This window comes from Pseudomonadota bacterium (genome assembly GCA_039028155.1).
Lineage (GTDB): Bacteria > Pseudomonadota > Alphaproteobacteria > SP197 > SP197 > JANQGO01.
Genome location: JBCCIS010000012.1, coordinates 1 through 106,208, shown reverse-complemented (window position 1 = coordinate 106,208; position 106,208 = coordinate 1). Strand labels below are relative to the sequence as shown.

98 protein-coding genes are annotated in these 106,208 nt (G+C 63.4%); 52 read left to right on the top strand and 46 right to left on the bottom strand.

What is annotated here, in order from left to right; all coding sequences use genetic code 11:
- Positions 1–240 precede the first annotated feature (240 nt).
- The 7 genes from leuA (at position 241) to lpxK (ending at position 9,164) form a co-directional block, all read left to right on the top strand.
- Complete coding sequence (gene leuA, locus AAF563_09020) at positions 241–1,908, top strand: 2-isopropylmalate synthase (protein ID MEM7121403.1); 1,668 nt, start codon at positions 241–243, stop codon at positions 1,906–1,908.
- Between the two features lie 240 nt (positions 1,909–2,148).
- Complete coding sequence (locus AAF563_09015; protein MEM7121402.1) at positions 2,149–3,492, top strand: metallopeptidase TldD-related protein; 1,344 nt, start codon at positions 2,149–2,151, stop codon at positions 3,490–3,492.
- Between the two features lie 5 nt (positions 3,493–3,497).
- Positions 3,498–4,292: a 3'(2'),5'-bisphosphate nucleotidase CysQ gene (locus AAF563_09010; GenBank protein MEM7121401.1), complete on the top strand. Its 795-nt coding sequence runs from the start codon at positions 3,498–3,500 to the stop codon at positions 4,290–4,292.
- A 95-nt stretch (positions 4,293–4,387) separates the two neighbouring features.
- A complete protein-coding gene (locus AAF563_09005; GenBank protein ID MEM7121400.1) occupies positions 4,388–6,187 on the top strand; it encodes an ABC transporter ATP-binding protein in 1,800 nt (599 codons plus the stop codon).
- A gap of 7 nt (positions 6,188–6,194) precedes the next feature.
- Positions 6,195–6,902: a lysophospholipid acyltransferase family protein gene (locus AAF563_09000; GenBank protein ID MEM7121399.1), complete on the top strand. Its 708-nt coding sequence runs from the start codon at positions 6,195–6,197 to the stop codon at positions 6,900–6,902.
- Entirely contained in the window at positions 6,899–8,182 is a 1,284-nt protein-coding gene (locus tag AAF563_08995; protein ID MEM7121398.1) for a 3-deoxy-D-manno-octulosonic acid transferase, read from the top strand. Before AAF563_09000 ends, AAF563_08995 begins: the two co-directional genes overlap by 4 nt.
- Positions 8,169–9,164: a tetraacyldisaccharide 4'-kinase gene (gene lpxK / locus AAF563_08990; GenBank protein MEM7121397.1), complete on the top strand. Its 996-nt coding sequence runs from the start codon at positions 8,169–8,171 to the stop codon at positions 9,162–9,164. The genes AAF563_08995 and lpxK overlap by 14 nt, the downstream gene beginning before the upstream one ends.
- Here lpxK and xseA read toward each other — a convergent pair.
- A complete protein-coding gene (gene xseA, locus AAF563_08985; GenBank protein MEM7121396.1) occupies positions 9,161–10,666 on the bottom strand; it encodes an exodeoxyribonuclease VII large subunit in 1,506 nt (501 codons plus the stop codon). The two genes, lpxK and xseA, sit on opposite strands and share 4 nt — an antisense overlap.
- 157 nt (positions 10,667–10,823) lie before the next feature.
- On the opposite strand from xseA, the gene purD reads away from it, so the two are divergent.
- From purD to AAF563_08970, 3 genes are all read left to right on the top strand, one after another.
- Entirely contained in the window at positions 10,824–12,089 is a 1,266-nt protein-coding gene (gene purD / locus AAF563_08980; GenBank protein MEM7121395.1) for a phosphoribosylamine--glycine ligase, read from the top strand.
- Positions 12,090–12,288: 199 nt separating this feature from the next.
- Positions 12,289–12,762 (top strand): isoprenylcysteine carboxylmethyltransferase family protein, encoded by a 474-nt coding sequence (locus AAF563_08975; protein ID MEM7121394.1) that lies wholly within the window; start codon positions 12,289–12,291, stop codon positions 12,760–12,762.
- Positions 12,763–12,778: 16 nt separating this feature from the next.
- Positions 12,779–13,300, top strand: coding sequence for a DUF2165 domain-containing protein (locus tag AAF563_08970; GenBank protein ID MEM7121393.1), 522 nt, complete (start codon positions 12,779–12,781; stop codon positions 13,298–13,300).
- Here AAF563_08970 and AAF563_08965 read toward each other — a convergent pair.
- Positions 13,297–13,977, bottom strand: coding sequence for a nitroreductase family protein (locus AAF563_08965; protein MEM7121392.1), 681 nt, complete (start codon positions 13,975–13,977; stop codon positions 13,297–13,299). The two genes, AAF563_08970 and AAF563_08965, sit on opposite strands and share 4 nt — an antisense overlap.
- 264 nt (positions 13,978–14,241) lie before the next feature.
- Here AAF563_08965 and AAF563_08960 point away from each other — a divergent pair, with 264 nt between their 5' ends.
- A complete protein-coding gene (locus AAF563_08960) occupies positions 14,242–14,631 on the top strand; it encodes a hypothetical protein (protein MEM7121391.1) in 390 nt (129 codons plus the stop codon).
- A gap of 78 nt (positions 14,632–14,709) precedes the next feature.
- Here AAF563_08960 and AAF563_08955 read toward each other — a convergent pair whose 3' ends face one another.
- Positions 14,710–16,806: a tetratricopeptide repeat protein gene (locus AAF563_08955; protein MEM7121390.1), complete on the bottom strand. Its 2,097-nt coding sequence runs from the start codon at positions 16,804–16,806 to the stop codon at positions 14,710–14,712.
- A 97-nt stretch (positions 16,807–16,903) separates the two neighbouring features.
- Positions 16,904–17,353 (bottom strand): nucleoside deaminase, encoded by a 450-nt coding sequence (locus AAF563_08950; protein ID MEM7121389.1) that lies wholly within the window; start codon positions 17,351–17,353, stop codon positions 16,904–16,906.
- A 68-nt stretch (positions 17,354–17,421) separates the two neighbouring features.
- Between AAF563_08950 and AAF563_08945 the strand changes: the two genes are divergently transcribed.
- From AAF563_08945 to AAF563_08915, 7 genes are all read left to right on the top strand, one after another.
- Positions 17,422–18,153 (top strand): gamma-glutamyl-gamma-aminobutyrate hydrolase family protein, encoded by a 732-nt coding sequence (locus tag AAF563_08945; GenBank protein MEM7121388.1) that lies wholly within the window; start codon positions 17,422–17,424, stop codon positions 18,151–18,153.
- A gap of 106 nt (positions 18,154–18,259) precedes the next feature.
- The gene (locus AAF563_08940) at positions 18,260–19,012 is read left to right on the top strand and encodes a pseudouridine synthase (protein MEM7121387.1); all 753 of its coding nucleotides are present in this window, start codon (positions 18,260–18,262) and stop codon (positions 19,010–19,012) included.
- The gene (gene rsmD, locus AAF563_08935) at positions 18,987–19,559 is read left to right on the top strand and encodes a 16S rRNA (guanine(966)-N(2))-methyltransferase RsmD (protein MEM7121386.1); all 573 of its coding nucleotides are present in this window, start codon (positions 18,987–18,989) and stop codon (positions 19,557–19,559) included. The genes AAF563_08940 and rsmD overlap by 26 nt, the downstream gene beginning before the upstream one ends.
- Positions 19,560–19,839: 280 nt before the next feature.
- Positions 19,840–20,976 carry a DUF3095 family protein gene (locus AAF563_08930; GenBank protein ID MEM7121385.1) on the top strand — a complete coding sequence of 379 codons (1,137 nt, stop codon included), beginning with the start codon at positions 19,840–19,842 and terminating at the stop codon, positions 20,974–20,976.
- A 64-nt stretch (positions 20,977–21,040) separates the two neighbouring features.
- Positions 21,041–21,523 (top strand): SRPBCC domain-containing protein, encoded by a 483-nt coding sequence (locus AAF563_08925; protein MEM7121384.1) that lies wholly within the window; start codon positions 21,041–21,043, stop codon positions 21,521–21,523.
- Between the two features lie 21 nt (positions 21,524–21,544).
- Positions 21,545–21,859 (top strand): metalloregulator ArsR/SmtB family transcription factor, encoded by a 315-nt coding sequence (locus tag AAF563_08920; protein MEM7121383.1) that lies wholly within the window; start codon positions 21,545–21,547, stop codon positions 21,857–21,859.
- Positions 21,860–21,862: 3 nt separating this feature from the next.
- Positions 21,863–22,267, top strand: coding sequence for an SRPBCC domain-containing protein (locus AAF563_08915; GenBank protein MEM7121382.1), 405 nt, complete (start codon positions 21,863–21,865; stop codon positions 22,265–22,267).
- A gap of 13 nt (positions 22,268–22,280) precedes the next feature.
- On the opposite strand, the gene AAF563_08910 is transcribed toward AAF563_08915, so the two are convergent.
- Positions 22,281–23,147 carry a LysR family transcriptional regulator gene (locus AAF563_08910; GenBank protein ID MEM7121381.1) on the bottom strand — a complete coding sequence of 289 codons (867 nt, stop codon included), beginning with the start codon at positions 23,145–23,147 and terminating at the stop codon, positions 22,281–22,283.
- Between the two features lie 96 nt (positions 23,148–23,243).
- Between AAF563_08910 and AAF563_08905 the strand changes: the two genes are divergently transcribed.
- Positions 23,244–23,540, top strand: coding sequence for a YciI family protein (locus tag AAF563_08905; protein ID MEM7121380.1), 297 nt, complete (start codon positions 23,244–23,246; stop codon positions 23,538–23,540).
- Here the strand turns inward: AAF563_08905 and mutL are convergent, their stop codons facing one another.
- From mutL to AAF563_08840, 13 genes are all read right to left on the bottom strand, one after another.
- The gene (gene mutL, locus AAF563_08900; protein ID MEM7121379.1) at positions 23,541–25,334 is read right to left on the bottom strand and encodes a DNA mismatch repair endonuclease MutL; all 1,794 of its coding nucleotides are present in this window, start codon (positions 25,332–25,334) and stop codon (positions 23,541–23,543) included.
- A complete protein-coding gene (locus AAF563_08895) occupies positions 25,331–26,593 on the bottom strand; it encodes a glucose-6-phosphate isomerase (protein ID MEM7121378.1) in 1,263 nt (420 codons plus the stop codon). Before AAF563_08895 ends, mutL begins: the two co-directional genes overlap by 4 nt.
- A 47-nt stretch (positions 26,594–26,640) precedes the next feature.
- Positions 26,641–27,984 (bottom strand): pitrilysin family protein, encoded by a 1,344-nt coding sequence (locus AAF563_08890; protein ID MEM7121377.1) that lies wholly within the window; start codon positions 27,982–27,984, stop codon positions 26,641–26,643.
- Between the two features lie 4 nt (positions 27,985–27,988).
- On the bottom strand, positions 27,989–29,347 hold the full coding sequence (locus tag AAF563_08885) for a pitrilysin family protein (protein MEM7121376.1): 1,359 nt from the start codon (positions 29,345–29,347) through the stop codon (positions 27,989–27,991).
- Positions 29,348–29,515: 168 nt separating this feature from the next.
- Positions 29,516–30,001 (bottom strand): DUF3035 domain-containing protein, encoded by a 486-nt coding sequence (locus tag AAF563_08880; protein MEM7121375.1) that lies wholly within the window; start codon positions 29,999–30,001, stop codon positions 29,516–29,518.
- A gap of 32 nt (positions 30,002–30,033) precedes the next feature.
- Positions 30,034–30,600 carry a DUF3035 domain-containing protein gene (locus AAF563_08875; protein ID MEM7121374.1) on the bottom strand — a complete coding sequence of 189 codons (567 nt, stop codon included), beginning with the start codon at positions 30,598–30,600 and terminating at the stop codon, positions 30,034–30,036.
- Between the two features lie 14 nt (positions 30,601–30,614).
- A complete protein-coding gene (gene lspA / locus AAF563_08870; GenBank protein ID MEM7121373.1) occupies positions 30,615–31,097 on the bottom strand; it encodes a signal peptidase II in 483 nt (160 codons plus the stop codon).
- A gap of 5 nt (positions 31,098–31,102) precedes the next feature.
- Positions 31,103–33,952, bottom strand: coding sequence for an isoleucine--tRNA ligase (gene ileS, locus AAF563_08865; GenBank protein ID MEM7121372.1), 2,850 nt, complete (start codon positions 33,950–33,952; stop codon positions 31,103–31,105).
- 316 nt (positions 33,953–34,268) lie between these two features.
- On the bottom strand, positions 34,269–35,270 hold the full coding sequence (locus AAF563_08860; protein ID MEM7121371.1) for a bifunctional riboflavin kinase/FAD synthetase: 1,002 nt from the start codon (positions 35,268–35,270) through the stop codon (positions 34,269–34,271).
- Between the two features lie 49 nt (positions 35,271–35,319).
- On the bottom strand, positions 35,320–35,781 hold the full coding sequence (locus tag AAF563_08855) for a MaoC family dehydratase (protein ID MEM7121370.1): 462 nt from the start codon (positions 35,779–35,781) through the stop codon (positions 35,320–35,322).
- A gap of 138 nt (positions 35,782–35,919) precedes the next feature.
- The gene (bmt, locus tag AAF563_08850; GenBank protein ID MEM7121369.1) at positions 35,920–36,966 is read right to left on the bottom strand and encodes a betaine--homocysteine S-methyltransferase; all 1,047 of its coding nucleotides are present in this window, start codon (positions 36,964–36,966) and stop codon (positions 35,920–35,922) included.
- A gap of 88 nt (positions 36,967–37,054) precedes the next feature.
- Positions 37,055–37,258, bottom strand: a complete 204-nt coding sequence (locus AAF563_08845) for a Flp family type IVb pilin (protein MEM7121368.1) — start codon at positions 37,256–37,258, stop codon at positions 37,055–37,057.
- A gap of 110 nt (positions 37,259–37,368) precedes the next feature.
- The gene (locus AAF563_08840) at positions 37,369–38,463 is read right to left on the bottom strand and encodes an AbrB family transcriptional regulator (GenBank protein MEM7121367.1); all 1,095 of its coding nucleotides are present in this window, start codon (positions 38,461–38,463) and stop codon (positions 37,369–37,371) included.
- Positions 38,464–38,978: 515 nt separating this feature from the next.
- Between AAF563_08840 and gcvA the strand changes: the two genes are divergently transcribed.
- Entirely contained in the window at positions 38,979–39,887 is a 909-nt protein-coding gene (gcvA, locus tag AAF563_08835) for a transcriptional regulator GcvA (protein MEM7121366.1), read from the top strand.
- 27 nt (positions 39,888–39,914) lie between these two features.
- Here gcvA and AAF563_08830 read toward each other — a convergent pair whose 3' ends face one another.
- Positions 39,915–40,283 carry a DUF1127 domain-containing protein gene (locus tag AAF563_08830; protein ID MEM7121365.1) on the bottom strand — a complete coding sequence of 123 codons (369 nt, stop codon included), beginning with the start codon at positions 40,281–40,283 and terminating at the stop codon, positions 39,915–39,917.
- 132 nt (positions 40,284–40,415) lie between these two features.
- Between AAF563_08830 and AAF563_08825 the strand changes: the two genes are divergently transcribed.
- Positions 40,416–41,321: a transcriptional regulator GcvA gene (locus tag AAF563_08825; GenBank protein ID MEM7121364.1), complete on the top strand. Its 906-nt coding sequence runs from the start codon at positions 40,416–40,418 to the stop codon at positions 41,319–41,321.
- A gap of 451 nt (positions 41,322–41,772) precedes the next feature.
- A complete protein-coding gene (locus AAF563_08820) occupies positions 41,773–43,239 on the top strand; it encodes a sulfatase-like hydrolase/transferase (GenBank protein ID MEM7121363.1) in 1,467 nt (488 codons plus the stop codon).
- Between the two features lie 209 nt (positions 43,240–43,448).
- On the opposite strand, the gene AAF563_08815 is transcribed toward AAF563_08820, so the two are convergent.
- Positions 43,449–44,363: an alpha/beta fold hydrolase gene (locus AAF563_08815; protein MEM7121362.1), complete on the bottom strand. Its 915-nt coding sequence runs from the start codon at positions 44,361–44,363 to the stop codon at positions 43,449–43,451.
- A 130-nt stretch (positions 44,364–44,493) separates the two neighbouring features.
- Here AAF563_08815 and AAF563_08810 point away from each other — a divergent pair, with 130 nt between their 5' ends.
- The 6 genes from AAF563_08810 (at position 44,494) to AAF563_08785 (ending at position 50,153) form a co-directional block, all read left to right on the top strand.
- On the top strand, positions 44,494–45,609 hold the full coding sequence (locus tag AAF563_08810) for a mandelate racemase/muconate lactonizing enzyme family protein (GenBank protein ID MEM7121361.1): 1,116 nt from the start codon (positions 44,494–44,496) through the stop codon (positions 45,607–45,609).
- A 187-nt stretch (positions 45,610–45,796) separates the two neighbouring features.
- On the top strand, positions 45,797–46,417 hold the full coding sequence (locus AAF563_08805; protein ID MEM7121360.1) for a glutathione S-transferase family protein: 621 nt from the start codon (positions 45,797–45,799) through the stop codon (positions 46,415–46,417).
- A gap of 17 nt (positions 46,418–46,434) precedes the next feature.
- Positions 46,435–47,301, top strand: coding sequence for a haloalkane dehalogenase (locus tag AAF563_08800; GenBank protein MEM7121359.1), 867 nt, complete (start codon positions 46,435–46,437; stop codon positions 47,299–47,301).
- A gap of 52 nt (positions 47,302–47,353) precedes the next feature.
- A complete protein-coding gene (locus AAF563_08795) occupies positions 47,354–48,169 on the top strand; it encodes an alpha/beta hydrolase (protein MEM7121358.1) in 816 nt (271 codons plus the stop codon).
- Between the two features lie 11 nt (positions 48,170–48,180).
- Positions 48,181–49,719: a trimethylamine methyltransferase family protein gene (locus tag AAF563_08790; protein MEM7121357.1), complete on the top strand. Its 1,539-nt coding sequence runs from the start codon at positions 48,181–48,183 to the stop codon at positions 49,717–49,719.
- 242 nt (positions 49,720–49,961) lie between these two features.
- A complete protein-coding gene (locus tag AAF563_08785) occupies positions 49,962–50,153 on the top strand; it encodes a hypothetical protein (GenBank protein ID MEM7121356.1) in 192 nt (63 codons plus the stop codon).
- A gap of 94 nt (positions 50,154–50,247) precedes the next feature.
- Here AAF563_08785 and AAF563_08780 read toward each other — a convergent pair whose 3' ends face one another.
- Both AAF563_08780 and AAF563_08775 read right to left on the bottom strand, forming a co-directional pair.
- A complete protein-coding gene (locus AAF563_08780; GenBank protein ID MEM7121355.1) occupies positions 50,248–50,412 on the bottom strand; it encodes a hypothetical protein in 165 nt (54 codons plus the stop codon).
- Positions 50,413–50,613: 201 nt separating this feature from the next.
- Positions 50,614–51,546 (bottom strand): acetamidase/formamidase family protein, encoded by a 933-nt coding sequence (locus AAF563_08775; GenBank protein MEM7121354.1) that lies wholly within the window; start codon positions 51,544–51,546, stop codon positions 50,614–50,616.
- Positions 51,547–51,882: 336 nt separating this feature from the next.
- Here AAF563_08775 and AAF563_08770 point away from each other — a divergent pair, with 336 nt between their 5' ends.
- Together AAF563_08770 and AAF563_08765 are read left to right on the top strand one after the other, a co-directional pair.
- On the top strand, positions 51,883–52,404 hold the full coding sequence (locus AAF563_08770) for a cold shock domain-containing protein (GenBank protein MEM7121353.1): 522 nt from the start codon (positions 51,883–51,885) through the stop codon (positions 52,402–52,404).
- A gap of 98 nt (positions 52,405–52,502) precedes the next feature.
- Complete coding sequence (locus AAF563_08765) at positions 52,503–53,642, top strand: adenylate/guanylate cyclase domain-containing protein (protein MEM7121352.1); 1,140 nt, start codon at positions 52,503–52,505, stop codon at positions 53,640–53,642.
- A gap of 146 nt (positions 53,643–53,788) precedes the next feature.
- Here the strand turns inward: AAF563_08765 and AAF563_08760 are convergent, their stop codons facing one another.
- Both AAF563_08760 and AAF563_08755 read right to left on the bottom strand, forming a co-directional pair.
- Positions 53,789–55,141, bottom strand: a complete 1,353-nt coding sequence (locus AAF563_08760) for a glutamine synthetase (GenBank protein ID MEM7121351.1) — start codon at positions 55,139–55,141, stop codon at positions 53,789–53,791.
- A gap of 16 nt (positions 55,142–55,157) precedes the next feature.
- A complete protein-coding gene (locus AAF563_08755; protein MEM7121350.1) occupies positions 55,158–55,556 on the bottom strand; it encodes a hypothetical protein in 399 nt (132 codons plus the stop codon).
- Between the two features lie 78 nt (positions 55,557–55,634).
- Between AAF563_08755 and AAF563_08750 the strand changes: the two genes are divergently transcribed.
- From AAF563_08750 to AAF563_08730, 5 genes are all read left to right on the top strand, one after another.
- Positions 55,635–55,979: a TraR/DksA family transcriptional regulator gene (locus AAF563_08750; GenBank protein MEM7121349.1), complete on the top strand. Its 345-nt coding sequence runs from the start codon at positions 55,635–55,637 to the stop codon at positions 55,977–55,979.
- Positions 55,980–56,216: 237 nt separating this feature from the next.
- Complete coding sequence (locus AAF563_08745) at positions 56,217–57,341, top strand: extracellular solute-binding protein (protein ID MEM7121348.1); 1,125 nt, start codon at positions 56,217–56,219, stop codon at positions 57,339–57,341.
- Between the two features lie 137 nt (positions 57,342–57,478).
- Positions 57,479–58,654 carry a serine hydrolase gene (locus tag AAF563_08740; GenBank protein MEM7121347.1) on the top strand — a complete coding sequence of 392 codons (1,176 nt, stop codon included), beginning with the start codon at positions 57,479–57,481 and terminating at the stop codon, positions 58,652–58,654.
- Between the two features lie 123 nt (positions 58,655–58,777).
- Positions 58,778–59,755 carry a zinc-binding dehydrogenase gene (locus tag AAF563_08735; GenBank protein ID MEM7121346.1) on the top strand — a complete coding sequence of 326 codons (978 nt, stop codon included), beginning with the start codon at positions 58,778–58,780 and terminating at the stop codon, positions 59,753–59,755.
- Positions 59,752–60,174, top strand: coding sequence for a PaaI family thioesterase (locus AAF563_08730; GenBank protein MEM7121345.1), 423 nt, complete (start codon positions 59,752–59,754; stop codon positions 60,172–60,174). Before AAF563_08735 ends, AAF563_08730 begins: the two co-directional genes overlap by 4 nt.
- A 9-nt stretch (positions 60,175–60,183) precedes the next feature.
- Here AAF563_08730 and AAF563_08725 read toward each other — a convergent pair whose 3' ends face one another.
- The 3 genes from AAF563_08725 to AAF563_08715 are packed head-to-tail and all read right to left on the bottom strand — an operon-like array spanning position 60,184 to position 63,370.
- Complete coding sequence (locus tag AAF563_08725; protein ID MEM7121344.1) at positions 60,184–61,026, bottom strand: VOC family protein; 843 nt, start codon at positions 61,024–61,026, stop codon at positions 60,184–60,186.
- Complete coding sequence (locus AAF563_08720; GenBank protein ID MEM7121343.1) at positions 61,023–62,585, bottom strand: class I adenylate-forming enzyme family protein; 1,563 nt, start codon at positions 62,583–62,585, stop codon at positions 61,023–61,025. Before AAF563_08720 ends, AAF563_08725 begins: the two co-directional genes overlap by 4 nt.
- An 8-nt stretch (positions 62,586–62,593) precedes the next feature.
- Positions 62,594–63,370, bottom strand: coding sequence for a creatininase family protein (locus AAF563_08715; GenBank protein ID MEM7121342.1), 777 nt, complete (start codon positions 63,368–63,370; stop codon positions 62,594–62,596).
- 19 nt (positions 63,371–63,389) lie between these two features.
- Between AAF563_08715 and AAF563_08710 the strand changes: the two genes are divergently transcribed.
- On the top strand, positions 63,390–64,922 hold the full coding sequence (locus AAF563_08710; GenBank protein MEM7121341.1) for a sulfatase-like hydrolase/transferase: 1,533 nt from the start codon (positions 63,390–63,392) through the stop codon (positions 64,920–64,922).
- A gap of 4 nt (positions 64,923–64,926) precedes the next feature.
- Here the strand turns inward: AAF563_08710 and AAF563_08705 are convergent, their stop codons facing one another.
- Positions 64,927–65,817, bottom strand: a complete 891-nt coding sequence (locus AAF563_08705) for a LysR family transcriptional regulator (protein ID MEM7121340.1) — start codon at positions 65,815–65,817, stop codon at positions 64,927–64,929.
- A 138-nt stretch (positions 65,818–65,955) separates the two neighbouring features.
- Between AAF563_08705 and AAF563_08700 the strand changes: the two genes are divergently transcribed.
- The gene (locus tag AAF563_08700) at positions 65,956–66,807 is read left to right on the top strand and encodes a phytanoyl-CoA dioxygenase family protein (protein MEM7121339.1); all 852 of its coding nucleotides are present in this window, start codon (positions 65,956–65,958) and stop codon (positions 66,805–66,807) included.
- Positions 66,808–66,916: 109 nt separating this feature from the next.
- On the opposite strand, the gene AAF563_08695 is transcribed toward AAF563_08700, so the two are convergent.
- The 3 genes from AAF563_08695 to AAF563_08685 form a co-directional block, all read right to left on the bottom strand.
- Complete coding sequence (locus tag AAF563_08695) at positions 66,917–68,512, bottom strand: ABC transporter substrate-binding protein (GenBank protein ID MEM7121338.1); 1,596 nt, start codon at positions 68,510–68,512, stop codon at positions 66,917–66,919.
- Positions 68,513–68,691: 179 nt separating this feature from the next.
- On the bottom strand, positions 68,692–70,284 hold the full coding sequence (locus AAF563_08690) for an ABC transporter substrate-binding protein (protein ID MEM7121337.1): 1,593 nt from the start codon (positions 70,282–70,284) through the stop codon (positions 68,692–68,694).
- Between the two features lie 83 nt (positions 70,285–70,367).
- On the bottom strand, positions 70,368–72,389 hold the full coding sequence (locus AAF563_08685; GenBank protein ID MEM7121336.1) for a CocE/NonD family hydrolase: 2,022 nt from the start codon (positions 72,387–72,389) through the stop codon (positions 70,368–70,370).
- Positions 72,390–72,542: 153 nt separating this feature from the next.
- Between AAF563_08685 and AAF563_08680 the strand changes: the two genes are divergently transcribed.
- Positions 72,543–74,000 (top strand): peptide MFS transporter, encoded by a 1,458-nt coding sequence (locus AAF563_08680; protein ID MEM7121335.1) that lies wholly within the window; start codon positions 72,543–72,545, stop codon positions 73,998–74,000.
- Here AAF563_08680 and AAF563_08675 read toward each other — a convergent pair.
- Positions 73,997–74,464 (bottom strand): GNAT family N-acetyltransferase, encoded by a 468-nt coding sequence (locus tag AAF563_08675; GenBank protein MEM7121334.1) that lies wholly within the window; start codon positions 74,462–74,464, stop codon positions 73,997–73,999. The genes AAF563_08680 and AAF563_08675 overlap by 4 nt on opposite strands.
- 40 nt (positions 74,465–74,504) lie before the next feature.
- Entirely contained in the window at positions 74,505–75,947 is a 1,443-nt protein-coding gene (locus AAF563_08670) for a D-aminoacylase (protein MEM7121333.1), read from the bottom strand.
- A 109-nt stretch (positions 75,948–76,056) separates the two neighbouring features.
- On the opposite strand from AAF563_08670, the gene AAF563_08665 reads away from it, so the two are divergent.
- On the top strand, positions 76,057–78,423 hold the full coding sequence (locus AAF563_08665) for a xanthine dehydrogenase family protein molybdopterin-binding subunit (GenBank protein ID MEM7121332.1): 2,367 nt from the start codon (positions 76,057–76,059) through the stop codon (positions 78,421–78,423).
- Positions 78,424–78,444: 21 nt separating this feature from the next.
- Here AAF563_08665 and AAF563_08660 read toward each other — a convergent pair whose 3' ends face one another.
- The 5 genes from AAF563_08660 to AAF563_08640 form a co-directional block, all read right to left on the bottom strand.
- Positions 78,445–79,524: a TauD/TfdA family dioxygenase gene (locus AAF563_08660; protein ID MEM7121331.1), complete on the bottom strand. Its 1,080-nt coding sequence runs from the start codon at positions 79,522–79,524 to the stop codon at positions 78,445–78,447.
- A 103-nt stretch (positions 79,525–79,627) separates the two neighbouring features.
- A complete protein-coding gene (locus tag AAF563_08655) occupies positions 79,628–80,122 on the bottom strand; it encodes a flavin reductase family protein (GenBank protein MEM7121330.1) in 495 nt (164 codons plus the stop codon).
- An 8-nt stretch (positions 80,123–80,130) separates the two neighbouring features.
- On the bottom strand, positions 80,131–80,550 hold the full coding sequence (locus AAF563_08650; GenBank protein ID MEM7121329.1) for an ester cyclase: 420 nt from the start codon (positions 80,548–80,550) through the stop codon (positions 80,131–80,133).
- Positions 80,551–80,641: 91 nt separating this feature from the next.
- Positions 80,642–80,950 (bottom strand): EthD family reductase, encoded by a 309-nt coding sequence (locus AAF563_08645; GenBank protein ID MEM7121328.1) that lies wholly within the window; start codon positions 80,948–80,950, stop codon positions 80,642–80,644.
- A gap of 132 nt (positions 80,951–81,082) precedes the next feature.
- On the bottom strand, positions 81,083–82,147 hold the full coding sequence (locus AAF563_08640) for an LLM class flavin-dependent oxidoreductase (protein ID MEM7121327.1): 1,065 nt from the start codon (positions 82,145–82,147) through the stop codon (positions 81,083–81,085).
- Between the two features lie 160 nt (positions 82,148–82,307).
- Here AAF563_08640 and AAF563_08635 point away from each other — a divergent pair, with 160 nt between their 5' ends.
- Positions 82,308–83,171: an alpha/beta hydrolase gene (locus AAF563_08635; protein ID MEM7121326.1), complete on the top strand. Its 864-nt coding sequence runs from the start codon at positions 82,308–82,310 to the stop codon at positions 83,169–83,171.
- Complete coding sequence (locus AAF563_08630; GenBank protein ID MEM7121325.1) at positions 83,164–84,162, top strand: Lrp/AsnC family transcriptional regulator; 999 nt, start codon at positions 83,164–83,166, stop codon at positions 84,160–84,162. The genes AAF563_08635 and AAF563_08630 overlap by 8 nt, the downstream gene beginning before the upstream one ends.
- Positions 84,163–84,166: 4 nt before the next feature.
- Here AAF563_08630 and AAF563_08625 read toward each other — a convergent pair whose 3' ends face one another.
- Positions 84,167–84,922 (bottom strand): class II aldolase/adducin family protein, encoded by a 756-nt coding sequence (locus AAF563_08625; GenBank protein MEM7121324.1) that lies wholly within the window; start codon positions 84,920–84,922, stop codon positions 84,167–84,169.
- Between the two features lie 71 nt (positions 84,923–84,993).
- Here AAF563_08625 and AAF563_08620 point away from each other — a divergent pair, with 71 nt between their 5' ends.
- The gene (locus tag AAF563_08620) at positions 84,994–86,235 is read left to right on the top strand and encodes a hydantoinase/carbamoylase family amidase (GenBank protein MEM7121323.1); all 1,242 of its coding nucleotides are present in this window, start codon (positions 84,994–84,996) and stop codon (positions 86,233–86,235) included.
- 136 nt (positions 86,236–86,371) lie between these two features.
- Here AAF563_08620 and AAF563_08615 read toward each other — a convergent pair whose 3' ends face one another.
- Positions 86,372–87,112, bottom strand: coding sequence for an SDR family oxidoreductase (locus tag AAF563_08615; protein MEM7121322.1), 741 nt, complete (start codon positions 87,110–87,112; stop codon positions 86,372–86,374).
- A gap of 91 nt (positions 87,113–87,203) precedes the next feature.
- On the opposite strand from AAF563_08615, the gene AAF563_08610 reads away from it, so the two are divergent.
- Positions 87,204–88,130 carry a phytanoyl-CoA dioxygenase family protein gene (locus AAF563_08610; GenBank protein MEM7121321.1) on the top strand — a complete coding sequence of 309 codons (927 nt, stop codon included), beginning with the start codon at positions 87,204–87,206 and terminating at the stop codon, positions 88,128–88,130.
- Between the two features lie 57 nt (positions 88,131–88,187).
- Here AAF563_08610 and AAF563_08605 read toward each other — a convergent pair whose 3' ends face one another.
- Positions 88,188–89,423 carry an MFS transporter gene (locus AAF563_08605; GenBank protein ID MEM7121320.1) on the bottom strand — a complete coding sequence of 412 codons (1,236 nt, stop codon included), beginning with the start codon at positions 89,421–89,423 and terminating at the stop codon, positions 88,188–88,190.
- A 54-nt stretch (positions 89,424–89,477) separates the two neighbouring features.
- Between AAF563_08605 and AAF563_08600 the strand changes: the two genes are divergently transcribed.
- The 3 genes from AAF563_08600 to AAF563_08590 all read left to right on the top strand — a co-directional run bounded on the left by AAF563_08600 (position 89,478) and on the right by AAF563_08590 (position 93,584).
- Complete coding sequence (locus AAF563_08600; protein ID MEM7121319.1) at positions 89,478–90,323, top strand: helix-turn-helix transcriptional regulator; 846 nt, start codon at positions 89,478–89,480, stop codon at positions 90,321–90,323.
- An 18-nt stretch (positions 90,324–90,341) separates the two neighbouring features.
- Positions 90,342–91,715: an MFS transporter gene (locus tag AAF563_08595; protein MEM7121318.1), complete on the top strand. Its 1,374-nt coding sequence runs from the start codon at positions 90,342–90,344 to the stop codon at positions 91,713–91,715.
- A gap of 135 nt (positions 91,716–91,850) precedes the next feature.
- On the top strand, positions 91,851–93,584 hold the full coding sequence (locus AAF563_08590) for a M28 family peptidase (protein MEM7121317.1): 1,734 nt from the start codon (positions 91,851–91,853) through the stop codon (positions 93,582–93,584).
- 40 nt (positions 93,585–93,624) lie between these two features.
- On the opposite strand, the gene pcp (AAF563_08585) is transcribed toward AAF563_08590, so the two are convergent.
- Positions 93,625–94,293 carry a pyroglutamyl-peptidase I gene (gene pcp / locus AAF563_08585; GenBank protein MEM7121316.1) on the bottom strand — a complete coding sequence of 223 codons (669 nt, stop codon included), beginning with the start codon at positions 94,291–94,293 and terminating at the stop codon, positions 93,625–93,627.
- A gap of 146 nt (positions 94,294–94,439) precedes the next feature.
- On the opposite strand from pcp (AAF563_08585), the gene AAF563_08580 reads away from it, so the two are divergent.
- From AAF563_08580 to AAF563_08570, 3 genes are all read left to right on the top strand, one after another.
- Positions 94,440–95,162, top strand: coding sequence for an HAD family hydrolase (locus tag AAF563_08580; GenBank protein ID MEM7121315.1), 723 nt, complete (start codon positions 94,440–94,442; stop codon positions 95,160–95,162).
- A 107-nt stretch (positions 95,163–95,269) separates the two neighbouring features.
- Entirely contained in the window at positions 95,270–96,610 is a 1,341-nt protein-coding gene (locus tag AAF563_08575) for a tetratricopeptide repeat protein (GenBank protein MEM7121314.1), read from the top strand.
- Positions 96,611–96,660: 50 nt separating this feature from the next.
- Positions 96,661–97,887, top strand: a complete 1,227-nt coding sequence (locus AAF563_08570; protein MEM7121313.1) for a tetratricopeptide repeat protein — start codon at positions 96,661–96,663, stop codon at positions 97,885–97,887.
- Between the two features lie 165 nt (positions 97,888–98,052).
- On the opposite strand, the gene pcp (AAF563_08565) is transcribed toward AAF563_08570, so the two are convergent.
- On the bottom strand, positions 98,053–98,721 hold the full coding sequence (gene pcp, locus AAF563_08565) for a pyroglutamyl-peptidase I (GenBank protein MEM7121312.1): 669 nt from the start codon (positions 98,719–98,721) through the stop codon (positions 98,053–98,055).
- Between the two features lie 215 nt (positions 98,722–98,936).
- Between pcp (AAF563_08565) and AAF563_08560 the strand changes: the two genes are divergently transcribed.
- Both AAF563_08560 and AAF563_08555 read left to right on the top strand, forming a co-directional pair.
- Positions 98,937–100,955 carry a hydantoinase/oxoprolinase family protein gene (locus AAF563_08560; GenBank protein ID MEM7121311.1) on the top strand — a complete coding sequence of 673 codons (2,019 nt, stop codon included), beginning with the start codon at positions 98,937–98,939 and terminating at the stop codon, positions 100,953–100,955.
- A gap of 42 nt (positions 100,956–100,997) precedes the next feature.
- Complete coding sequence (locus AAF563_08555) at positions 100,998–102,620, top strand: MFS transporter (protein ID MEM7121310.1); 1,623 nt, start codon at positions 100,998–101,000, stop codon at positions 102,618–102,620.
- Positions 102,621–102,646: 26 nt separating this feature from the next.
- Here AAF563_08555 and AAF563_08550 read toward each other — a convergent pair whose 3' ends face one another.
- The 3 genes from AAF563_08550 to AAF563_08540 all read right to left on the bottom strand — a co-directional run bounded on the left by AAF563_08550 (position 102,647) and on the right by AAF563_08540 (position 105,184).
- On the bottom strand, positions 102,647–103,420 hold the full coding sequence (locus tag AAF563_08550) for an alpha/beta fold hydrolase (protein ID MEM7121309.1): 774 nt from the start codon (positions 103,418–103,420) through the stop codon (positions 102,647–102,649).
- A gap of 11 nt (positions 103,421–103,431) precedes the next feature.
- Complete coding sequence (locus AAF563_08545) at positions 103,432–104,475, bottom strand: LLM class flavin-dependent oxidoreductase (protein MEM7121308.1); 1,044 nt, start codon at positions 104,473–104,475, stop codon at positions 103,432–103,434.
- Between the two features lie 70 nt (positions 104,476–104,545).
- A complete protein-coding gene (locus AAF563_08540) occupies positions 104,546–105,184 on the bottom strand; it encodes a TetR family transcriptional regulator C-terminal domain-containing protein (protein MEM7121307.1) in 639 nt (212 codons plus the stop codon).
- A gap of 82 nt (positions 105,185–105,266) precedes the next feature.
- Between AAF563_08540 and AAF563_08535 the strand changes: the two genes are divergently transcribed.
- Positions 105,267–106,208: hydantoinase B/oxoprolinase family protein (locus AAF563_08535; GenBank protein MEM7121306.1), on the top strand; the 942-nt coding region annotated here is incomplete at its 3' end.

The window sequence follows — 106,208 nt, the reverse complement described above, 5'->3', positions numbered from 1 at the left end:
TTTCCGGTGTAACCGATGTCCCGTTTCGAGCCTTGTTATCGCTTTCTGTCCGCCGCTCCGGCGCGCGGGCGTTATCATGTCTTCATCTTCGACCTGCGACTTACGGGCTTGCCGGCACGCGCCGCCGCGCCAGCCGGCTCTTCGTGAACCCGTCCCTGATTCCGGCGCGCCAATGCGCCCCGTAAGAGCTGAAGAGAGACCCTGACCATGGCACGACCCGAATCTCATACGCCCAAGGCGATGCCCCATCACCGGTACCGACCGTTCACGCCGGTGGACCTGCCCGACCGCACCTGGCCCAGCGCGGTCATCACGAAGGCGCCGGCCTGGTGCAGCGTCGATCTGCGCGACGGCAACCAGGCGCTGATCGAGCCCATGGGGCCTGAGCGCAAGCGGCGCATGTTCAAGACGCTGGTCGAGATGGGCTTTAAGGAAATCGAGATCGGTTTCCCGAGCGCCTCGCAGACCGATTTCGATTTCTGCCGCGAATTGATCGAAGAGGAGATGATCCCGTCGGATGTCCGCATCCAGGTCCTGACGCAAGCCCGCGAGCATCTGATCCGGCGCACCTTTGAGGCGGTCGAGGGCGCCGACAAGGTGGTGATCCATCTCTATAACTCGACCTCGACCCTGCAGCGCCGCGTCGTCTTCGAAGAAGACCAGGATGGCGTCAAGCAGATCGCTGTCGACGGCGCCAAGCTGGTCCGCGAACTGGCCGAGGCCCAGCCCGGCCCCGATTACGTTTTCCAGTATTCGCCCGAGAGCTTCACCGGCACGGAGCTCGAGTACGCCGTCGAGGTGTGCGAGGCGCTGATGGATATCTGGGAGCCGACGCCTGAGAACAAGGTGATCTTCAACCTGCCGGCGACGGTTGAGATGGCGACGCCCAACGTCTATGCCGACCAGATCGAATGGTTCCTGAAGAACATCAAGAACCGCGACAGCATCATCCTGTCGCTGCATCCCCATAACGACAGGGGCACGGCGGTCGCCGCGACCGAACTGGCGGTGATGGCCGGCGCCGACCGCATCGAAGGTACGCTGTTCGGCAACGGCGAGCGGACCGGCAATGTCGACATCATTACCTTGGGCCTCAACATGATGACCCAGGGCGTCGACCCCAGGCTCGACATGTCGGATATCAACAACCTGATCAACGTCGCCGAGCACTGCAATCGCCTGCCCGTCCACCCGCGCCATCCTTACGCTGGCGATCTGGTGTTCACCGCCTTTTCCGGGTCCCACCAGGACGCCATCAACAAGGGCATGAAGGCGCTGGAGCGCCAGAACGAGGATGTCTGGGAGGTCCCCTATCTGCCGATGGATCCGAAGGACGTGGGCAGGAGTTACGAGGCGATCATCCGGGTCAACAGCCAGTCCGGCAAAGGCGGCGTGGCCTACATCATGGAACAGGACCACGGCTTCCACCTGCCCCGTCGGCTCCAGATCGATTTCAGCCAGGTCGTCCAGCAGATGACCGATGAGAGTGAATCAGAGCTGATGAGTGATGAGATCAAGGCGGCATTTGACCGGACTTATGTCGAGCCGGAAGGTCCGATCGGCTTCGTCACCTACCGCACGGTGCCCGATACTCATGCCAGCGAGCTCCGCCGCATGACCGCCGATGTCACGGTCGATGGCGAGGCGCGAGAGATCCATGGCCTGGGCAACGGCCCGATCGATTCCTATATCCATGCGCTCAAAGAAGAGCTGGGCATCGACCTGACCGTGGTGGATTACAACGAGCATGCTATCAGCCAGGGTTCCGACGCCAAGGCCGCGGCCTATGTCGAGGCGCGCAATGGCGCTGGGCTCACCGTCTTTGGCGTCGGCGTCAACAAGAACATCGTCCAGGCGAGCCTGTTGGCGGTGACGGCGGCGGCGAACCGGCTGGCGACAGCGGCCTAGAACAGATCCCATTTTGATGGAATTGCCGCGCGATAGCATCAAAGTGGGTGAATCTGCTCTACTTGTCAGATGGAGAGCGGATTCACATGATGCGAAGAACCGGTCATCGGTTCTGCGCATTATGACCTGCTCTGCCCAGCCGTTTTGCCAAGCTTTGAAGCGGGTTTTCAGTGATGACGGGCACGTGATGGGATCGCAGTTCTGCTGGCCTTTTGGGCGCTTCGGGGCTATGTGCACGCCATGACGGAGTTGTCCGAGGCGCAAACCCTGGCGGGCGATCTGATCGCCCGTGCCGAAAAGGCCGGCGCCGACGCCGCCGATGCGGTGATCTTCAACAGTACGGCGCTGGACGTACGCGCGCGGCTGGGCGAACTGGAAGACCTGGAACGTTCGGAGTCCTTTGATCTGGGCCTGCGCGTGTTTGTCGGCCAGCGCCAGGCCAACATTTCCACGACCGATACCGACGATGCGGCGCTGGACGATCTCGTCGCGCGCGCGATCGCGATGGCGCGGGTTGCCCCGCCGGACGAGTTCGCAGGCTTGGCCGATGCCGCTGAGCTGGCACACGACATTCCCGATCTCGACCTGGAAGAGCCGGGCGAACCGGAGCCTGCGACCCTGATCGACCAAGCGCTCGCCTGCGAGGACGCGGCGCGTTCGGCTGACGGCATCACCAATTCGGAGGGCGCGGAGGTCGGTTGGCATCACTCGACCGCCGTCATGGCCGCGACCAACGGGTTTGCCGGCGGTTACATCGCCACCCAGACGGCGATCTCCGCATCGGTTATCGCCGGTGAGGGTCTCGGCATGGAGCGTGGCTACCACTTCTCGGCCGCCCGCTTCACAGAAGACCTTGACCCGCCCGACGAGGTCGGCCGCGAAGCCGCCAGGCGCGCGCTGAGCCATCTGGGTGGCACCAAAATGCCGACCAAACCCGTGCCCATCGTGTTCGAGCCGCGCATGGCCAACAGCATCCTGGGTCATCTGACCAGTGCGATCACCGGACCCTCCATCGCGCGCGGCACCAGCTTCCTGGTCGACCGCATGGGCGATGCGATCTTCGACAGCAGTATCAACATCGTCGAGGATCCGCATGTGCGCCGTGGTTTGCGCTCGCGCCCGTTCGACGGCGAGGGCGTCGCCTGCCAGAAGCGCCACCTGATCAAAGACGGGCGCCTGACCACCTGGCTCTTGGACTGCCGCTCTGCCCGCCAGTTGCATCTGACGACCACAGGCCACGCCAGCCGGGGAACGTCGGGGCCGCCGTCGCCCGGCGCCTCCAACGTCACCATGCAACCGGGCGAGCAGACGCCTGAAGACTTGATGGCCGATATCAAGGACGGGCTCTATGTCACCGGCCTGATCGGTTTCGGCGTCAACCAGGTGACCGGCGACTACAGCCGGGGTGCGTCGGGTTTCCGTATCGTCGACGGCGAGCTGGCCGGCCCGATCACCGAAGTCACGATCGCCGGCAACCTGATCGACATGTTCGCCAACTTGACGCCCGCCAACGATCTTGAAATCCGCCATGGCTTCGATGCGCCGACACTGCGTATCGAGGGCATGACCGTCGGCGGCGAATGAACGCGATGGCCTCAGCCACGGCACGAGACGACCTCGATCTGCTGATTGACGCGGTGCGCGAGGCCGGCACGTTGGCGATGCGGCACTTCCGGACCGACGTGAAGACCTGGACCAAGGGCGAGGACGACCCGGTCACCGAAGCCGACATCGCGGTCAACAAAATGCTGTTCCAACGCCTGCGCGAGGCGCAGCCGGCCTATGGTTGGCTGAGTGAGGAAACCGAGGATAACGACGAGCGGCTGGACTGCGCGCGTTTGTGGATCGTCGATCCGATCGACGGCACCCGCGCCTTCATCGAGGGCCGGGCGGAGTTCACCATCGCCGCCGCCATGGTCGACCAGGGCCGGCCACGGGCCGCCGCCGTGTTCAACCCGGCGACCGACGAGCTGTTCGATGCCATCGAGGGCGGCGGCGCGCGCCTTAACGGCGAGGCGATTTCGGTGTCCGCGCGCGACACTTTCGATGACGCCCATATCCTGGCCAGCTCGCGCACGGTGCTGCGCGCGATCCAGCGCATGGCCGACAAGCCGGTGACCTATGACATCGTGAACTCGATCGCCTTCCGCATCTCGCTGGTCGCGGCCGGGCGTTTCGACGCGACTTTCTCGCTGGGCGCCAAGAGCGACTGGGATCTGGCCGCCGCCGATCTGATCGTACAGGAAGCCGGCGGCCGCTTGAGCGACGTCGAAGGCGGCGCGTTCACCTATAACTCGCGGCGGGCGCGCCATCCTTCCGTGCTGGCGGCGGGACCGGCCATGCACGACGCCCTGCGCGAGGTCATTGCCGGCATCGACTGGTAGACGGCGGGACGGCGGGCAATACCGTCCATTGGTGCCAAATCCGCTTGTGTGATAGTTAGTTACCCTGAAATCCGGTTCCCTGGTGGGCCCCAAACGTGACGCTTCAAACCCCGGCGCCAGCGCCGACCCATACCCCGACCCAGATCATCGTGCGCCGGCTGCTGCGCGAGCACATTCTGCGCTACCTGCCGAAGATGCTGCTGGCCGGCGTGTTCATGGCGGTCGTCGCCGCGACAACGGCGGCCTATGCCTATCTGGTGCAGCCGATCCTGGACGACATCTTCATCAGCAAGGATGAGTCCAGTCTGATGACGATCACCATTGCGATGCTGGTGGTGTTCGCGCTGAAAGGCATGGCCGATTACGGTCAGAATGTCATCATGTCGCGGGTTTCTATGCGCATTGTCGCCGACATCCGCCAGCGCGTTTATCAAAGCCTGATCCACGCCGACCTCGCGTTTTTCCAGGACAAGTCGACCGGCGAACTGATCGCCGGGTGTATGAACAACGTCGATCTGATGCGCGATGCCGTCTCCAAAACGCTGACCGGCCTCGCCAAGGACTTCATGACGCTGGTCTTCCTAATCGCGGTCATGTTCTACCAGGACTGGTTGATGGCGATCGTCTCGTTCTTTGTCTTCCCGCTCGCCGCACTGCCGACAATCTTGATCGGCCGCAAGGTCCGCAAACGCGCCAGCCGCGCCTGGGCCGAGCTGGAGCAGGTCACCGCATTCATGTCGGAGACGTTCCGCGGCATCCGTTTCATCAAGGCCTATGGCCAGGAAGATCACGAGACCGAACGGGCCCGCGAGCGTATCGACGAGCTGTTCCTGCGCATCTTCAAAACCATGCGCGCGAAGGCGGTGGTCAGTCCGATCATGGAAATCCTGGGCGGCTGCGCGGTCGCGGTGATCGTTCTTTATGGCGGCAGCCAAGTCATCGAAGGCACAACGACGACCGGTGCGTTCTTCTCGTTCATGACCGCGTTGTTACTCGCCTATCAGCCGATGAAGAACCTGGCCAAGCTGAACAACAATCTGCAGGAAGGCCTGGCGGCGGGTCAGCGGGTGTTCGCCCTGATCGATGTCGAGCCAACAATCCGCGACCGCGACGACGCAGTCGATCTGGCCATAGCCGACGGCGCCATTCGCTTGGAGAACGTGCACTTTGCCTATGGCGAGGCACCGGCGCTCCATGGCGTCACGATCGAGGTGCCCGCCGGCACGACGGCGGCTCTGGTCGGTGCTTCCGGCGCCGGTAAGTCGACGATGTTAAATTTGATCCCGCGCTTTTACGAAGTCGGCGACGGCGCGGTGACCGTCGATGGCGTCGACGTGCGCGATGTCACGATCGCCAGCCTGCGCCGCAACATCGCACTGGTCAGCCAGGAGGTCGCGCTGTTCAACGACACGGTGCGCGCGAACATTGCCTATGGCCGGCCGGATGCGAGCGATCAGGAGATCGAGACCGCCTCGCGCGATGCTGCGGCCCACGATTTCATCATGGCGTTGCCGGATGGCTACGACACCGTTGTCGGCGAGTCCGGCCTGAAGCTTTCAGGCGGTCAGCGCCAGCGCCTGTCGATCGCGCGGGCCATCTTGCGCGACGCGCCCATCCTGTTGCTCGACGAAGCGACCAGCGCGCTGGATAGCCAGTCGGAACGCGACGTGCAGCAGGCGCTGGCACGGCTCGCCGAGGGCCGCACGACCGTGGTCGTCGCCCACCGCCTCTCCACCGTCGCCGATGCCGATACCATCTACGTGCTGGACCAAGGCCATGTCGTCGAGGCCGGCAGTCACGCCGAGTTGCTGGCAAGGCGCGGCGCCTACGCGCAGATGTACGCGCTGCAGGTGATCGACGAACCGGATTCAGCGGCCGTCGCCGCCGGCGAGTAAGCGGGCGATGGCGTTCTTGAAGACCGCCCTGAAAAAGCAGGCTGTGCAGCGCACGCTGTCGACTCTCGCCGCGCAGTACATGCGCCTTGTCCGATGGACCGGTCGATGGCGAATGATCGGCGGCGACGAAATTCTGCCAGGTAACACCCGCCCGCTTATCATCGCCTTTTGGCACGGTCGCATGCTGATGATGCCGCCACAATGGCCCAAGGCGATGCCGGTCAAAATGCTGATCTCCCATCATGGCGACGGTGTCTTGATCGCCGATGCCATCAGGCATTTCGACATCGGCTGCATACAGGGTTCGACCAAACGCGGCGGCACCGCGGCCTTGCGCAACGTGTTGGCGGCGTTGAAGGACGGCATCTGTGTCGGCATCACGCCGGATGGGCCGCGCGGGCCGCGAATGCGCTGTACCGGCGCCATCGCCGATATCGCCAAACTCTCCGGCGTGCCGATCCTGCCGGCAACATACGCGGCGCGTTGGCGCGTTGTCTTCGGATCGTGGGATCGTTTCGTGCTGCCGCTGCCCTTTACGCGCGGTGTCTTCCTGGTCGGCGCCCCCATCGAAATCGCACGTGACGCCGACAGCGAATCCGCACGATTGCTCATCGAGACACAGATGAACGAATTAACGGCGCGCGCCGACGCCATGATGGGCGTCGACACGATCATGCCTGCCAACATGGAGCCGGCGGGAGCGGCGGGATCATGAGCCTGGCGCTCTATCGTTCAACCGCCTGGGTCATCGAGCCGTTCATGCCGATGCTGCTGAAGCGGCGCTTGTCGCGGGGCAAGGAATCGACGGTGCGTTTCGGCGAGCGGTTCGGCCATCCCGGCTTGCCACGTCCCGACGGCCCGTTGCTGTGGGTGCATGCGGCGAGTGTTGGCGAGTCCCTGTCAGTGCTGCCGCTGATCGAGCGTCTGACCAGCCGGCATGAAAGCCTGAACGTGCTTGTCACCACCGGCACGGTGACGTCGGCGGAGATCCTCGCCGAACGTCTGCCGCCGCACGCCATTCATCAGTTTGTGCCAGTCGACACACCCGGCGCCGTCAAACGCTTCCTCGACCACTGGCAGCCGGATGCGGCGCTGTGGGTCGAATCGGAATTGTGGCCGAACCTCTTGGCTGCGCTCGACCGGCGCGGCATTCCCCGCGCTCTCGTCAACGGCCGCATGTCGGCGGGATCGTTCGCGCGGTGGCGCTACCTCCTGGAGACGGTCAAGGGCCTGGTCGGCGGCTTCAAGGTCTGCCTGGCCCAGACCGAGACCGATGCCCAGCGCTTCGCCGAGCTGGGCGCCAAGCAGGCTCATTTCGCCGGCGATCTGAAAGCGGTCGCCGCGCTGCCGGAAGCGGACCCCGTCGCGCTGCACGATCTGAACGCGGCCATCGGCGAGCGCCCGGTATGGATCGCCGCCAGCACCCATGAGGGCGAGGAAGCGCTGGCATGGCGGGTCCATCAAGAACTTGCCGCCAAGCTGCCGGGTCTGCTGACCGTCATCGTGCCGCGCCATCCCGTCCGCGGCGACGACGTCGCCCGCGACCTCGAAGCGTCCGGCGCGAAGGTCGTGCGGCGCAGTTCGGGCGTCATGCCGGACAACAATTGCGACGTCATCCTGGGCGATACGATGGGTGAGATGGGGCTCTACCTGCAGCTTGGGCCCATCGTCTTCATCGGCAAATCGCTGCTGCACGACGGCGGCCACAACCCGCGCGAACCCGCGCGTCTGGGCCGGGCCATCGTGTTCGGACCGGGCATGACCAACTTCGTTGACGCGGCCGCGGCGCTGACGGTCGGCGGCGGCGCCATCGAGGTTGCCGACGAAGCCGGTCTGGTCGACGCCGTCGCCGACCTTTTCGCCAATCCCGACAGCCGCCAGGCCATGGGCGAAGCCGCCCTGGCCATCGCCGAACGTGACGCCAACGGCGTCTTGGACCGCGTCGAGGAATCGCTGCAACCGATTACCGACGCCTTGGGTCATGCAGACCCCTGAGTTCTGGTCGAGGCGCGGCCTGATCCCGACCCTTCTGGCGCCGGTGGCGTGGTGCTACGGCGCGCTGGCATGGTGGCGCCAGGCCTCATCCGGCCAGGGCGCGAAGGCGCCGGTGCCGGTCGTCTGTATCGGAAACCTGGTCGCGGGCGGCGCCGGCAAGACGCCCACGGCGATCACCATCGCCCGGCAGCTGAGCCGCCTGGGCGCGAAGTCTCATTTCCTGACCCGCGGCTATGGCGGGCGCCGCGCCGGTCCCCATCGGGTCGATGCCAGAAGCGACACGGCCATCGATGTCGGCGACGAGGCGCTGGTGCTGGCCGGGCATGCGCCGGTCTGGGTCGCCCGCGACCGTGTTGCCGGTGCCAGGCAGGCGGTGGAAGCCGGCGCCGACATCATCGTCATGGACGATGGTTTCCAGAACCCGTCGCTCGCCAAGGACCTCTCCATCATCGTGATCGACGGCTCCTATGGATTTGGCAACGGGCACCTGCTACCGGCCGGCCCCTTGCGCGAACCGGTGGCCCGCGGGCTGGGCCGTGCACAGGCGGTCGTCATCGTCGGCGAGGACCGCTATGGGTTCGGCCCAGCGCTCAAGAACCATGGGCTCGCCGTCCTGGAAGCGGCCATCGAGCCGCAGCTTGAGGCGCTGGTGCTGGAAGGACAGGCGGTCTTCGCCTTCGCCGGCATCGGACGGCCGGCCAAGTTCTTCGAAACACTGACGAGCCTGGGCGCCCATGTCGTCGGCACCAAGAGTTTCGCCGACCACCACCGCTACCAGCCGCTCGACGTCATGGATCTCGCCGAACGCGCCAGCCGCGCCGGGGGCGAATTGGTGACAACGGAAAAGGACTGGGTGCGCCTGCCCGACGAAGCCCGCCTTATGGCCCGCCCCGTGCGCGTCAACCTGGTTTTCCGCGACCCCGACGCGCTCGACGCGCTGTTGAAAAACTTCGTGAACAAGACGCCGGAGCAAGCGCTTTAGAACAGCGCGCCCTGGTCGTCGCTGCTCTTCTTTTTCGATTTCGTACGAGGCTTGGCGGGCGGCGGGTCGCCATCGGCAACCGCTTGGCGTTCGCCGTCCTGGAGCTTCAGGGTCAACGCCATGCCCGGCTTGATGGCGGCGGCGCGCGACAGGACCTCGCCGCGCTCATCGAGGACCACGGCAAAGCCCCGACTTAAGGTCTGCTCATAGCTGTAGCTCTCAAGCAGCTTGCCCAGGTTGGCGACGTGGCGGCCGCGATCCTCAAGCTGGCGCGACACCGTTTGATCGAGATCGCGTGTTCGCCTTATCACCTGCTCGCGCTGCTGGTCGAGCCTGTCGGTCAGACCCTTGAGGCGCAGGCCGGCAGACGCTTTGGCAAGCGCGCCGCGTTTATCGGCCAGAAGCTCGCGGGGGTGACGCAGGCGTTCGGCGAGGTCGCGCAGACCATGACGGCGCTCGCCGAGAAAGACGGTCGCGACACGGCGCAGGGATTCCGTCGCGTTGTCGAGGTCCTGCGCCGCCGTTTCGACCAGCCGAACGGGATCGGGCAGGCCGCGCGCCAGACCGCGCAGATCACCGCGGCCCCGGTCGAGTTGGCGCTGCGCGGCGCCGACCATGCGCTGCTCGGCATCAAGCACCTGGACTTCCAGTTCCGCGCGCACCGGCACCGCCATCTCCGCGGCCGCGGTCGGCGTCGGCGCCCGCCGGTCGGCGGCGAAGTCGATCAGCGTCGTGTCGGTCTCATGCCCGATCGCCGAGATCAGCGGGATCGTCGACCCAGCCGCGGCGCGCACGACAATCTCTTCGTTGAAGGCCCACAGATCCTCGACACTGCCGCCGCCACGCGCGACGATCAAGACGTCAGGGCGCGGGACCGGACCGGCCTCGGCCAGCCGGTTGAACCCTTCGATCGCAGCGGCGACCTGCTCGGCGGCGCCGTCGCCCTGCACCATGACCGGCCACAGCAGCACATGGCGGGGGAAACGATCGCGCAGCCGGTGCATGATGTCGCGGATGACGGCACCGGTCGGCGACGTCACGACGCCAATCACGTCGGGCAGCCAGGGAATCGGTTGTTTGCGGGCGTCGTCGAACAGCCCTTCGGCGCCAAGCTTCTTGCGGCGTTCCTCCAGGAGCGCCATCAGCGCGCCGACGCCCGCGGGCTCGATGCTTTCGATGATCAGCTGATAGCTGGAGCGCCCGGCATAGGTCGTCAGCCGGCCGGTCGCCACCATCTCCAGCCCCTGTTCGGGGCGGTGGCGCAGCTGGTTGGCGGTGTTGCGCCAGCAGACCGAATCCAGGACGGCCTTGTCGTCCTTCAGCGACAGATACATGTGGCCGGACGCCGCCGTCGTCACGCGCGAAATCTCACCGCGCACCCGCACCCGATCAAACGCGCCTTCGATGGTGCGCTTGACCGCCTGGCTGATCTCGGAAACCGAAAACTCGGGGATATTGTTGGCCGGCTGGCCGTCGGCATCTGGGTCCATGGCGGCGGCCATGATACAAGACCGCCGCAACCCAGCAAGCGGGGTTGGTCTGTCCGCTGCGGCACCAGCCCACTCCCCCGCCCGGCCACCCCGAGGATGCTGCCATGGGTGGCCGGGCGGGGGAGTGGGCCGGCTAAGACGGCCTGCTGCAAGCAACAAAGGAGCGAGCATGAAGGTTCTTGTGTTGGGTGGCGGCGGGCGTGAGCACGCGCTGTGTTGGGCGATCGCCAATTCGAGCATGGTCGATCAGGTCTTTTGCGCGCCCGGCAGCGACGCCATCGCCCAGCTCGCCACCCCGGTCGCCGTCGGCGTTGGGGACATCGCCGGCATCGTCGGGTTCGCGGCAGAGAATGGGATAGACCTGGTCGTACCCGGGCCCGAGGCGCCCTTGGTCGCCGGCGTCGCCGACGCGCTGAGGGATGCCGGCATCGCCTGTTTCGGACCCGGCGCCGCGGCAGCCCAGCTTGAGGGCAGCAAGGCCTTCACCAAGGACGTGCTGGACCGCGCCGGCGTGCCGACCGCGCGCTGGCAGCGCTTCGACCAAACAGCGCCGGCCAAAGCCTATATCGAAAAGCTCGGCGCGCCGATTGTCGTCAAGGCCGACGGACTGGCGGCCGGCAAGGGCGTCACCGTCGCCATGACAGTGGCCGAGGCGATCGAAGCGGTCGAGGCGGCGATCGACGAGAAAGTTTTCGGCGAGGCCGGTGCCAGCGTCGTGATCGAGGAGTTTCTGGATGGCGAAGAGGCCAGCTTCCATGTGCTGAGCGACGGCGAGAACGTCGTACCGCTGGCGACCAGCCAGGACCACAAACGCGCCGGCGACGGCGACAGCGGGCCGAACACCGGCGGCATGGGCGCCTATTCGCCAGCCCCCGTCGTTAGCGATGCCGTGCATCAGGAGGTCATGGAGCGTTTCGTTCAACCGACGCTGAAGACCATGGCGGCCGACGGCGCGCCGTTCCAAGGCGTTCTCTATGGCGGCCTGATGTTGACATCCGACGGCCCGAAGCTTTTGGAATACAACGTGCGCTTCGGCGATCCGGAATGCCAGGCGCTCCTCATGCGGCTGAAGTCCGACATCGTGCCGGCGCTGCTCGCCGCGACCGAGGGCGAGCTGAACCATGTTGATCTCAGATGGTGGGACAAGGCCGCGCTGACCGTGGTCATGGCCACCAACGGCTATCCGGGATCTTATGAAAAAGGCAGCCCGATCAAGGGCTTGGAGGCGGCCGGCGGGCTCGACGACGTGATGGTTTTCCATGCCGGCAGCAAGCGCGACGGCGACCAGTGGCGCGCCAGCGGCGGCCGGGTTCTGGGCGTCACGGCGCTGGGCGACACCATCGCCGCGGCTAAGGAACGCGCCTATCAGGCGGTCGACCTGATCGACTGGCCGGGCGGTTTCTGCCGCCGCGATATCGGCTGGCGCGCGGTGTGAGGCGATGGCGGTCGCGGGCATCACGTTGAGGCCCATCACGGCCGGCGACCTGGATACCGTCCGCGAATTACAGGCGCGCTCCTTCACGCCGCTCGGCGGCGGCGCCAACTCAGCCGAGCGGATGAGAGCCGCTCGTGCCTTTTGCCTCCCCGCCCACGCCGACCTATCCTGACCGCACGACGAACCAGCGGCGACGCGCGTGAGCGAGCACGACAACACCGACATACCCGGCGTTCTCATCCACCCGCCGCTCCTGTTCTTGATTCTCGTGATCATCGGGATTGCGCTCGACGCGGTCTGGCCGGTGCCCTTGATGCCGGCCTCCATGCAGATCATGGGCGGCGGTGTCTTGATCGTCATGGCGGTGTCGCTGTTGGGCTCGGCTCTCGTGCGGTTCCGCCGCGCCGAAACCCATGTCGAGACCTGGAAACCCGCCTCGGCGCTCGTCACCGCCGGCCCCTACCGGGCGACACGCAATCCCATCTACATCGCCTACGGTCTTGCGTTTCTTGGATTGGCCTGCGCGCTCGACAACATATGGCTTGCGGGCCTCACCGTCGTCTTGATGGTGTTTCTGGACCTGGTCGTCGTGCGCCGCGAGGAACGTTATCTCGCCGCCAAGTTCGGCGACGACTACCGCGCCTACAGCGGTCACGTCCGCCGCTGGCTCTGACAGGGGAGGTCAAATCATGCCCTTTGATGTGATCGCGATAAGATTGTCGAAGGTCATCCTGATCGGCGGCTTGGGCGTTTGGGCCTTCTTCGCCGTACTCGGCAACGTCACCGACTACGACGCCAACTGGGCCTTCGTGCAGCACGTGCTGTCGATGGATTCGATCTTTCCTGATTCGCCGCTGATGTGGCGTGCGATCACCGATCCGACGCTGCAGACGATCGCCTACCTGATCATTATGTTCTTTGAAGCGCTCACCAGCATCTCCTTCCTGATTGCGGCCTGGATGATGGCAAAAGCCCTGAAGGCGCCGAAAGCCAAGTTTAAGCGCGCCAAGGCGTTCGTCGCGCTCGGTGCACTTTTCGGCGTTGGCCTATGGATGATCGGTTTCATGGCGATCGGCGGCGAATGGTTCGTGATGTGGCAGTCCGGTCAATGGAACGGCCAGCAGGCCGCTTTCATGTTCTACATGAGCATTCTCGCTGTCGTCATTTACGTCTTCCTCGACACTGACGGCGAACCGGCCGCCGAACCCTAAAACCACGAACTCGTCTGGTCGAGCCCGCGCCGTTCCAACTGCGGCACCTGGCAGTCTGGCGCCGGGTGGCCGGTGACGATCAGGAGATACGGTTTCTCGTGGCCCGGCCGCTCCAGGATCTCGTTCAAGAAGCCCATCGGGCTCGGCGTATGGGTGAGCGTCGCGAGGCCAGCATGATGCAGCGCGCACAGCAGAAAGCCGCCGGCCAGGCACACGCTCTCGGGCACATAGTAGTGTTTGACCTTGCGACCGTCCGGCAACAGACCGTGCCGTTCGCCGAACAGGGCGATCAGCCAGGGTGCGGTCTCCAGGAACTGCTTTTGCCAATCCGTCCCGATCGGCGCCAGCGCGTTCAGCCAATCCTGTGGCGCGCGCCCGCCATAGAACGCCTTTTCTTCCTCCTCGGCCGCCACGCGGATGCGCTGCTTGATGGCGCCATCGCCGACAACGGCAAAATGCCATGGCCGCATGTTGGCACCCGACGGTGCCCGGTTGGCCGCCTCCAGGCACGTCTCGATCACCGCGCGCGGCACCGGCTGGCTGTCGAAGTCGCGCACCGTGCGCCGGCTCGCCATGGCGTCGCGAAAGGCGGCGGCCGCGGCAAGGCGTTCGGCGTCGTCGAGAGCCGGATAAACACCGAGCGGCTCCATCGGCGCCGTTCCATTGAAAGCCGTCATGTTTCCTCCCACAGATCGGTTTTGGTTAACGGCCCGTAACGGCCGGGCGCTGGCACGAAACTTGCGCCGAACCGCCCCATGGATAGCCCACGGGTTTTCATCTGTCCCAGGTCTGAACATTGGCTCAGCAAATGGGACAGCATGACCAAGAATGGGTGCTGCAATGCAGCATGCCGCGCCGCGTTCTCGCGCCCTAGGGCGCTCCATCGCCCGCCGGCCGTGCGAGCCAACGGCGGCTGACGGGCCAGACGAAAGGAGGTAGCCATGCGATATGTCCTCATCGCGCTGACGGCGCTCTCCCTCTCCGCGGCCTTTTCCTTCGCCAGCGCCCAGCAAACGCCGGACTTCGAGCCGCTTTATGTCGGCATGCCGAACCACGACACCTTCATCGCGGCCTGCCTGGACGAAGCCAGCGCACGTCAAGTCCTGGCCGAGCAGAAGGTGAACGGTGCGGCCGCCGCCCGCAAGGTCTTTGCGGCGACCGGTATGTGTTTCCAGATGCGGGCGGACTTCATCGCCATCCGCGTCGTCGGCGAGGTCGACATGGGCACCCACGTGGTGCGCATCATCGAAGTCGGCTCGATCCGTGACACCAGCGCCCAGCACCTCTTCATCATCACCGAAGCGCCTCTGCTGGAGGGGATTACGGCCTGATCAGACGGGTGGCTGTCCGACTGGCAGAAGACGCTCGCGCTGCGCTCACGGTGACGGATTGATCGACGTCGCATTCCGTCACGGCAAGCCCGCGTTCTCGTCCAGCCACGTCTGTACCATCCGTTCGGCTTCCTCCACTTGAGCGTTGGTCATGGCTGCTTTCAGTTGATCACGCGCAGCTTCACTTCCCTCGTAGCCTTGTGACACCGCAAGGCTGATCCACATAAGCGCCAAGACGGGATCTAGCGAGACGCCGATCCCTTTTGAGTAAACTGCCCCAAGGTTGAACTGAGCTTGAGCGTGGCCTTGGTTCGCCGCACGACGAAGCCATTCGGCAGCTTGACGCTCGTCTTTCTCGACGCCCTGACCGAGTAGATGGAAGAGACCGAGTTCGGCTTGGGCGTTGGCGTGGCCTTGTTCGGCCGCGGCCCTTAGCCAACGCGCCGACTCTTCATAGTCTTGCTCGACCGCAAGGCCATCTCTGTACATGATTGCGATGCCGACTTGTGCTTCGCTGTTGCCCTGTTCCGCAGCAAGGCGGAAAAGCCTTCCGGCTGTTGCATAGTCTTGCGGAACGCCAGTACCATGGGCATACATGAACCCGAGGTTGTACTGCGCCAACGCGTGCCCCTGGTCCGCAGCTTTGCGATACCATTCAACAGCTTCACGGTCACTCTGCGGCACTCCCTCGCCTACGTGATGCATGAGGCCCAGATCGTTTTGCGCGTCTGCGATCCCTTCATTGGCCGCCTGACGAATAAGCTCCGCTGCGGCGGCGTGATCCTTCTCAACGCCGCATCCGTGATTGTACAGAGCACCAAGGTTGTACGTGGCCATGACGTCGCCTTGATCGGCTGCGAGACCGAATAGCCTTGCTGCTTCGACACAGTCGTTTTCAACACCCATGCCATCTCGATACATCACACCGAGGTTGTAGTAGCCTTCGGTGTCGCCCTTTTCTGCGGCCCGACGTATCCACTGTAAAGCCAAGTCGTAGTCCTGCGGAACGCCTCGACCGAATATGTAGAGAGTGGCCAACTCGACCTGCGACGACGTGAAACCTTGCTCGGCAGCCAGACGAATCCAGCGTTCTGCCTCGCTATCGTCCTGGGGAACACCCGTGCCCTTCTGATAGGAAATGCCGAGGTTGTGCTGCGCCTGCGCATATCCTTGCTCCGCCGCCAGACGGTACCATTTGACCGACTCCTCAAGGTCTTGGTCTACACCGAGACCCTCGTTGTAGTAGACGCCAATGTTGTATTGCGCCTCAGCAAGGCCCTGCTGTGCGGCAAGCAGAAGCCAGCTGTGTGCTTCCGCATAGTCCTGCCGCACGCCGGACCCGTTCTGGTGCATGATCCCGACGGCATGCTGACCCTGGGCATCGCCAAGTTCTGCGGCGCGGCGAAACCACGTATATGCCTCGATATCGTTCTGGGGGACACCGTTGCCGTGTCTGTACTTGTGGCCCAGGTTAAAGAGGGCGCTCGCGTACTCCTGCTCAGCAGCCAGCAGCAGCAATCGAATGGACTCATCGTGGTCCTGCGGAACACCGAGGCCATCGGCGTACATACCGGCAAGGTTTGTTTGCGCCATGGCTAGACCTTGTTCGGCCGCCAGACTGTATAGCCTCACAGCCTCGACATAATCCAGCTTCACGCCGCGACCGGAGGCGTACATGGCACCGAGGTTGTTGTTGGCGGCGGCCAAGCCTTGTTCGGCAGCCCGCTCGTACCAAGCAACGGCTCGCATGTAGTCTATCGGGACGCCAAGACCTTTCTCGTACGCTTCACCAAGTATGCCTTGTGCCTGCGGAAAGCCTTGTGCCGCCGCAAGGCGGTACCAGGCCAACGCGTCGGCCCAATCCTGCGGCACACCACGACCAAGTTGGTACATCATGCCGAGGTTGTACTGGCCCGCGGGATCTCCGTTCTCCGCGGCACGAAGGAACCACAACACAGCGGTTTCGTCGTCTTGCTCAACACCGAGCCCATCGCGATACATGACACCGAGATTGTGTTGAGCATCGCGATTCCCTTCTTCGGCGAGCACTGACCACTCTTCGAACGCGGTTTCGTAATCACCACGGTCTAATGCATCGACACCATCGTAGAAGTCGGCGCGCACCGGTAGCGCTATGAATGCACACGCGATGGCTATGGCAAGCAAACGTCGCATGCACCGATTTTATCTAAATCGCTGCCCACCTCCAACCAGGGCGTTTACATCCAAAAGGCGTGTCTAAAATGGGTTGCATGAGCGCGACGCGGCAGGGTTAGTCTTGCTCCCGCAGTCCCCCAAAGAACGCCCTGAGCAACGCCGCCGCCCTTTCGCCGTCGATACCGTCATAGATCTCCGGCGTGTGGTGGCAGGTCGGGTGGCTGAAGACGCGGGCGCCGTGTGCGACGCCGCCGCCTTTCGGATCCGGCGCGCCGTAATAGAGCCGGCGCAGGCGGGCGTAGGCGATGGCCTGGGCGCACATGGCGCAGGGCTCCAGCGTCACGTAGAGGTCGGCACCGGGCAGGCGCGGCGCGCCCATGGCGGCGCAGGCGGCGCGAATGACAAGCAGCTCGGCATGCGCGGTCGGGTCGTTCAGTTCCTCCGTGCGATTGCCAGCGGCAGCGAGAACCTCGCCGTCCTGCACGATCACCGCGCCGACCGGCACCTCGCCGCGCGCCGCCGCCGCTTCGGCCTCGGCGAGCGCCTGCTCCATAAAGTCAGCCATGAATGTCGTCAGCTCTGTTAGTCCGGCAAATGTTGCATGGCCGGGCGGGTGTCGCTACATCCTTGGCCATGACAACAGCCAAGCCCCATCGCCGGCCGATCATCGGGTTGACGCTCGATTCGGAGGATCCCGGCGGCTATTCCAACATGCCGTGGTACGCGATCCGCGAGAACTACATGGGCTCCGTGGTCGCCGCCGGCGGCCTGCCGGTCGCGCTTTCCCATGAGGTCGGCGAGGCCGAGGCCTATCTGGACGGGCTCGACGGGTTGATCGTCACCGGCGGCGCGTTCGATGTCGATCCCAGCCTGTTCGGCGCCGGTGAACGCCACGACACCGTCGTCACCAAGGACCGGCGCACCAAGTTCGAGTGGGCGGCGACGGAAGGCGCGCTGAAGCGCGACATGCCGGTGTTCGGCATCTGCGGCGGCCAGCAACTTCTCCATGTCGTCCTGGGCGGCACGCTGATCCAGCACATTCCCGACGCCGTCCCGGATGCATTAGCCCACGAGCAGCCCAACCCGCGCACCGAAGCCGGGCACACGGTCAAGGTGACGCCGGGCAGCCTGCTGCACAAAATCGTCGAGGCGGACGAGCTGCCGGTCAACAGCGCCCACCACCAGGCCGCCGACGCGGTGCCAGACGGTGTCGTGGTCGATGCGGTCGCCGAAGACGGCGTCATCGAAGGCATCGAGGACCCGCGCTATCGCTTCTGCATCGGCGTCCAATGGCATCCCGAATACATGATCAGCGACGGCGACCGGAAACTCTTCGCCGCCTTCATCGACGCCTGCAGGGTTTGATGGGGTTGATTGTTCTGCGCCAGCCCACTCCCCCTCCCGACCACCCATGGCAGCATCCTCGGGGTGGTCGGGAGGGGGAGTGGGCCGGTGATGCCGGCACGACATCATGACCGAACGCATCGCCAAGCGTCTCGCACGGGTCGGCGTCGCGTCGCGGCGCGAGGCCGAGCGGCTGATCGCCGATGGGCGTGTGACCGTAAACGGCGACGTGCTGACGTCGCCGGCGCTCAATGTCGGGCCGGACGACGTCATTCTACTGGACGGCGAGTCGATCCCTGCGATCCCCGCCATTCGGGTCTGGCGTTTGTACAAACCCGAAGGCGTCGTCGTCACCCATCGCGACGAAAAAAACCGCAAGACCGTCTTTGATCTGCTGCCGGCGAACATCGGTCACGTCATGACCGTCGGCCGCTTGGACCTGGCATCCGAAGGCCTGTTGCTGCTGACCAACGACGGCGATCTCGCGCGCTGGCTGGAGCTGCCGGCGACCGGCTGGGCGCGGCGTTACCGGGTGCGCGTGTTCGGCACGCCGACCAAGGCGATGGTGGCGAAGCTCGCCAAGGGCATGACCGTCGAGGGCGTCACCTATGGGCCGATCGAGGCCAAGATCGACAGCCAGCAAGGCGCCAACGCGTGGCTCACCGTCACCTTGCGCGAGGGCAAGAACCGCGAGATCCGGCGCGTCATGGAGGCGCTGGGCCTCAAGGTGAACCGGCTGCTCAGGACCGCCTATGGCCCGTTCCAACTGGGCAGCCTGCCCAAGGGCGGTTTTGACGAGGTGCCGGCGAAGACCCTGCGCGAGCAGTTGGGCGCCCAATGGCACGATCGTATCGATGCGTATCGTCGCCGGGCGTCATAAGGGCCGGCGTCTGGCCGCGCCGGAGGGCCGCGACACCCGGCCGACCAGCGACCGCGTCCGCGAGGCCGTCTTCAACATAATCGAGCATGGCTTGAGATGGCGCGGTATGGAGGACGCCCGCGTCGCCGACATCTTCTGCGGCACCGGCGCGCTGGGGTTGGAGGCTCTCTCGCGTGGCGCTGCGCATGCGGTGCTGGTCGACAACAACGCCAAGGCCTTGGACGCCGCGCGCCGTAACGTGGAGGCGCTTGATGAAACCACCAACGTAACGCTGCTGCGCAACGATGCGACGCAGCCGATGCCACGCCCGCGCGATCCCGTCGACCTGGCGTTCCTGGACCCGCCCTACCGGTCCGACGATGCGCGGCCCGCGCTGGAAGCCCTGCGCGACGGCGGCTGGCTGGCCAATGACGCGCTCGTCGTCGTCGAACAGGCCGAGAAAGCGCGGTTCGACACGCCGTCCGGCTTTCAAATCATTGACGAACGCCGCTACGGCGATACGCGCGTCTTCTTCCTGCGCTACCGGGCGAGCGGCACCGATCCCTAGACCCCGCCAACGACTTGGTGGCCGGCCCTTTCCCACTTACTGCAGCGAAGGGGAGCGAGCCGCCCGCAGGAGCCAGCCTAGAAAAACCGCGCCATGTCATCGTTGAGCGTCCATCGGGCAACCAGGAGATGGCGGGCCTCCTGCGGCGGTAAGGGGTGAGATGCGGTGTTTTTCTTCGGCGCTGCGTTTGCCAAGTCATCTTGTTCCCGACGTTATCGCGTATGGTCCCAAGGACTTGTTATGGAGCCTTTTTCTGAAGGCGTTTTCTGGGAGTTCGTTTTTGAAGGACGCGTGGATTGAGACCATTCCGGAGCTCGGCGATTTTGGCGAGGTAGCCGATCCCACCCAGTTCGTACCGCTGCCCGACGACTGGCACATCGGCGTCTCCGATGTCGTCGATTCGGCCGGCGCCATACGCGACGGCCGCTATAAGGCGGTCAATCTGGCCGGCGCGGCGACCATCAGCGCGCTCTCCAACGCCCTGGATGGCGATCTCTCGCTCTTCGTTTTTGGCGGCGACGGCGCGCGCTTTGCCGTGCGGGCCGACCAGGCGTCGGCCGCGGCCGACGCACTTGCGCGGGTCGCCGCGGGGGTGGAACGCGATGTCGGGCTTCGGCTTAGGGTCGGTCTGGAGCCCGTCACCGATGCGCGGACGAACGGCACCGATGTGCGGGTCGCGTTCTGGCAGGCCTCCGATCACGTGCGCTACGCGATGTTCACCGGCGGCGGTCTGGAGTGGCTTGAGGCTCGGCTGAAGAAGGGTGAGGTATCGATCAACCATGTTGCCGACGGCGTCGGTGAGCCGGACCTGACCGGTCTTTCCTGTCAGTGGGGCCCCATTCGATCCCAGCGCGGCCAGATCGTCTCATTGATCGTCAAGCCGGCGGCCGCACCCGGCGATGCGCGCTTCCGCACATTGACGACGGCGGTGGTCGCGATCTTGGAGCGGGCCGGCTCGCTCAACCCGGTACCCGATGCCGGTCCCAATGTGCGTTGGCCGTCGGCGGCCATCGCGCTGCAATCCCAGGTCGCCCATAACAACCTGCCGCCGTGGCGCCGGCGCGTGCGCGTTGTCGTTTCGGCTGCCTTGATGTGGCTCCTGTTCAAGGCCGGCCGGCGCGTGGGCCGCTTCGACCCGAACAGCTACCGCCGTGAGATCGCGGAGAACACGGATTTCCGCAAGTTTGACGATGCGTTGATGATGACCGTCGATTGCTCGGACGAAACGATCGCCGCGCTGCGCCACCTCCTGGACGCGGCCTCGGCCGACGGCACGGTTCGCTATGGCCTGCACACCCAGGACCAGGCGCTCATGACCTGTGTTGTGCCGTCGGCGTTCAGCGCCGATCACATGCACTTCGTCGACGGTGCCGGCGGCGGCTATGCATCGGCTGCGCGGCAATTGCGGGATAATTGACATTAAAGCATTTACTTGAATAATAAGTAACTCGGCCTGCGAACGGTTTGCCTTTGAGGACGTCATGCGTGCCAAGAGCTACGAAGCCGACGTTACGCTGAAGGCTAGGCCGTCTGCCGTTTACGCGGCTCTCGCAACGGAGGATGGCATCAAGGGTTGGTGGACGACCGATTGCGACGTTGGGTCGGCCGTCGGCGACACCGCAACCTTCCGGTTCGGCCGGACCTGGAACACAGTGCGCATCGACCGCCTGGAGCCCAACCGCGAGGTGCGCTGGCACGTCACCGGGCAGTATCATCACGCACCCGATCATCTGACCGAGACCAGCGAATGGGTGGGTACGGCAATCGTCTTCACGCTCACAGAAGCACCGGACGGCGATACGCTTCTCCGGTTCCGTCACGACGGACTGACGCCAGAGCTGGAGTGCTACGACATCTGCGACGAGGGCTGGACCTTCTTTCTGAAGACCAGCCTTGCCGGCTTGGTCGAGCACGGCAAGGGTCAACCGGCCGACTTCGAGCGCGATGACGGTACCGATGTGTGATGTCGCCCGGCTCCCAGGAGGATGACGCCGCCTTCAGATGTGTTTCACGCGGTTTCCGATGCCAACCGACGTCACCTGCTCGACCTGCTCGCCGACGGCGAGGAAAGACCGGTCCAGGATCTGGTGCCGTACTTCTCCATCACCTTCCAAGCGGTCTCCCAGCATCTCCAGGTGTTGGCGCATGCCGGACTCGTGACCAAACGTAAAGAAGGCCGCTACAGGCTTTACCGTATCCAGCCCGACGGCTTGCGCGCGGTGTTCGATTGGGCGGCACGCTATCGCGGATTCTGGGAAGGGCGGCTTGAGAACCTCGAGCGTTATCTGGACGAGACCTGACCCGTGGACCTGAGTTTTCGCAAACACCTGAAACAACCGCCGCAAAAGGTCTGGGCGGCAGTCGCGACATCCGACGGTCTGGCGGCATGGCTCATGCCCAACGACTTTGCGCCTGTTGTCGGCCACGCATTTACATTCACGTTTCATCGCGCCGATGCGCCCACCATCGCCCATGTTGTCCAAGGCGAGGTTCTGGAGATCGATCCGCCACACCGCATGGTGTGGTCATGGAAGAATGATACCGAGACAGCCGAGACGACGGTGACGTTCACACTTGAGCCCACCGACGGCGGCACCGTGCTCACACTGCGCCATAAAAGCGTATCCACACCGTCCAACGCGGATGAACTCAACGCGGGCTGGCCGACCAAACTGGCGCGTTTGGAGATCATGCTGACGGCAGCGTGATCGGACCTCGGTCTCAGTCTCTGGCAAGTCCAGCAACCGCCGTCGCGACCCAATCCATGACAACGCGGATCCGCGTCAGGTGTCGCAGATCGGGGTGCACGACCAACCAAAGCTCGCGTGACAACGCGACGGCCCGTTCGCCGAGGCGCACCAGATCACCATCCCTATCAGCAATGGCGATTGGCAGAAGCGACTTGCCGAGCCCGGCCTTGACGGCCTGAAAGATCGCTTCTGCATCGTTGGCGGTCATGACCGGCGGCGCGCCATCGCCCCCTTTGGCTTGTTCGGCAATCCACTGCCGTTGGGGCAGATCCGCCATTCCGTCATCGTAGGTAACCCAGGGCAACTGGTCCTGAGTCGTGCCAACCGCCGCATAGACGGCATAGTCGACCTGGCCGACGCGACGCGCCACCGCACGCATTTCCTTTTGCGGGCGCGCCAGACGCAACGCCAGATCGGCTTCCCGCTTGGTCAGGCTCATGACGCGCGGCTCGGCGATCAAATCGACCCTTAGGTCGGGATGACAATCGAGCAGGCGCGGCAGCGCCGGGACCAGCACACGGTTCACGATCATCGGCACCGAGGTCAGGCGAACGGCGCCGGCAGCGAGATTGTCCACGCCGCCGATGGTCGCGGCCATGTCCTGCACGTCGCGTTCGATCCGCTCCGCGCTCGCGACGACGGCTGCGCCCGCTTTGGTGACATGAAGTACACCGGCGCCGCGTTCAAACAATTGGGATGCCAACCGCTGTTCGATGCGGGTGATGCGGCGCCCGACCGTACTCTCGTTGACACCAAGCTGGCGGGCGGCGCCAGCCAGGGACTGGCAGCGCGCGGCGGCCAGGACGAAACGCAGATCATTCCAATCCAGATCCTGCATTTTTGCGGATTCTTTTCATAGTACTGCAGGTATGACACGCGAAAATGCAGGCATAAGGTCTGCGCTGTCAACGCTTGGCCCAAAGGAGAGACCGCCATGATGTACGCCGTCTTGTTTGAGGATGACGCCGAGCGCGCCGCGATGCGTCCCCAATACATGCCTGATCATCTCGCTTTTTTGGAAGCGCATGCCGCCGCCATCAGCGCGGCCGGACCGCTTCAGGATGCCGCCAGCAACGAACCGGCGGGGGGTCTTTGGATTGTCGAGGCTGAGAGCACGCAAGCCGTCCAGGCGTTGGTCGAGACAGATCCGTTCTGGCCGACAGGTCTGCGGAAATCCGTCCGCATTCTCGCTTGGACCCAGGTCTTCGCGGACGGCGAACGTCGCGTTTAGCTAGCGTCGGCCGAACAGCTTCTCGATATCGGCGAGCTTCAGTTCGACATAGGTCGGACGGCCGTGGTTGCACTGGCCGGAATGGGGCGTCGCCTCCATCTCGCGCAACAGCGCGTTCATCTCATCGGTGTTGAGACGGCGTCCGGCGCGCACGCTGCCGTGGCACGCCATGGTGCCGCAGACGTCTTCCAGGCGTTCGCGTAGCGAGAGCGCCTCGCCGCTTTCGGAAAGATCGTCGGCGAAGTCGCGCACCAGCGCCTTAACGTCGATCTCGCCGAGAAGCGCGGGCGTCTCACGCACCACGACCGCGCCCGGGCCGAAACGTTCGAGCAGAAGCCCGAGCTCGGCCAGCTCATCGGCGCGCGCCACCAAGCGGTCGACATCGGCCTCGTCCAGGTCGACGACCTCGGGCAGCAACAGCATCTGTCGCGCGACGCCCGTTTGGGCGAGCTCTCGTTTCATGCGCTCGTAGACCAGCCGCTCGTGGGCCGCGTGCTGATCAACGATGACCAGGCCGTCGGCGGTCTGGGCGACCACATAGGTCTCGTGCAACTGGCCACGCGCGGCGCCGAGCGGATAGTCGGCTGCCGGCGTCACGGCCTCCTCGACAGCCACACCGCCGCGCGCCGCCGGCGCGTAGTCGGCGCTAAGCGGCGCATGATAGGCCGCCGCCGCTTCGGCCATGCCATGGCTCATAGACGGCCGGCGCTCGGCAAAGAGATGATCGACAGCGGTTCTTGTCTCCGGCCGGAAGGCCTCCAGGGTCTGCGCCGCGACCGTCGTCGAGGCGCGGTGCCCGGCGGCGTCCAAGGCGCCGCGCAGCGCGGAGACGATCAGGCCACGGATCATCTGGTTGTCGCGGAAGCGCACCTCGGCCTTGGCCGGATGTACGTTGACGTCGACCAGACGGCCCGGCAGTTCCAGAAAGAGCGCCACCATCGGATGCCGGTTGGCGGCCAGGAAGTCCTGATAGGCGCCGCGGATCGCGCCCAGAAGCAGACGGTCGCGCACCGGACGCCCGTTGACGAAGAGGTACTGGCCCTGGCTGGTCGGCCGGTTCAGGGTCGGCACGCCGGCATAACCGGTCAGCCGCGCCGTCTCGCGGACACTGTCGACGGGCACGGCGTTATCCTGGAACTCACGGCCCATGACCGCGCCGAGGCGTTTCAGCCGGGCGTCGAACAGGTCGCCCGCTTCGGCCGGGAAACTCAGACTTTTGCGACCGTCGAGGCTGAGCCTAAATGAGACGTCGGGATGCGCCATCGCCATCCGTTTGACGACATCGCTGACCTGGGCGTGTTCGGCGCGTTCGCTCTTCAGGAACTTAAGGCGCGCCGGCGTCGCATAGAACAGATCGCGCACCTCGACCACCGTGCCCGCGCCGCGCGCTGCTGGTGCGACGGCCTGCTGCTCGCCTCCGTCGACCCGCACCATCCAGGCGCTGTCGGCGTCCGCCGCCCGGCTGGTCACCGTCAACCGGCTGACCGCACCGATCGACGGCAGGGCCTCACCGCGAAAGCCGAGGGTCTCGATCGCCATCAGGTCATCGTCGGGCAGCTTCGAGGTCGCGTGGCGCTCGACCGCCAACGCCAGTTCGTCGGCGCCCATGCCGTGGCCGTCATCGCTGACCGAGATGAAGGTCCGGCCGCCGCCGTTGACGACAACCTCGATCGACCGCGCGCCGGCATCCAGGCTGTTTTCCGCCAGCTCCTTCACCACCGACGCTGGACGCTCGATCACCTCGCCAGCGGCGATGCGGTTGACCGTGGTCTCCGGCAGGCGGCGAATGGTCACGGCGCCATCGCCTTAAGCCTGGCGCGGGCGCGGACCTTGCCGTCCTCGACCGCCGGCTGGCCGAACGGATCGATGCCGATCAGCCCGGCCGCCAGGATGGTCTCCAGCATGAAGTGGGCCATCAACGCGCCGATCGCCGCCTCGTCGATACGATCCAGACGGAAGCGGCGCAGCGGCACGTCCGCGGCCACCAGCGATTCCACCGTCGCCTCGTGTTCAGCCGCCATCAGATCGCCCAATGTGCGGCCGGCGAGATAGTCGAGATCGTCGTCACCGGCGGTATCGATGACCGGCCCTTCACCAGCCGTGTCACGGCCCAGGACCGTCACCCACTTATCGCGTGGCCCATCAAGCCAGAGCTGAAGCTGGCTGTGCTGATCGGTCACGCCGCGCGCCGGCACCGGTGTTGTGCCCTTGCCCTCCTTGCCCAGGCTTTCTGCCCAGATCTGCGCATGCCAGGCGGCGAACCGTTCCAGGCGGTCGGCGTAGCTCAGTACGACCTGGCTTGTCTTGCCGCGATGGCCCAGACCGACAGCGAGCGCCGCGCCGTCCGCCGGCGCGCTTGTGACGGGATCATCGGCAAAGGACGCCAAGACCGATGCCGCGCCGTCGCGCACCGCGGCGCCATCCAGGCCGGCAATCAAGACCGGCAGCAGACCGACACCGGTAAGCGCGGAAAACCGCCCACCGACATCCGGATCGTGATCGATCACGACACAGCCAAGACGTTCGGCGAGACGCCGCAAAGGTCGATCGCCCGGTTCGGTTACGACCGTGACCTGGGCGGCCGCTTGAGCGGACCCCAACGCCTCGTCGAGATGGGCGGTCGCGATCAGCGTCTGGGCCAGGGTTTCGGCGGTGCCACCCGATTTCGATACGGCGAGCACGTGGACATCCTTGGCATCAAGCCCGGCAAGCGTCTCGTGCCAGGTCACCGGGTCGACATTGTCGATGAAGTGCAGGTTCGGCCGATCGGCATGGCGTGCGTCACGCAACGCCAACAAGGTTTGCCCGCCCAGGCTGGAACCGCCGATGCCAAGCACCAGAACGTCCCGGCTTGAACCGGCGATGTCACCAGCACGCGCCGCCAACATGTCAAGATCGTCCTTGCGCCGCGCGACGGAAAGCGCGGGCAGATCACAAGCCTCCAGCCGTTCGGCGGTCGCGTCGGCAACTGGTTCAAGGCTATCGCCGATCGCTTGCCATGCAGCCTGATCAAGACCGCATGCCATGCTGTCAAAGACCTGTCGGTATGCCATGAACTCCGCCGTCTGTTAGGCTGGCGAACCTACCAGACTTACCGTCCTCATTCGACCGGCGTTGTGGACACCACACCGTCGGGCCGGCCGGCAACGACGATCAGCAGGTCGTCCGGCTTCAACAGTTCGGCGGCCAGACGGTTGACGTCGTCCAGCGTGACGGCCTCGATGAAACCGTTGCGTTCCTCCAGGTAGTCACGACCCAGGTCCCGCATCTGCATGGCGACCAGAAGACGCGCGATCTCGCCATTGCTGTCCAGGCTCAGCGGAAACGAGCCGGTCAGATAGTCGCGGGCGTCATCCAGTTCGCCCTGCGTGATCCCGTTCTCCGCGACATCGGCCAGCACATCCTTGATGACCTCGATCGTCTCGCCGGCACGCGCGTTCTGGGTCCCCGCGGAACCGACCAGGATGCCAGCGTGGTCATAGGGCGCCAGGGATGTTGACGCCGAATAGGCGAGACCGCGCTCTTTCCTGACTTCCTCGAACAGGCGCGTGTTCAAGCCGCCGCCGCCCAGCGCCTTGTTCAACACGGTGGCCGCGTAGTAGTCGGGGTCGTCACGCTTCAGGGCCGGCAAACCCAAGACAATGGTGCTCTGCGGCACATCCATGTCGACGACGATGGTTTGACCGGTTGTCGGGCTCGTATCGGCGGTCGTTAGTGGCGCGCCGGACTCTGGAAGGCCGGCAAACACCTGGTCGACGAGCCCGGCCAGCCTGTCCGGCTCGATATCGCCAACGGCCGCAATGATGAGGCGGTCACGCGCGAAGGCGCCGGCGACATAGGTTCTCAGGTCATCCGGGGTGATCGCCGCCACCGTCTCAGGCGTACCGTCAACAGGCCGGCCATAGGCATGATCGGGGAATGCCGCCTCGCTCCAGGCACGCCAGGCGACGTTGTTCGGGTCTTCGGCGCGGTAAGCCAAACTGACCAGGATCTGACCTTTGATTCGGTCAACAGGTTCAGCATCGAAACGCGGCTCGTTCAGCGCCATGGCCAGGAGATCGAAGGCCTCGTCGAGATTGTCGGTCAACGTCACGAGCGAACCGAGAAAGTCGTCGCGCCCGGCGCTGAATCGCATGTGAACAGAGAGTTCGTCGAGGCGATCCTGGAACGCCTGACTGTCCATCGCGCCGGCTCCCTCGTCGAGCAAACTGGAAACCAGATTGGACAGGCCCTCGCGCCCTTCAGGATCGAGCGAGCTTCCGCCGCGAAACGCGAAGTTCATGGCGACCATCGGAATAGCGGGCTCACGCTGCAACCAGACGGTCAAACCCCCAGGTGTTTCGATGACCTCGATCTCGGCACGGGCTGATGAGACCCAGAGCACGAGCAACAGTGCGCCCAGTCCCAGAACCAGCGCGCGGCGACACAGAAAAACGACGCTCATGACCTCAAGACTCCTGATCGGGCGCGGACGGCAGCAGAATCCCGGTGACCGACCTGTCATCGACCAGCACGGAACGCGCGGCGGCATTGACCTGGTCAACAGACACGGCGTCGATCCCAGCCGGCCAGGCGGCGATCTCCTCGACCGTCATGCCCGTCGTTAACTGCGAGCCATACCAGTTCGCGATGTTGGAAACGCTGTCGCGAGCATAGATCAGCCGGGCCTTAATGCGCTGCTTGACCCGCTCAACCTCTTCCTCGGTGACACCATCGGCGAGCAGGCTGTCGATCTGACGGCGCAGCGCGGCCTCCGCGTCTTCGTGATCGACATCATCAGCCGGCGTAATCCAGAAATCGAATTGGCCGAGATCCAAGCGGTCTCCTGTGTAGGACGCGCCGGCCGCGACCGCGATGCCCTGATCGACCACGAGGTCGCGGTAAAGCCTGCTGGTCGACGATCCTGACAGAATTTCGGCAAGCACCTCCAGCGCAAACGCATCCGCGCTATCCGTGTTGTAGCTGGGCGCGAGGTAGCGGATCGACACCGCCGGATGGGGCATGCGCGGATCGTCCGCCAAGACGCGGCGCGCGGCAAGTTGCGGCGGCTCTTGGGGCCTGAGCCGCTCAGGCACGTCGGATGACGGGATCACACCGTAGTACTGCTCAGCCAAAGGACGCAGCTCTTCGGCCGTGATGTCGCCGGCGACGACCAGTACCGCGTTGTTCGGCGCATAGTGCTTTCGGTAGAAGTCGAGGATGTCCTGACGGGTCAGCGTTTCGATCTCGTGCTGCCAACCAATCACCGGCCAGCCATAAGGATGAATGAAGTACTGCGCGGCACGGATCTGCTCGCCCATCAGGGCGCCGACATTGTTGTCAACGCGTGAGCGGCGCTCTTCCAGGATGACCTGACGCTCGGCTTCGACGTCTTCCTCGCTCAATACCAGATTTGTCATGCGGTCAGCTTCGAGCTCCATGACAAGGTCAAGCCGGTCGCTCGCAACATTCTGGAAATAGGCGGTGTAATCGTAGCTGGTGAACGCGTTCTCGGTACCGCCGTTTCGCGCGACGATGTACGAGAACTGGCCGTCGGGAACGTTGGTCGTGCCTTTGAACATCAAATGCTCAAGGAAGTGTGCCAAGCCTGATTTGCGCGGCTCCTCGTCGGCGGAACCGACTTTGTACCAGACCATGTGCGTCACGACCGGCGCACGGTGATCGGGAATGACGACAACCTGCATGCCGTTGTCGAGAGTGAAGGTCTCGGCGTTGAAGAGATCGGCCCGCGACGGCCCACCCGGCAACAACAGGGCGACGATGAAGAAGGCGGCCAACACGGCGCCGATACGGTGTCGTCGATTCATGAAAACTCCGGAGACTGGCTTTTGTGGGGAGCTAGCCATCAAATGTGACGGACACAAGGCATCACACGGGTCTGTGATGTCTCACCGCCGTCAGGATTAAGCCAATTGAGTGATGTTGTGGCCGCCGTCATACCAACTGGCGCGAAACCCGATCGATGCCCTGAGACCCTAGAACCAGTCTTCGAAGAACTCGAAATCGCTTTCATCGTCGCCAACCCCTTCACGAATGACGACGTCCTGGACCGCTTCATCATCTTCTTCGACGGTAACAGCACCGCCTTCAGGAAAGCTGCCGAACATCAGGGCATCGACGAACTCGGGGTTGCCGACAAAGATGGCGTTGTCTTGATCCAGAAGCCGGCGAATGTCCGGGTTGGCGCTCTCGACATCGGATCGTGACAGAATGATTTCCTCGCCCAACGTGATCGTGTCGTTCTGTACGACGACGATCTCTTCCTCCTGAGAGGAGACGATTCCAAAACCTTCAGCGGTCTCGTCGACCGGCTCGGGACGCAGGCCGAAATCCGGCGGCACGGTCAAGGGCAGCAGCTCTGCCGAGGTGGACTCGCCTGGCACGCGATAACCGACGCCGGGCAAAAGATCATCGTTCGAACAGGCGGCAACCAGCAGTCCGCCCAAAATGGCAGCGGCCATCACAGAGACTCTGATGCGTTTCACCGGCATACCTAGAAGATGTCCTCAAGAATGGCCTTCTCGCGCGGCTCGACAACGACGCCTTCAAATTCGCCTTCATTGGCGGGTACGCCAAGCGCCGCGTTGCTCTGCAGGCGGTCGGCCTCGCGGTCGGGATCGATCAGAAGCGCGGTTGGATCTTCTTCGTCCTTCCAGAACAAGACGTCATCGACCCAGTCATTTTCTTCCGCATAGAGTTCGGCGTACTCGCGATCAATGGTATCGCGGATGTCTTCGACGTCGTCATCGGTTTGGGCGGCGACCAAGACCGACTGTTCGCCCGCCGAGTATGTGGGCTGTTCACCGGTACCGAGTGGGCGACCAAACAACGCCGCCTGCGCATCCTCTTGCGGCTGCAGTTCCTGGGGCCGCGTCTTCCCCGGGCTGGGCGACGGCAAGGCGAATGTCTCCGGCACGACCAACGGTGCGCGCGACACGATCTTGAACTCGTCCGGCGGGTTCTTGCCCAAGCCCAGCGACTGCCGCGCCTGCTCGCAGGCGGTCACCGCGCCGGTCAGCAATACAATCGAAACCAGCGTAAATGAACGTCTGAGCGTCATGGCCGGGGCAATTCTCATGCAGACACCTTCGGGTCGGGACGGCGATTGAACAGCGTATCGTAGAGAAGAAGCACAACGCCGATTGTAATCGCAGAATCGGCAATATTGAAGGCCGGCCAATGATAACCACTGACGTGGACGTCAAAGAAGTCGGCAACGGCGCCGTAGAACAAGCGGTCCAGCGCGTTGCCGACGGCGCCACCGGCAATCAGGCCGATTCCGACGGTCAGCACCTTTCCCCCGGCCCGATGCGCCCAGACCAAGAGCGCGACGGCGACGCCAAGGGCGAAGGCCATCAGGATCCAGCGCATCATGTCCGTACCCACGTCCAGCATGCCGAAGCTGACCCCTTCGTTCCACACCATCACCAGATTGAAGAATCCGGTGATTTCGATCGGCAGATAGGCATTGGCTTCCATGACACCGAGCAGCCAGACCTTGGAGATCTGATCCAGAACCAGGACCACGGCGGCAATCACAAGCGCCAAGCGCAGCATGATGCTTAGCCGCTTACTTCGACCACGTGGGCGACCGACGCCACCGCATCGGCGCAGCGTGCGCAAAGCTCTGGATAGATGGGGTCAATCCCGACGTCATCCAGAACCATCCAGCAGCGCTCGCACTTTTGGCCGTCCGCGAAACCGGGCACCACGCCGATATCGGCGACATCGTCCAGACGGAAGGCATCATCCGGCGCCGCACCCTCAATCAAGGTCGCTGATGATGTGATCGCAATTTCGGCGAGATCAAGGCCGTCCAGCGCGGCAATGTCCTCGGCGGTCGCATAGACCTTGGGATGGGCCTGCAGGCTGGCACCAATGCGCTTCTCGCGCCGTTCGACCTCCAACGCGCCGGTCACCACCCGGCGCAGGCGGCGCACGCGCTGCCATTTCTTGGCCAGCGCATCGTCACGCCACGTTTCCAACACGTCGGGGAAAACGCGCCGGTGAACGCTCTCGCCTTCGCCCGGGAAACGCGTCAGCCATGCTTCCTCGGTGGTAAAGCAGAGGATCGGTGCCAACCAGGCGGTCAGGCAATTGAACAGAACGTCTAGTACCGTGCGCGCCGCGCGCCGGCGCGTCGAGTCCGCACGGTCGCAGTAGAGCGCGTCCTTGCGGATATCAAAGTAGAAGGCTGAGAGGTCGGTCGCACAGAAGTTGTGCACGGCGACAAAAAGCTCATGGAAATCGAAGTTGTCGCAGGCATCGCGCACGACCCTATCCAGCTCGACCAGGCGGTGCAGGACCCAACGCTCGAGCTCCGGCATCTCGTCGGGCTCCAGCCGCTCGCTTGGATCGAAGCCGTCGAGATTGCCAAGCAGGAAGCGCAAGGTGTTCCTGAGCCGACGATAGCTGTCGGCCTGGTACTTCAGGATTTCACCGCTGATCCGCAGGTCCTCGGAATAGTCGGCGCTGACCACCCAGATGCGCAGGATGTCGGCGCCGTACTGCTCGATGACCTTTTGCGGCGCGACCACGTTGCCGAGCGACTTCGACATCTTGCGGCCCTCGCCGTCCATGACGAAGCCATGGGTCAGGACGGCATCATAGGGCGCGCGCCCTCGCGTGCCACAGCTCTCTAGGAGCGAGGAGTGAAACCAGCCGCGATGCTGGTCGGACCCCTCCAGATAGAGTGACGCCGGCCATGCGAGATCCTCGCGCTGCTCCAGCACGAACGCATGGGTCGATCCTGAATCGAACCAGACGTCGAGAATGTCGTCGACCTTCTCGTAGTCTTCGGCCTTATGGTCGTTACCCAGGAAACGCTGGGGATCGCCGGCGAACCAGGCATCCGCGCCCTCCTCGGCGACGGCGTCGGCGATACGGTCGATGATCTGCTGGTCGCGCAGGACCTCACCACTTTCCTTATGGACAAAGACCGTGATCGGCACGCCCCAGGCGCGCTGGCGGCTCAGGACCCAGTCGGGCCGCTCCTCGATCATGCCGCGGATCCGATCTTGGCCTGATGCCGGCACCCAGCGCGTCGCATCGATCGCCGCCAGCGCGGTCTCCCGCAGCCCCGTCGTTTCCATCGACACGAACCACTGAGGCGTGTTGCGGAAGATAAGCGGCGCCTTGGATCGCCAGGAATGTGGGTAGCTGTGCACCAGCCGACCGACACCGAGCAGATGGCCGCTCTCGGCAAGCGCCTTGACCACCGCACTGTTGGCGTCACCTTCCTTGCCGTCAGTGGTCAACACGCGTTTGCCGGCGAACAGCGGGACATTGTCGTAGTAGGCACCGTCCTCGCCGACCGTGAACGGCACCTCGATGCCGTTTTCGATGCCCAGCACCCAGTCGTCGGCGCCGTGGCCCGGCGCGATATGGACAAAACCGGTGCCCTGTTCGGTGGTCACGTGACCGCCGGCCAGCAGCGGTACATCGAAGTCATAGCCCTGACCGCGCAGCGGATGGGATGTCACGGTGCCCGCGAGATCCGCGCCCTTGAGTTCGGCGAGTTCCTGATGGCTCGTTACCCCGCATCGCTTCAGTGCGTCTTCCATCAGTTCGGCGACGAAGACCAGACGGTCACCCGGCTTGGCGCCCGACTTTTCGGTCACCTCTCCCACCTCGACCACGCGGTAGTCCATCGACGCGCCATAGGCGATCGCGCGGTTACCTGGGATGGTCCATGGCGTCGTCGTCCAGATGACGATTGCTGCGTTTTCCAGTTCAGGCGCCGAAGCTTTGATGACCGGAAAGGCCAGGTCGATGGTCGTCGACTTGTGGTCGTCGTACTCGACCTCGGCCTCGGCAAGCGCGGTCTTTTCGACGCACGACCACATGACCGGCTTCGAGCCACGATAGAGCGAGCCATCCATGATGAACTTGCCGAGCTCGCGCACGATCTGCGCCTCGGCGTCGTAGCTCATGGTCGTATAGGGCCGCTTCCAGTCGCCGATCACGCCGAGGCGCTGGAACTCATCGGACTGCACGCCGATCCAGTGCTCGGCGAAGTCGCGGCACTCGCGGCGGAATTCGACGATCGGCACCTCGTCCTTATCCTTGCCGGCGGCGCGGTACTGTTCCTCGATCTTCCACTCGATCGGAAGGCCGTGACAGTCCCAGCCGGGCACGTAGTTGGCGTCCTTGCCCAGCATCTGTTGGGATCGGTTGATGACATCTTTTAGGATCTTGTTGAGCGCGTGGCCGATATGCAAATGGCCGTTCGCATAGGGCGGACCGTCGTGGAGGATGAACTTCTCGCGGCCTTTAGAGTCCTCGCGCAGCACGCGGTAGAGATCCATCGCCTGCCAGCGTTCCAGAAGTTCCGGCTCCCGCTTGGGCAGGCCGGCCTTCATGGGAAACTCAGTTTTTGGCAGAAACAGCGTCGACTTGTAGTCGGCAGTCATGACACGCAACCTTTGTCGGAAAACTTTCGAACGGGGAAACGGACGGTATCCCGGCCCTTAGATCAGGACCGGGCCGATAATTCGCGCGGGCTCTAGAGCAGATCCTGTTTTGATGGAATCGCTTCGCGATGACATCAAGACAGGTGAATCTGCTCTACTCATGGATAGAGAGCGGATTCACATGGTTAGATGGAACCGTCACGCGGTTCCATCTAACCATGATCCGCTCTAGGGCCAAAGGCGCGCACCCCATTATGAAATGTTTGGCCGGCATGGCGCGGGTTTTACCAGCCCCCAAGGGGCAAGTCGAGGCGCATCAAGCCACACCCACAGGCAGGCCGGCGGACTCCGGCGACCCGCCCTGGACCCCCGCCAAGATGTCCCGGGCGCGGTTGCAGTCGTCTTCCATCTGACGCGCCAGGTCGTCCATGCCGGTAAACGTCATGTCCTTCCTGACCCTCTCGACAAAGGCAACGCGCAGGCGCTGGTCATAGAGATCGCCGTCGAAGTCGAAGAGATAGGTCTCCAGAACGACGGTCTTGCCGTCGAAGGTCGGCCGCGTGCCGATGTAAGCGGCGCCGTCATACCAGGTGGTGCCGCTGTCCCAGCCCTCCGCGCCGGTTTCGGCCAATCCGGCACGCACGGCATAGATGCCCGGCCCCGGATGCAGGCGCCCGTCGAGCGGCAGATTGGCGGTCGGAAAACCCATGGTGCGGCCGCGCTTTTCGCCCGGCTCGACGCGGCCCTCGAACTCCCACAGATGGCCGAGCAGGGCGTTGGCCCGGTCGACCTGGCCACGCCGCAACAGGACCCGGATCTCCGTCGACGAGACCTTCTTACTCTGGTCCAGGTAGGTCTCGATCTCGGTGTAGCCGAACCCTTCCATGCTCGCCATGTGGCCGAGCACATAGCCGTTGCCGCGCCGCCCCTTGCCGAAAACAAAGCCCGGTCCGGTCACGACATGCGCCAAGCCCAGACCGTCGACCAGGACATCCATCACGAAATCCTGGGCGGTGCGCCCGGCCATGTCGCCGGCGAAGGGCAGGTTGACCAAGACATCAATGCCCAGGTTGTTCAGCAACCGCGCCTTCTGGCGGAACGGCGTCAGCCGAAACGGCACCGAAGAGGCCTGAAAGAACTCGCGCGGGTGCGGTTCGAAGGTGATGACGCCCCAGGGCCTGTCCTCAGCGCGGGCCAATGCGCCGGCCGCGTCGATAACCGCGCGATGGCCACGATGTACACCGTCAAAATTGCCGAGCGCGAAGACACCACCGCGCAACGCGTCAGGCGTCGCCTCGATCTCATGCTGAATGATCATGGCGCCTGTCCTAACCGCATGGCGCCGGGGACACAACCGGCTCGGTCGGTCAGGCGGGGGCGCCCTTCTCCGTCGCCTTGGCGTCTTCAGGCAGCGGCAGCATGACCAGCGCCTCGCCTTCGATGACGGTCTCATCGCCGACCGTGCAGTTGGTCGTCAGGGTCAGCCGCCGCTTTTCGGGGTCGATCGCCTTAATCGTCACCGTCGCGGTCACCGTGTCGCCGGCGCGGACCGGAGCCCAGAACGTCAGGTTCTGGCCCAGGTAGATGGTGCCGGGTCCCGGCAGCTTGGTGCCAATGACCGTCGAAATGTAGCTGGCGGTCAGCATGCCGTGCGCGATACGGCCCTTGAAGAAGGACTCCGCCGCGTAGATTTCGTTCAGGTGGACCGGGTTGTCGTCACCGGAAACGCCGGAGAACAGGACGATGTCGGTCTCCGAAATCGTCCGCGCGTAGCTCTCAGTCTGGCCGACATAGTAGTCGTTGAAATGGTCCGTCACCGCTTGATCCATCGATCAGGCTCCATAGTGTCTTGTGCAGCGCACAATAGTTCGTTGTCAGGCTGCCTGCAAGGGGCCTGTGGCGTCACTTCCGGGCAGGTTGCGGTGCAAAAGGAGGAGTGACAGAACCGCCTCTTGCGGGGTTTTCGGCTAGCTTCGGCGCCGGCTGCGGCGCGCCCGCGCGGGACGCTCGCCGTCGTCGACGCCGGCCGCACGGTTCAGGCCCAAGGTGTCACGGATGCCATCGAGGCTGGGCGGCTCGCCGGGTACGTAACCCTCCAGCGCCTCGACCATGGCGCGCACATGATCGGGTGTCGAGCCGCAGCAACCGCCGATGATCCGCGCGCCCGCGTCGGCGGCCATCCGGGCATAGGTCTTCATCACGTCCGGGGTCCCGGAATACCGGATCTCGCCGTCGACGAATTCCGGGATGCCGCAATTGCCCTTGGCGACCAGCACCGGATCGTTGCTGGTGCCGGCCCGATGCATACCGGTCACCGCGGCGATAAGCTCGCCAAACCCGTTGCCGCAATTGGCGCCGCATGCCGCCAGTCCAGGCTCATGGTCGCGATAGAACTCGATGGCCGCCTCCGGCGTCACGCCCATCATGGTGCGGCCATTGGTATCAAAGGTCATCGTGCAGATGATCGGCAGACCGGTGCCAAGGCTGCCCTTGATCGCGGCTTCAGCCTCCTCGCGCGACGACATGGTTTCGATCCAGATAACGTCGACACCGCCGGCGGCAAGCGCCTCGGCCTGGTCGCGAAACGCAGCGACGGCATCGTCTGCGGAAAGCTCACCAATCGGCTCCATGATTTCGCCGGTGGGACCCATGGAGCCGGCGACCAGCACCGGCCGACCGGCAGCGTCGGCGATCTGGCGCGCCAGCCTTGCCGCGGCGCTGTTCAGTTCGCTGACACGGTCCTGTGCATCGTGCAGCTTGAGCCGATGGCGGGTCCCGCCGAAGCTGTTGGTCAGAATGATGTCGGCGCCGGCAGCCACCATACGCCCGTGCAGGTCGATCAGGCGTTCGGGGTGATCGACGTTCCACAGCTCTGGCGCATCGCCGGTTTGCAGACCGAGCGCGAACAGGTTCGTGCCCATCGCGCCGTCTGCAATCAGATGGGCTTTGTTTGCCAGGAGAGTTTGAAGGCGATCACACGCCGGTAGGGAATCAAAAGACGCGAGAGAGGACATCCCGTCACAGTCGTCAGATGTGGGCGGCGGCGCCGACGTTGTGTCACGAACACACGCCCGCCGCAACAACTGTGACGGACCGAAGAACCTAGCTGCTCGCGGCCTCGTTGACAGAGTCGGAGACCCTGGTGAACATATTGCCGACGTCGCCGCCGACCAGCACGACGATGGCGATGAAAGCGACAGCAATCGAGGCGGCGATCAAGCCGTACTCTATCGCCGTCACGCCTGAGCGCTGGGCGATCAGCTCTGAGAGCCACCAATTCAAGCGCATGCGCAGCCGTTCCGTCATGCGATCCCTCCTTGCGCCACTACCGGCGCATCTTAGTCAAAAAGGCCTGAATCTGCCATCTGCAAGGCCTTGATCGGGCGTCAGTATGCTGAATAGCTCTTTAGAAAGGGTTAACGGGTGTTTATGGCGTCCGAGAGCACCATGCGAACCAGAAATGGCGTCAACGTAACCAGTAGCGCGATTCTGACAACATGATGGGCGCTGACAAAGGCGGGATCGATGTTTTTTGAGAGCGCGATCAGGGTCATTTCCGCCAATCCGCCGGGCGCATAGGCCAAGAGCAGTGCATCGAAGCTCAATCCCGTGACGAAGGCCAGACCCAGCGAGAAGCACACGGCCACGGTGAGCAGGATGACGAGCGCGCCGAGCGCCAGAACGATGGCTTTGAGAACGGTGGCCGTCGCGGTGCCGGCAAAGCGGCAGCCGATGGCCGTGCCCAGGACGATCTGCGCGACGGCAACAGCCTCGACCGGCGGAACCGAGCCGGTCAACCCGGCCAGATGAACCACGGCGCTCAAGACCATCGGCCCGAGCAGGGGCGCCGCCGGTAGTCCCAGACGGCGTGCCGCAAACATGCCGACGACGGCACAGCCAGTCAGGATCAGGATGTCCTGCCACGACAGGTCGGCGAGATGGGTGCGGTCCGGCGGTGCGCTCAGCACGGGATCGTAGGGCGCGGCGATCTGGAACCAGACCGGAATAACCGAGACAACAAGCAGAATGCGCGCGGCATGAGCCAGGGAAATCGCGCGGGTATCGCCGCCCATGGCGGTCCCCAGGAAGATCATTTCGCTCAAGCCGCCGGGCACGCCGGAGAAAAAGGCAGTCACCGGACTGTACCCGCCGACAGCGCGGAAATAGGCGTAGCACAAGCCGATGGCGATCAGCAGGTAGGGCACCAGACAGGCCAGGCTGATCACCCACTCGCCCGCCCTATCCAGGATTTCCGGCGAAAACGAACTTCCCAGCATGACCCCGAGCACCGCCAACATGACCATGCGCAGACGGATCGGCAGATGAACCGGCGCGCGCGCCAAGGCGGCGATGGTCACGACGACCATGGCGCCGAGCATCCAGGCAAGCGGTAGATCCAATCGATAGAAGACTGCGCCGCCCAGGCTTCCCAGGGCCAACGCAAACAGGGTCGCCGACCAGACCAGACGCGCAGCGATGACGGTGGGCCCTTTAGGTGTCTCGACCGTCAACGAAAGCGCCCCCGGAACGGCAAGGTGTTGGAGAGAAGGTGGAACCTGATCAGCCTAGATCAGTTCAGGCGCGCTTTGAATTGCCTCGCGCGGCGACGCGGCAGGTGAGGTGAAGGTTGGCGCCAAAAAGAAAAGGCGGGATTGCCATCACTGGCAATCCCGCCCTTGCAAGGCCTTGACCGGTTCGGGCGGCCGCCGCCGCAATCCGCGCCCGCCCCGGTCGGGGGCCCTATGGCTTACTGGATAAGAGGCCTCAGCGCGTTGAACACACCACCGAAGGGCGACATGGTCTGGTTGCTGTTTCTCACGCGGCGCGAGTCGCGGCCGGCCTGAACGATACGCTGTTTGGTTGTGTTTTTCTGGATAGCCATCATACTTCTCCTTATCGAAACGCTGCGGTTGCGGCGACCGGGCGAACCGGCTCGATGTCTTGTCTAATGGGAAAAATAGGTTGACAGCGGCTTCACCACAAACGACATCTGCTCACAGGAGATATTAGGAAAACTTATTCAATCATGACCGCCCGCAGACTGCCTCCCCTGAACGCGCTCCGCGCCTTCGAAGCAGCGGCACGCCATCAGAGCTTCACCCGCGCCGCCGAGGAACTGAGTGTCACCCAGGCCGCCGTCAGCCATCAGGTGAAGGCCCTGGAGGACCGCCTCCAATTGCGCCTGTTCGAGCGCCACGGCCGCGGTCTGTGGTTGACCGACGAGGGCGAACTCTATCTGCCGTTCCTGCGCCAGGCCTTTGACCTGATCGCCGACGGCACCGATCTGGTTCAGAACCACGAGGCCCATGGGCCGCTGTCGGTCACCATGCTGCCGACCTTTGCGGTGCGCTGGTTCATACCGCGCCTGGGCAGCTTTCAAAAAGCGCACCCGGATATCGAGGTTCGCATTGCCACCACCGAGCGCAGCGTCGACTTCTCCCGCGAAGACGTCGATCTCGGCATTCGTTACGGCAAGGGCCAGTGGAACGATCTGGAATGCGACAAGCTGTTCGAGGACCGCTATGTCGCCGTCTGCAGCCCGTCCATGATGCGCAGCGAAACGCCCTTGGAACGGCCTGAGGATCTGCGCAACGTCTCGCTGCTGCACGACGGCGATAGCGAGGATTGGCGCTTCTGGCTGACGGCGCTTCACGTCAAAGGGGTCGACAGCACAAAAGGGCTTTTCTTCGATACCCACGACCAGGCGCTTGAGGCTGCGGCGGCCGGCCTCGGCGTCGCTTTGGGCAGCCGCGTCATTGTCCAGGACGACTTGGACGATGGTCGGTTGGTCATGCCGTTCGGCGACCTGACCGACGAGAACCTGTCGCACTATCTGGTCTACCCGAAGGGCGCGCTGCGCAAGCCGAAAGTCGCGGCCTTTAGAAGCTGGTTGATGGAAGAAGCCGAAGCCGCCAGCGACGCCCTGGCTGTCTAGAGCAGATAGGGAGCGGCTCGACCGGCCTCACGCGGCGCGATGCGCCCGGTTGTCGTTCTCCGCGTTTTTGACACCCGGCGACGTCCAGGCGAGGCCGGCGACCGCCAGGTGGGCTGAGGCCGCCTGCCGGGCGACCGCGGGGATCGATCCGCGGCTGACACCGATATCATTGAGCGCCCAGTTGTCGAGGACGGCGAGCGCACGTGCCGTCGCGCGGGTTTCATGGGCGACCTTGATGGCGTGCCATAGCCGCCGGACCAGACCGGCGATGCCCATACCGCCGACAAGTCCTTGTCCGCTTGAGCGCGCGCGGTCGTAACGCAAAGCCGGTTCACCACCGACGGGGGCGGGGCCTGAGACATGACGCAACAGATCTCGATCCAATGACGTACGCATGTTATTTTTCCTTTTCCGATCAAGAAGCCGCGGCGTCGGCTTTCGACTTAATAAATAGTTTGCCTCACCGGTTTGGGCGAACGATATGTTCTCAGTGGTCGATTTACTAAAACTAAGGCGAACGAGATCGTCATGGCGCTTGCTCAGCTACCGTTGAATGCACTCCGGGCGTTTGAAGCAGCAGCCCGGCATCTGAGCTTCAGCAAGGCGGCCGAGGAGTTGCACGTGACGCCGGCAGCGATCAGCCATCAGATCAAGGGGCTGGAGGAGCGCTGGGATTGCCAGCTCTTTATCCGCAACAACCGCAACCTTTCGCTATCCGATGCCGGGCGGCTGATCCTGCCCGATGTCAGCGAGGGGTTCGCCGCGCTTGACCGCGCGATGGGGCGCCTGGAAGTCGAGGATGATCCCCATGCGTTGGTGCTGACCGCCTCGCCATCGGTCGCGGCCAAGTGGCTGTTGCCGCGCCTGAGCGGCTTTCAAGATTCCCATCCCGACATTGACGTGCACATCTCCGCCAACAATCAGGTGGTCGACTTCGCCAAAGACCGCGTCGATGTCGCGCTTCGCTATGGTCGCGGCCCCTATCCGGGCCTGCATGCGGAGGTGCTGCTGGAAGGCGACCTCTTCCCGGCATGCAGCCCGGCCTTGATGACCGGCGACCATCCGCTGCATGAGCCGGGCGACCTCAAGCATCACACCTTGTTGCATGATGAAAGCTGGGCCTTCGACGCACCGAGCCTGGACTGGGAGATGTGGCTGCGCGCCGCCGGCGTGAGAGATGTCGATGCCAGCCGCGGACCCCATTTCGACAGCGCCGGCCTGGCGATCGAGGCCGCCGTCATGGGCCGTGGCGTCGCGCTCGTCACCCGGTCGACGGCGGGCGATGACATCGACGCGGGCCGCCTGGTGCGACCGTTCGACATCAGCCTGCCGCTGGATTTCAAGGTGCACTTCGTCTGCCCGCCAGCGGCCCTGGATCGCCCGAACGTCCGCGCCTTCCGCGACTGGGTGGTGGCCGAAGCCGCCGACAGCTAGCACGGGGGCTCCTCGGCAGCACGCGCGTGACGAGTTCAATCCCAGTTTCGCGAGGCCACGTCGCCCATCGACAACCAAGGCACGGCGAACCATGCGGAAAAGATGTGCCGTGTGGGCGTTGTGCATCGTGGATGAGCAGTTGGTCTGCTTTACCAAGCCATATGACTCCCAAATGCAAGAGATGAAGAGATCCTGAGGCCGTGGCCCGTTGTCATCGCCTCTGAGTAGGCGTTCTCTCATTGGATGATGGATTCACAACGTCATGACCGACGTCGTGTTAATGCCGACGAAAGCCACACGTTTTAGGGCTTTCGCGACGTTTATCTTGAGACCATTGAGGGTCTCGTTTGTTGCGCCCACGACCTTGCCCTGTAGGCGCAACGCACCCTACACTCAATTATCGGTTGCTTCGCGCAAGCCGCGGGTAAGAGCAATTCCATTGGAGTACGTAATGTTTGGATTGACGCCATCTCTGATCCGAAACACGGCATGCGTTGCATTTATCCTGACGTTTCTGACATGCATGACGGCACCCATCGCCAACGACTTGGGCGAGAGGCCCAACATCATCGTGCTCCTGTCTGACGATCAGGGGTGGGGCGATGTCGGCTACAATGGTCATCCGGTGCTGCACACGCCCAACCTGGATGACATGGCTTCAGAAGGCGTGCGATTTGACCGATTCTATGCTGCCGGCCACGTCTGCACGCCAACAAGAGCAAGTCTGCTAACGGGCCGGCACCCAAACCGCATGGGCGCTTTTACCTGGGGCCATTCCCTTAGGCCCCAAGAACTCACACTTCCCGAGATACTCAGCCAGCACGGCTACACGACAGCTCACTTCGGAAAGTGGCACGTCGGTTCGGTGTTGTCAGAGAGCCCCGTCAATCCGGGCGCGTCGGGATTCCAGGAATGGATCTCAGCACCCAACTTCTTCGACTTTTCACCGCTGCTTAGTCACAAAGGCGAAGTGGTGGAAACCAACGGAGAAGGCTCAGAGATCATCGTTGATTTGGCCATCGATTTCTTGGAAAGCCGTGCGGAAGACGATGGGCCGTTCTTCATCGCCATTTGGTTTGGCAATCCGCATAAGCCACACATAGCCGAAGACGAAGATAGGATTTTGTATTCAGACTACCCCGAAGACGTCGCGAACTTTTATGCCGAAACAACAGCGATCGATAGGACAGTCGGAACACTGCGCACCTATCTTGAACAGAGTGGACTTAGAGAGAACACGATTGTTTGGTACCTCGGAGACAACGGCGGATTGCCCGATATCGGCTTGAACGGAGGCCGGGAAAGCAAAGGAAGCATCTACGAGGGAGGCTTAAGGGTTCCTTCTGTAATGGAATGGCCAAGAGGCTTCCCACAACCGCAAATCATCGAAACTCCCGCCAGCACATCAGATGTTCTACCAACGATTCTTGACGTTGCGAACATTGCCTATCCCGCGTCCCGCCCTTTGGACGGCACCTCGCTACTGGACACGATACGTAGTGAAACCGCTGACTTTTCACGGCCGCTAACGTTCTGGAAGTTCTATGACGTGCCGGGAATCCGTATGAACAGCGACACGATCATGTCGATAGCGAGCAATGATGGAGACGACGAGAATGCGGCGGATCTCCTGTACCTCGACGCGGGCGTCATCCGAACAACGTATGACGAGGACTTCTTTGAAGGCCACGCTGCAATTCTAGAGTGGCCATGGAAACTGCACAGAATAGAGAAGTCGGCTTGGTATGACTTCGCGTGGTCCAGAAATCCCGTCACGGAGTTGTACAATTTGGAGGACGATCCTCTGGAGACAACAAACCTGATCGAAGAACGAGAGGATGTCGCCATGCGACTGATGGCTGACTTGGAGGAATGGCAGGCATCCGTAATCAGGAGTCTGAACGGCGAAGACTACTAGGTTCCGGACCTATCCTCTCTCAGGTCTTGAGCGTTGATGGCGCACTCAGGCACTTGGCATTGACGTCTCTCGAAGATGGCATCGTTGCGGCGCACCGCATGCTCACGAGCCACCTTCCCGCTCCGACCGATGCGTCAACAAACACCCCGTTACGGCACCGAGAACGATAGACGTCTGATCTCATCGCAAGGCCCATACGGGTCGCGGTGTCAGGTTGCCTCAGCCGCGTCAGCCGCCTCCGACGCGCGGGCGTGGCGGGAGACGTGGTCGACGATTATCGGCGACAGATCGCCCTCCAGATCGTGGCCCATGCCCGGGACCTCGATCAGCGTGGCGCCGGGAACATGGGCCGCGACATCGCGTCCGTGCTCGGCCTGCACCAGGCTGTCGTCAAGACCATGGATCACCAGCGTCGGTACGGTGATCGTCTTGAGCCGCTCGACCCGGCTGCCGTCGCCGCGCACCGCCGCCCACTGACGCTTGACGCCTTCGGGCGTCCAGCAGCGGTCAAACGCACGCCCGATGAGGTCGGCGCGTTCGGCATCGTCGAACGGGTAGCCCGGACTGCCCCAGACCCGGTCGGCCTTCAGCGTGAAAGCGATGACGCTTTCGCGGTCGTTCGGATCGTCCGGCTGCCGCAAGAGAAGCTCGCGCGCCTCGGGCGTTCCGAGTGGAATGTCGGTATTGCCGGAGGACGACATGATCGAGGTCATGCTGATCAAGCGGTCGGCGTGATGGACGGCGGCGAGCTGCGCGATCATGCCGCCCATGGAGATGCCGGCCAGATGCGCGCGATCGATGCCGAAGTGGTCGAGCACCGCGATCGCGTCATCGGCCATGTCGCGTACGCGGTACGGAATGTCGATCGGCTCGCCGGCGTCGAGCCTTCGTTGCACGTCCTGCTCGTCAATCACGCCCCAGCCGTCAAACGACTGACTCAGGCCGGCGTCGCGATTGTCGTGGGTGATGACGAAAAAGCCGTTGTCGACGAAGCCGTCGATGAAAGCGCGCGGCCAATGGATGATCTGGCTGCCCAGACCGCGCACCAGGATAAGTGGCGTCGCCGTCGCGTCACCGTGGCTTTCGACATAGAGCGAGATGCCGTTGGCATCGATATGGGGCATGGGTGGTCTCCGTTTGCCCGGAGACTAGAGCACTTTTTTGTTCACACGGCATCACCAGCCCGCGCAAGCGCCTTGCCTGCGGCCTGCGGGGCGCACCACTATGGCCGGCGCGAACAGAGGAACACCGGCCATGCGTATCACCGACGTGAAGACCTTCATTCTTGACGCCCATGACGGCCGTTCGGTCTCCGCGTCTGACGGACACCTTCTGGTCAAGGTCGAGACCGATAACGGCCTGACCGGATGGGGCGAAGCTTTTACCGCGCCCGCTATCATCCGGATGATCATCGAGGCCGATTTTGCCCGCGACCGACGCAGCGGCCTTAAGGCCCTTCTTGTTGGCGAAGACCCGCTGGACACCGACGCGCTTTGGCACCGCATGTCTGAAGGCACGCTCATGCTCGGCCGCGACGGCGTCGCCGTACACGCCATGGCGGCCATCGATCTGGCGCTGTGGGACATCAAGGGCAAGGCGGCTGATCAGCCGGTCCACGCGTTGCTGGGCGGGGCGCGACGCGACCGCGTCGCCTGTTACGCCACCCATACGTTGGGCGACACGATCGACGAGACGGCGGGCTATGCAAAGGCCTTGGTCGAGCGCGGCTTTCGCGCGGTCAAGTTCGGCTGGCTACCCAAAGGCAACAACGCCGACGAGGACGAAGCGATTGTCGCGGCGCTGCGTCAGGCGATCGGGCCCGATATCAAACTCCTGATCGATTGCGGCATGTACTGGGATGTCGACACAGCGCTCGAGCGGACCCGTCGGTTCGCCCCCTATGACATCTATTGGTTCGAGGAATCCCTGACGGCCTATGACGTCGAAGGTTATGCCCGCTTGCGCCGGGAAAGCGCGTTGACGATAACCGCCGGGGAGATGGCGGCAACGGCGGGCGAGCTCAACCGCCTGATCGATGCGCATGCTGTCGACGTCCTGCAGATCGAACTGACCCAGACCGGGCTGACGCCGGCCATGACGATTGCAGCGTCGGCCAACAGCCGGGGCATCGCCATCGTCAATCACCACTATGTCCTCGACGTCAATCTGGCGGCCTCGCTGCACTTTCTGGCTGCGGTCGACACCATCGACCTATGCGAAACCCCGGGCAACGCCAACCCGATCCGCGATGCCATCTGCCGTAACCCGCCGCGCCCCGATGCGGACGGCATGATCGCTGTCCCCTCAGGACCGGGACTCGGCATCGAAATTGACGAAGACGCCGTTCGCCGTTTCGCGCTTGACGACTAGTCGATCCAGCATCCGGATCAGCTTCGATGACGACACCGCTGGTCCGAACGGGCTAACGGTTTTGGTGCGGGCCAGGCCAGAATGGCTTTACCTACCCACACGGAGTCGCGAAGCGATTCCATCAATTCAGGATCTGCTCTAAGACAGGGGCCTCGGCAAGGGATCGGACAGCCAGAGGATAGAAGACATGTACACGCTTTACGGAAAGACCTTCACCATGTCGATGGTGCCCCAGGCGGTGCTCGATGAAATCGGCGCGCCCTATGACCTCGTCACGCTGACCGAGGAAGGCGCGGTGACCGATCCCGACTATCTGGCGCTAAGGCCCGACGGTCTGGTGCCGACGCTGGTCGACGGCGACCTCGTACTCTACGAAGGTTCGGCGATCGCCATGCACCTGGCCGACAAACACACGGAGGCCAATCTGGCGCCGCCTGTGGGCGACCCCAGGCGGGCCGCCTATTACCAATGGCTGGTCTATCTGGGCTCCATGGTGCATCCGCTTGTGGCACAGGAATACCACGCCGACTGGTACGCCGAGAGCGAAGCGGCCGTCACCGAGGTGCGCGACAACGCCATGCAGCGCGCCGACAAGGTATGGTCGGAGATCGAGACCCAGATTGGCGACGGTCCATGGCTGCTCGGCGAGCAATTCACCGCCGCCGACATTCTGTTCTGGCTGCAGGCCAACTTTCACTATGACGCCCCGCGCATGTTGGCCGAGAACCCCAAGGTCGGCGCCCTGGTCGAACGCATTTCCGCACGCCCGAAGATTGCTGCCCTGATGCAACAGCATGGGTTAAATTGACCGTGACGAACGGTGGTATGACGCGCCGCCGGATCGACATCGACGGACTTTCGATGGCCTATGCCGAAATCGGCGAGGGCGATCCCATCGTATTCCTCCACGGCAATCCGACCTCGTCTTATCTGTGGCGCAACATCATGCCGGAACTGGCGGGTCTCGGACGCTGCATCGCCCCGGATCTGATCGGCATGGGCGCATCGGACAAACTCCCGGAGAGTGGCCCTGGCGCCTACCGGTTCGTCGATCAAAGCCGTTGGCTCGACGCCTTCATCGAGCGCATGGCGTTGGGCGGGAACGTCACCCTGGTGATCCACGACTGGGGTTCCGCCCTGGGTTTTCACTGGGCGGCGCGCCACGCCGACGCCGTTCGGGCCATCGCCTACATGGAAGCCATTGTCGAACCGATGGCCTGGGACGACCTGCCGCCGGGCGATGTCCCGGTCTTCAAGGCGTTTCGCGGGCCCGAGGGTGAGAAGATGGTGTTGAGCGACAACGTCTTCATCGAGGAAGTGTTGCCCGCCGACGTGTTGCGCGATTTGAGCGACGATGAGATGGCGGCATACCGTGCGCCTTTCCAGGCTGCGGGCGAAGGCCGGCGGCCGATGCTGACATGGCCGCGCGAACTGCCATTCGACGGCGAACCGGCCGATGTCGTGGCCGCGGTCGAGGCCTATGGCGCGTTCATGGCAAACGCTGAGATGCCGAAGCTGTTCATCAATGCCGAACCCGGTTCAATCCTGACCGGACGCCACCGCGACTTCTGCCGCACCTGGCCCAATCAGACCGAGGTAACCGTGCCGGGCATCCACTACATCCAAGAAGACTCGTCGCCCGAGATCGCGGCGGCCTTGGTCGCTTGGCTCAAACCACAGCTTCGTCCATGACCGCTCTGCAGTTTACGATGTCTCTTCTTGGCGTTTGTCCACGAGGTCGGTGATGCACGGAACTGAATCCCGCTACGTCGAGGTGTCGCCCGGCGTCGATCTCTATGTCGAGCAAACTGGCGACGGACGGCCGCTCGTCTTCGTGCCCGGCTGGACGATGACGACGGAGGTGTTCGCGCGCCAGGTGCCACACTTCGCCGACCGCTATCGCGTGGTGACCTACGATCCACGCAGCCAGGGTCGTTCGACGACAACCGTGAACGCCAATAGCTATCGTCAGCACGGCGCTGACCTCGGCTGCCTCGCCGACGCGCTGGGCCTCAAAAACCCTGTCTATCTGCCCTGGTCCTATGGCTGCCTGAAGGTCTGGCAACTGGTGCGCGACCGCGGCGTCAACGGTATGGCGGGTTTGGTCTTCATTGACGAGGCGCCAAAACCGTTTCAGCCCGACCCCGACATTTGGGGTGAAGGTGACGGTCAGTACATGGTCGACTTCCAGAGCGCGATGGCCGACAACCATCGCGACGCGACGCGCGCGTTCTGCGCCTCCATGTGGCAAGGTAAACCGCCACCGGACGAACTGGACTGGGTCGCCGATCAATCCATGAAGACACAACAGTTCGTCGCCCAGATCCTGGCCGCCGATGGCGCGGCCAGGGACTACACGGCGGATGCCGAAGCTATCGATGGTGCCTTGCCGGTCATGCACGTTGTCTGCGAGGAGAAGGGGGCGCGCGCGCGAACCTGGCTAACCCAGCGTACACCCAAGGCGCGCTGCGAGGTGCTGGGCGAACACTTCATGTTCTGGGAGTTCGCCGACCGGTTCAACACGCTGGTCGACGACTTTCTTGAGACCAATAACCTATAGGGCGAAAGGCAATGGCACGCGAAAGAGCAGGGCGACGCGGGCGACGCGGCACAGGCGGAACCGAACGCAAGGCCGGCACGATCCACCAGCTGCCATGGCGCGAGATCGTCAATCCCTATCGTCCATTCGATATCCTGCACGACGAACAGGTCGAACGCCTGCACCAGGCATCGCTAACGATCCTTGAGTCGATCGGCATGGAGGTGCTGCACGCACCGACGCGCGACATGCTCAAACGCGAAGGTGCAGACGTCGACGGCGAGCTCGTCAAGTTTGACCGGAACATGATCGAAGAGAAGGCTGCTCTGGCGCCGTCGGAGTTCACCCTGCACGCGCGTAACCCCGCGCACAACGTGACGCTTGGCGGCAACCGCATGGTCGTCACCGGCGTCGGCGGACCGCCCTATGTCAGCGATCTAGAAGGCGGCCGGCGCATAGGCAACTTCGAGGACATGTGCAACTTCACCCGCGTCCTGCAGAGCCTGAACATCGTGCATCAGGACGGCGGCGGCGCCGTCGAGCCACAGGATCTGCCGGCGTCGACGCGCCATCTCGACATGTACCGCGCCATGATCACACTGACCGACAAGACGTGGCAGGGTTATGCGCTGGGCGCCGAACGCGCCGAAGACGCCATCGAGGCGACCTGCATCGCGCTGCAATGCGATCGCGAGACGCTGGCGGAGAAACCGGCCGCGATTACCATTATCAATACCAACTCGCCACTCAGGTTCGATATCCCAATGGCCGAAGGCATGACGGCCTATGTCCGATGCGGCCAGCCGGTCACCATCACGCCGTTCACGCTTGCCGGCGCCATGAGTCCAGCGACCATCGCCGGCGCGCTCGCCCAACAAAATGCCGAGGCGCTCGGCGTCATCGCGATCGCCCAGTGCATTCGTCCGGGCACGCCAGTGGTCTATGGCGGATTTACATCGAATGTCGACATGAAGTCGGGCGCGCCCGCCTTCGGCACGCCGGAATACGCCAAAGCGGTCTTGGCCGGCTGTCAGCTGGCGCGCCGTTACGGCATTCCCTACCGCACGTCGAACGTCAATGCGTCCAACACGGTCGACGCGCAGGCGGCATACGAATCGGAGATGTCCTTATGGGCGGCGGTCACCGGCCAGGCGAACCTGCTCTATCAGGGCGCGGGCTGGCTCGAGGGCGGCTTGGTGGCGAGCTTCGAAAAACTGATCCTGGATGCGGAGATGATCCAGGGTATGGCCGAGATGCTGAACCCGATCGACATCTCAGACGATGCCATCGGCATCGAGGCGATGCGCGATGTTGGACCTGGTGGCCATTTCTTCGGCACCCAGCACACGCTGGACCGCTACGAGACCGCGTTCTACAACCCCATTCTGTCGGACTGGCGCAACTATGAGAGCTGGCGCGAGGCAGGCTCGCCGGATGCCCAAACACGCGCCCACCAGATTTGGAAACAGCTTTTGGCCGAATACGAGGAGCCGCCGTTGGACCCGGCCGTGCGCGAGGAACTCGACACCTTCATCGCCCGGCGCAAGGAAGAAGGCGGCGCGCGCGACTAGAGCCAGTTGTGGTTAGATCGACTCCATCTAACCATTTGATTCCGCTGTATATCTTCGAGTAGAGCAGATTCACCTGTCTTGATGTCATCGCAAAGTGAATCGATCAAAACAAGATCTTCTCCAGCGCGGATGCGTCATTTGCACCATTGACAAAGGGTTGCACTAGTTCCCATGGTGCCACCGCGCGCCGGCGGCGCTGGACCAACCATGGGCCGCGAGCGGAATTGGGAGGAGTGAGGACGATGCAAGAACGGTTTCGCGCATGTTCATGTCGCGCCGCTGTAGAGCGCGCGTATCGCGCACTGAAAGATCGTGATGAAGCGGACGAATCAGCGTTTCACGCAGCGACCAAGATCTATCGTTGGTATCATCCCAACGTCTCGGCGCTGGATGCGCGTTTCACCGTCGCTGAATGGCTGGATCAAGTCGACTGAACATCGGCCGCTCATCCAACCGCTATCCTATAGGGTAGACAACACCGTTCTGGTCCATCGCGTGCGCCGAGCTCGACGATGAGGACAGTTCGCCCTAACCGCCGTAGGAACCAATGGTGGCGCCAACCACGGTGACAAGGCTGACGATCAACAGCACCCAATAAAGGCCTTGGATCAGGCGGAATGTCTGCTCTGGCATTTCGCTCGCGCGTCTCAGGAACCACCGGTGCAAGACCAAGGGCTCGGCGGGCTCCTTCATGCGTCATACTGCCGGCAACAAAACCGAGGTGACAAAGGCGACGCCGCCGATCCACAGAATGACGCCGACCACGTGAACGGCGCGCGCGATAGCTACGTCGTCCACATCAGAAATCCGTGCTGTGACGATCCGCCACGAATGCCGTCGAAGCGACGCATGCTTGACGATCCAAGTGTTGCCAAAACATGCCCCGCGTCCGACCTACTCCATCACCACCCGCGGGAAGTAGAACGACACGAGCCAGTTGGGCATGTCGACGATCTCGCTAATGCGTAGGTCGCCGCACACACTGGCCAGCATGTACGCTTCGTGCGGCGCCATGCCGTGGCGGGCGGACAGGAGATCGATCATGCCGGCCACCGCGTCTTTGGCGCCCTGCATCAAATCGGGCCCGACACCGGTCGTCACCTCGTAACCTTTCTCATCGAAATGGCGGCTGACCGGCCCGGCGGTGGTGTAGCGCGGATACGCGAGGTTCGCGTCCTTCTCCAACTCGAACTTGCACGCGACCGCCATCTGACTTTCGATCGCCGTGCCGCACACCTCGCCGTCACCCTGCGCGGCATGCGTATCGCCGATCGAGAACATGGCACCGGCGACCTCGACCGGCAGGTAGAGTTCGGTGCCCACGCACATGTCACGGATATCCATGTTGCCGCCCATGCGGCGCGGCGGCACGATGCTGTGCAGACCGGGCTCCGCGGGCGCCAGACCGATCGTGCCGGCGAATGGTTTCAGCGGCACGCGTCCGCCGGGACCATAGGCGGCCGGCTTCAAGCTGTCGGATTCGTAAGTCCAGATATGTAGCGCCGGGTCTTCGAACTGATCGGCCAGCAAACCGAAGCCTGGAATCAGCGCCGTCCAACCCCATCCCGACGGGGTGAAGTCCAGTAACGTAATCTTGAGAGCGTCGCCCGGCTCAGCCCCATCGATGACAACCGGCCCGGTAACCGGATTGATCTTGCCGAAATCGAGGGTCGCGATGTCTTCGACGGTGGAGTCCGGCGACAATTGACCTCCGGAAGAATCGACCGTGTCAAAGGCGACCTCATCACCCGGCGCAATGGTCAAAACCGGCTCATTGCCATTGTCCCAGCCGAAATGGCTGTGGTGACTATGGATCGTGTGTTTCATCGATTCCCCTTTCGACTAACGCGCCTCGCGACGGCGATTTGATATGTGGCACAGCAGTTTAGACGCTCCATCAGCAAACGCCATAGCCGTACCCGGCCAGCATTTTTGCGAATTTTACTGTGGCGAATCCGTTTGCCGCCGGGCGCAGGTTTCGTGCAGGATACTTATGTTGGGGTGGCAAAAAGAGCTCGAATGGCTAGACACCGCCCTGATTTTTGTCACGAACCGATCGCCGCCGCGTGGGTTCGTGCGGGCGGATCGTTGTAAGGGAGCCGTCTCCTTGGCGACTATTTCGTTGCAGCGATTTCCCGAGGGGATGGAAGGAGCTGTGAGCTTATGTCAGATGAGTTAGAGGGCCGGTACGGTGGCGGCCAGGCCGGCGTATCGGCGACCGTCAAGTGGTTTAATCCGACCAAGGGTTTTGGTTTCGTGCAGTTGTCGGACGGTTCTTCCGACGCTTTCCTGCATATCTCTGTTGTCGAGCGTCTGGGTGAACGGTCACTGCCGAACGGCGCGACCGTGATGTGCGAGGTGACCGAAGGCCAGCGCGGCCTGCAGGTGGCCGAGATCTACAGCATCGATTTGTCGACCGCGACGGAGGATCAGGCACCGCCGCCCAGGCGACACGAGCCGCAGGACTTTGGTCCCGCGACAACGGTCGAGGGCATGGTGAAGTTCTTCGATATGCAAAAGGGGTTCGGCTTCATCACGCCGGATGACGGCAGCCGTGATGTGTTCGTTTCCGCGCGCGTCTTGGAACATGCGGGCATTCCGATGCTGCAGCCGCGCCAGCGCGTGAGGGTTGAGTCGAGAATGGGCGATCGTGGACCGCTGGCCACCAGCATCGAAGTGATCTGACGCTGCCGGCATCCGTGCCGCCGCCCGACAATCCCGCCTCTGCCGACCCGCGTCTTCAACCGGTCAGTGACTGGTTGATTGAATGCGGCCTGAAACAGATGCCCATTGGCACCATGCTGGCGGGTGTCTGTGAACAGCTGAATGATCGGGTCGGCTTTCAGCTGTTGCGCGCCAATGTCTCGACACGGACGATGCACCCGGTCATCGACTCGGTGACCCATATCTGGCGGCGCGACAGCGGCATCGACGTCAATCCCAATGCCTTCGCCGACCAGGCTGGCGATCAATGGCAGAACAGCCCGATACGCAGCCTGGTCGAGAGTCAGGATCAGCGCACGCAGCGCACCCGTCTGGATAGAGACGAAGCCGCTTTCGCGTTTCCCTTGTTCAAGGAGTTTCGTGATCTCGGCGCGACCGAGTACGTGGCCCGGCTGATCGGGTTTGGACACGAGGGCGCGCACGATCATCGAAGCGGTATGGTGTCGACATGGCTGACCGACCGGCCCGGCGGTTTTCTGGACGCCGAAGCCTTGATCCTGGAGCGTCTGATGCCGCGCTTGGCCCTGTCGGTGAAGTCGACGCTGGGACATGAGATCTCGACCAATCTTCTGGAGACCTATGTCGGTCATGACGCCGGCCGGCGTATTCTTGACGGGGCATTCCGCCGCGGCACGTTTCGCACGATCCCCGCGGCAATCTTCTTTGCTGATCTGCGCGGCTTCACGACCCTGTCCGATCGGCTGGAGACGGAGGCGGTCGCCAGTCTTTTGAACGACTGCTTTGATGCCATGGTCGAACCTGTCACGCGGCGCGGCGGCGAGGTTCTCAAGTACATGGGCGACGGTGTGCTGGCAGTCTTCGACCGCGAAGGCCGCAACGAAGACGATCTGTGCGAGGGTGCGCTGGATGCGGCCCACGAGGCCATCACCGCCGTCGCGTCAATCGGGGAACCGGATACAGGCAAAGCGATGATGCTGGATGTCGCGCTCCACCTGGGCGACGTGCTCTACGGCAATGTCGGTACGGTCGACCGGTTGGACTTCACGGTGATCGGACCGGCGGTGAACGAGGCAAGCCGGATCGAAGGGCTGTGTGACCAATTAGGTCACGCGCTGCTCACCTCACCCAGCTTTGCACGGGCCAGCGCGCGCTGCGGCCGGCGGCTGAGGAGCCTCGGCCGGCATCACCTGCGTGGCGTCGACACCGACCAGGAACTCTTCACGATCGACATCGGCTAATGACTGTCGCGGCCGCAGCGCCGGCCCACTCCTCTCCTCCGGGGCAAAACGCCTTGAGGCGTTCTCGCCGAGGCCACCCATGGCAGCATTCTTGGGGCGGCCGGGAGGGGGAGTGAGCCGGTGATGAAAGCCAAGTCTTGATCACCCTAGAAGACGTCGAGGTAGCGGGCGGTATCGAGGTCGCTGACATGGCGACGGAAGACATCGTCTTCCCAGCGTCGTGTGCGCGCGAAATTGTCGACGAACGGATCGCCGAAGATCTCACGCGCCAAGGCCGAGCCGTCCAACCGCTCGGCCGCTTCCAGAAGGTTGCGCGGCAGCCGTTGGTCGGCGGGGGCATCATCGACGGTCGCCTCGCCCGCCGTCGGCGGTGGCGGTTCGATGCGGTTTTCGATGCCCCACAACCCGGCACCCAGGCACTGGGTAAGCGTCAGGTGCGGATTAGCGTCGGCGGCTGGCACGCGAAACTCGACCCGCGTCGCGTCCGGTTCCGGGTTGATGACCCGAAACGCGCAGGTGCGGTTCTGCACACCCCACGTCGCCGTCAACGGCGCCCAGATGCCGGGGATCATACGCCGGTAGGCGTTGACCGTGTGGCTGCACATCGCGAGCGTCTCCGGCAAAAGCCGCACCAGGCCGCCGATGAAATGGCGCATGGTCTGGCTCATCCCGTCCGGCTCGCCGGCATCATGGAAGATCGGCGCGCCGGCCTCGTCCTGCATGGAGATATGCATGTGACCGGACTGGCCATTGGTCGCGTTCGACCACTTCGCCATGAACGTCGCCATCAGACCGTGACGCTGGCAATAGGCCTTGGTGTAGGTCTTGAAGAACGCCGCCGCGTCGGCGGCGCGCATGCCTTCACCCGCCTTCAGCGCCGTCTCAAGGCAGCCCGGCCCTTGTTCGGTGTGGAAGGCATCGAACGCGACGTCGAGATCGGCCATGACCGCCTCGAGGCCAGCGACAAACTCCGTTTCGATCGAGGGCACCAGCGAATACGTGCTGTTGCCGGGCTGCCACGAAGTCAAATCGCGGTAACCCTTCTCGCGCACCGTGGCCGGCGTCTCGTCCAGGATGAAGTACTCATACTCGAAGCCGGCCTTGACCGAGAAACCCATGCCCGCGGCCTTGTCGAGTTGACGCCGCAGCAGATTGCGCGGCGCGAGCTCGCCAATCTCATCGCTGAACTCGGCGACAAACACCGCCTCGCCGTCGGCGAACGGAAACAACCGCCCGCTTGCCGGATCGATCGGCGCCGGCACATCGGCCCAATCGCCCTGGCCATAGGGCAACTCCGCGGTATCCCATTGGTAGAGGACCTTGCAGAACTCGTAGCCCGAGGTCAGCAGCTTCAGAAACTTCGCGGCGTCGACCCGTTTGACGCGGAAGCGCGCATCGATATCGAAGATACCGATGTGGACGGCGCGGATGCCTTGCGCCTCCAGGGCAGCCGCCACGTCATCGGCGTGGCGGCAGCCGGCAAAAGGGTTGTTACTCATGAAGTGGGGACACGAACTACGCCGACTTTGGCTGTCCGAACAACCACGATGTCGGGTCAGGCACCGCCTCTCCGGCCTGAAGCCAGATGATGCCCCTCACACAACGGATGATGATCCAAATCGCCAGAAGGCCATACAGAATGGCGCCGAGGAAAAACACGAACAACAACAAGAAAGCTATGATTGAGACGACCAAAGCAATCCAGAACGTGCGAATCTGAAACTGGTAGTGGCTCTGCACCCAGCTCGACGCTTTGCCCTGCAGAACATAGGCCATGATGACGCCGACCAGGGCTGCGATCCCAATACCAAGGCATGTCACGAGATAGAGAATATAGATGATGAGCGGCATGCCCGTGTCGTCAGTACTCTTGGCCGGCAGGTTGTCACCGGACTGCGTGGATGGATCGGTCATATAGTTCCCCTCCGATAGCGCGGACCACCCCGCAATCTCTTTGCCCCCGGGCCCGCAACGGGCGCATCATACCGCGTCATGGGCGATATGAACATCGATGCGCTGCGCCGGAAGCTGGAAGCCCGCCATGCCGAACTCCTTGCCGATGAGGCGGCGACGGCTGGTGATCGCGCGCCGGTCGAACTGGATCAACAGAGCGTCGGGCGTCTGTCGCGCATGGACGCGCTGCAGGTCCAGGCAATGGCTGAAGCCCAGGCGGACCGGCGTAGAGCGGAGCTTCGCCGGATCGACGAGGCGATGGCGCGTCTGGAAGCGGACGAATACGGCTACTGCATCTCCTGCGGCGAGGAGATCGCGCCGAAACGGCTGGAATTGGACCCGGCGGCTGCGGTTTGTGTGCGCTGCGCCGGCGGATCGAAATAGTCGGATCCTGCCCAACCGAGAGTAAGGTGGCGGCGCCCAGAACACGCGTCTTTGATACCGCGCGGCCCATTCTTGCCACGATTCGTCATAATTGTCGGGTTTGACCTGACGACACGGTAAAAATCTGTCCTAAGATAAGCTCACGCCGAGTCGTCCATGAACCGCCGCCGCCTAAGAGACGGCAAAAATAAGGGCAGTCGGCCCAATTGAGGCAAACACGATCTTGGAGAGCCATTCATGCACTTCCTTCGCAAACCCAATGTGGAGAAGCTTCAGAACGATCTGATCAACGGCCGTATCAGCCGCCGGACCTTTATGGGTGCGGCAGCGGCCGCCGGTATCGTTCCCGTGACGAATTCCATGACGACCGGCGCGCAAGCGGCGGCCGGCGACATGATCAACTATTTTACCTGGTCCGGATACGAGGTGCCGGAGCTGCACCAGGAATTCATCGACAAGTACGGCGAATCGCCGCATTGGTCGGTGTTTGCATCGGCCGAAGACGGTCTGCAAAAGATCCGCGCCGGTTTCTCGCCCGATCTTTCCCATCCCTGCATCGACAACGTGCAGAAGTGGCACAATGCCGGCATCCTGTCGCCCATTGACACCTCGCGAGTGCAGTACTGGGATGACGTCTTCCCGTCGCTGCAGACCATGAACGGCGCGGCGATCGACGGCGACCTCTACATGGTCATCACCGACTTCGGTCTGTCGTCGATCATCTACCGGACGGACATCTACGAGGGCGAAGAGACCTGGGAGATGCTGTTCGATGACCGCTATGCCGGCCGCATCTGCGCCCGCGGCACCTATGTCAACCTCTCGATCGCGCTGAAGATCCTGGGTTATGACGTCTTCAACCCGACCGACGAGCAGTTGGCCGAGGCGGGCGACATGGCGCGCGCGCAACGCGAGCTCGTGCGGTTCTACTGGGAAAGCCAGACCGACATGGAACAGGCGATCGCCAGCGGTGAATGTGTCGCCGGTTACGCCTGGAACGAAGCGCTGGTGAACCTCTCCGAGCAAGGCATTCCAGTCGCCTTCGCGGCGCCTAAGGAAGGCGCGTTCGGCTGGGCTTGCGGTCTCGTTCGCATGAGCGGCGGCGAAGGCGACGACCAGATGGCCTACGACTTCATCGACGCCTGGCTGGCGCCTGAGGCCGGCAAGTTCCTGATCGAAGCCTATGGATACGGCCATGGCAACGCCAAGTCGTTCGAACTGGCCGATGCTGAGACCGTGACCGCGTTGGGCTACGACGACCCCGAGGCGTTAATGGCGGGCACGACCTTTTTTATCACGCCCGATCCCGAGCAGGACGCCAAGCAGCTCCAGCTTTGGGAAGACATTCAGGTCGGCCTCTAGTTTTACCGAGAGGGCATCCGTCCAGGGGCGCGGCGAGCGATCGCCGCGCCTCTTTCTTTTTTCGCCAGACCGCAGGGCAAATCCTGCTAGACCAATGCTAGTCCCCAATCCCCACGCAACCGGCGAGTCAATAAACCATGGCGACGGATACCGCTTCTCATCTGATCCGCAACCCCCAGCTTGTCGTCGGTGACGACAATCTAAACACCTGGAACCAACCGGACACACGGCGCTGGGGATTTCGAAACGTGCATTGGCTGAACCGCTACGGGTTCAGCACACGGTCCAGTCACGTGCTGCCACTGCGCAAACGCATCGACCGGCATATCGGAGATTTACCGGAGGTCAGACGGCTGACGACGACATCTATTTTCGACGGCATGATCGTCGTTCGGGGTCAGGACATTCTCTTTGAAAGTTACGCGCCGGACTTCGGCCCAGACATGCCGCACAGCATTCAGTCGATCAGCAAGACGACCTTGAATCTGATCTTCGGCCGCCTTGTTGCCGAAGGCCTGGTCGAACTGGAGGCCAAGGTCGAACACTACCTGCCGGAGATCGGTAGCGGCTATCGCGGCGCGACGGTCCAGCAGGTGCTGGACATGAATGTCATGAACAATTTCGACGAGGACTATACCGCGCCTTATGATCCGCCACCGGGCCCGGGCGAACGGATCGGCTATGGCCGTGAAGAGATATCCCTGGGCTGGCGTCTGCCGCCCGAGGGGGAACCCGAACAGAGCTTACGCGGCTTCGTCTGCGACCTCGTCGACGACGGCACGACCAATCCCGACAACATCACCCACTACAAGTCGACCAACTCGGACGTCGCGGCCTGGATCGCCGAGGTGGTGAGCGGGCGGGACCTCAAGTCCTATCTGGTCGACATTGCCAACGGCGCGGGCCTGGAGCGCGCGTTTCACATGTCGCTCGACTGCGACTTCGTACCGGTGCTGAGCGGCGGCGGGGCCCTGACATTGCGCGACCTCGCCCGCTACGGCCTCATCTTCGCACGCGGCGGCCTGGGCGTTCACGGCGAACCGGTCGGCGACAGCGACTTCATCGAAGCCACCCGGAAAGGTGGCGGCACCTGGCTTGCCGGCCCGCGCGAAGGCCAACGCTATCGCAATCAGATCTATTCAAACGGCACGTTTGTCGGTCACGGCGGCTATGGCGGCCAGTATCTCATGGCCGATCCGGATAAGGAGGCGGTGTTCGCCTTCTTCAGTGTCCTGGAGACCAGCCACGCCAGCGACGAAACCTACTTGCCCGAGGTCATTGCCATGGGCGAGGAGATTCTGGCGAAACTCTGAACCAGATCTGTCATCGTCCCAGCATCGGCAAGGGGCGCGGGACACTGGGTCCGCGCCTCTTCTTGTTGGCACGCCGGAAACGGGTAACAGTGCGTCCTTATCACGCACCGAAGAAAGCCAGCCATGAAAGCAGCCGTCATCGAAGAACAGGGTTCCGTCGAGAACCTGGTCTATCGCGACTGGCCGGATCCCCAGATCGGCCCTGACGAAGTTCTGATGCAGGTCAAGGCCTGTGCCCTTAACTATCTGGACTTGGAGGTCCGGCGCGGCATGCCGGGTTTTCCGATTGAGACACCGTTCATTTCCGGTGGCGACATGGCCGGCGTGGTCGAAGGTGTCGGCACGGATGTCACGCGCTTCAAGCCCGGCGACCGCATCGTCTTCAACCCGTTCGGACGCGACGGCATGATGGGCGAGGATTGCCAAGGCGGTCTGGCCGAGCTGGCCAAAGCGCCGGAGAACCAAGTCATCGCGCTGCCCGACGCCGTGACGTTCGAGCAGGCGGCCGCGCTTCCGGTGGGCTATGGCACCGCGCACCGCATCATGTTCGACCGCGCCCACGTTAAGGCCGGCGAACTGGTGCTGATCCTGGGTGCCGCAGGCGGCGTCGGCACCGGCTGTCTGCAAATTGCGAAGGCGATCGGGGCCAAAACCATCTGCGCCTCATCGTCGAAGGACAATCTGGAGAAACTCTCGGCGCTCGGGGCCAACCACGTCATCAACACGGCCGAACAGGACTTCAGCCGCGAGGCCTGGGCGATCTCCGGCAAGAAAGGCATCAACGTCTGCGTCAACTACATCGGCGGCGAAACCTGGGTGCCATCGCTGCGCGCCATGGCGCAGGACGGGCGGGTGGTGACATGCGGCGCCTCGGCCGGCTTCGATCCGCAGACTGATATTCGTTACATCTGGACCCGCGAACTGCGCATCCTCGGTGCCAACGGATGGACAGACGAAGGTATCGTCTGGCTGCTGGAACAGGTCGCGGCGGGTGAGATCGAACCGGTCATCGACTCGATCTTTCCATTGAGCGATATCCAGGCGGCCGAAACAAAACTGGAGACACGCAATGTCTTCGGAAAGGTAGTACTGAACCCATGACCGGCAAGATCGATGTGGAGAGGTTATGGCGCGGCTGGCAGCGCGGGCCGTTCCACGACCTCGTCACCATGGAGCTCGACACCTGGGACGCGGCCAAGGGCGAGGTCACGTTTCGCCTGCCGTTCAAGCACGGCTACAAGCGAACCGCGCATGAGGAAGGTTATCACGGCGGCGTCCTGGCCAGCGTTATCGACATCGCCGGCGACTTTGCGCTCGCCATCAAGACCGACAAGTTGGGCTTTCCAACGATCGACCTGCGCGTCGACTATCTGCGTATGGCCGGCGACGGCGACCTCACGGTCATGGCCCGCACGGTCAAGGCCGGGCGCACCATCGGCGTCGCCGATGTCGAGGTGATCGACGCCCGGGACCGCCTGTGCGCGGTCGGGCGCGGCACCTACGCGACAGCCGCCGGCTGACCAAAGGCGTCAGGAGCCGAACACAAGGAGGGCGCCGTCGGCATCGTCGGGTCCAACCCAAACACCGGCGCCGGTCGTAACGGTTTTGATGCCCCGGCTGGCCGCCAGGTCCTCGATCGCTCGTGGATCAGAAACGGTAAAGGTCACCGCGGCAACCCATGGCAACACCGGCGGTTTGATCCCCACGAAGTGAGCGCCTAGTCCATCGGCCGACACGACATCGATCGTGCCGCGCGCCAAGACGAACCGGTGACCGTCCTCTGTTTCGGTGTCTGCGACACTGGAGACGGCAGCGATACGACGCGCCGTGGCGACGGGATCAAGTGCGACGATCGTGACGCCGGCCAGACCCATGACGCCATTGGGGTGGTCGAGCAAGTCAGGCTGCCACAAGACATCGGGCGTATGATGCTGGCAAAAGAAGAAGTCGGCTTCGGGAAACCATGTGGTATCGATCTCCGTGATGTGGAAGCGGCCCTCACGGGTGCTATCGCCATAGGGAACCTGGCGCGCGATCCCGTAAGGCTCGCCAATCGTCACGCCGCGCGACGCCACCTCGCGATACGTGCTTTGACTGTCATCGGTACCCAGGGCAATCAGATGAAGGCCGGTGTAACGCGCCAACGCGGCCTTTAGATGGTCGTGATAGAGCGCGGGATCGGTGATACCGATCAATTCGAAATAGCCGTCGCGAAACATCGCACAGTGATTGCCGGTGCCCCACGGTCCGTCGTCGCCACTATGGCTTGAGCGGGGCGTCAGGTTGAAACCGAGCCGGCCGTAGGCGGCGGCCGCGCGATCCAGATCGTCGGTCGCGACCGCGACGTGATCGAGCCAGGGAGTCGCCATCATCCGCCGATGACCTCGCCAAACGCCTCGCGCGCCTGCTTCTGCACGACCAGCCGGTCGATCTTGCCGGGGCCGTTGAGTGGCATCTCATCGACCACGGCCACATGGCGCGGATGCGCGTAGGCCGGGCCGTTCTCCAGGCAATAGGTCTTGATCGCCTGCTCGTCGAGCGCGCTGTCCGGTGTCAGCGTGACGAACGCGACAGGCGCTTCGCCCTTGATCTTGTGGGTCAGCGGCACGACCGATGCCTCGATAATCTCCGGATGCGCGAGCAGTAGGTTCTCGACCTCCTTGGGATAGATGTTCTCGCCGCCGCAATTGAACATGTCGTCGGTGCGGCCCATGAAGAAATAGAACCCGTCTTCGTCCTTGCGGAAGAGATCACCCGTCTTGAGCCAGCCATCGACGATCTTCTCATCGTTGACGTCCGGGCGTTTGTAGTAGCCCGGCGTGACACCGGGGTTCTTGACCCAGAGTTCGCCGTAACTGTCGTCGTCCTTGCCGTCCGCGCCGACAAGCTTCACCTCGCCTTCGGGCAGAACCTTGCCGCAACTGCCCGGCGGCATGGGCGATCCGTCGGCGGGCGCGGCAATTGGCACCGGCCCGCCTTCGGTCAGGCCATAGGTCTCGATACAGCGCACGCCGAACGCGTCTTCGATCTGATGTAACAGCTCCGGCGGTACCGGCGCCGAGCCGACCGAGAGACCCTTCAACGCCGACCAGTTGAGACTCTCGATCAGTTCCTTTTCCTGGAGCAGCGCCGTATAGACGGCGGGCACGCCGCCGGTATTGGTACAGCGGTAGTCACTGAGTGCGCGCAAGAACCGTTTGGGTTCAAAGTTCTCCAGGATGACCACCGAACCGCCGACATGAAGCAGTGGCTTGAAGGCGCCGGCCATGGCGTTCTTGTGATACATCGGCACGGCGGCGAGCGCCCGGTTGTCGGTTTTTTCCGGCCAGAATCTCTGGAAGACGTGGATGCCCCAGAGCTGACCGTCATGAGTCAGCACGACGCCCTTGGGCCGGCCCGTGGAGCCGGAAGTGTAGGGCTGAAAAGACGGGTGGTCGCCTGCGAGTTCCGGCGGGTCGAACGATGTCGATTCGGCCATCAGCATGTCTTCATAACGCTGCCATCCGACCGGCACCGGGTCGAAGGCGATCAGTGGCTTAAGCCCCGCCTGCTCGACCACGTCGACGACAAAGCGATTCGACACCGGCTCGACAATCGCCGCGACCGCGTCGCTGTCCTTCACGGTAAACTCAAGGACGTCAGCGCCCAGCTTGGTGTTCAGGGTTACCGGCACGACACCGGCGCGCATGGCGCCGTACATGATCTCGATGAACTCGAACCGGTTGCCGACACACATGGCGAGCCGATCGCCCGGCTTCAGACCCATGGTCCGTGTCAGCGAGGCGAAACGGTCGAGCCGTTCTTCCAATTCGGCGTAGGTGACCTCGCGCGGTTCGTCGCGAGTCAAATCGATCATCGCGGTCTTATCGGGAAACGCTAAAGCGGCCTCGTGACTGAAGTAGCCGAGATTGCCGGCACGTCGTTGATCCATGCTGTGTCCTATGATGTCTGAAGTTCAGGGTATAGGGCGCGCAAGCCGTCGACGAGTTCGTCCGCCATGGCCTGAAGCGCCGCCTCGCCCTTCTTGACCGTCGCCAAAGTCGGATCGCCCCGGGCGCCGGTTTCGCTGTGGTCGATGTCGCCCCCGGGGTCGTCGCGGAAAACCTGCGGACGGAAGAACACGGTATCGGGCGCCCCGCGCATGTTGCCGTCGTCACGGCGCGCACGATCGAGACGCACCAACTCCGGTGCTATCGAGAGGATCATCGATGTTTCCTCCTCGTCCGCATGCCCATCGATATCGTGTTCCATCAGATGGGCGGCGCCCTTGCCCATCCGAGCGATATCGGCGACCGCCACCCTGACACCGGTCGTCTCGTAGAGCTCGCGCACGACCGTATGCAGGATGGCCTGTGTCGGGATGCCGGTATTGATCAACGCGATACGGCCGGCGCCTTGCGCGATAAGGCCAGACAGAAGATCGGACACCAGCGCGGCAAAGGTCTCGGGCCTGAGATGCTGGCTGCCAGGGTAGTGACGGAAGGCCGGGTAATAGCCGAAAGGGATGACCGGCGCGATGAGCACCGGCAAGACGCCGGCGACCCGGCGCGCCAGTTCGGCCGCCAAGAGCCAATCGGTCTTCATCGGCAGGTGCGGTCCGTGCTCCTTGGCGATGGCGCCGATCGGAACCAGAACAATCTGCCTCGCCGCCAATCTGTCGCCGACCTCGGGCCAGGTCAGATCTTCGATCCAGGCACTATCAACCGGTTTGCTCATGGCGCTAGTCTAGACCGGCTTGAGTGAGGAACACACGCTGTCCGATCATCCCAACATCTTGATTCTCTGCACCGACCAGCAGCGCGCCGACAGTCTGGGCTGCTACGGCAACGCGCACGCCCGGACGCCGCACATCGACCGGCTGGCCGCGCGTGGGATGCGTTTCGACAACCACCTGACGCCCAACCAGATCTGCTGCCCCAGCCGCGGCACTATGATCACCGGGCTCTATCCGCGCCATCACGGTATGACGACGAACGGCCGCACGCTCTATGACGGCCTGGCCACCCTGCCTGGCCTGCTGGCCGAAGCCGGTTACGCCACCCATGCCGTCGGCAAGCTGCACCTGCAGCCGATCATGGCAGACGTGTCCTATGGTTATCCGGAGTCCGTGCCGTTCTGGCAGACCGGTCGCTGCGTGGATTGGAACGGCCCCTATTTCGGCTACCAAACCGTCGACTTCATGATCGGCGAATCGCTGTTGGCGACGGAAGGCGGCCATCACGCGGCCTGGCTTCGCGACTATCATCCGGAGGTCGTCCCGCTTTATCAGCCGGAGGCGGCCCTCGACGGTCCGCTGACCGATCTCGACGAAGCCTGGACGGCGGCGGTTCCCGACGACCGCCACTACAACACGTGGATCTCAGAGCGTGCGATCGATTTCCTTGATCGGACGGACGGCCCCTTCATGCTGTTCGTCTCCTCGCCTGATCCCCATCACCCCTTCAGTCCGCCACGTCCATGGGCAGACCTGATCGATCCCGGCGCCATGCCGGCGCCCGATGCGATTGCCGGCGAGTTGGACCTGATGCCGAGCTACGTCCGTCAGCGGCTGCCGGCCAACTGGATCGACAATGACGCACCAGCGGTCGAACAGGGCGGCATGACGACAACGAACGACGTGTCGGCCGAGAGCCTGGCCCGGGCCACCGCCCTTACCCGCGGCATGGAAGCGCAGATCGATGCGTGTTTCGGGCGCGTCCTCGCCACACTCGACGCGCGCGGCCTAACCGAGAACACCATCGTGATCTTCACCTCCGACCACGGTGAGTTCCTGGGCAACCACGGCCTCCTGCACAAGGGCCCGCCGCCTTATGGCGACCTCACTAGGGTCAGCTTCATTATGGCCGGGCCCGGCGTACCGCCAGGCGAAATGACGCGGGCGCCCAGCAGCCATCTCGACATCATGGCGACCACGCTCGATCTGGCCGGGGTCGACCATCACGGTATCCGCGATGACGGACTCTCGCTGAAGCCGGCTCTCGAAGGAAGGGAACTCGAACGCGAGGCGCGGTTTCTGGAGTTTCATCCCCGCATCGATCCGCGCACCTACAACCACTCCATGGTCACCGACGACTGGCGGCTGACGCTTTATCCCGAGAGCGACGAAGACTGGGGCGAGTTGTTCGATCTTAACGCCGATCCCGGCGAACACCGGAACCTGTTTCACGAAGCCCGGCATCGGGCGACCCGCGACCGCTTGGCCGAGGTGCTGACGCAACGTTTCACCGCAAGACCGCGGGCCGGCACCGAGCTGATCGCCAAGTGGTGACCAGCTAGCGCCAGCGCGCCGTCTCGTCGAGCAACCACGACCGGAACTGCTGCGCCGCCGGTGTCAGCGATGCGGCAGCCCGAGAAACCAGGAAGTAAGCCTGGCCGCTCTCCACCTCGAGACCGGGCAGACAGCGTTCGAGACCATAGAGGCGCTCCAGGTAGTCGCTGGCTGGTGCGCGCGCCAGTCCGATGCCGTGACCCGCGGCCGCCATGGCGAGCGCCACGACCGTCGTATCGGTGAAGCAGAACTCCGCCTCTGACATATCGAGGTCCGGCGTCGTTTCCAAAAGTCGGAGCCAGCTCGTTCTGTGCGTTGAGATCTCCAGAAGGCGATGCCGGATAAGATGGTCGGGCGCGGTGATCGCCGACGCGGTCGCCGGCGGCGCGACCGGGTAGATGCGCTCGCCGAACAACAGGTCGCTGTCGGCTTCATCCTGGGAGATGCCGCCATAGGCGATGGCGAGGTCGACACCTTCACGGTCGACACTGGCATCGTGGAAAGCGCCCATGACATGGACATGGATCGACGGGTGGGCCACCTGGAACGCGGGCAGACGCTCAGCGAGCCACGAGGCGGCGAAGACTAGTGTCGCCTCGATCGTCACGGTCGCGTAGCGGTCCCGGCTGAATAGTGACGCGGCCGTCGTCTCAACCGACAGGAGCGCCTGACGAACCACCGGCAGGAAGGCGCGGCCGGCACCGGTCAGCGACACGCTGCGCGGCCCGCGATCGAACAATTGGGTCCCCAGATGCGCTTCCAGCGCCTTTATCTGCTGGCTGACCGCCGCCGCGCTCATGTTGAGTGCCTCGCCGGCACGGGTGAAGTTCTCGGTGCGGGCCGCCGCGTCAAAAACACGCAGCCAGTTCAGCGAAGGGATCCGGCGCTGGGCCATGGCAAGAACTCGAAACGGCAGGAAGTGAGGAATCGCCGCTAGAAGACTAAGCTCAACTTAACATATAGGACAACATAGACTGATTGTCTCGCCGCGATACCTGACGTTCAATAACCGCCTGAAGCGGGAGATTGCGCTATGGCCCTAGCCGCCGCACCCACAAGGGACGTTACTGATATCGCCACGCGCTATGAGCGGGACGGCTACTACTTTCCGCTCGAGGTCATGAGCCCAAGCGAGGCGATGGCTCATCGCGCCGAGCTGGACAGCCTGCAGGAGCGCATCGAGAAGGAGAAGCTGGGCAACAAAGGCCAGCTCAACTTCGGCCACATCATCTTTCCGTTCGCCGACCAGATCGCCCGGCACCCGCGCATTCTGGACGCGGTCGAGACCATTCTGGGCCCCGACATCCTGGCCTGGGGATCGACCTTCTTCATCAAAGATGCACACAGCCCGTCCTATGTCAGCTGGCATCAGGATCTCCGTTACTGGGGTCTGGACAGCGAGGATCAGGTTTCCGTCTGGGTCGCGCTGGGACCGGTGACCGAAGCTCACGGCTGCATGCGCTTCGTGCCGGGCTCGCACAAGGGAAAGATGCTGGCCCATCGCGACACCTTCGCCGGCGACAACTTCCTGACCCGCGGCCAGGAAGCCGAAGTCGAGATCGACGAGAGCGACACTGTGATGGTCGAGCTGGAGCCGGGACAGGCGTCGCTGCACCACGGCAAGCTCCTGCACGCGTCCGGCCCCAACAACACGGACGAACGGCGCGTCGGACTGGTGATCAATTACATCGCCCCGCATGTCCGGCAGATCGTCGCCAACGAAGACTTCGCCTCGCTGGTGCGCGGCGAGGACCGCTTCGGCCACTTCCAGCACATCCCCGCGCCCACCAGCAACTTCTCCGACGAAGGCATGGCGTGGCACCGCCGCGTCCGGGGCGCGCAGAACGAAGCACTCTACGATGGCGCCGGCGTCGACGAGACGTAGTGGATGAGGGCGTCAGCGCCGGCCCAGCAGACCGCAAGCGCTCCAATGCAAAAGAGCCCCCGGCGCCTTGGCACCGGGGGCTCTTCTAGCCTCCTAGCAACTTGCCCCGCTAGGCCGATTCATCGTTCCACTTGAACTCCTGGATCTGCCAGATGTAGCCGTTCGGCGTGATCACCGGATCGAGCGTGTCGCGATACATGACGCCGTTCGGCGGGAACATCAGGAAGACGTAAGCGCCGGTGTCCTCCATGATCTCCTGCATACGGACATAGATGTCGTGGCGTTTGCCTTCGTCGGTCTCGCCAAGACCGGCCGCGAACAACTCGTCGAACTCAGGATCGGACCAGCGTTCCCAGTTCCACACGCCGACCTGGTCGGAGATGTACCACTGGGTCATCTGGCTGGGATCGGGCGAGTCCAGATAGGACATGATCCACAGCTCCAGATCCTTCCAGTCTTCGCCTTCGGACTCGAGCCCGAGGTTCCAGAATGGACCGGCATCCAGCGGCACAACTTCAACCTCCAGACCGACATCGGCCAAGTTCGCCTGGATGATCTGGGCGGCCGCCATACGGTCGGCCAAGTTGATCGTCTTCAGCGTAATCTTGGTGCCTTCCGCACCCGCCTCGGCGATCAGTTCACGCGCCTTGTCGGGATCGGGCGTTGAGAACTTGCCCTCGGTGCGGTGACCGATCAGACCCGGCGGCACGATACCATGGGCGCGCGTGCCGACACCGGCCCAGGCACCCTGGATGATGGTGTCGACGTCGATGGCATGCTGAATCGCCTGACGGACACGGATGTCCTGCAGGTTCGGATGGTCGGTGTTCATGCCCATCCAGTACCACTGGGTACCGGAGAACGCCTTGACCACGCCACCTTCCGGCGGTGCTTCCAGAAGCCGAGGGATGGCGTCGACGGCAATGTTGGTAATGTCGATCTCGTCAGCCTCGAACGCGATTTCCGCCGTCTTCTCGTCATCGATGATGATAAACTTGACGTCACCGATGCCCGGCGGCGTGCCACCCCAGTTCGGGTTCGGCTCCAACGTGTAATTCTGCTTTTGCACCCACTCTTTGACTCGGTAATAGCCGCAGTAGAAGTCGAACATGCCGTCGTACTTGCCGCCGGCCGCCTCGACCGCGACCTTCGACACGATGGTGCCTGTGCCGTCACAGATCCAGGTCAGCCAGATCGGCGCGAACGGCTGGTTGAGATGGATGGTGCCGGCATGCGTGCCCGTTACTTCGACATGGTCAAGCGCAACAGCCTTGTCCTTCCACTCGGACTCCTGCATGCGCTCCAGCGAGTACTTGACGTCTTCGGCGTTCAGCTCGCCAATCTCTTCGTGGGTCGTGCCGTTGTACCACATGATACCCGGCTTCAGTTCGAAGGTGATCGTCTGGGCGTCGACCTGCTCCAGCGACGTGACGAATTCGCTGGGTTCCCAGCCCCATTCGTCCGGGCTGTTGGTGTACTTGGCCAAGCGCGCCAGGCAGGCGTACTGCAGGACCATTTCGAAGCCGCCGATCATGTAGCCGGGATCGGTCGACAGAATGGCGCGGTTGCTACGGACCCTCAGCTGCTTCGACGACTGCGCCCAGGCGCTGTTGGGGTCGAGCAGACCGTCGACCAGGCCGGCGGCCGCGACAGATCCAGCCGACGCCTGCATCAGACGACGACGTGACAGGTTTAACTTGCTCATCAATGCCTCCCAGACATTTTCGTTTTGCAGTTGGAAAACTGGACTGTTGTCCGAAATCCTCACAGTCTTTGGGGCGGCACGTCAAGTTGCGAAACTGCCTCACAAATCACGTCGGCAAAAGGAGACCCCCGGCGCCGAAACGCCGGGGGCATCAGAGAACGTTCGCTTTTCGATTTGGCTTACGCGGATTCGTCCTTCCACTTGAAGTCCTGGATGTACCAAAGATAGCCGTTTGGCCTGATCGACGGTTCGAGATCGGCGCGATACATGACGCCGAGCGGCGGGAACATCAGCCAGACATAAGCGCCGGTATCCTCCATGATCTCCTGCATCCGGACATACATGTCATGGCGCTTGCCCTCGTCGGTCTCGCCTAGACCGGCCGCGAATAGCTCGTCGAACTCGGGATCGGACCAGCGTTCCCAGTTCCACACGCCAACCTGATCGGAGATGTACCACTGGGCCATTTGGCTGGGGTCCGGTGAATCGCCGTATTGCATGATCCACATTTCCAGATCCTTCCAGTCCTCGCCCTCCGTTTCGAGGCCGAGATTCCAGAACGGTCCGGCATCCATCGGCACGATTTCGACTTCAAGGCCGATATCGGCGAGGTTCGCCTGGATGATCTGCGCGGCGGCCATGCGGTCGGCCAGATTGATTGTCTTCAAGGTGATCTTGGTACCTTCAGCGCCGGCCTCGGCGATCAGCTCACGCGCCTTGTCGGGATCGGGTGTGGCAAACTTGCCGCTCTCGCGAAAGCCGATCAGACCCGGCGGCACGATGCCGTAGGCCCTGGTCGGCACACCGGCCCAGGCGCCCTGGATGATGGTATCGACGTCGACCGCGTGTTGGATGGCCTGTCGCACACGGATATCCTGCAGATTCGGGTGATCGACGTTCAGCCCCATCCAATACCATTGGGTGCCGTCATAGACCTTGACGATGGCGTCTTCCGGCGGGTCCTCCTGCAAGCGTGGGATGGCATCGATGGCGATATGGGTGATGTCGATCTCACCGGCCTCGAACGCGATCTCCGCCGTCTTCTCATCGTCAATGATGATGAACCTGACGTCATCAATGCCGGGCGGCGTTCCCGTCCAGTGCGGGTTGGGCTCCAACGAATAGCTCTGCTTTTGCACCCATTCGGAGACACGATAGGGTCCGCAGTAGAAGTTAAAGATGCCGTCATAGGTGCCGCCGGCCGCCTCGACGGCCTTCTTCGAGACGATCGTGCCGGTGCCGTCGCAGATCCAGGTGTACCAGATCGGCGCGAACGGCTGGTTCAGGTGAATGGTGCCGGAATGGGTGCCCGTCACCTCAACATGATCAAGCGCGACGGCCTTGTCCTTCCACTCGGACTCGCCCATGCGCTCCAGCGAGAACTTCACATCCTCGGCATCCAGTTCGCCGATCTCGTCGCCGGTCGTGCTGTCGTACCACATGATTCCGGACTTCAGCTCGAACGTGATGGTCTGGGCGTCGACCTGCTCCAGCGAGGTCACGAACTCGCTGGGTTTCCAACCCCATTCGTTGCCCTCGGTATAGCTTGCCAAGCGGGCGAGGCAGGCGAACTGCAACACCATCTCGAAGCCGCCGACCATGTAGCCGGGATCGGTCGAGACGATAGCGCGATTGGTGCGGATTCTAAGCGGCCTGTTCGACTGGGCCCAGGCGCTTGTTGGATCGAGCAACCCCTCGACAAAACCGGCTGCCGCGACCGATCCGGCGGTTGCCTGCATGAGATGACGGCGTGAAAGGTGTGTTCTCGTCATAGGTGCCTCCCCGACACGGTGTTCTAGTTGTCTGAAATCCTCACAGGCTGGCCCTGTCCCGTCAAGAAAGCGATGACGCGCAGTCAGGTACCATCCCTTGAGACCCGTTCATCCCAGCTGCGCGTCCACGTCCTGACGCCGCGATCAAAGGCCTCTGCCCGGCTGGTCAGTACAAAATCCGTTTCGGTTACGGACAGCGCGAAGACGGTCTCGACCCGGGTATCGTAGTCGTCGTCGCGTTTGATCGAGATCGCATAGCTGACCTCCGCGCGGGCGGATAGCGGGTCGTCCTCGCGGATCGTATAGCGTTCATGCCCGCCTCCGGAATAGGTCACGCCGATATCGCGCAACGTGTGCTCACCTCGATCCTTGACCATCTCGACGGTCGTCTCGCCCGATACGAAGTCGCGGGCCATGCGCCGTGCGCGGTGATAGGGCCGATGGGTCGTGACCGCCATGGGCGCGGCCGTCTCCGGCTTGGCAAACGGCTTCAACTTCTTGTCGCCCGGCTGCTTGGGACGCACCGGCAGATCGAGCGTGCTGGCACCGCTGAAGACGGTCAACGTGACCTGATCCGGCGACGGCAGTACGTGCGGCCAGCAGTTCGTCTGCACCGTCAGCCGAATGCGGTGGCCGCGCGGGAAGACATGGGCGATGTCATTGAGCTGCACGTTGACGCGGTAGCGCTTGCCGGGCTCCAGCGGTGTCGGTGTCTCATCACTGTCGCGGTGGGTCAGGTTCAAGAGGCCGTAGGTCACGCGCGTCGAAGCGCCGTCCGGCGCGACGTCATTGAGGCGCACATAGACGAATGCCTGAGGCCGGTCGGATGCAAGTTCCAACTCGACCATCGGCGCACCGAGGATTTCCGTCCGGCTGCCAAGCGGTGGCGTGTCGAACGACAACGACCGGCCGTCCTCCTCGCGCTGGTCGGACGGCATCTCGGCCTCGTACCCATAGGGACACCAGTCCGCATGAATCGCGCCGGCGATCAGTTCCGAACGATGGGCCATCGCCTGTTCGCGTTTCGCCTTGGTATCGAGCGCGCCGGGATTGAGGTGATAACGGCGCGGCGTGACGCTGGCGCTGGGCCATGCATCCTCGGCGATCCAGCGGCCGGGCCTCTCGTTATAGAACGTCCGGGGCGGCACGCTCTCCTGCATCCAGATGCGCAGCTTAGGCTCATCCATCATGCCGGTGTCCTGACCCTTCAGCCAATGGTCCCACCAGCGCACGAGGTCCTGCAGCCCACCGATCGACGGCTCCGGTTTCGCCTTCCACGGATAGGCATGGGACCACGGCCCGACCAGCGCCTTGGCCGGTGCCTTGAGGCCCGCCATCAGGCGGAAGATCGCGTTGGTGTAGCCGTCGGCCCAGCCGCCGACCGCATAGACCGCCGCTTTGATGGCGCCGTAGTCCTCGCAAACGGACCCGTGCTTCCAGAAGGCGTCGCGTCGCTGGTGGCGCATCCAGTTCAAAACCAGATTGGGTGCGGCCTCCAGGCGGTCGCGCCACATGTCGCGCCAGCGATCCCCGACGATCAGCGGATCGGGTGGACGCATCGCGAAGCTTGACATGGTGGCGCCCCAGTTGACGTTCTCGCTGATCAGGCAGCCGCCCTGGTAATGCACGTCGTCGGCGTAGCGGTCGTCGGTCGAACAGACCGAATAGATCGCCTTCAGCGCGGGCGGTTGCAGCGCGGCGACCTGCAGGCAGTTAAAGCCGCCCCAACTGATCCCCATCATGCCGACGGCGCCCGTGCACCAGGACTGTTCCGCCAGCCACTGGATGACATGATAGCCGTCGTCGAGTTCCTGGGCCGAGTACTCGTCGTCGAACAGGCCTTCGCTGTCGCCGTTGCCGCGCAGGTCGCAGCGCACGGCCGCATAGCCGTGTCCGGCCATGTAGGGATGGTGCAGCGCGTCACCCATCGCGGTGAAATCGCGCTTGCGATAGGGGATGAATTCCAGCACCGCCGGCACCGGATCGGTCTCGGCGTCTTCAGGCAGCCAGATCCGCGCGGCTAGCTTGGTGCCGTCGGGCATCGGGATCCAGACGTTTTCGATCTCGCGCACCCGGCGCGGAAACCGCGTGACAACCTTGGCCATGGCAGACCCTCCCCTTGCGATAACGCATCACGACATGGTTCCACGTCATACTGCAACCGGATAGTTGGCGCGTCAGGGACAGCGAAAACTGATTCTGTGCACGCGGGGCACATGACTTCATACTGCCCACGCGCAGCGCGGGGGGCGCCCAGCATGAGCGACGCAAAGCGGAAGCACCCCAAAGGGCTTTACGTCTTGTTCCTGACCGAAATGTGGGAGCGTTTCGGTTTCTACACGCTTGCCGGTCTTTTTGTCCTTTACATGACCCAGGACCTCAAGGTCTCGGACGCCCAGGCAGCGCTTCTGTTCGGTGCGTTCGCATCGATTCTCTACGTCACGCCATTGATCGGCGGCTATCTTGCCGACCGGCTGATGGGTTTCCGAAGCGCCATCATGTTGGGCGCTTTGATTATGGGCGCTGGATACCTCTCGCTCGCCATCGGCGAGGCAAGTCTCATTCCCGTTTCACTCGCTGTACTTATTGTCGGCAACGGGTTCTTCAAACCGAACACCAGCGCTCTACTGGGTCATCTCTACGACGATGACGACCCACGTCTGGAAAGCGGCTTCACGATCTTTTACTTGGGCATCAATGTCGGCTCGTTCACAGCCTTCCTGATTTCCGGCTGGATAGCCACACAGGTCGGCTACAACTGGGCTTTTGGTCTGGCCGGCATCGGCAAGCTGATCGCCTTCCTGACTTTCGTTATCGGTCAGCGATGGCTTAACGATGTCGGCCATGCGCCGCATCCGGAGGTCCTCAAGGAACGGCATTTCGGCATTCCCGTGTTTGGCCTGATCGCGATCGGATCTGTCGCGGTGGCCGCCATCGCCGCGTTTTTCATGATCCACGATGTCGTCGCCGGCGAGGTGCTTGCCGTTGTCGGTGTCCTTGCCTTCGCCTACTTCATCTACGCAGGCTGGCGCGAAGGCCGAAGTGTCAGGCGTCGGATCATCGCCCTTGCGATCCTTTCAGCCTTTTCGATCGTGTTTTGGGCCGTCTACATGGAGGTCGACTCATCGTTCATGCTGTTTGTCGAACGCAGCGTCGACCGAACTATGTTCGACCTGACTATTCCGCCGACGGCCTTTCAGGCTTTCAACCCACTCTTCATCCTGTCGATGGGAATGCCGCTGGCGGCATTGTGGATCTGGCTTGGCAAGCGCGGCAGCAATCCGTCGATCCCACTGAAATTCGTCATGGGTCTGATCTTTCTCGGCGCCGCCTTTTTTGTCCTGGTGCTCGGGATCGCAACGTCGACGGACCGGGTGCCATGGGAGTGGCTGATCCTTTTCTTCTTCCTGTTTACGGCCGGCGAGATGGTGTTGTCGCCGGTCGGTCTTGCCATGGTGTCGGATCTCGCGCCTCGAAACCTGACCGGCCTCGCCATGGGCATCTGGTATCTCGCGACGGCGGGCGGATTGTATATGAGTGGCGTCTTGGCGGACTTCGCGGCCGTACCGAAAGACACAAAGTCGGCCGCAACCAACGATATCTACGCGAGCGGATTCAGCACCTATGGCTGGATCGGTGTGGCCAGCGGTTTGTTGCTGCTGGTGATGGTGCCATGGTTGAAACGACTGATCGGCAAGAACGTGAAAGCGTTCTAGAGCGCCTTCGTCAATTCAACGATGTCGACCTGCAGCCCGCCGCGTGTTCTGTAAGGCCTGCGACGAACGTTGCGGTAACCGCGCGCTTCATAGAACGGCAGTCCACTCAGACTGGCTTCGATGCGAATGGTCGTGTGGCCGCCGGCCGCAATGGCGGCTTCAGCGCGCTCCAGAAGCAGACTGCCAAGGCCACAGCGCGCCCAATCAGGATGCACATAGAACCCGACAACCTCATCGTCCTTGAATGAGGTGAAGCCGGCCAGCGCTTGGTCAGTGACCGCTTCGGCAACCAGAAAATCCTCTTCCTTCATCGCTCTGCCGTAACCTCCCGGCGTCAGACCGGATGCCCAGTCCTCCAGTTCCTCAGCCGAATAGAAACCCTGACCCAAGGACAGGATTGAGGCGTGGTGCAGCGCGAGGAGCGCCGTGCCGTCATCGGGCACACCCGCGCGCAGGCGAACCACACGTCCATCGTTCAGTGTGATCGCCTCGCCCGACACCGGACTAGACTTGACGTTGGCCGACGATCCGGCCTGGTCCCGCGCCGGTGTGGCGGCCGGCCTGCCAGACCGAGACACCGTTGACGAACACGTGGTCAATGCCTGCCGCCGGCTGTTCGGGTTCCATGAACGTCGCGGTATCGGCGATCGTCGCAGGATTAAAGGCGACAAGGTCTGCGTAGGCACCAACGGCGACAGACCCGCGATCGGTCAGGCCGAACCGTTCCGCGGAGAGCCCGCTCATGCGATGGATCGCGTCTTCCATGGTCATCAGGTCGAGGTCACGGGCGTAATGCCCGAGCACGCGGGGGAACGTGCCCCACAGTCGCGGATGGGGATGGGGGTTCATTGGAATACCGTCCGAGCCGATGATGACGCCCTGATGGGTCATCAGCCGTTTGACGTTTTCCTCGTCACGCCCGAAATAGATCGCGCCGCCAGGTGCCAGACGCTTCGCCGCATCGATCACGTCGGTGTCCCACTCGTCCGCGATCTCGTGCAGATACTTGCCGTTCATTTCAGGATGCGGCTTTGACCAGGTCACCAGCGCCTTCGTTCGTTTCATCACGAACTCCGGCAGGATTGACGTGCTGCTGGCCTCATAAGGGTAAGCATCGACCACGACGTCCTGGTGTTCGCGCGCGGTCTCGTACCAGGAAAGCGCTTCGGAACAGATGCCGGGATTGTCGTCGGTGTGGCAGTGGAAATGGGAGACGATCACCGGGAGCTTGGCCTCGCGGCCGATCTGCATCGCCTCGTCCATGGAGCTCCGCGCATCCGCCGCATAGCTGCGCATATGGGTCGCGTAAACGCCGCCCTTCTCGCCGGCCACTTCGGCGAGGCGAATGATCTCCGGTGTCTCACTCATGCGGGCCGGCGGATACTCAAGCCCGGTGGACAGACCGACCGCGCCGGAGTCCATGGCCTCGCCGACCTTGGAGCGCATCACCTCTACCTCGTCGTCGGTCGCCGGGCGTTGTGTGTCGTCCATGTTCGCCACGCGCAGTGTGCCGTGGCCGACCAGAAGCGCGGCGTTGGTCGATGGTTGCTGGCGCGTTAGATCGTCGACAAACGCGGCGAAGGTCGGATAGCGAAACGCGCTGAAATCGCCGACCAGATCGAGCGGCTCCATCGGCCGCTCGGTCGCGACGAACGGCGCCAGGCTGATACCGCAATTGCCGGCCACCACGGTCGTCACGCCCTGGCTGATCTTGGGTGTCATGTCGCTGGCATCGCGCAGCATGCGGTCATCATGGGTGTGGACGTCGATGAAACCGGGCGCGACGATACGGTCCGTCGCATCGATCACGGTTTCGGCCGCCGCGTCGGCGAGGTCACCGATTGCCGCGATGCGGTCGTCGTCGATCGCCACGTCGGCTCGGTAGCGATTGCGGCCCGTGCCATCGATGACCCAGCCGCCTTTGATGACAACGCCGTGCTCCGCCATGAGATCTCTCCTTTCGCTGCGCCGACTTTATGGGCCACACACCGGACGGTCCAGCGCTGGCGCAGGTAGGGCGAGACAAGCTAGTCTTCGCCGGCATGGAGCTTAGAGCGTGATCAATCAGGGCATCGGTGCGGCGGTCCGGCGCAAGGAGGACCGGCGTTTCATCACCGGGCGCGGGCGCTATACCGGCGACCGCCCGGTAGCCGGTCAACTGCACGCGGCTTTTCTGCGCTCGCCTTACGCCCATGCCGGCGTCCAGATCAATGCGATCGACGACGCGCTTGCCGCACCGGGCGTGGTGGCCGTTCTGACCGGCGCTGATATGGCGGCCGACGGCTTGCGTGCGATCCCGATCAACTGGACGCTGCATGACGCCGACGGCTCGGCCATGTTCGTGCCGCCCCATGTGGCGCTGGCCGACGATGTCGTGCGTTTTGTCGGCGAACCCTACGCGGTCGTCATCGCCGAGACCATCGATCAGGCCAAGGACGCGGCTGAGCGGGTCGACGTCGAGTTCGACGAACGCCCGGCGATCGCGAACCTGGCGGCCGCCCGCGCGCCCGGCGCACATGCGGTCTGGCCGGATGCGCCCGACAACATCGGCCTGCGTTGGACGAACGGCGACAAAGCCGCCACCGACGACCTGTTCGCCCGGGCCGCTCACATCACGAAACTCGACCTGGTGAACACACGGCTTGCACCGACCCCGGTCGAGCCACGCATCGCCATCGGTTCCGTCGAGGCGGACGGCCGTCTGCTTTTGACTTGCGCGACGCAACTGCCCCATGAGCTCCGCCGTATGCTGGCCACTGATGTCTTCGGCATTCCGGAGACCGATCTGCGCGTCATCGCGCCCGATGTCGGCGGCGGCTTCGGCATGAAGTGCTACATCTATCCCGACGAGGTCACCGTCCTTTGGGCGGCCCGACGCCTGGGCAGAACCGTGCGCTGGACCAGCGATCGGAGCGAGGCCTTTCTGGCCGATCATCACGGCCGCGACCATCTGACCCACGCCGAACTGGCACTCGACGAGACCGGTCGGTTTCTGGCCATGCGTGTCGAGACGGCGGCGAATATGGGCGCTTACCTGTCGCAGCATGCGTCCGCCGTGCCGACGGTCTATTCGACCTATGTGCTGCCCGGTCCCTATCGCTTCGAGGCAGTCCACGCCGAGATCCACACGACCTTCACCCACACGGTACCGATTGACGCCTATCGAGGCGCCGGGCGGTCGGAAGCGGTCTATGTCACCGAACGCCTGGTCGATCAGGCAGCGCGCGAACTCGCCCGCGACCCCGCCGACCTGCGGCGCCAGAACATGGTGGCCCCCGCCGACCTGCCCTATGTGACGGCGGTCGGCTCAAATTTTGATAGCGGCGACCCGCCGGCGCTGCTCAACCACGCCCTCAAACTCGCCAATCACGACGAGCTCGAGGCGCGGCGCGCGGCGTCACGCGCCGCAAACCGCTATCGCGGCTTCGGTCTCAGTGCCTATGCGGCATCGTGCGGCAACTGCTCGTCGGCACGCGACGAACGCGCGGGCATCGATACCGGCAGTTGGGAGAGCGCGCGGCTGCGCCTGCACCCGACCGGATCGGCGACGCTGTTTCTGGGTACCCATAGCCACGGCCAAAGCCACGAAACGGTGTTTGCGCAGATCGTCGCCGAACGGCTGGGCCTGGATCTCAATCAGGTCGAGGTTGTGTTCGGTGATACCGATCGCGTTCAGCAAGGGCTCGGTTCCTTCTTTTCCCGCTCCGCCGTCATCGCCGGGCCGGCGGTGCTGAACGCGACGGACCGGGTTCTGGACAAGGCCAAGCAGATCGCCGCGCACATGCTGGAAGCCTCGGCCGCCGACATCGAGCTATGCGACGGCGCGTTCCGCATTGCCGGCACCGACCGCGAGGTCGCGTTTAATGACGTCGCCACACAGGCCTATGTGCCCACTGACTTTCCCCACGACACGCTGGAGCCGGGCCTCGAAGAAGCGTGTTTCTACGACCCCAAGGATTTCACCTGGCCTATGGGCGTCCATGTCGCCGAAGTCGAGATCGATGCGGCGACCGGCCTGGTGCGGCTCGAGCGTTACATCGCCGTCGACGATGTCGGTCAGGCGATCAACCCAATGGTGGTCGAAGGCCAGGTGCAGGGCGGCGCTGTCCAGGGCATCGGTCAAGCCTTGTGGGAAGAGGTCATCTACGATCCCGATACCGGCCAGTTGCTGACCGGATCGCCCATGGACTACGGCCTGCCCCGCGCCGACCGTTTGCCGGACCTTACCAGCGACCTACAGCCGACCATGACCGCGACCAACGCGCTCGGCGCCAAAGGCGCCGGCGAGGTCGGCACGATCGCCGCGCCGGCTGCCGTCATGAACGCTGTGATCGATGCGTTGGCCCCGCTCGGCATCTATGCGATCGACATGCCGGCGACACCGGACAAGGTGTGGCGGGCAATCAAGCAAGCGACGGGCTAACCAGGACGGTGTGAGCTGCACCTAGAGACTGTGGTACTGACCGTCGACCCAGCGGGTCTTGGGTGTTGAGAGCCTGACGCGGTGCATCAACCGTGGACCGTCGATCTCTGAGGGATCGGACGCACTGTGCAACACCAGCGTATTGATCCAGGCGACAAAGTCGCCTTCCTGCCATTGATGCTCGTAGCGGATCTCCGGTCCGGCGCTCGGCCTCAATGCCCGTGCGAGAAGATCGATGGTCTCGTCGACGCCGTGACGCATGGCGCCGGATTCGATGTCCACCAGGTGTACCGATCGGCCGGGCGTGATGTAGAGCGACGCCTCACCCGTATCCGGGTGAACGCGAATGCAGCGATGCCGTCCACCATCGTCTGCATGCTCGGGCAGAAGATCGAAATCGCGCAGGCCGGCTGCCATATCATCGGAGTCGGCCGCAAAACCGACCCGGCGCGTCCCTTCCTCCACCATACAGGATGCGCTTGGCACGACGCGCCGCGCCTCGTCCGGTTTGTCGTCGTTGGGGCAGCGGGCATAGGCCACAGAGCATCGAGAGAGTTCGGCTACGAGATCCGGGTCCATACGTTCGACCGCGCGCACGCCGGAGGTGAAGTAGGTCGCGCCGCCGCCTTGGGTTTGCCAGCCCACCGGATTGTACATCGTGGTCATCTCCGGCAAGCCATCGAACATGTCGTGCAGACCGTCGGCATGCCAGGCGGCATTGGTGAATCCCAGAACGGGCTTTAGCTGCGTGTTGCGGATGCCGTGATAGTCGTCGAGTTTGACGTTGCCCAGCACCGAGACCTCCGGCCATTCGGGAAGCTGCGCGCCGCCGCTGACACGATGCTCAGTCGTCGGCGCGCCGAAGCCGAAGAGATAGGCGCCATTGGGATCGTGCCAGCCGAAAGCCTGGTTGAAGGCGACTTCGTCGCGCGGCGTCATCCCGCCTTGATCGCGAAACACCAAGACACCGTGCTTCAGCAGACCATCTCTGATGGTCTCGATGTCCTGTGCGCTTAGCCCCTGTGAGAGATCGACGCCATGGCATTGCGCGAAAGGCTGCGTCTCAGCGCACGCGGGTATGGCTGAAAAGGATATCGGCATGACGCAGCTCCTGACGCCGTCACCACGGACCATACCTTGCGCCTGCGGTGACCCCACGTTCAACCCATTCCAGCGCCCAATCGAGCTGGACCGCCACTGCTCCTCAAACCTGGTGCAGCTTGCCGCCGTCAAAAAACTGTCCGGCGGCGTAGAGTAAGGGCGGCCGCTCAAAGTGCCCCACGGCCACAAGGCGCGCGATGAACATGGTGTGCGTCGAAGCCTGGATGCGTTCGGTGAGCTCTGCTTCCAGCCAGGCCGCCACCCCTTCAAGCAACGGAGAGCCGAATGGTCCCGACGTCCATGGCACGGCCGCGAACTTATCCGGAGCCTTGCTCGCGAAGCGTTTGGCGACGTCCACCTGATCGGCTGCCAGGACGTTAACGGCGAGATGGTCGCGCGCGAAGAGGGAGTCGTAGCTTGACGAGGTCTTCTGAACGCAAACGATGATCATCGGCGGATCGAGCGACAAACTGGAGAACGCATTGACCACCAGTCCACGAGGCTCCGACCCGTCCGACGTCGTGACAACGGTGACGCCGGTGACGAACTTGTGGTGAAAGCTCTTGACCTGATCGATTGTTAGTTCAGAGGTCGTCATGCCGCGTCCTAAGCGTCGCGCGTGCTACGCAACGAGTGGATACCAAGGGTCGAGAGTATGTCTCTGGAGTCCCACGTCTCGATCTCTTCGACGATCAGCCCGTCTCGCTTGCGAAAGAACGACGATCCGGAAGTCTCAATGGGTTTTCCCGTAGGGGGAACATCTCTGAACCTGCCCAGATGCGTGCCGACGCTGCTCCAGAGAACGGCAAGCTCGTCGTCTGTTTCCACGATACGCTCGATGGTCGTCGTCATATCGGGGAACGACTCGCGTACCGTCGAGATCGCTGATTTCATGCCGGTGCGATCAAGGGTTCGCTTGTCAAACAGGCTCGTCCGCACGTATTCCGGCGCGAAGACCTCATCGAGCGCGTCCACATCCCCGTTGTTCCACGCCCTGTCCCAGGCCAGCCCTAGCCGTTCGCTCATGCTCCGCTCTTGCATCAAGGTCTCCTTCCCACCGGTATCTGGCAGGCGCGCTATCGACGACATCTTGAGCGACCCCCGGATCGAAGACCGATCAGGGTGCCGCCATGTCGACGGTCAGGATGGTGACGCCGCCGGTCGCAAAGTTGGCGAGATCGTCCACCGCCGCCTGGCCCTCTGGCGAAGCGAGCGACGCGTCCAGGTCCTCCTGGTTGGCGTAGGACAGAATCGCGATGAGATGATAGTCGACGGAGGGTTCGCTTGACACGACGGGTCCGCTGCTGGCCTCGAACGAGACGAGGTGCGGCATCTTGGCGACCAGCGGCATGTGCGTGTCACTGTAGTGCCGGTCGAACGCGGCAGCGTCGTCGGGTTGGCCGTAACAGACAAGAACGCGTTTCATGACAACAGCTCCATATGATCGGGCGAAGGGTATCTCTGGCGGCAACGATAAGCCGCTGGCTGGCGCCTCTGGTCAACGACAGCAACAAGAGCCAGTGGGTTCCGTACGAGGGGTGCGACCCACACCAGCTTATCAAGCATGTCCGTTAACCCGCGGGATGACCTCCGCGCCCATCAGCTCGAACGATTTCTTGATGTCTTCATGAGGCACGCCGTCGACCCTGAGCAGGACCTCGTCGATACCGCGCGATTCCAGATCCTTAAGCCGCGCGACAAAGTCCTCGGGTGTACCGATCATGACCGACGGGGTTTCGGTCAACAGAAAGTCGATGTTGCCGAGGTTTTCGACGGCAGCCTGCATGTACTCGTTGAGGTATTCGTAGGATCCCGCTTTGCCAAGCGGCGCGTAGATGCTGACGATGAATTCGTAGTAACCCAGCGCCACGTCGCGCGCGATCCTGACGGCTTCCTCGCGGGTCTCAGCGCAAAACGCTGTCGCGACATAAAGCCCCATGTGTTCGGTGCGCCGGGGGCCCATGCTGGTGCCCTTGGCGAGGCCTTGGCGGTAGCCTTCGATACACTGCTGCAGATAATCGAAACCGAAGTAACTCTCGAAACACAGCGCGCCGATGCCGCGCTCGCCGGCGTTGACGTGGCTGTCGACGCTTGATGCGGCCACCGAGAGCGGCGGATGCGGTTTCTGAATGCAGTGCGGCACGATCTCGCGCGGCGGAATTTTCCAGACCGGTCCGTCATGCTCCAGGACGTCGTCGGAGAGCGCCTTGACGATGACCTCAATCGAATCGGCCCATTGGGTCCGCGTCTCCTTGGGATCGACGCCGAAAGCTTCCAGCGTCGTCAGGTTGTTCGAACGCGCGGTCGCCAGTTCGGCGCGGCCCTTCGAAACGATGTCCAGAGTCGCCAGCCGCTCGGCGACCAGGATCGGATGGTTCCACTGCAGAAGCACTGCGCACATGATCCTGAGTTTGATCTGCTCGGTATGGCGCGCGACGGCGGCGTAGAGCACCTCGGGCGCCGAAACGGCGAACCGCGGCGGGCTGAAATGCTGCTCCGACGTGCCCCAACAGGAAAAGCCGTTGCGGTCGGCGATGGCGACCTCCTCGATCATTTCCTCATAACGCTGGGCGCAATCAACGCCGGGCATCAACTCGCCTTCCTGCAACAATCCGACTTTCATCGCCTATTCCCTCACGCCAACCGAATTTCGTGCCGTGCAGCACTTGGATGATCGTATTTCGCATAATTTACTGGAGTCAATGACCGATTTCGCAGAAACTGTAACCAAGGCGGTCGTGAACGACAATGTGCCGTTGCGACGACAATGATGCGGGGGAAGCATGGCGCTGTACCGAGGCATGACGGGCGACGAGCTGGAAGCCCAATACAATCTGCGGGCCCGCCGGCCCGATTTCGACGACGTCGTCGCCGGTTGGCTGGAGCGCTGTGCCGCCTTTCGCGAGGCTTCCGGCGCCCAATGCGATATCGCCTATGGCCCGGGCGAGCGCGAGACGTTCGACCTGTTTCCGGCCCGCGAACCAACCGGCGCCCTGCTGATCTACATCCATGGCGGCTATTGGCAGCGCGGCGACAAGGGGATGTACAGCTTCGTCGCCGAGCCGTTTCTCGAGAACGGGGTCACGGTCGCTGTGCTGAACTACAATCTCTGCCCGTCAGTCCGACTCGGCGAGATAGCGCCGCAGATCCGCCGCGCGGTGATCTCGCTTCACGCCTCAGCCGGCGACCATGGCTATGACGGCAACCAGCTCTACGTCATGGGCCACTCGGCCGGCGGTCATCTGACGGCCATGATGATGGCGACCGATTGGCCGGCGCACGATAGCGGACTGCCCGCTGATCTGGTGAAAGCGGGCGTGCCCATCTCGGCCCTGTTCGAACTGGAGCCCCTGGTCCACACCTCGATCAACGAAGGCCCACGGATGGATGTCGAGGAAGCGATCAGGGAAAGCCCGATGTTCATGGCGCCGGCCACCGACGCGCCGCAGCTTGTCGTGGTCGGCGGCGCCGAGACGCCGGAGTTTCATCGCCAATCCGACGACTACTGCGAGAAGTATCGGACCGACGGCCGCCGCATCGATCGTTACAGCGTGCCCGATGCCGATCACTTCGACGAACTGAACCGATTGGCGGAGGCCGACAGCGAGTTCTTCCGCCGCTCGATCGCGCTGATTCGCGATGGCTGACCTTGCTCTCAATCTGCCCAGCGGCGGCGCCGGCCAGTTCCTGGCTCACGTGTCCGATCTCTCCGACACAGACCGCGCGATCGTCTTGCTTTTGCAGGAGGACGGCCGGCGCGCCTACGCCAACATCGCGCGCGAGATCGGCATAACCGAACGCACGGTTCGTCATCGTGTGCGTGACCTGTTGGACCGTGGCGTCATCCAGATCACCGCTGTTACCAACCCGGTGGCGCTTGGCTATAACGCCGCGGCTCTGATCGGCCTGACCACCGACCCTGCGGTGCCGGCATCCGACATCGCACTATCGCTGGTCGACATCGAGGCGGTCGATTATGTGGTCGTCGCGGCGGGACGCTATACGCTGTTCGCCGAGGTGATATGCCGCGACATGGCAGCACTCCAGGACATTATTGAAAAGCAGATAGGACCGATCGACGGCATCCGCGCGATCGAGAGTTTTCCCTATCTCTCTCTGCACTATCAGCTGGCGCGGTTCGACGCGGCACGGCGCAAGAGCCCGCAGGAGGCTGGCGTCAGGCCGCGCCAACTAAACGAAACCGACCGGCAGATCGTGCGCGCCTTAAGCGATGACGGACGCGCGCCACTTCAGTCGATCGCCGACACGCTCGGCATTTCGGAGACACAGGTGCGCAACCGGGTTAACGAGATGACGGCGGCCGGCGTCATGAATGTCATCGCGATCGTCAACCCGATCAGCTTTGCCTATACGACCATGGCCTGGGTTGCCGTTCGTGTTGCGTCCAGCCACAAGGTGATCGATGTCGCGGGCGCGCTCTCCGACCTCCCGCACATCACCTATGTCACGATCTGCACCGGTCGCGCCGACATCTTCGCAGAGGTCGCCTGCGTCTCACCGGATGAACTGCGCCGCGTGCTCGATGACGACATCAGGCAGTTGCCCGGTGTCGGCGAGATCGAGGTCTCGATCTATCAGGCGCTCCACTACAAACGCCTGACGCCGTTCAGAGGTTGAGACGCTAATCCCGGTAAGACGGGTCTTCTTTATCCAGCAGGCGGACCAGCGCCGGCCATTCGTGCACGCCAGGTTCGAAGTGGCTGTACTGATCGGCCGCCTGTTTCCAGACCTTGGGATCGGGCATGTGCAGCTTGCGGCCGGTCGCGAGCGCCTGGAGTTGCACCTTGCAGGCGCGGTTCAGGTAATGCATCAGAATGAACGCCTCGCCCGCCGTTGCGCCGCAGGTGATGAGACCATGGTTGCGCATGATCATGACCTTCTTGTCGCCCAGGCTTCTGGCAAGGCGCTCTCGCTCGTCCATGTCGACCGACAGGCCTTCCCATTCGTGATAGGCGACATTCTTCCATAGCATCGCCGCGTCCTGGGTCAGCGGCAGCAGGCCCTCGTGCAGCGCGGTGACCGCGAGCGCTTCTTCTGCGTGCGTGTGGAAGATGACGTGGATGTCGGGGCGCGCCTGATGGATGGCGCTGTGAATGACAAAACCGGTCACGTTCACATCATCCGGCCCGTCCAGAACGTTGCCTTCGCGATCGACCTTGATCAGGTTCGACGCGGTGATTTCGTCATAGCGCAACCCCATGCGGTTCAGCAGGAAGTGATCGTCCGTGCCCGGGATCTTGGCCGTGATGTGGTTCCAGATGATGTCGGAGAACCCGAAGCGATCGGCCAGACGGTAACAGGCGGCAAGATCGAGCCTTGCCTGCCACTCGGCTTCCGACCAGCGGGTTGACGTACCGCCAACGGCCTTGATCGCCATGACATCCTCCATGAATAATTCTGCACTATTACATGGTATAGCCAGTTGCTTCGTCAATCGGGAGAACACCTATGAGCCGCGCCAGCAGCGCCATCGACCAGCAACGCCTGTGGGACCGACACATGGCGATCGCAAAGTTTGGCGCCACCGGGCGCGGCGGCGTCAATCGCCAGGCGCTGACCGAAGAGGATGGCCAGGCGCGCGCCGCATTGGCCGGCTGGGCGACGGCTCGTGGTTTTGATCTTTATGTCGATGACGCCGCGAACCTCTTTGTGCGTCGCAACGGCACCGACGCCGACGCACCAGCCGTTCTTTCCGGCAGTCATTTGGACACCCAACCTGCCGGCGGCAACTTCGACGGTATCTTTGGCGTGCTCTCGGCCTTCGAAGTTCTGGAGGCGCTGGACGATGCGGGGATCAGCCACAAACACCCGATCGAGGCTGTCGTCTGGACCAACGAGGAGGGCTGCCGTTATGCGCCCGGCTGTACTGGATCCATGGTGTTCTCGGGCAAGCACAGTATCGATGAGTTCCTCGACAACACCGCGCCGGACGGCTCGGTGCTGCGCGACGATCTCGCCCGCACCATCGCCATGACGCCCGATGCCGCTCACCGCGCGCCCGGCATTCCCGTCGCCGGCTATATCGAGACCCATATCGAGCAGGGTCCGCGCCTGGAGGCCGAAGGCCTGACCGTCGGCGCCGTTACCGGCATCCAGGGCGGCAGCTCGTTCGAGGTCGTCGTAACCGGCGAGGATGGCCATGCCGGCACCGTGCCGCTGAAACAGCGCCGCGACGCCTTCCGTTCGGCCGTGGCCATGATCGACGCGCTCTACAAGGAAACGGCGGACCCTCAGGACACCGTGCGGTTTACCGTCGGCCGCTTCCAGGCCTATCCGGGCTCACCCAACACGATTCCGGGCGAGGTGCGCTTCACCATCGACTTCCGCCATCCAGACGCCGCCTATTTCGCCGCGACCGTCGCGCGAATCCCCGAGATCTGCCAAGCCAACGCAGGCCCGTGCGATGTCACGGTCAGCAAACGGCATGTCGGCGAGCCGGCCGATTTCGACGAGACGGTCATCGCCAGCATCGAACGCATCGCGGGCGAGCTCGACATCCCCGCCATGCGCATGTCGTCCGGCGCCGATCATGACGCCAAGCTGATGGTGCCGCTGTGTCCGACCGGCATGATCTTCGTGCCGTGTCTGCGCGGCATCAGCCATAACGAAGCCGAAAGGGCGGACGCCGCGGATCTCGCCGCAGGCGCGCGTGTTTTGGCTGACGCGCTTGTGGAGATGGCGAACGGTTAAGTCTAGCTGGTATCACCAGCCCACTCCCCCGCCCGACCACCCATGGCAGCATCCTCGGGGTGGTCTCGGCGAAAATGCCTCTCGGCGTTTTGTCCCGGACGGCGGGGGAATGGGCCGGTGCCGCAGCGAACAATCGTCACCGCATGGCCGATCCGCCGTTGACGCCCCAGGCCTGGCCGGTGGTGAAACTGCCTGCCTTGCCAGCAAGCGCCAGGGCAGCAGCGGCGATCTCGTCGGGCTGGCCCAGGCGGCGTAGCGGTATGTCGGTCTCGCGCGCCATCAGTTCCGGCGTCATCTCGTCCATCAGCAAGGGCGTTTCGACCGGTCCGGGACAGATGGCATTGACCAGGATATCGGGCGCGAACTCCTCGGCCCAGACGCGCACCAGCCCCAGGGCACCGGCCTTCGACGCGCAATAGGCCGACCGTTCCGGCCAGCTGAAAAAGGCGTGGTCGGACGCTATGACGATGATACGTCCGGTACCGCGCGCCGACATGGCGCGGATCGCTTCGCGCCCGGTCAAGAAGACGCCGGTCAGGTTCACAGCAATGACTCGGTTCCAGTCGTCGGCCGACGTCTGCAAGAGCGGAACGTCCGACGGGATGCCGGCGCTGGCGACGGCAATGTCGAACCCGCCCAAGGTCTCGACCGCGCCCGCCACGCCGTCGACGACCGATTGTTCGTCGCTGACGTCCATTGTCACCGCCAGGGCCTTGCCACCGACATCGGCGATCCGGCGTTCGGTCTCAGCCGTGTCGCCTATATCCGCCAGCGCCACTGCCGCGCCCTCGCCCGCGAACGCCACGGCGATTGCCTGACCGATACCCGACGCAGCGCCCGTCACAAGGGCGGCTTTGCCCTCCAGAAAACCCGTCATCTCGCACAAACCCTCCATTCATTCACTCTGGACGCCGACTTGGCGTTGGGCGCATCCTACGCAGGAACCGCGTGCTGAAAAGAGGTCCGCCATGACACCCGACGCCATTATGGCCTGCGCGCCCCGCGTGCTGACCCAAAACCAGCGCGAAACCTACTTCGAGAACGGCTACCTGCTGGTTGAAAACGTGATCCCCGCCGACGTGATCGATGGGATCAACGCGGTGACGGCTCGCATGGTCGAGAGAAGCCGCACCTTGACGGCCTCAGACGACCACATCGATATCGGACCCGGCCACAACGCCGATCACCCGGTGGTGCGCCGGTTGACCGCGCCCGACGCTATGGACGGGATCTATTGGGATTTCGCCAACGGCATCATCGCCGATATCGCCGCCGACCTGCTGGGCCCGGACGTGACCTTCAACCACTCCAAACTGAACTTCAAATGGTCCGACGGGCGCGATGCCGTGAAGTGGCACCAGGACATCCCGTTTTATCCGCACACCAACTACAACGTGCTCGCGATCGGCACCTATCTGGCCGATGTCGCCATGGAGGACGGGCCGCTGGGCGTCATCCCCGGCAGCCACAAGGGCCCGATCTTCGAACACTTCGACGAGCGCGGCATCTGGACCGGCGCGCTGCGTGACGGCGATATCGCGACGCTGGCGACGGATAGCGCCGCTTATCTGCCCGGACCCAAGGGATCGATCACCATCCACCACAGCCGCGCGGTGCACGGTTCCAAACCGACGACCCAGGCGAACGGCCGGCCGCTTTTGATCAACGCCTATGCGGCCGCGGACGCGTTTCCCTATACCTCGCCCAAATCGTCTTACTCTCAACACTACCGCGACTTCGTACGCGGCGAGCCGGCGACCTGGGCGCACCACGATCCCGAGCCGTGCCCGATCCCGCCGGACTGGTCGGGCGGCTATACGTCGATCTATGCCTATCAATCGGGCGAGGACGCCAAACCGACGCCGCGCGATCCGGGCGTTCGCCTGAGCGCTTAAGGCGATCTCGGTCTAGTTGGCATCACCGGCCCACGCGAGCGGAACGTTACCTAGATGTTACTCCGCCGCGGAGGGCACGGTCCGGCTGCGCCAGACCGTCGTTTCGTTGCCCCAGTCGGGGTCGCGCGGAATGAGGAGCGAGAGCGCCAGGGATCCGGCGGCCAGACCGGCGCCGATCAGGAACACCACAGACGGGTTGTAGAGCCAGACAAAGCCGAGCGCCGCCGGCAGGCCGACCGCGGCAATGTGGTTGATGGTGAAGGAGACACCGGCGGTCGACGCGATCTCGGCAGGATCGGCGATCTTGCGGAAGTAGCTCTTGATCGCGATGGCGAGCGCAAAGAACAGGTGATCGATGATGTAGAGGCCGGCCGCCATCCAGCCGACCTCGACAAAGGCGTAAGCCGTGAAGACGCCGATCAGGCCGACATACTCCAGCACCAGCGCCGGGCGCTCGCCCCAGCGTTTGATCAGATTGCCGACCTTCGGCGCGATCCAGATCGAGATGAGGCAGTTCACCAGGAACAGCAGCGTGATCATCTCGGCGTCGTAATGGAACTTCTCGACCATCATGAAGGCAGCGAACACCATGAAGATCTGGCGGCGCGCGCCCGACATGAACTCCAGCGCGTAGTAGAGCCAGTAGCGCTTGCGCAGGACGATCGACATGTTCTGGTAGGACGAGGTCTTGAAGTGCGGGAAGGCGAACCAAGCAAACACGGCGACGCCCATCACGGCGACGCCGGCGATGAAGTAGACCCAGACAAACGCCATGTCGAACACGCTGAGCGCAACGTAGACCAGCCCGAAGGTGACCAGCGAAGCGAACGATGCCGCCGCCGCCATGCGGCCCAGCACGACCGGCAGTTCCTTGGACTCCGTCCACTGCATGGCAAGCGCCTGCTCCATGGTCGCGAGATAGTGGAACCCCGTCGACATGATGACTGTCGTGAAATAGAGCCCCCATACAGTCGGGAAGAAGCCTGTCAGGGCGACGCCCAGGCCCATCACCGCCAGCGACAGGACCGCAAAGGTCTGCTGCTTCCAGATCAGCAGCATGAAGACGACGGTGAAGGCGAGGAAGCCAGGCACCTCGCGCAGCGACTGCAGAATGCCGATCTCGCGCCCGGTGAAGTCGGCCTGCTCGATCGAAAAGTTGTTGAGCAGCACCGCCCACGCCTCGAAGGCCAGCGGTAGGGAGGCGGCGAACAGCAGCAGCAAGATCTGTGGGCTGCGCCAGCCCTGGTCCAAGACGCCGTGCCAGTCGCGCAGAAGGGGTTTGAGAAATCGCATGGGGGTCTATGTAGACGTTTCGGCTTTGCCCGTCCTGCTATAGACTGACATTCGATGACGCAAAACGGTCACCTTAATCGGCCCATACGGGCGGGCAGCCGCTTCCTGACCGATCCCGATCCAGGCGCAATACTTGATCCCGGCCGCCCGGTGCTGGGTTACGCCCGAGACAGCGGCCCCGATGAGACCGGCTGGCATAGCCATTGTCGCGCCCAGTTGTTGTTCGCCATCGAGGGCGTCATGACCGTCAGCACCCGCGACGGCACTTGGGTGGTGCCGCCGCAGCAGGCGGTCTGGGTGCCGGCCGGAACCGAACACGACGTCCTGTTCATGCAGGATATCGCAATGCGCTCGCTCTACCTCGACCCGACGGTCGTCGGTGGGCTGCCGGAGACATGCTGCGTCGTCAGTGTGTCGCCGCTGCTGCGCGAACTGATCATGCGCGCGATTGAGATCGGCCTGGACTATCCTCCGGACGGCTCCCAGGCGCGCCTGATGGCGGTGATCCCCGACGAGCTCTCGCGGCTTGATCCCGAACCGCTGCATCTGCCGCTGCCGGCCGATCCCCGGCTGCGCACCGTGACCGATGCGCTGATCGCCGATCCCAGCGACGGGCGCGACCTGAAGGCCTGGGCAAGAACCGCCGGCGCCAGCGAGCGAACGCTCGCTCGACTCTTCGTCAAGGAGACCGGCATGACCTTCGGCACTTGGCGACAGCGCCGCCGCCTGCTCGCCGCGATCGGCCGGCTGGCGGAAGGCAGGCCGGTAACGTCGGTTGCCTATGACCTCGGCTATGACAGTCCGAGCGCCTTCATTACCATGTTCCGCCGGACGCTCGGGGCGACACCCGGCCGCTATCTGCAGCATGCGGCAAACCCGGTCGACGAACCTTCGCTCTGAAGTAAAGGGAAATGGCGCTTGCTGGGAATCAACGAAAGGAACCGCAAGTGGTGGCTGCTGGCCGCCATGAGCGGTGTCATGGGCCTGGTGGTCCTGGACGAGACTGTGGTCGGCGTGGCGCTCGCCACGATCCAGCCGGAGCTCGGCATGACCAAGACCGGGGCACACTGGGTCGTCAACGCCTACTTTCTGACCTTCACCTGCTTTGTCGCCGTCGGCGGGCGGCTGGGCGATGTGATCGGACTGCGCGATCTTTTCCTTGCCGGCGTCACTATCTTCGGTCTGGCCTCACTGGCCGCCGGTTTCGCCCAGGACGGCGCCTGGCTGATCAGCGCGCGCGCCGTCCAGGGTGTTGGCGGCGCCATTATCTTCCCGACAGCGCTTGCCGCCATCACCCATACCTTCGACTTGGAGCAACGCGGTCTGGCGCTCGGCATTCAAACGACCGTCGGCGCGATCTTCATGTCGATGGGGCCGCTGGTCGGCGGTTACTTCTCCGAGGTGATCTCGTGGCGTTGGATCTTCTGGATCAACCTGCCATTCGTTGTCGTCATCGGCGTGTTGGCCATGATCGGCTGGTCGACCGCGAAACAACCCGGCCGCGCCGAGGACAAGAAACCGCATGAGGGTGTTGATTTTCCGGGTCTGATCACCCTGGTCGCCGGTCTCTCCGCGCTGGTCGTCGCGCTGATGGAGGGTGACGCATGGGGATGGGTCTCCGTCACGACCTTGTCGTTCTTTGGCGCCGGCGTTGTCCTGCTCATCGTCTTTGTCACGGTCGAGCTACGGCGCGCCAACCCGCTGTTTGAACTCGGTCTCCTGCGCATCGCGACCTTCTCAGGCGGCAACCTCGTCTTCTTCATCTTTCAGTGGAGCCAGCTGGCGGTCTTCGTGTTTGTCGCGCTCTACTTCCAAGACGTCCTGGGTGACTCGCCGATCGATGCCGGACTTATCGTGCTCGTCGCCGTCGCGCCAACGATCGCGACGTCGCTCTTGGCAGGCAAGGCGGCCGATCGATTTGGCTCACGGTTGCCACTCTCGCTCGGCATGTTGGTGCAAGGCGTCGCGCTGATCGTCGTCGGCATCGGCATGGAGGCCGAGAGCCATGCCATCATCATCACGGCGCTCGCGGTGTGGGGTGTCGCCATGCCGGTCGTGGCGGTGCCGACCCGCCGGGCGGTGATGAGTTCCGTTCCGGCAACCCAACGCGGCCAGGCAGGCGGCGTCAACCTGACCATCCAGATGCTGGGCGGCACCATCGGTGTCGCCTTGTGCAGCACGATCCTGGCGGTGACCGGCGACTACGCAAGCATGTTCTTCATGACCGGCGCCGTCATGCTGCTTGTCCTGCTTGTCGCGCGGCTCACTATCGAACGGCACCCGCAAGCCTGATACGCGAACGGTTCGGCTTCGGAACGCGCGATATGGATCCAAATGGATGGGGACCACCGTCGCGCGCGGTGCTGAGAGCCACTTTGGAAATGCGAGGGTCGCCCCGGGGCCGGGTCAGGCTCTATGCTGGGCGCCATGAACCCAACCGAACAGACGATTCTCGACGATCTTAACCTGGACGAACCGTGGACGCTGATCGAGCGGTTTTCCGCCTTTCCGCGTGAGCGGCCAGATGACGTTAACGCGGCGATGGACATGGTCGCCGAACGCCTTCGCGACTTCGGCGTGCCGCACAAACTCTATGAGCCCGAGCTTTATCTGAGCCTGCCCGGCGCGGCTTCGGTCAAGTTGGGCAACCGGCGCTTGCGCGCCAAACCCTCGTCGTTCTCTCTATCATTGCCCGAAGGTCTTAAGGCGCCGTTGCTGCACGTGCCGGCCCAGGCGGCGAGCGGTCAGCGCTCGGTCTCGGAGATGGGCGTCGACGCCGCCGGCCTGACGGCGGACACGGTCGCCGGCAGGATCGTGCTGACCGAAGGTTTCGCGCTTCCCGGCATCATCACGCCACTCGCCGAGCTTGGCGCCGCCGCCGTCGTCGCCATCAATCCCGGCGTCGACATCCATTGGGGTACCTGCACGACGATCTGGGGCGCGCCGGGACTGGACGATCTGCCACGGAAACCCAGGATCCCCGTGGTCGCCGTCAATCGCCCGGACGGCGATCTCCTGGTCGAGGCTGCCGCCCAAGGCAAGGCCGCCAAGGTTACCTGCGAGCTTGAGGAAAACTGGTTCCGGCAGAAGGTTCTTGTTGCCGACATTGCCGGCGCAATCGAGCCTGAGAGTTTTGCGCTGCTGCACGGCCATCTCGACAGTTGGGATGTCGGTGTCGGCGACAACGCGACCGGCGATGCCTGCATGCTGGAACTGGCGCGTGTGCTGTGGCGGCACCGCGACGCTCTCCGCCGCTCTGTCAAGATCGCCTGGTGGCCCGGCCACTCGACCGGGCGCTACGCCGGCAGCACCTGGTTCGCGGATGCCTTCGCCACGGAACTCGACCGGCACTGCGTCGCCCAGGTCGATTGCGACAGTCCGGGCTGTCGCTGGGCCACCGAATACACCAAGCTGTCCTGCATGGCCGAGGCGCGGTCTCTGGTGACCGAGGTGATCCAGCAGGTTGCCGACAGGACGCCTGAATGTGTGCGCCCGCCGCGCGCCGGCGACTACGCGTTCAACAACATCGGCCTGTCGAGTTTCTACATGCTGTCGTCGAAGATGCCCGACGACCTGCGCGCCGAGAAGGGCTACTACCCGGTTGGCGGTTGCGGCGGCAATATCGGCTGGCACACGGAAAACGATACGCTGGAGATCGCCGACCGCGACATCCTGATGACCGATATGAAGGTCTATCTGCTCTCCGTGTTACGTGTGGCGATGGGCGAACGGCTGCCCTTCGACTGGCGCCTTGCGGTCGACGATCTGGCCCAGACCGTCGACCGCTATCAGGCGAGCGCCGGTGACCGGCTCGACCTGAAGCCGGCGCGCGAGGCCGTCGATACGCTCGCCGATCAGCTCGCGCGGTTCTATCGCGCGGCAAACAACGGCAATCTCGAAGCAGACGAGACCAACACGGTGATCCGGCGCCTGTCGCGCATCCTGGTGCCGCTCGACTACACGCGGGGGCCGCGCTTTGACCACGATCCCGCGCTCGCCGTGCCGCCGCTGCCGATCCTGAGCCTGGCGAGCGATCTCGATAACCTCGACGACGACCAACGGAAGTTCGCGCTTGCCCAGTTGGTGAGGGGCCGCAACCGGGTCGTGGCCACGCTCGACGAAGCCACCGGAATCGTCGCCGACGTTTTGCGACCATCGTGACCGTCGACCTCTCGGGCTCCGTTCCGACGTCGGCGCAATCCTAAATCTGCTGACGCGACAAGATCGGCTCGTCGATATCCACGGCGTGTGCGCCAATCGCCGCGAGGCCCAGGCGCACGCCGGCAGCGGCCGTCTCCACTGACATGCTGGGCGCACCCAGATTGTGGTTGAGAGCCGCGACTTCCGGCAGATGAGGCAGATGAATCCAACCGGCCCGGATGTCCCATCCCTTCAGCGCGATCTGATGCAGGATGCCGTACATCAGATGATTGCAGCAGAAGGTGGCCGTGACGTCGGAGATGTCGGAGGGAATGCCGCCCTCGCGCATCGCCTTCACCATCGCGCGGATCGGCAGCGTCGCGTAGTAGGCAGCCGGCCCGTCCGGCACCGTCAGCTCGCCCTGCATGGCGCGCCCGGCGTTATCGCGCAGTTGGTAACGGGTGCAGTCGTTCAGGTTCTGCGCGATACGCTCCACCGTCACCATCGAACGCCCGCCGTATTCGCCCATCATGACAACAGTCTCGGGCCGAAGCTCTTCAATGGCGGCGCAGACGACATCGATGCAGGTGAAGAACGTGTTGGGAATGATGCGCGAGACGACCTGTGCGCCGTCAATGGTCTCGCCGTCCAAAGCATTCGCCACCTGCTCGGCGGGATTGATAGGTGTGTTGCCGAACGCTTCAAAACCGGTGAGCAGGATAGTGGCCATCGGATCGGGTCTCCCTGGGGCGGTGGTGGTCAGGATCAACTGTGCGCCCGCCGGCATGGCGGGGCAAGGCACGTCCGCCCCTTGCGCTGCGGGAGACCGGCAAGATCAGAGATGCTAGCCTGAGACGCAACGAGAACGGTGAACGCATGACCTTGCCCAAAGCCATTCTGCTCGATCTCGACGATACGATCATCCAGGCCCATGGCGCGCAGGGCGATGCCTGGCGCCAGGTGCTCCGGACCTTCGCCGATCACGACGCCATCGACGACCACGACCACCTGCACGATCACGTCGTCACGTCGGCACGCGCCTATTGGGCCGATCCCGAGCAGCACCGCATCGGCCGCCAGGATATCCGCCAGGCGCGCCGCGACATCGTCGCCCAGGCCTTTGCCACCATCGAGCTGGTCCACGACGAACTCGCCCACACCATCGCGGATGCCTTCAGCGACCACCGCGAGGCCGCCATGAAACCCTTCCCCGGCGCCATCGAAACCATCGACGAGCTGCGCCAGCGGGGCGTCGCCCTGGGCCTCGTCACCAACGGCGGCGCCGACGGCCAGCGCGCCAAGGTCGAACGCTTCGACCTCACCCACCGCTTCGACCATATTCTGATCGAAGGTGAGTTCGGCATCGGCAAGCCCGAACCCGCCGTCTTCCTGCACCTGATGGAGCAGTTGGAGAGCACACCCGACACCACCTGGGTCGTCGGCGACAACCTGGAATGGGAGGTCGTCGCGCCCCAGAAACTCGGCATCCACGCGATCTGGTGCGATGCCTACGGCAACGGCCTGCCGGAAGGCAGCGACATCAAGCCGGACCGCATCATCCAGGCGCTGCCGGAGCTGCTGGAACCTGTCGGCGGCTAGGGCTTCAGGGGTACGCCTTCGGTGTAAGCTACGGTTGTATCGCAACGTGATACAATCGGGTTATGCGTGTAGATGGCCACTTTCGACAGGAGACGGCTCGCACACAGTTGGCGAGCACCCTTGGATTCGCCCTGCTCCTGACTTTTTTCTCGGCGTTAGCATTCGGTTCGACAGCATACTCAAAACCGCTGATCGCCAGTCACAAGGAGATCGCCGAGCAGGCGGCCAATCTCGACGCTTGCCTGGATAGGCAGCTTTCCGCCGCAGCCCGTGTTGCCTTTTGCAGCGAGGTTATTGAGAACGACCCACTGTCATTCTCGTTTCGCGCCTACCTCGGCCGAGCTGAGGTCTACCGTGAGATCGACAACGCCGAAGACGCGTTGCGCGATTTGTCATCAGCCCTTCAGGAACGGCCAACAAGCGAGGAGGCACTGATCGCTCGCGGGCACGTCTACCTACTTATCAGCGACTTCGGTTCTGCAATGGCAGACTTTCAGGCGGCGCTTGCCCATCATCCGTTCAGCGCTGCGGCTCGTCGGGGTTGCATTCAAACAAAGCAAATTGGTGACCAACTTGGCAGTGACGAAGAACTTCTTCTCGACTGCTTTAGTGACGTGGGAATCGAACCGGCGTTTGCGAGCCTGTTCGATCCGCACGCACTGGAGTTGATTCAAAACACCAAGGACGCCATTCACTGGAACAGAGACTACGATGCGGCGTCGAGCCTCGCGCATGCAGCGCAGCTCGATCCAGGCGCCACATTCTGCCTGCTCTTCTACGGTCACGAGCACGCGTTCATGCTTCGCGACTTCGACCGACGAACGCGGCCGGAGGCGTACGTGGAAACAACCTTGCCACTGTCCTTGGAAGAGATCGAAAGCCGTTTGTGGCAGGACCCGACGGATACTGCAGCGTTGCGCGAACGGGGTCTGTTGTACTCGACCGTGGGCGCATGGCAACGCGCCATCGGAGATTTCGAAGCCGCCCTTAAGACCGAGCCGAGTTCACCGAACCTGCTCGTCCTGAACGCAACGGCGCGGTGGATCATGAGCAAAAACCCGACCCTGGCTCAAATCATCTATCCTGACGCCTATGCAGAGTACTTTGATCCCGCAAGGATGCTCAGCGATCTCGACCAAGCATCTGCGGCAGGCCTCGACGATCCTCTGCTCCACCTTGTACAAGGCGATGTGTACCGACTCGCACAAGCAGATGGCCTCAGTGAGTACCAACTGCGGGCCGCGGAACGTGCCATTGCGTCGTTGCCCGAACTAACGTCAGCAGAGCCAGCCATGGCCATGCTGGCGCACGACGCTCATCAAATGAGGGCATTCTCCCTGATGGACTTAGGAGATCTCGACGGCTTTCGCGAAGCAGTCGGGACATCAGGCGATCTTGCTAGCCTGTGGGCCGACCAAATGAGCGAAAAATGCCCCAATCGGCGATGAGGCAACGGTTCGTTTTGTTGGCCGTTGTCTTCTCTATTGGAGCGTTTGCGGTGTGCGCATCTCCAAGAGGTGCCCTTGCGGATCTAGAGGCGTGTCTGGGTAACACCATTGGCCCGCAGTCGCGGATCGAGGCGTGTACACAGGCGATCGATGACGGCGGTCTCGACGAAAGTGAACTCGCCGCAGCCTATCGCGCCCGTGGCACGGCCTATGACCAACGCGGCGAATACCTCAAGGCCATTACCGACTTCGATCGAACGTTGCGTCTCGACCCGACCGATGTCGACGCACGCGTCGCACGCGCCGAGGCGTACATCGCGGTCGGATCATTCGAAGGCGCACGACGAGACTACCGCCGTGTTCTCATGTTGGCGCCTGACCACGCCGATGCCCGACAAGGATGCATCGACGTGCTTCTCGCCATGGATCTCGATAACCAGACCGAACAGGCGCTCGACCACCAGTGCGCCATTGTCACCTTCGACGCCCTCGCCTATGCGCAAGCGATGCACGCGACAGGTTCAGAACTTCTAGACGTGAGTGAGATTGAAGCTGCGATCCAGGATCTCGTTTGGGAGATAGAAACATGGCGGTCTCGCCGCGACTACGACAAGGCGGCAAACGCCTATTCGCTCGCCCGGCGTCTCGACGCGGATATTCTGGCATGTCTTTACACCAACTATGATGCGCCCTTGTTGGACGCCTATGATCGAAGCGTTCGCCCCGATGCCTATGTCGAAGATGCCGCTCGTCCAACGTTGGATGAGCTCAACATCATTCTCGATTCTCACCCTCTTGATCCCACCGCCCTGCGCGAACGCGGTCTCCTCTACATTCAGATTTCCGGTTTTGAGCGGGCCATCGAGGATTTTGACCGGGCAATGGATAGCGACCCCCATCCCGAGCAGGCACGGGCAGTAAGGGGGCTAGCATGGTGGGTCTACTACCGATACGAGCTTGCACTCGACGACCTTGGTCAGGCGATGTCAATGGGAGAAGAACATGTCGTTCTTCATCTCGCTCGCGGGCTTGCGCTTGAGCAACTTCGACGATTTGATGAGGCGGTTGACGAGCTCAATCTCGTTATTGCTGACCTGCCGGACGAAACGTCCGATGTCGATGTCTTGAGGATGAAGTCGCTTGCTTACTCAGTACGTTCAATTGCAAAGCTCAAGATGGGTGACCCTGACGGAGATTGGGAGCAAGACTTCGACCAGTACTGGGACTTGGCGGGCAAGTCGATCAGTCTCGCCAAAGCACACTGTGCCGTCGACTGAATGCGCCCTAGCCTTCCCGTCCCCGCCAATCCCGCCTGAGCTCGCGCGCCATCAGTAACGCCGGACACACGAGCATGCGCATCGGCGTGACAGCACGTCGGCGCTAGAGTCGATCCGCTCTTGAACAGACCGCACCGCAATGCCGCCAAAACCGGCGAATCCGTTCTAGATCTGCCAGCGCGAAAGGCTGGGCTCGTCGATATCCTCTGCATGGGTGACGATCGCTGCGAGGCCCGCGCGCACACCGGCGGCGGCTGTCTCCACCGACATGCTCGGCAAGCCAAGATGGTCGTCGAGCGCGGCGACCTCCGGCAGGTGCGGCAGATGAATCCAGCCAGCCCGGATGTCCAGGCGGTTGACGGTGATATGATGCATCACGCCGTACATCAGGTGGTTGCAGCAGAAGGTGCCCATGACGTCGGAGATATCCGAGGGGATGCCGGCGTCGCGCATGGCCTGCACCATCGCCCGCATCGGCAGCGTCGTGTAGTAGGCGGCCGGCCCGCCCGGCACCGTCGGCTCGCCCTGGGTGGCGCGCCCCTTGTTATCGGCCAGCTTGTATCGGGTACCGTCGTTCAAGTTCTGCGCAATCCGCTCGACCGTCAGCATGGCGCGCCCGCCATATTCGCCCATCATGACGACGGTCTCGGGGCGAACTTCTTCGATCGCCGCACAGACGGCATCGATGCAGGTGAAGAAAGCGCTGGGAACGATGCGCGAGACGACACGCGCGCCGTCGATCTCATCGCCGTCGAGGAACTTCGCCACCTTTTCGGCGGGGTTGATGGGCGTGGTGCCGAACGGCTCGAAACCGGTGAGCAGGATGGTCGTCATCGGATCGCGACTCCTCATAGCGATGGTAACGGATGGCAGACTGTGCGTCGGTGGACACCGGCGAGCAAGGCATGATGGACGACATGGATGTGGAAACACCCCCGCCAAACGTCGACAAACAATCGATCGATCGCTGATGCCCTGCCCCCTGACCTTCCCGTCCCCGCCAATCCCGCCTAAGCTCGCGCACCAACGATAACCCTGGGGACACGAGCATGCGCGTGGGTGTGGAGGTGGGCGGAACGTTCACCGATCTGGTGGCGGTCGGGCCGGACGGGATACGGGTCACCAAGGTGCCGAGCGTGCCGGCGGCGCCCGACGAGGGCGCGTTCAACGCGCTGGTTTCGGCCGAACTCGATCTGGGTGCGGTCGAGGATCTCGCCCACGGGTCGACCATCGCGACCAACGCGGTGCTGGAGAGGAAGGGCGCCAAGGTCGCGTTCGTCACGACCAAAGGCTTCCGCGACATCCTGATCATGCAGCGCCACAGCCGCTCGCGCGTCTATGACCTGACGTATCAGAAACCGGAACCGGTCGTGCGCCGGCGCGACAGCTATGAAGTCGCCGAACGGCTGTTGGCCGACGGCAGCGTCGAGGCGGCGCTCGACGAACAGGCCGTGGTCGACGAGCTGATCCCGAAGCTGAAGGAAGGCGGCTATGAGGCCGTCGCGATCTGCCTGGTCAACGCCTACGCCAACCCGGCACATGAAGAACAGCTTGCCGGGATCATCGCGCGCCATTGCCAGGACATGCAGATCGCCTGTTCGTCGGCGGTCAGCCGCGAGTTCCGCGAATACGAGCGCGCCTCCACGACGACACTGTCGGCCTATGTGCAGCCCGTCATCAACCGCTATCTCGAGCGCTTCGAAGACCGGCTCAACGGCGGCGGGTTCACCGGCCGCTTCTCGGTCATGCAGTCGAACGGCGGGCGCCTGCCGGCCGACGGTATGCGGCGCAACGCGATCACCGCGCTGCTGTCGGGGCCTGCGGCCGGTGTCATGGGCGCGGTGCGCCAGGTCGGACGCTCCGGCTTCCATAATCTCATCACCTTCGACATGGGTGGTACGTCGACTGATGTTTGCCTGGTGACCCAAGGCCAGCCGGAGCTGACGTCGGAATTCGCGCTGGACGGTCTGCCGATCAGGACGCCGATCATCGACATCAACACGGTGGGCGCGGGCGGCGGTTCGATCATCTGGGTCGACGACGGCGGCATGCTGCGCGCGGGCCCGCAAAGCGCCGGCGCCGATCCCGGGCCGGCCTGTTACGGGCGCGGCGGCACCGAGCCGACCATCACCGACGCCCATGTGCTGCGCAAGACGCTGAGGCCCGACGCCTTCCTGGGCGGGCGCATGACGATTGACGGGGCGGCATCGGCACGCGCCTTCGAACCACTCGCCGAACGGTTCTCCATGTCGCTGCAGGAGATCGCCGACAGTGCCATCCGCGTCGCCGACGCCAACATCGTGCGCGCCATGCAGATCATCTCGACCGAGCGCGGCAAGGACCCGCGCGACTACGCCATGGTCGCCTTCGGTGGCGCCGGGCCGTTGCACGCCTGCCGCATCGCGGAGGATCTGGGCGTCGGCACCGTGGTCGTGCCGCCCAACGCGGGCGTGCTGTCGGCCTATGGCCTGATCGCCGCTGATTACCGCCAGTTCGATTCGACGACGCGCAAGATGCTGGTCGACGACGCGACACCCGCCGCTGTCGCCGAGGTGTTCGAGGAGATGCGCAAGCGCGCGATCGAGCGGTTCGTGCTAATGGGGCTGGGCCACGACCCCGATCTCACGTTCATCGCCGACATGCGTTTCGTCGGCCAGGCCTTCGAGGTCGCGGTCGAGATCGACCACACCGCGCTCGACGCCTTGACCGGCGACACGTTGCGCCAGCTCTTCGCCGCTGAGCACCACCGCGTCTTCATGCATGGCGGTGACGCCGGCAACCCGATCGAGATCGTCGCCTTCCGGCTCGGCGTCACCGCGCCGCTCGACGAGATCCCGGTGCTGTCGGAAGAGACCGAGGAAGCGCCCGCGCCGGCAACGGCCTGGACCATGTGGGAGCACGGTGGCGAACATGGGGGCCAAGCGGGATCGCGCGCCACCATGAAACCCGGCGACAACCTCGCCGGGCCCTATCTGCTGGAGGATACGACGTCGACCATCTCGATCCCCGATGGCTGGGCGGCTGAGCTTGACGACCACCACAATCTCGTCCTCACGAAATCGCCGTGACGGCAGACGGCGCGACGTCAGGCATGGCAAGCGTTGGCGCCGGTGCGTGACACCTCGCGGACCCGCCGCCCCTGGCTGGGTCTGACCTTCCTTCTGGTTGGCATTCTGCTGGTCGTCGCCGATCAGACGATAACGGCCGTGCTGTTGCCCAGTATCGATCACGACCTTGAAATCGGTCTGGATCTGGCCTCGCTCTCGATCACGGTGTTCATGATCGCCGCGGCCGCGACACTGGCGCCGCTTGGCCAGATTGCCGACGTGATCGGCCGTCGCAACATGCTGGCCATCGCGCTTGTCGGGTTCGCCGTCAGCAGCGCCATCACCGGAAGTGCACCGGATATCGTCTGGCTGATGGTCGGCCGGGCGCTCCAAGGTATCGTTTTTGCCGCCATCGCACCGTCGACCCTGGCGCTCCTGAACGCCAACTTTCCCGAAGGTCATGAGCGCAACCTCGCCTTTTCGTTATGGGCGACGGCCTCGGCTGTGGCGGTCGCGGTTGGACCGCTCATCGGCGCGGCGTTTGCTGAGTTCGCCTCGTGGCGCGACGTCTTTTACGTGAGCATTCCGCTTTGCATTGGCGCCGCCGCCGGTGTCCTGCGTTTCTTTGCCAACGACCGTCCGGAAAACGTGACACCGGCATTCGATTGGCCGGGCATGGTTCTGCTCGCCACCGGCATGGGCGCCCTGGTCTTCGCATTCCAGGAAGGGCCGTCGCTCGGCTGGGTCCGTCCGGCGGACGGGACGACTCTCACGATCGCCGGTCTTTCACCGATCCCGCTCCTATTCGTCGTGGGCTTGCTCTTTTTGATCGTCGTGACACAGGTCGAGCGGAAGCGCGGCCGCGCCGGGCGTGCGGTCCTGATGCGCCACGATTTGCTGACCGTTCCCAGCTTCCGCAAAACGATGCTGGCCAGTGCCGCCATGTCGATGGCGCTTTACGCCATGGTGATCTTCATCGCGATCTACGTGCAATTCGTGCTGGATCTGGACGCACTGACCGCAGGCGCCGTGCTTACCGTCCTTGGCGTCGCCCTGGCGGCAGGCGGCATGTCGGCCAGCGCGTTGCTGAGGAGTATTCGCCGTCGGTATGTCGTGAGCCTCGCGATCGCCGCCCAGGCCGTCGTGCTCATCGCCATGGCCGTCATCGTCGGCTATTCGCCGCCGCTCGTCGTACTGGGCTTGCTCGTTCTGCCATTCGGAGCGGCTTACGCCATGGCATTTTCCGGCATGATGGCCCAACTCCTGATCGACGTACCGGAGCCGCTCGCCGCCAGGGCCAGCGGTATCTCGGCCATGGTGCGTCTCGGCCTTGATGCCCTGGCCACCGCCATCATCGTCGGCGCGTTCATCGGCATCGCCGTCGGCGAGGTTCAACCCACGCTTGATGACACACCCTCACTTACTGCCGATGAAAGAGATGCTATCGAAGCCGCGACCCACTTCCGCATTGGCGTCGGCGTCGGGCGCGATGAAGCGCAGCACGTCATCGCGCGTTTGTCCCGGTCGCCGGAGACGGCGGTGCTGGTCGTAGACCTGCGCACCGGCTTTTCCGATGCCGCGCGCACGGTTCTGTTGATCGCATTCGTCTTCGTCGCCATCGGCCTGGCGCTTTACCTCTTCCTTCCGTCCGGCGACCGAAAGAACGGGAAGGCAGCGATGTCATAGGGCGATGGCTTGGTGACAGCGCGGTATCAGGAGTGCGCCTTCAGGAAACGGCACACGTTGTCGGCCACCTGATCGGCCGCTTCCTTCAGTATTGCGTGTTTGTAATCCGGGATGATGACGAGTTCGGAGTCCGGCAATTGGTCTGCGATGAACCGATTGAGGCGCGGGTTGCAGCCGCCGTCCAGTTCGCCAGTCAGAACCAGCGAAGGCGTGGTGATCTGATTGAGCCACGGCCCCATCTCGGTCGCCGCGTAGATGCGGAAAACGGCGAGGAACACATCGGCCGGCGTGTCGGTGACTTCCTTCAACCTGGCCTTCACGGCGTCAGCATGGTCGCGCAGAAAGTCGTCGGTGAACCAGCGATCGGTCAGGGTTTCCAGGATGTTGGGAATGCCGTCGCGTTCCATCGCCGTGATGACGCCCTTCACCTTGGCCGCGTCGTCCGCCGTGCGCCCGGCCGCCGTCGACAGGAGACCCAGTGACATCACGCGGTCGGGATAGGTGCGCGCATAGGCCGGACCGATCATGCCGCCCAGCGAATGGCCGATGACGTGCGCCTTCTCGATGCCAAGCTTCGCGCGCAACGCCTCCAGATCCTCGACCAGTTCGTCGAGGGAGTAGGGCGTCGGCGGCACCGGCGAGTCGCCATGGCCGCGCAGGTCGTAGCGGATGCAGGTGAAGTCGTCCTTCAGCCGCTCGACAATGGCGTCCCAGCCCGACCGGCGTGAGCCGATGCCGTGCACCATGAAGACCGGCGGGCCAGAGCCCTCGGTCGCGTGAACGCAGTCGACAGCGGCCATGACCGAACTCCCTAGGCGCCGACCGCCAGTTCGGCGTCACGGAACTGCGGCATGACGTCTGCGGCGAAGCGTTCCATGGACTCCATGACGTCCTTGTGGCTGGCGATCCCCAAATGCATGTCGAGCGCGATCTCGTCCATGCCGAGTTCCACATAGGCGCCGATCTTGTCGACAATTTCGTCCTTGGTCCCGACGATGAGCTGCTTCATCGCGTCTTCCATTTCGTAGTCGACCTCGACGATCTCCAACGAACCGTTCTTGACCGTACCCGGCGTCTCGAAACCGTTGGTGAAGCGCAGGCCGTATTCGTAAACGACCTCACGCTTGGCCTGGGCGTCCACCTCGTCGGTCGCGACATAGGCCGAGCGCAGCATCGACATGCGCGGGCGCTTTCCCGTCGCCGCCAGCGCCTCGTCGGCACCGCGGTGGAACGCCTCCATCTGCTTGACGCCGAGCGGGAACCCGCCGCGCAGCGGTGTCGTCTGCAGGTCGTAGCCCTTGCGCGCAGTGTGATAGATGGCTTCCGGTCCCAACGCGGCAATCCAGATGTTCGGCTTGTGCGGCGAGCGCGGCATGGCGGTCAGCGAATCGAACTTGTAGTAAGTGCCGTCCCAGGACACCTCCTCAGCTTCCAGAAGCGCCTCGAGAACCGCGAGTGATTCGTCGAACCGGTCGCGCGTCTCGGCGGGATCGACACCCATGCGCTGCATCTCATAGGCGAAGGCGCCGCGCCCGACACCGAGCTCAATGCGCCCGTCCGATAGGATGTCGGCCAGCATGGCCTGACCGGCGAAGCGGCGCATATCGTGGAACGGCAACACGACGACCGCCGTCGCGATCGGCAAACGTTCCGTTACGTTGGCGACCTGGACCGCGAGCATGAGGGGGTCGGGGTTCATCAACACGTTGACGAAGTGGTGCTCGGGCACCGAAAGCCCGTCATAGCCAAGTGCCTCGGCATGGCGCGCCTGCTCCAGCATGTCGCGGTAGAGCTCGGGGTGGCTGCGCGTATCGTTGAAGTGATGACAGGACAGGAAGACGTTGAACTGCACCATCGGGCCATCCTCTCGTGGCGATGTCTATTGTCCGTATAGTCCTTATTTTACGATCGTACAATAAGAAACATCATGTGTCAGCGAAACTAGGTAAATGCTGACCCAGCATGGAGCAGCAGGCGGCGTGTGCCGCCTTGGCCGAGAAGAGGCTCGGCTCCAGGCACATCTGCAGCCACAGGCCGTCGAGCAGCGCGGTCAGTTCCCGCGCCACGCGCCGGGCATCGACATCAACACCGTCCGCATCAGCGGCCTCGGCGATCATGCGCGCGAGATCGCGCCGATAGTCGCCGTAGAGCTTGTTGTGGGTTTTGGCGATCATCGGGTTGCGCGGCACCAGATCCCAGAACGCGATCTGCACACGTCGGCGCTCCGGCGCGGCAAGCGGTGGACGCAAGGTGATATCGATCATGCGTGATAACCGCTCGCGCGCGGCCAAGTCGGTGCGTTCGATCAGCGCGCGGGTGGCATCGGCCAGCTCGAAAACCATGGCGCGATAGGTTGCGGCCATCAGGTCGTCCTTGCCGTCGAAGTGGTGGCGCAACAGGCCGGGCGACACGCCGGCCTCCTCGCAGATCTGACGCACGGTCGCCCCCTCGCCCCCATCGCGCGCCATGCACCGGCGGGTGGCGTCGATCAGCGCCTGGCGGCGTACGTCGCGGGCCTCACGGGTGAACTTAGGTGCCCTTCCGGACGATTTGGCGGTTGCCATGACAACAATGCTTTGGTGCTGGATACGCCATGGCTACGCCGCGATGGGCTTCAGGTAAAGCGATGTTGTAGGATGGCGCGCCATGACGACACCGAAACCCACCGCCCTCGACCCCGTCGACTACGCCGTCATCAGCCAGGGCCTGATCGCCGCGGCGCGCGAGATGGGCGCGAAACTGGTGCGCTCGGCCTTCTCAACCGTCGTGCGCGAGGCGGCCGACGCGTCGGCGGCGCTGATGGACCGACGTGGCAATGTGGTGGCCCAGGCCGAGATGATCCCCATGCAGCTGGGCTCCATGAAGGCGACCTTGGAGGCCTGCGCCGCGCTCGATCCAATCGAGACGCTGGTCGAAGGCGATTTCTATATCTCCAACGATCCCTATAACGGCGCCCAGCATTTGCCGGACGTGTTCATCTTTTCGCCGGTCTTCTTCGACGGCTGGGTGATCGGCTTTGCCGCCTCCGTCGCCCATCACCTGGAGTTCGGCGGCGGCGCGCCGGGCATCAACGCGGGCGCCACCGATATCTATCAAGAGGGCCTCAGGATCCCGCCCGGGCGTTACAACATGGCGCGCGACTGGCATGGCGGGCCGCTGCACCGGCTGATAGCCAGCAACATTCGCGTGCCGCAACTGACCATGGGCGATTTCGACGCCCAGTTCGCCGCCAACGGCGTCGGCGCGTTGCGGCTTAAGGAACTCGCGGCGAAGTACGGCGCCAACGCTTTGGATGCGGCCATGCAGGAGTTGATGGCCTATTCCGAGCGACGCGTGCGCGCGGCGATCCAGGCGGTACCCGATGGCACCTATCGCGGCGAGGACCGGATCGACGATGACGGGGTCAGCGACGAGCCGCTCGTGATCCGCGCCGCCGTCACCATCCAGGGCGACAGCGCCCATGTCGATCTGGCCGGCACCAGCGAACAGGTGACGCGCAACCTGAACAGCCCGCGATCGTCGACCTTTTCCGCGGCATTCACCGCACTGAAGGCCGTTCTGACCAGCGCCGACATTCCGTTCAACGAA

Coding starts and splice junctions, on each gene's coding strand:
- AAF563_08635 (MEM7121326.1), top strand. CDS start 82,308: ATGGCGCTGTACCGAGGCATGACGGGCGACGAGCTGGAAGCCCAATAC.
- AAF563_08795 (MEM7121358.1), top strand. CDS start 47,354: ATGCACGGAACTGAATCCCGCTACGTCGAGGTGTCGCCCGGCGTCGAT.
- AAF563_08655 (MEM7121330.1), bottom strand. CDS start 80,122: ATGACGACCTCTGAACTAACAATCGATCAGGTCAAGAGCTTTCACCAC.
- AAF563_08940 (MEM7121387.1), top strand. CDS start 18,260: ATGACCGAACGCATCGCCAAGCGTCTCGCACGGGTCGGCGTCGCGTCG.
- AAF563_08955 (MEM7121390.1), bottom strand. CDS start 16,806: ATGCGACGTTTGCTTGCCATAGCCATCGCGTGTGCATTCATAGCGCTA.
- AAF563_08700 (MEM7121339.1), top strand. CDS start 65,956: ATGGCCCTAGCCGCCGCACCCACAAGGGACGTTACTGATATCGCCACG.
- AAF563_08695 (MEM7121338.1), bottom strand. CDS start 68,512: ATGAGCAAGTTAAACCTGTCACGTCGTCGTCTGATGCAGGCGTCGGCT.
- rsmD (MEM7121386.1), top strand. CDS start 18,987: ATGCGTATCGTCGCCGGGCGTCATAAGGGCCGGCGTCTGGCCGCGCCG.
- lpxK (MEM7121397.1), top strand. CDS start 8,169: ATGCAGACCCCTGAGTTCTGGTCGAGGCGCGGCCTGATCCCGACCCTT.
- AAF563_08645 (MEM7121328.1), bottom strand. CDS start 80,950: ATGAAACGCGTTCTTGTCTGTTACGGCCAACCCGACGACGCTGCCGCG.
- AAF563_08545 (MEM7121308.1), bottom strand. CDS start 104,475: ATGGTGCAGTTCAACGTCTTCCTGTCCTGTCATCACTTCAACGATACG.
- purD (MEM7121395.1), top strand. CDS start 10,824: ATGAAGGTTCTTGTGTTGGGTGGCGGCGGGCGTGAGCACGCGCTGTGT.
- AAF563_08775 (MEM7121354.1), bottom strand. CDS start 51,546: ATGAAACACACGATCCATAGTCACCACAGCCATTTCGGCTGGGACAAT.
- AAF563_08690 (MEM7121337.1), bottom strand. CDS start 70,284: ATGACGAGAACACACCTTTCACGCCGTCATCTCATGCAGGCAACCGCC.
- AAF563_08945 (MEM7121388.1), top strand. CDS start 17,422: ATGACAACAGCCAAGCCCCATCGCCGGCCGATCATCGGGTTGACGCTC.
- AAF563_08625 (MEM7121324.1), bottom strand. CDS start 84,922: ATGGCGATCAAGGCCGTTGGCGGTACGTCAACCCGCTGGTCGGAAGCC.
- AAF563_08780 (MEM7121355.1), bottom strand. CDS start 50,412: ATGAAGGAGCCCGCCGAGCCCTTGGTCTTGCACCGGTGGTTCCTGAGA.
- AAF563_08875 (MEM7121374.1), bottom strand. CDS start 30,600: ATGACGCTCAGACGTTCATTTACGCTGGTTTCGATTGTATTGCTGACC.
- AAF563_08800 (MEM7121359.1), top strand. CDS start 46,435: ATGACGCGCCGCCGGATCGACATCGACGGACTTTCGATGGCCTATGCC.
- xseA (MEM7121396.1), bottom strand. CDS start 10,666: ATGGCCGCCGCCATGGACCCAGATGCCGACGGCCAGCCGGCCAACAAT.
- AAF563_08640 (MEM7121327.1), bottom strand. CDS start 82,147: ATGAAAGTCGGATTGTTGCAGGAAGGCGAGTTGATGCCCGGCGTTGAT.
- AAF563_08820 (MEM7121363.1), top strand. CDS start 41,773: ATGTTTGGATTGACGCCATCTCTGATCCGAAACACGGCATGCGTTGCA.
- AAF563_08670 (MEM7121333.1), bottom strand. CDS start 75,947: ATGGCGGAGCACGGCGTTGTCATCAAAGGCGGCTGGGTCATCGATGGC.
- AAF563_08885 (MEM7121376.1), bottom strand. CDS start 29,347: ATGAATCGACGACACCGTATCGGCGCCGTGTTGGCCGCCTTCTTCATC.
- AAF563_08660 (MEM7121331.1), bottom strand. CDS start 79,524: ATGCCGATATCCTTTTCAGCCATACCCGCGTGCGCTGAGACGCAGCCT.
- AAF563_08730 (MEM7121345.1), top strand. CDS start 59,752: ATGACCGGCAAGATCGATGTGGAGAGGTTATGGCGCGGCTGGCAGCGC.
- AAF563_08615 (MEM7121322.1), bottom strand. CDS start 87,112: ATGACGGGTTTTCTGGAGGGCAAAGCCGCCCTTGTGACGGGCGCTGCG.
- AAF563_08725 (MEM7121344.1), bottom strand. CDS start 61,026: ATGATGGCGACTCCCTGGCTCGATCACGTCGCGGTCGCGACCGACGAT.
- AAF563_08815 (MEM7121362.1), bottom strand. CDS start 44,363: ATGCCCCATATCGATGCCAACGGCATCTCGCTCTATGTCGAAAGCCAC.
- AAF563_08550 (MEM7121309.1), bottom strand. CDS start 103,420: ATGGCCGCTGTCGACTGCGTTCACGCGACCGAGGGCTCTGGCCCGCCG.
- AAF563_08580 (MEM7121315.1), top strand. CDS start 94,440: ATGACCTTGCCCAAAGCCATTCTGCTCGATCTCGACGATACGATCATC.
- AAF563_08685 (MEM7121336.1), bottom strand. CDS start 72,389: ATGGCCAAGGTTGTCACGCGGTTTCCGCGCCGGGTGCGCGAGATCGAA.
- AAF563_08735 (MEM7121346.1), top strand. CDS start 58,778: ATGAAAGCAGCCGTCATCGAAGAACAGGGTTCCGTCGAGAACCTGGTC.
- AAF563_08810 (MEM7121361.1), top strand. CDS start 44,494: ATGCGTATCACCGACGTGAAGACCTTCATTCTTGACGCCCATGACGGC.
- AAF563_08760 (MEM7121351.1), bottom strand. CDS start 55,141: ATGAGTAACAACCCTTTTGCCGGCTGCCGCCACGCCGATGACGTGGCG.
- AAF563_08650 (MEM7121329.1), bottom strand. CDS start 80,550: ATGAGCGAACGGCTAGGGCTGGCCTGGGACAGGGCGTGGAACAACGGG.
- AAF563_08680 (MEM7121335.1), top strand. CDS start 72,543: ATGAGCGACGCAAAGCGGAAGCACCCCAAAGGGCTTTACGTCTTGTTC.
- AAF563_09015 (MEM7121402.1), top strand. CDS start 2,149: ATGACGGAGTTGTCCGAGGCGCAAACCCTGGCGGGCGATCTGATCGCC.
- AAF563_08600 (MEM7121319.1), top strand. CDS start 89,478: ATGACGCAAAACGGTCACCTTAATCGGCCCATACGGGCGGGCAGCCGC.
- AAF563_08995 (MEM7121398.1), top strand. CDS start 6,899: ATGAGCCTGGCGCTCTATCGTTCAACCGCCTGGGTCATCGAGCCGTTC.
- AAF563_08720 (MEM7121343.1), bottom strand. CDS start 62,585: ATGGATCAACGACGTGCCGGCAATCTCGGCTACTTCAGTCACGAGGCC.
- AAF563_09010 (MEM7121401.1), top strand. CDS start 3,498: ATGGCCTCAGCCACGGCACGAGACGACCTCGATCTGCTGATTGACGCG.
- AAF563_08860 (MEM7121371.1), bottom strand. CDS start 35,270: ATGATCATTCAGCATGAGATCGAGGCGACGCCTGACGCGTTGCGCGGT.
- AAF563_08910 (MEM7121381.1), bottom strand. CDS start 23,147: ATGCAGGATCTGGATTGGAATGATCTGCGTTTCGTCCTGGCCGCCGCG.
- AAF563_08880 (MEM7121375.1), bottom strand. CDS start 30,001: ATGGCCGCTGCCATTTTGGGCGGACTGCTGGTTGCCGCCTGTTCGAAC.
- AAF563_08905 (MEM7121380.1), top strand. CDS start 23,244: ATGATGTACGCCGTCTTGTTTGAGGATGACGCCGAGCGCGCCGCGATG.
- AAF563_08755 (MEM7121350.1), bottom strand. CDS start 55,556: ATGACCGATCCATCCACGCAGTCCGGTGACAACCTGCCGGCCAAGAGT.
- AAF563_08610 (MEM7121321.1), top strand. CDS start 87,204: ATGACACCCGACGCCATTATGGCCTGCGCGCCCCGCGTGCTGACCCAA.
- AAF563_08740 (MEM7121347.1), top strand. CDS start 57,479: ATGGCGACGGATACCGCTTCTCATCTGATCCGCAACCCCCAGCTTGTC.
- AAF563_08950 (MEM7121389.1), bottom strand. CDS start 17,353: ATGGCTGACTTTATGGAGCAGGCGCTCGCCGAGGCCGAAGCGGCGGCG.
- AAF563_08830 (MEM7121365.1), bottom strand. CDS start 40,283: ATGCGTACGTCATTGGATCGAGATCTGTTGCGTCATGTCTCAGGCCCC.
- ileS (MEM7121372.1), bottom strand. CDS start 33,952: ATGACTGCCGACTACAAGTCGACGCTGTTTCTGCCAAAAACTGAGTTT.
- AAF563_08895 (MEM7121378.1), bottom strand. CDS start 26,593: ATGGCATACCGACAGGTCTTTGACAGCATGGCATGCGGTCTTGATCAG.
- AAF563_08825 (MEM7121364.1), top strand. CDS start 40,416: ATGGCGCTTGCTCAGCTACCGTTGAATGCACTCCGGGCGTTTGAAGCA.
- gcvA (MEM7121366.1), top strand. CDS start 38,979: ATGACCGCCCGCAGACTGCCTCCCCTGAACGCGCTCCGCGCCTTCGAA.
- AAF563_08965 (MEM7121392.1), bottom strand. CDS start 13,977: ATGACGGCTTTCAATGGAACGGCGCCGATGGAGCCGCTCGGTGTTTAT.
- AAF563_09000 (MEM7121399.1), top strand. CDS start 6,195: ATGGCGTTCTTGAAGACCGCCCTGAAAAAGCAGGCTGTGCAGCGCACG.
- AAF563_08750 (MEM7121349.1), top strand. CDS start 55,635: ATGGGCGATATGAACATCGATGCGCTGCGCCGGAAGCTGGAAGCCCGC.
- AAF563_08765 (MEM7121352.1), top strand. CDS start 52,503: ATGCCCATTGGCACCATGCTGGCGGGTGTCTGTGAACAGCTGAATGAT.
- lspA (MEM7121373.1), bottom strand. CDS start 31,097: ATGCTGCGCTTGGCGCTTGTGATTGCCGCCGTGGTCCTGGTTCTGGAT.
- AAF563_08705 (MEM7121340.1), bottom strand. CDS start 65,817: ATGGCCCAGCGCCGGATCCCTTCGCTGAACTGGCTGCGTGTTTTTGAC.
- AAF563_08630 (MEM7121325.1), top strand. CDS start 83,164: ATGGCTGACCTTGCTCTCAATCTGCCCAGCGGCGGCGCCGGCCAGTTC.
- AAF563_08745 (MEM7121348.1), top strand. CDS start 56,217: ATGCACTTCCTTCGCAAACCCAATGTGGAGAAGCTTCAGAACGATCTG.
- AAF563_08785 (MEM7121356.1), top strand. CDS start 49,962: ATGCAAGAACGGTTTCGCGCATGTTCATGTCGCGCCGCTGTAGAGCGC.
- AAF563_08920 (MEM7121383.1), top strand. CDS start 21,545: ATGACGCCGCCTTCAGATGTGTTTCACGCGGTTTCCGATGCCAACCGA.
- AAF563_08590 (MEM7121317.1), top strand. CDS start 91,851: ATGAACCCAACCGAACAGACGATTCTCGACGATCTTAACCTGGACGAA.
- AAF563_08770 (MEM7121353.1), top strand. CDS start 51,883: ATGTCAGATGAGTTAGAGGGCCGGTACGGTGGCGGCCAGGCCGGCGTA.
- AAF563_08805 (MEM7121360.1), top strand. CDS start 45,797: ATGTACACGCTTTACGGAAAGACCTTCACCATGTCGATGGTGCCCCAG.
- AAF563_08855 (MEM7121370.1), bottom strand. CDS start 35,781: ATGGATCAAGCGGTGACGGACCATTTCAACGACTACTATGTCGGCCAG.
- bmt (MEM7121369.1), bottom strand. CDS start 36,966: ATGTCCTCTCTCGCGTCTTTTGATTCCCTACCGGCGTGTGATCGCCTT.
- AAF563_08845 (MEM7121368.1), bottom strand. CDS start 37,258: ATGACGGAACGGCTGCGCATGCGCTTGAATTGGTGGCTCTCAGAGCTG.
- AAF563_08620 (MEM7121323.1), top strand. CDS start 84,994: ATGAGCCGCGCCAGCAGCGCCATCGACCAGCAACGCCTGTGGGACCGA.
- AAF563_08715 (MEM7121342.1), bottom strand. CDS start 63,370: ATGAGCAAACCGGTTGATAGTGCCTGGATCGAAGATCTGACCTGGCCC.
- AAF563_08960 (MEM7121391.1), top strand. CDS start 14,242: ATGCGATATGTCCTCATCGCGCTGACGGCGCTCTCCCTCTCCGCGGCC.
- pcp (MEM7121316.1), bottom strand. CDS start 94,293: ATGGCCACTATCCTGCTCACCGGTTTTGAAGCGTTCGGCAACACACCT.
- AAF563_08605 (MEM7121320.1), bottom strand. CDS start 89,423: ATGCGATTTCTCAAACCCCTTCTGCGCGACTGGCACGGCGTCTTGGAC.
- AAF563_08540 (MEM7121307.1), bottom strand. CDS start 105,184: ATGGCAACCGCCAAATCGTCCGGAAGGGCACCTAAGTTCACCCGTGAG.
- AAF563_08970 (MEM7121393.1), top strand. CDS start 12,779: ATGCCCTTTGATGTGATCGCGATAAGATTGTCGAAGGTCATCCTGATC.
- AAF563_08790 (MEM7121357.1), top strand. CDS start 48,181: ATGGCACGCGAAAGAGCAGGGCGACGCGGGCGACGCGGCACAGGCGGA.
- pcp (MEM7121312.1), bottom strand. CDS start 98,721: ATGACGACCATCCTGCTCACCGGTTTCGAGCCGTTCGGCACCACGCCC.
- AAF563_08560 (MEM7121311.1), top strand. CDS start 98,937: ATGCGCGTGGGTGTGGAGGTGGGCGGAACGTTCACCGATCTGGTGGCG.
- AAF563_08890 (MEM7121377.1), bottom strand. CDS start 27,984: ATGAGCGTCGTTTTTCTGTGTCGCCGCGCGCTGGTTCTGGGACTGGGC.
- leuA (MEM7121403.1), top strand. CDS start 241: ATGCCCCATCACCGGTACCGACCGTTCACGCCGGTGGACCTGCCCGAC.
- AAF563_08925 (MEM7121384.1), top strand. CDS start 21,041: ATGCGTGCCAAGAGCTACGAAGCCGACGTTACGCTGAAGGCTAGGCCG.